The sequence below is a fragment of the Streptomyces cadmiisoli genome, from assembly GCF_003261055.1.
Taxonomy (GTDB): Bacteria; Actinomycetota; Actinomycetes; order Streptomycetales; family Streptomycetaceae; genus Streptomyces; species Streptomyces cadmiisoli.
The window spans coordinates 8653894-8769236 of sequence record NZ_CP030073.1; the positions used below are offsets into that span (position 1 = coordinate 8653894).

Sequence of the window (115343 nt, forward strand, 5' to 3'; positions counted from 1 at the left end):
GGTCGTACTCGGCGCCCGCCGTGTCATCGCGGATCACGGCCAGCTTGCCCCGCACGGTGCCGGGCCGAAGGTCCGGCTTGTCACTCGTCCCCGCGTCCACGGCGACCAACTGCTCACCCCGGACGTCGAACGGAGCGGACTGCTTGACGTAGACCGGCTCGAGGTCGAAGTCCGCGCCGCGGACCTCGGTCCTGAGCTCGGGAGCCGTCATCTCCCAGCGGGAACTGAACTCGAAGGCGCCCTCGGTGACCTTGGACGTGGGATTCACGTACAGGTCGACGGATCCGCCGCCCTCCGCGTAGTAGATGCCGACGTTCTGCTCGACCCCATCGATCTTCCGGTACATCTGGTACGTCACGTCGTTGCGCCGCTCGGCAGGCTCGGGCGTGCGCACACGTACCCGTCTGGTCTCCCGCGCGTCCAGGGTGACGGTCGTGTCCTTGGTGACCTTCACCTCGGGGTTGATGACCGTGACCACCCGGACACCGGTGGGGCCTCCGCCCTCCAGCAGCGTGCCGGCGATCTGATAGGTGCCTTCCTCGACCTCGGCGACACCCCAGTCGGTGAACCGGACCTCCCTGTCCCCGCCGAAGACGTCCAACAGGCCCCACGCCGTGGGCTCTCCGTCACGTCCGTACGACTCGGTGCTGACCTCGTGCATCGGGGCGTGCACCCACAGGCTGACGGTGGTGTGCACCGACACACCGTCGCCGGATGTGGCGGTGACGTACCCGTAGTAGGAGCCGCGGCCCGCCTTCGCCGGGTCGATACCGACCGGCACCTCGACGGTCGCGCCGGGGGCGACACGGACCGTGTCCGCACCCAGAGCCAGTGCCTGGGCGGGCAGTTCCCTGCCGCCCTTGGTCTTCAGCGCGGCACGCAGGCTGAGCGACACCTCGCCGTCCGAGAAGTTGGTGTAGCGGACCGCTCCGGCGTGTTCCACCGGAGATCCGTCCATTTGGAACGGGCCCAGGACGATCGTGCCGGTCGCGGAGACGGGGGAGGTGAACGCGGCCTTGACGTCCACGCGGCCGCCGCCCTGTTCGGTCGGCACCTGCCCGTCCACCGTTCGGGACGTGCTGATCAGCGCGTCCTTCAGTTGCTCACCGGTCCAGTCGGGGTGCTGCCCGGCCAGCAGCGCGGCCGCCCCGGCCACGTGAGGCGTGGCCATGGACGTACCGCCCGCCGCGACGTAGTGGTCATCGACCGGAACGCCCATGGTCGTTCCAGCGGCACGCGCGGCGACGATCCCGACACCCGGAGCCGTGATGTCCGGCTTGGCCGCCTTGTCGCCGAAACGCGGACCGCGGCTGGAGAAGGAGGCCAGCGAGTCGTCACGGTCGACGGCACCGACGGTGAGGGCGGCGTCGGCCGCGCCAGGCGACCCCACCGTCCTCTCGCCCAGCTCCCCGGCATTGCCCGCGGCGACGACGAACAACGCGCCGCTACTGCGGGAGATCTCGTTCACCGCCAAGCTCAAGGGGTCGGTGCCGTCGGTCTCCATGTCTGCGCCCAGGCTCATGTTGACGACCCGGGCGCCCTGCGCCGCGGCCCACTCCATGCCCTCGATGACCTGGGACTCGCTGCCGTAGCCGTCGTCCCCGAGGACCTTGCCGATCAGGAGGTCTGCTCCGGGGGCGACGCCCTTGCGCAGCCCGCCCGAAGCGGCGCCACTGCCGGCGGCGGTGGCGGCGACATGCGTACCGTGGCCGAAGCGGTCCTGGGTCGAACCGCTGCCGCTGAAGTCCTTCGCCTCGCTCACCCGGCCCGCCAGGTCGGGATGCGTCTGGTCGGCTCCGGTGTCCAGGACCGCGACCTTGACGCCCTCACCGTGGTGACCGGCCGCCCATGCGGCCGGCGCGTTGATCTGCGCGGTGCTGCGATCCAGGGTGGGACGTACCTTGTGGTCCAGCCAGACCTTCGGGGTCGCGGCCACGGCGCTCGCGACGGACGCACCCGCCGCGGGCACGTACTCCTTCCAGAACGCGGCGAGGTCCTGGTCGCCGACGCGCAGCGCCTGGGCGTCGATGCTCGGCAGCCGGCGCGGCCGGGTGGAGTCGTCGTGGAACGCGACGAGCGTGTCCACCTTCCTGACCGCCGTGCGCGCTGAGTCCTTGGGGGTGGACACGATCAGGGGCAGGGCGTCGGTGTGTGCCTCGTCGTAACCCTCGGCGACCAGGCCCGCAACGTCGAAGAGCCCCTCGTCCAGCCGCCCCGTGCGGACCAGGAGCGCCGCGTCGGAAGGCAGTACCGTCAGAGCGCCGTCCTTCTCGGCGATCTGGAAGAAGACGTGCTCCCGGCCCGGTGCGCGCTGCACCGATGCGGTCTTCTTGCCGTTCGGCGCGTCGCTGAGGGTGACCCGGTCGCCGGTGATCAAACGCACGGTGGTCGTGCGGTCCTGCGGCGCCGGCGTACGTGCCGCGGACTCCGACGGGGCCTGGGCGGAGGCGGGTGCGATCGCACCCGCCGCCACCACCGCCGACGCCGATATCACCGCCCAAAGACGGATCCGTCTCATTGCTGTTTCCAGCCTCTCTGTCATCCCGGCATTCGGGTCGGGCGTCTGCAAGTGGGTGTTGTGACGCATCGTCGTGAATGTGACCGCGTTGACGGCATTACACTTTCGGGACAAGATCGTGCAGGGTTGACGTCTCGCACGATCCTGTCCGCGTCCGCTGACCGCGGTGGAAGCCGGCCTTCATCCAACCGGCGTCGACGCTGCCGCCAGTCAGTCCACGTCACGAGCGAACCTTTCGTACAGCTGCGGTTCACAAGACCTTCGGAATAATCCGTTGTATCGACCGAACTTGTCACTCATCCGCAGTGGCATAACTGAGCCATGTCCCAACAGCGACACCGAAACGACTTAAGGACCCGATCGGTGGCGCGAAGGTTCTAAAGGAAGGCGCTGAGATCCAATACTTTCGAAGCGCACAGCCGGTTCACTGACGCCCGTGCATTCGGGCTTTACGAGTCGCCGGGAAATAGGTCATGGCTCCCAGTTCCCCGGTTCACGCAGTGGTCGGGGGAGCCCGGAGAGGATCGAGGCCGTCCTGGCGGCGAAGTTCGCGCGGGCAGTTCCCGGTCCGCACGGTGGAGGGACAGTCGGTCAAGACCGCCCCTGACACGCCGTCACCAGCCGGGCACATTCGCGGCGAGCCTCTGGCCAGGCCAGATGGCGAAACCCTGCCCGAGCACCAGCGTGAAGGCCGTGGTCGTGAGACTGAAGTACCCGAGCGTCCTGCGGACGCGCGCGGAAGTGTCCCGCCGTGGGGCGAACTCGTAAGCGTGTCTGACCGCTCATCCGGGCGACGCGTTCGTCGAGTGATACGACGTGTGATGTGCACGGACGGCCCGGTGAGGCCGCTGGTCGACCTGGTGCTCGCTCCGGAGCATCGCCGGGGTACGGAATGCTGTGCGCGCCGAGGCACGGAATGCTGTGCGGCCCTTTGAATCCGCAGGCGGATCGACGTGGCCCGACTGCGTTGCCGGGCTGGCCACGATCCTCTGCCGGCGGGTGCTCCTACAATTCCGCGGCAGGGATTCGGGCGGGGTGGCGGGCATGCTGTTGCCGGACACAAGCGGGACTGCATCCCTTCCTGGTGAATCACCGTCCGACATACTGCGGCGTATACGTAGCTACCGCAGCTAGCCGTCGCCATCACCTCGCCACACGTTCAGCCGCGCTAACAGGAGCTTCACATGTCCGACAGCAACTCCGGGCCCAGTCCCGTCACCGGAGAGGCAGTCCCCGTGGGGACCGGTATTCGCCAATGGCTCTTCCGTCCTCCGCGACGGCACGGCGAAGTCGAAACCAGCCGCAACGTCAGCTTCCTCGAACTCTTCTACGATCTCGTTTACGTCGTCCTGATCATCCAGGCGGCCCACGCCCTCGCAGAGGACGTTTCATGGCGGGGCATGGCAACGTTCGCGGTGGTCTTCGGGATGATCTGGATCGCCTGGCTGAACGGCACGCTCTTTTACGAACTGCACGGCCGAGAAGACGGCCGCACCCGTTCACTGATCTTCGTGCAGATGATGCTGTTGTCTCTCCTGGCCGTCTACGCCGGCCACGCGGACGGCGACGACGGCCGCACCTTTGCGGCACTGTACGCACTGCTGCTGGCCCTGTTGAGCTACCAGTGGTACTCCGTGTACCGGCGCGATCTGCCAGAGCTACGCGAGACGCCCCGGCGCTATCTGCTCGTCATGGTCGCGGGCGTCGTAGTGGTTGCGGCCTCGGTACCTCTGCCTGCTGACGTCCGGCTGGCCGTCTGGGCGTTCTTCGTCGCCGCATGGTGCAGCGCGGAATGCGTCATCCTCATCTCCTGGCGCAGAGAGCCGAGTTACGGCGTCGTCACCGAATCCATGGTCGAGCGCTTTGGACTGTTCATCATTCTCGTGCTCGGCGAGCTCGTCATCGGTGTCGTGAACGGTCTCACCGCCACCGAACCCAGCGCACTCAACACCACCACGGGACTGCTCGGGCTCGCCATCGGCTTCGGCTTCTGGTGGAACTACGCCGACTTGGCGTCCCGGCGCCTGCCCCGCGAGGCCGGCCACTCCCTGGCGACGTGGATCTTCACCCACTTGCCGATGGCCATGGCCGTGGCAGCGGCCGGCGCGGGCATGGTCGGGCTTGCGGAGCACGCCGCCGATCACCGGACACCCATCGCTGTGAGCTGGCTGATGGGTGGGTCGGTAGCCGTCATGCTGCTCACCACCGTCGTGCTGCTGCCCGCCCTGGCGGACTACGACCGCTACCTGTCCGCCTACAAGTCAGTACAGGCCGCGCTCGTCACAGCAGCCGTCGCCGCTCTACTCGTAGGCTGGTCCCGCCCTGCCCCCTGGCTCCTAGCCCTCATCCTGCTGCTCCTCCTCTTCGCAACCTGGGTTTTCGCATTCGTGCGATGGCTACGCCAAGGCTCCCTGATCAACGAGAGGACGGCCGAGTGATACCGATCGATCGGCGCCCACACCGAGACCACGGAGAACACTGAGGGCAGCCTCATCCCAGCGGCCTGTCCACCGCTTGCTGACCTCCCAGGCGGGCGACGACTCAGATCCACGAAACAGATACGTCGCAGCGTCCGCCACCGCTGGGTGGCGGAACGGACTACGTCCCGGCCCAACGGACACCGCCGTCCGGCCCGCCGCTACGAGCGTGAGGCGGCCGAGCACCCGCCGGCTCTCGTCGGCATCGCAAGCACCCTCATCCGCAACCGGTGCTACACCAGTCTGAGGCGACCGCGAATTCGTTTGCCGCCGGCCAGTCCGGCCGGATAGGAAGGCCGCATGCTACGAGGCAGCACAGTCGGGCTCAGGGCCCGCCACGAGGACGACATCCCGATCCTGCGGGCCGAGCTCTACGACGACGTGGTCAACGCCTCGCGGGCCGAGAGCGGGCCATGGCGGCCGATCTCACCCGGCTCGAAGGATCCCCGGCTGGTGGTGGACGACAAGGAGCAGGGACTCGTCCAGTTCTCCGTGGTGGAACTGGAGGGCAGCACGCTCGTCGGCACCGCGACGCTGTGGGGCATCGACAACCACAACCGGTCCGCGCACATCGGACTGGGGCTGCTGCCGTCCGCCCGCGGCAAGGGCTACGGCAGCGACGTGGTCGCGGTCCTGTGCCACTACGGTTTCGTCGTCCGCGGCCTGCAGCGGCTGCAGATCGAGACGCTGTCGGACAACGCCGCGATGCTTCGCTCCGCCGAGCGCAACGGCTTCGTCCGCGAGGGCGTGCTGCGTTCCTCGGCCTGGGTGATGGGCGAGTTCCTGGACGAGGTGCTGCTCGGGCTCCTCGTCCAGGAATGGAAACCGGACTCGACGAGCCAGGGTGCTTAGGGCGCCCAGCGAAAGTGATTGCGATCTGCTTGTTGCGAGAAGCTCCTCAGCGGCATGATGCTGACCATGTCTGAGCTTCCCTCTCGTCTTTCTGTGGTGACTCTCGGAGCCCGTGACCTGCCGAGGTTGCGCCGGTTCTACCGCGGTCTGGGGTGGGAGGAGATCCCCTCCAGCGACGACGAGTGGGCGGGCTTCCTGCTCGGTGGCGTGCTGCTGGCGCTTTACCCCGTCGATGAGTTGGCTGCCGAAGCGGCGGCCGACATCCCCTCTCCGACTGAGTGGTCGGGGATCACGCTCGCCTGCAATGTGGACAGCCGTGAGCAAGTGGATGCGGCCTTCGCGGACGCGATGGCGGCGGGCGCCACTTCGATTGCTGATCCGGTGGAGCGTACCTGGGGCGGCCGGTCGGCGTACATCGCCGACCCGGAAGGCAATCGCTGGGAGATCGCCTGGGCATCCAGCGCGAGGTTCGATGCCCGTGGCGCGCTGACCGCCTTCGGTAATTGAGAGTCTGCGCCGTCATAACGACTCGCTGATGGCCGCGACCTGCACGATTGCCTCGTAAACGGACCGGGAGCTGCCTGTCGCACGGGGTGGCCACGTCCCGGTGGCTTCTCTGTCAGGCGGTGAATACCGGCCGCAAGCCCGTGCCGAGTCTTGTAGTCCGACGGATCGAACTTCAGGGGCCGGCGGCCGGTTGCCCTTCGAGCGGAACTGCGTGCTTTCGCAGTTGCAGTGGCTTCAGCCCGGCTTTGACGCGGTTGTCACAGTCAACAGGGCAAGAGCATCCAAGGGGCGGAGTACCGTCGCCTGGGATCACTGATCGGATGCCAGCCGCGATCGGCACCGATCGTTCCCCTCGGTTCGCTATTGGTCTGACGGCAAGACTACGGCGAGCCCAATGAGAGGTGATAGTGCGTGGGGAGTCCGTTGAAAGGCGTCTCGGGCGTCCGCTGGGGGAACTGCGCGATGCGCGTTCGCGATCTGCGAACTCGGCAAACGTGTATGCGCGTTGGGGTTCGTAGTCGGCGAGGCAACCGCCTCGACGGGTCCCATTTCTCCTGGAACTCGCTGGTCCCCCTTCCCGGTACGGAGTGACGTGCCCTCCCGGATTAGGTCGTCTGCGGTGTCCAGCGCTCGGCGGTGCTGGTCCATGTCGGAGTACGTCGAGATCACGTGAGTAGCGGTCTGGTCCGGCCCTAAGTGAATGCCGTGCTCGTCGGCGTCCCCGCCGTATTCCTCGGCCGTCCGCCATGCCGCCCGGATGTGCTCCCCGGCGGCGGCCTCGTCCTTGAGCCGACCGGCCAGGGAGAGCCCTCGCAGGTGCAGGATGCCCAGACCGAACGCGCGGTCACGACCCTCTAGCGTCGCCTCGGCCTCGACGATCGCACGGTCCACGATCGCCATCCCGCCCGCGAAGTCCCCCGAGTTGAGGAAGGTCCCGGCCTCGTCCCTGGCGGCCACCGTGGCAGCGATCGGGTGAGCACGCGCTGAAAAGCCAACCTCTGTTTCATGACGGCCGGTTCGGCCAGGTGCATCCAACGGAATCTGGCGGCCGGCCAGTACACGACTGAGTACGTGTCGGCGACACGCGTCCATGCGTCGGGTGGCTGCGTGGCGTGCGCGTAGTTGGTCGACTTCGCCAGCACCCCGGGCAGCTTCTGAAGGACTGCCCCCAGCTCGGTGCGGTGGCGGTGCTTGTTCAGCGCTGCCAGTTCGCGGGGCAGGTCCTCGGGGTGCAGCGGCGGGGCGTCCGGGATGCCGAAGCGTCGGATGGCGTAGTTGAGGGCGGCCAGGCTCGCCTCGTCCGTCGTGGCCAAAGGCTCCGTGCCCAACAGCTCATCCAGCGTGAGTCCCATGAGGCGTATTCCTCTCGCGCGATCCGCGACCACTTGAGAAAGCGCGGCATCCGTGCGGTGATTCCCGTGCCGGCAGATCAACGTGGTCATCGGCTGCGGCGGGGCAGCCGGGGCGGGAGACCGTCGGCATTCGACCGCGAGATTTACAAGCAGCGCGACACCGTCGAACGGTTCATCAACCGCCTGAAGGTGCGACACGAAGTCGCACACGTTAAGTGGGAAAGCCACGAAGGAAGGAGAGATGTGCTGACCCCGGATTAGTGTCCGTATCCGTTCCCGCGCTCACATGCGTCGCCGGTAACAGCGGGGTGTGAAGCTGAGCGTTCAAGCCCAAGAATTTCCCGGCCGCCGGGAAATAACAGGCGAGGGAAAGACTGGACGGGTGAACCGCGTGAACCCCTGTTGATGTCTCGTAAGGTTGAAGCTGCCTGGTGGTTTGCAGTCGGCAGCTACAGAACCCGATGCTGAGAGGCGTCAGGCGACTTCCGGAGATTTGAGACCGGAAGGAGGACACCGCCGGTTTCGGGATAGAGGGGGCACCCACCCCAGTCGCAACTTACGTGTGTGGAACGTGGAAACCCCGATGGAGTCCGGGCCACAGCCCGGTAAGCCAACCGCAAGGAAGGCCCAACTCTCCAGCGGGAACAGGATGGTCCAAGAAGCGAATGCCGGTAGATCGAAAGATCAGGGGAAAGTTGGAGGCAACCTTCACGCCTCCGGTCATAACCCGCCGGATACGGGTCCCAGTGACCCGACCCGAAAGGGTGCCCACGTGGACCAGGTGAGCCTTTGCAGTATCCCGAGTAAAGCAGCCGGAACCTGGCGGACAAGTTAGACGCGAAGGAGGAACTTACAGTTGGAGTTACCCAATCCTGTTCGGACTTCCATAGCGAACGGACCCCAGGGCGGAAATCTCGACTGGCACAGCATCAACTGGGCCGAAGCCGAGGAGAACGTACGGCGTCTGAGACAGAGGATCTTCAAAGCGACACAGGAAGGGGACCTCAAGAAGGTCCGCAATCTGCAAAAGCTCATGCTGAGAAGCCGCAGCAACACGCTCGTGAGCGTGAAGCGGGTGACACAGCAGAGCAGAGGCCGCAAGACGGCAGGGATCGACAGGGAACGCGCTCTCACTCCCAAGGCGAGAGCACGGATGGCAGTTGAAATTGACGGCCAAACACAACCCTGGCGGGCCAAGCCCGTCAAGCGGGTCTACATCCCAAAGAGCAACGGAAAGCAACGACCACTCGGAATCCCCGTCATGCGTGACAGGGCCATCCAAGCACGTGTGAAGAACGCGTTGGAGCCTGAGTGGGAAGCTCGGTTTGAATCACGCTCTTACGGATTCCGGCCGGGCCGCGGCTGCCACGACGCCATCCAGGCGATCTTCAGCACCGCGAAGGGCAAGGCGGCCAAGCGCCAGTGGGTACTGGACGCCGACCTGGCTGCCGCGTTCGACCGCATCGACCATTACCACCTGCTCGAAGCCGTTGGGCAATTCCCAGCCAGGGAATTAGTCCGGCAGTGGCTGAAGGCTGGTGTGGTCGATGACGGACGCTTCACCCGGACCGAGGAGGGAACCCCTCAAGGCGGCGTGATCAGCCCTTTGTTGCTCAACATCGCTCTGCACGGGATGGAGGAGGCCGCAGGAGTCCGCTTCGCCACCCGCAAAGGAAAGGTCATGTGGGCTGCGAAAGGAACTCCGATCCTGGTGCGATACGCCGATGACTTCGCCGTGTTCTGCACGAGCAAGGAGGAGGCGGAGACCGTCAGGTCACGCCTGGCGGAATGGCTGCAACCCCGAGGACTTCGCTTCAATGAAGAGAAGACGCGAATCCTCCACCTGTCGGACGGGTTCGATTTCCTCGGGTTCAACATCCGCCGCCATGGCGACAGCCTGATCATCACGCCCAGCAGGGACGCGGTCAAGAGAGTCCGGAAGCGACTGAGATCCGAGATGCAAGCCCTCTTAGGGCAGAGCATCACAGTCGTACTACGCCGTCTGTCCCCTATCGTCAGGGGCTGGTCCGCGTATTACCGGACAGTGGTGTCCAGCCGGACGTTCTCGGCGCTGGACAGCTATGTGTGGACGCTCACCTACAAGTGGGCCAAGCGCACCCACCCGAAGAAGTCGAAGCGTTGGATTGTGAACAAGTACTTCGGCAGGCTCAACCGATCCAAGATGAACAACTGGGTATTCGGTGACCGTGCCACGGGCGCACACCTTCCCAAGTTCGCCTGGACCAACATCAGGCGGCATCAGTTGGTCAGGGGTAAGTCGTCACCTGACGATCCCGCACTCCTCGACTACTGGAGCCAACGCCGTCAGACGCGCACACCACCACCGATGGACAAGATCAGCCTTACTCTGGCAGCCCGCCAGAAGGGCGTCTGCCCACTGTGCGGTCAAGCGCTCATCGCCGGCGCGGAATATGAGCCTGACAGCCCACGCGAGTGGATTGACTGGTTCGACGCGGTGAAGAAGCGGTTGCATAAACACCACTTCACCTACCGGCGGCATGGCGGCTCTGATGAGAGCAAGAATCTTCGGCTCGTCCACTCGGAATGCCATCGCCAGCATCACGCAGGCGACAGCGACCGGAAATGAGCAGAACCTGTGAAGCCTTCGGGCTTGCTTGAGCCGTGATGCTTGGAAACAGGCACGTCCGGTTCTGAGGGGGCCGGGTCACGGCGACGTGACCCGGCTACCCGACCAGTGGCGGGGCATCGCCACGCGCTACGAGAAGACCGCGACCATTTACCTGGCCGGACTCCATATTGCTGGGATCTTCCTCTGGTCTGCCTGCTGACGCAGAGAACCTGTCTGGTATCAGCTGACGGAGATCGGTACGCCCATTGTCAGCGGCTGCTGGCAGCATCACCTCCATGAACGCCATATTCACCACCCCGCCACGGCCATTCGACGTCACCGCGCTCTTCCCTCGACTGGCCCCGCTGGCGCGCACGGCGACCCGGCTGCACCCGCGGCCTGGGTCGCCGACCGTGCACGACAGCTCCGTCGGCGGGCCGCTCCTGTGGCCCGCCGACGAGCCGTGGCCGTACTGCGAAGAACCGCACGATCGGCGTGCGGCGCTCAGGATCAACTCGCCGGACGACATCCGGCTCCAGCGCCACGTCCTCGCCGCAGCGGCCGAGCGCCGTCACCTCGACCCCGAGGCACCCCAGCGGACCCGCGAGGAACAGGAGACCTGGGATCTGATCGCGGCGGGCCGCCCATGGTTCGACGGCCCAATCCCTCTCGTCCCCGTAGCCCAGTTGTACTCCCGCGACATTCACTTCCCCTGCCCGTCCGACGCGGACCTGCTACAGGTCCTGTGGTGCCCCTTCGACCACGAGATGGCGCACCCGAAGACCGCACTCTTCTGGCGGTCCTCCGCCACCGTTACCGATGTCCTCGAGACACCGCCGGAGCCGCCGATCGTCCAGGACGGCGGGTACCTTCCGGAGCCGTGCCTGTTCTCACCGGAGCAGGTCACCGATTACCCCAACCCCTCGGAACTGAGCGAGGAGCTTCGCGACCAGTTGGACGACATGAGCCATTGGGAGACGATAGACCCCGCGCGGTACAGCATGTACGCGGACGACCCGGGCGAGCTCTACCTGAACAACCTCTCCACCGCCCCCGGCTGGAAGACCGGCGGCTGGACCCGCTGGAGCCCCACCGACCCCGTCGACCGCTCCTGCCCCGAGTGCGGCACCGAGGAGGTCCCGCTCCTCACCATCGCCTCATCGGAATGGGACGGCGGCAGCGCGACCTGGATCGCCGAGGAGGACCGGACGACCCCGGCCCCGCATCATCTGGGCGCGAAGGACGGCAACTTCACCTTGATCGACATCACTGGTGGTAACAACCTGCAGCTCCACGTCTGCCCGTCTTCTCCGTACCACCCCCACTTCGAACTGCTGCAGTGAGCTCGTGCGGAAGTCCTCCGCGCCGACGCCCACGCCACAATCGACACCGCGATCGACTCTCCGGTCAGCTGCCTTGGCCAACTACTCGAGATCCAAACGACGGGCCCTGGTCGAGCGGGTTGGGCTCGATCTCTATGCGGTCGAAGCCCAGCCCCTGGCCCCGCTTGCTGGTGGGGTGGTTGATCAGGCCGGATCAAGGGCGTACGGTTCGTCTGCTCCGCCGATGCGCTCAAGACGCTCCAGCAGTACCGCAAGGGCGAGTCCGACCTATCGAGCGGGACGGCAGCTTCTACCTGATCGCCGGAGCGCTCCCGCCGCGAGCCGGGGCACGTCAAGAACACCAACGACGTCATCGCCAAGACGATCGTGACCGAGGCTGAACGCACCTCGGCCGGTATCGCCCTCGAAGAACTCAAGGGAATCCGGCAGAGGGTACGGCTCCGCAAGCCCCAACGGGTCGCACTCCGTTCCTGGTCCTTCGCCCAGCTCGGAGAGTTCATCGTCTACAAGGCCAAGTGGGCCGGTGTGCCCCTGGCCTTCGTTGATCCCGCATACACGTCGCAGACATGCGCCGAGTGCGGCCAGGTCGACAAGCGCAACCGTGTCGACCAGGGGCTTGTCATCTGCCGGGGGTGCGGGGTCGTTGCCCACGCCGACCGAAATGCTTCCCACGAAATCGCCCAGCGCGGCGAGAGCGTGTGGAATGCGGGGCGTGAGTCACGCGTCCCTGCCACCCCATAGGGGTGTCTGGACGGAGGAGACAACCCAGCAGCCAGTTGGGCCCTACCTCCAAGCCCGGTCCTATAGGGCCGGGTCAAGCTGACCAAGAACATCCCAGACGCCGACACAGGTCACGAGATCAGGCGATGAGCTGCGAAAACTCCGGGCTGTAAAGGCATGACTACGCCCCCCGCGGTCTGTGAGAGCCGTCAGGTCGTCGAAGGAGTTCAGTCGTGCGGGCGGAGAGCGCGGCTGATGACCCCGTCCTGCGGCACCACAGCGAAGATCACGCCCTTCCGAACCGATCATGCTCGAAGGGAGACCTCCGGCCAGTACTTCCGCACCAGCACACCTGACGTGCTCTCTCTGCTGGGAGTGTGGCGGCCGCCTTCCTGCCGGGGTGCTGTACGAGGGCGGTCAGGAGGTCTCTGTTGCTGTACAGGGCTCCGTATGCCGGTCCACTGCCTTGGTCCGGGGCGTCTGGCAAGGGCGCTATGATGCCGGTCATGGAATGTTTTGCCGCGTGGCGTACTCGTCGCTGAGGGTCCCGCTCACTGCCGCTTCGAAGGCCTGAGCGGGCCGACCGATGCCCTTTTCTTCCCTGGGTGTCAAGCCCTCAGCCTGAAAGACGCACTTCCATGCCCATTCGCGCGTTCGTCCCAGACGACCTGGCGCCACTCATCGAACTGACCATCGACACGTTCCGACCCTTCTACGAGGATTCCTTCCGACCTCTGGTGGGGGAGGTCGTCTTTGCCGGCCTGCACGACGACTGGCGCGGCGACTATCGCAAGCAGATCGCCGAACTCTATGCACCCGAGCGGCACGCGTACGTCGCGGTTGCCGAAACCGAAGACGGCATTGCCGGCTATGTGGCGTGGAGCGTCGACCCTGCCCGCAGAACCGGCAGCGTCACGCACCTCGCCGTCGCGGCCCGGCACCGCCAGCACCGACTGGGCACGACACTGTGCGAGCACGCCTTCGCGCAGATGAGGACGCTCGGAGCCGAGTCGGTCGAGATCGGCACCGGAGGGGATTCCTTCCACGCACCCGCCAGAGCCTTGTACGAGAGTCTCGGCTGTACACCGTTCCCGGTGACCTACTACTACCGGGAGCTCTGACCCAACACCGGGAGCCCTGAACGGAAACCGCTCCGGGGCAGGCGTGTGCAGGTGCCTGCCCCGGAGCGGGCCGGGATTCCCACTCGACACCAGCTGCGGAAAGTCCTGCTGCTGGCACGAACACTCAAGGCGGTTCCCAGGGGGAACGGGGCCGCTACGTCGTCGCTTCAGAGCCGCCCAGCAGAGCAGCGGCACGCGGCGCGTCAAGCTGTCATCGACACGAACTCCAATCTCCCAATCCAATGAGAGACAGGCTGTCTTGGCCCAGGAAAAGGATCAGCAGAGGAAGCTCCTGCGTATTCAGTCCCGAGTCCGAGGGATGATGCTCGGACTGGCACTCGGTGATTCGTTTGGAACGGCTCGGGGCAAGCTGCCGGCCAGCGGCCTGCTGCGGGCGGGTGTCAGCACGCAGCTGGCTTGTTTCACCACTGAGGGGATGATCCGCGCGAGCGTGCGCGGAAATCACAAGGGGATATGCCATCCGCCGTCAGTGGTCATGCACGCCTACTGCCGCTGGGCGGCCCTGCAGGGCATCGAGGTGGAACGGATGCGGCGTCGCTGGGCTCGGCACGGCGATGCCGCGTGGCCCGACGGCTGGCTCGCAGGTGTCCCGGCGTTGGCAGTGCGGCGCGGTAGTGCACCAGCGACGGTGGCGGCCCTGTCCGGGATCGAGCAAGGCGGTCTCGGAGAACCGACTACCAGCCGTGGCTGCCACGCGTTGACCCGTGCTCTTCCGCTTGCGGTTGCCGGACCGCCCGGGATTGCGCAGGCCCGTGAGATCGCCGCTCTCACGCATGGCGACGCGGAAGCCCAGGCCGCCGCTGTTCATGCGACCGTGCTGGTCCACCATTGCCTGACGCATAACTCCTCGGAAGGTCGGCAAGGGTCTAGCGTCGGCCAGTCGGCCCGAGAGGCACTGGATGCAGGCATCACTGCGTTGCGTTCGCGCGAGCGGTCGCTCGGTGAGCGCCTCACGGAACACGAACATGACCGTCTTTCAGCAGCATTCCGGCGTGCCGTTGACGAACCCGCGCGCGCAGGAGGGCTCGTACAGCTCGCGCCGGACGCCACCGCGCCCTCTGCGCTTCTCGGCGGCCTCTACGTGGCTGTCTCCTTCCCCGACCCAGCTGACGTCGGCGCCGCTTTGGAGTTCGCGGCCGCTGCACCGGACGGTGAATCCGTCGCCTGTGTCGCCGGCGCGCTGCTGGGTGCCGTGCACGGTGCCGGGTCACTACCGGTCGACTTGGTGAGCCGTCACGAACTGGCCTGGGTACTCGACACCTTGGCTCGCGATCTGCTGATTGAGTTCGACGACTCACCGAGCGGCAGCGAATACGTCCAGGGCTGGGACTCACAGTGGTGGGACCGCTATCCCGGCTGGTGACTCTCGCTGTCGCAAGGGCTTTTGGCCGGAGGTCTGGGTGCTTCTGCGAAGACGCGTACATCGGTTGGGAGCAGGTCGCATGCTTCTACCGGTGGTTTTGCAGGTGACGACGTACGACGCTCCAGAGCGCAGTCGGCCTCGGTCGTGTGGATCAAGGGGGAGTCGGGCCACCCTGATGTGACTTGTACGTGCAGTATCAGGGCGGCCTCGACAGGGTGCGCTGGGATGTGCGGCTTGCGGAGGCGGGAGCGCGAGCTGTTCGAGAAGCAGGAGAAGTTGGTTCTTTAGCAAACTCGCCCAGTACTCCAGATAGGAACTGCTTCCGGGTGGTTGCCGGGGTGAGACGGTGCTACCTGGGCCGAGACCGGCCTGAACCGGGCCCAGCAACGGGTGGACGCCGAGACTGAAGCCCTCCGCTGCGTCGTCTACGCCCGTACCGGGGGCAACAGCGGTAAGCGGCGCTCGGCCAAGTATGCCCGCATCCTGCTGAGCGGTGCCCTCAGGCGATGAGGTGCCGTTATCGGCGCTGGGCTGGAACCCCCGGGCGTCCCGCGCCTGCGTCAAGTGCGGACGTTCCGCGCCGTCAGGGCAACGGGCCCTGTGTTGCCTCACCCCTGTACTGTCGGCCGATCGCTACGCACAGTCAGACTTCACCAGGACGGGCAGCGGGCGGAGTCAGTGAGGGCAGTCGGCTCTTGTCGACCGGCCCGACTCAGGTCCAGTCGGTGCAGGACCAGTTCTGGATGTGCCAGCAGCCCCGGATGCGCCAGATGTCCTCGGCCAGGTTCAGCGAATGGCCCTGGCCCCAGTCGGCCTGCAGTGAACCTATGGTGCCGTTGTAAAGCTGGTAGTCCACACGGACAGTCCCTGAGTACTGGCTGTTGTTCCAGACCCAGACCCAACTCTGGGCACCGTTGCCCGGGTTGTTGTCGAACTGGGCCTGACCACCCGGGAAGTTGAGAGTGGTGGCGGAGACTCCGGCCTCAGCGGCGGAAGCCGGTGCAGCCGTCATGCCGACGCCGGCCGTGGTCAGCGCTGCTGCGGCTGCGGCAGCGCGCACGAACTTTTTGAAGATCATTTCTTGTTCCTGCTTGTCGTGGCAGCGCGGAGTTGGCACCGCCAGATGGTGAAGATTGCACGCCGAAGGCGCTACGGCCGGCGCGCCGTCGTACACTAAAGCAAATCGGACACAGTGTCCAACGCCGTGTCTGAATGCGCGATGTGCTGATGGTGCAGGGCATGTGGGTGCCCGAGGAGTCCGCCGTCGCACTCGGGGCTCGGCCTGGTGGCGGCCCGGAACTTGTATTTCTGCGCCTCGGCCGCCGGTGTGCCGACCTTGTTCAAGGCTGGTTGTCGGCGGTACGCGTTGTGGTCGTAGCCGTGGTCGGCGAGCAAGGCGTGGGGCCGCGTCGGCCTGGTCGTCGGACCAGATGGACACGGCTGGGAGCTTGTCGGGCAGGGGCAGCGGCCGAGTGATGCCCATTGCGTGTCCGCCGGTTTGCGACACGGCTGGCGGGATGCCCGGGACTGATGCAGGTTCGGGTAACAGGTGCGTTCACGTGGCGTCGGGGATCGGCGTGGTCGTGGCGGTCTCGAATTCGATGGGGTCAGGCGGTCGAGCGAGGCTTGCCTACGGCGTCGGTGGTAGGGGCGCTCGATCCAGGTCACGATCGCGATCCGGAGTTTTCGCGGGTGGCCCGGATGCGGCGGCCGAGGACGTTCTTCTGCAGCAGGCTGAAAAGGGACTCCATGGCCGCGTTGTCGCCGGCTCGGGCGGCAACAGAGTGATCGGCGGCCACGGTTCACCCGACATGATCCACGGTTGCTGACTGATGCTTTACCGCGGTTGCGCCCGCGGGCGAGCAAGTCGACGTCATATGATCATCGGCTTTCAGTGGAGCCGAGGGGTGTTGGGCGCGACAGGCAACGCTGTCTAAGTGGATCCCTTCCTCCGGTCTGTCAGCGAATCCGGCCGCCAGATCGCCCTGATGCGTCGATGGCGTGATGCATCCCACGTTGTGGACACTGTAAGTGGAGGCACGTCTCCAGTTATGTTTGCGTGCGGCAGGTCGAGATCGGCACCAGCTCGAAGGGTGTGGAGTGTCCAGGTGATCGCCAAGTGCGGATGGCTCAGGAGGATCTCCAGCCTGCCGCGCGGTAGCTGCGCAATCCGTGGCCCAGGCGAGACGCGGACCGCACGTAACGGCCCTGGCCGGTCCTGCTGGTCATCGGTTTTGGCGTCAGGTCTCGACCGTCACCTATGAGCCGACCTCATCAGTTCACTGGCGAGGCGCGGCGAACATCAGATACGAGGGAGTACCGTCATGGCTCGTTTGCAGGGAAAGGTCGCTTTTATCACTGGTGCGGCCCGCGGTATGGGTCGCACCCACGCCATCCGGCTGGCTGAGGAGGGGGCCGACATCATTGCCGTCGACCTTGCGCCCACGCTGGATGGGGTGGACGGCTTGTCTGAGATCGCCAAGGAAGTGGAAGCACGCGGGCGACGCATCGTGGTCGCTCACGCCGACGTACGGGACTTCGAATCGCTGAAGACTGCTGTCGATCACGGTGTCGCCGAGCTCGGCCGACTCGACATCGTTGTCGCCAACGCGGGCATTCTCCGTACCGGCCTGCTCGGCGAGTTGGATGAGCAGAGCTGGCGCGCGGTGATCGACATCAATCTCACCGGTGCGTGGCTGACGGCAAAGGCAGCGATACCGCATCTGAGGGCGGCGGACGGCGGGGCCATCACCATCATCAGCTCCACGGCGGGATTCCAGACCGCGCCGACGATGGGAGCGTACGCCGCAAGCAAGCACGGCGTTGCGGGTCTGATGAAGACCCTGGCGGTGGAGCTCGGGGCTGACCGAATCCGGGTCAACACGGTGCACCCCACCACCGTCAACACCGAGATGATGCAGAGCAAGAGCGCACTTCGGTCGATGCTTCCGGACCGCGAGGGAGACGTCACTATCGAGGATGTCATCCCGATCTTCCAGCAGAACCACCTGCTGCCGGTGCCGTGGGTGGAAACGGACGATGTCTCCAACGCCGTGATCTTCCTTTCCTCGGACGAGGCGCGCTACGTCACGGGGATCGCTCTGCCGGTCGATGCCGGAACGCTCGCCAAATAGCACGTTCACCGGGCTCGGAAACCCCGCAGGGCGCGACGTTGCCGCTTCCAACAGCGACGTCGTGCCCTCACGTCCAGCAACAAAGGATCCAACGTGAGCACCACCAACTATCCCTCACTCCGTGGCTTCGAGCACGAATACGCCGATGTCAATGGAACGCGTCTGCACTACGTCATCGGCGGCCAGGGCGATGACCTCATGGTCCTGCTCCCGGGCTGGCCGCGTACCTGGTGGCAGTTCCGCAAGCTGATGCCGAAGTTGGCAGAGCGCTTCCGTGTTGTCGCCGTCGACATCCGCGGCATGGGTGACTCGGACAAGCCCGGGTGCGGCTACGACAAGAAGAACATGGCCCGGGACATCTACGAACTGGTCCGCTCTCTCGGCTACAGCAAGGCCCACATCTGCGGCGAGGACATCGGCGGCATGGTGGCGTACAGCTACGCCGTCAACCACCCCGAGGCCACCGACAAGCTTGCCCTGTGGGAAACCATCCACCCCAACGAGGGCTTCTACGGCATTCCCATGCTGCCCCAGCCCGCCCAGGACGGTCTGCAGTGGTGGTTGGCCTTCAACATGGTGAAAGACCTGCCCGAGGCAGTCCTCACCGGCCGCTTCCGCACGGTCCAGGACTGGATCATCGAGCACTACTCGGGCAGCCCGGAGTCCTACACCGAGGAGGACCGCGCGATCTATGCCGCGGCTTACAACACCTCGGACGCCATCCGAGCAGGCAACGCCTGGTACCAGGAGTGGCACCAGGACATGGTCGACGACAAGGAGTACCCGGAGACGCCGATCACGGTTCCGACGCTCTTCCTCGCTGGTAAGAGTGCCCCTCTCATCTTTCCGATGATCGAGAAGAAGGCTGCCGACATTCGTACCGTCGAGCTCGCGGGTGCCGGCCACTTCCTCAGCGACGAGCGCCCCGATGACCTCCTCGCTGTCCTCGAAGACTTCTTCGTCTAGGACCCAAAGCCCGCGCGCGCGGCACCCGGCGAGTGCCTCGACACAGCGACTCCTGTCAATGCCGGGGCGGGACGAGGCGCTACCACGAGTGCGTCGGTACGTCCTGAGTGCAGGCGGAGCTCACACTGCCTGCGGCGTACCGAATTTTCCCATGGCGCACCCGCATCACTTTGATGGGTGCTCCATCCAGTAGCTCTCGATGTGCCCTATTCGTAGGGCCGTTGGGGTCATCGTGCGCCTGCGGATTCGGGAAAGTGTGCGCGCGCATCACCGCACATACCAAGAAGTGGATCTTTGCATCATGACGTTCAGCATCGAACTACCAGACAGGGACGACCCGATCTGGACCGCCGCCAACGGCTTCGTCGTGCGAAGCGATGAGGGAGCTGTCCGCGTCACCGGCGAGGAGCGGTTCACCATCAAGGTGACGGGCGTCCAGTCCAAGGGCCAGCTCGGAGTCATGGAGGGCATCGTCGCGCCGGGCTACAGCAATGTGCCGCACGCGCATTTCGGGGAGGACGAGGCGTTCCTCGTTCAGTCGGGCCGGTTCCGGTTCGTCAACGGCAACGAGAGCTTCGAGGCCGGCGCGGGCGACTTCGTGTACATCCCCCGCGGCACACGTCACGGTTTCAAGAACATCCTCGACGTGCCATCGAAGATGATGGTGTTCTACAGCCCTGGCGGAATGGAACAATTCTTCGTGGATCACGGCATGGACGAGCACAACTTCGACCCGGAGGAGTGGGAGAACCGGCTGCGGACCGACACCGCGCTCCAGCAAGCACTGGCCGGCCTGAACGTGCAGATGCTCCCTGGTGAGAACGACTACGCCTGAAGCCAATCGATCTGGGCAACCATGATCGGACTGTGGTGAGCGGAACGGCTCACCACAGTCCGCGACGGGGCCAGTTGTACGGCCGGCGCTGAACCCGGAGCGTCAAGCTGCGCCGTGTCGGAGAGTCGCTCAGGTACCCCTGGGCTTCGGGTGACCTGCCGCTTGTGCTGGGGAATCGCGGTTCGGACCAGTGTGAGGGAGCCGCCAGGTTGATGGTGCCCCCTCACATGTGATGTCACCCGTGCGGGGCGAGGCCCGCGAACCAAGATCATCGATTGCTCTCCAGGTGTAGGCTTACCGGAATGGGATCAGCGAGCAGCGGAAAGGGCGGGAAACCCGCCGAGCGGGCCTTGCGCGCGGATGCTGAGCGAAACCGCCGGCAAATCGTGGAAGCGGCGCGTGCCGTGTTCGCCGAGCGGGGCCTGGACGTGCCGCTGGAGGAAATCGCAGAACGAGCCGGGGTGGGCATCGGCACGCTCTATCGCCGCTTTCCCGGGCGTGGCGACCTGGTGTCCGCGGTGTTTGCCGTGAAGCTGCGCGACTACGTGACGGCCGCGGAGAAGGCCTTGCAAGCTCCTGACCCATGGGCCGGTTTCTGCGAGTACGTGGAGCAAATCTGCGCCATGCAGGTAGCCGACCGAGGGTTCGCCGATGTCATCATGATGATGCTGCCCACGTCGGAGACATCCGAAGACCTTTTCGGGCTCGGCTACCAGGCGGGCGTCGAGATCATCCGCAGGGCACAGGAAGCCGGTGCACTGCGCCAGGACTTCGTCCCCGAGGACATCCCCTTGTTGCTGATGGCCAACGCGGGCGTGATCCAGGTGTCCCGGGACGCGGCGCCGCATGCATGGCGGCGACTGGTCGCCTTCATGCTGGAAGCGAGCCGGGCGCAGAACACCGGACCGCTCCCGGCGGCGCCGACCCCTGCCCAGACAGAACGCGCCATGATCAGCTACGCCGAGTCGAAGGGAATCTCCCTGTCCTGAGGGACGAGAGCTGATGCCTGCACGCCCCACGCCGACCCCCATCACAGGCGCCACCTTGAATTCGCGATGCACGCATGGTTCAGGTGGAGCCTTGCAATCGCTGGGCGATCGAGCGCCCCCTCTCGTAGCTCACCGTCATCGCTGCCTCGGCCGTGACCACCAGACGAGCCCGGTCGGCTCTGAAACCATGATCTGCCGGGCGACAATTGGCACCATGTTCGGCCGCCTCACTCGCAGCCCGCCGGTAGCGTGGCCGGACCCGCGCCGGCTCCCGCCCCTGTGAAAGTTCCTAGGTGCGCCGGTCATCCCAACCGAGGGAAGCATGCGACGGCAGTGTGCTACGGAGTCAAGAACCGGTCCACCTGCTGCTGCAATTCAGCGGGCAGGTCGGTCAACCCCGCGACGATCATGCGAAGCTCCAGGCCAAGTGAGGATGATTCCGTCCAGACCGTCGGGTGCCTGGTGAGGAGCGCGGACAGTAGATCACCTTCGTACATTTCCCCCTCTGCCATCGGGTTGCCCCGCAGCACCTTCAGTGCCAGCGGCAGGAGATGGGGCAGGCCTATGTCCTGCCCGATCAACAAACGCATGTCCTCGACCGTCAGGTCGCCGATCGGCCGACGTCGCAAGGCGTGTGCCGTGGCGACCAGCCGGGTGGCGTCGACCGGCGGGACCGGCCAGCGGTCGCGTTCAAGCTCTTCAAGGGACCGGTCATGGTTCACGAGGCGCGTCACTGGGGGATTGTCCTACGACGAGACCTCAAGCGCGGTCCGAGTACGAGCTTCCGTGAGCGCCACTTCATAGCCGGGCGTAGCAACCGGCGACAGCTCCTGCCGGAACGGGCCCTCCGAACATCAAACGGCCTGGGCCGGCTCCGCTGAGTCGTGGAGCAGACCTTTGCCTGCTGACCAGTTGGCTCAACTTGCCGTCCACCAGGGTCGGCGTATCGAACTCCACCACTTCCTATTCTCGTTGACTTGCAGTCTCATCTGCCGAAGACGCCCCAAGAGGACGGGACCATGATCGCGTTACGAGCATAGAAAATGATTTGAGTGAGCCAGCACCCCGATGTAATTTCGCGGTGGACCGTGAAGTCGTCGTTTGGAGGTGAGCCCCGTGAACACAGTTACCCGTGGGTGCTCCCTCAACCCGTCACGGTCCGGCGGCTGACGTTCGGTGTCGCCAGGAGCGCCTGAGATCGAGGCACTCCTGGGAGGAGACTCCGATGAACACGAAGCCTTTCACATCTGGCCTGAGCGAGAACGCGGTGATGATCACGCGGGTCGCGGACAGGCAATGGCATGCTCTGGATGACGACTTGGTGGTCGGCCGCGGGCATGCGCAGCACCGGCCCGACGGTCGCTTGTTCGTCAGTATCGACGCCTGGCACGACGCCGCCTTCGATCGGCTTGCCGAGGCGATGCTGGCGGAACTGCCGGCGCCGCTGTACACGGTGGTCGACGAGGCCGACGTCGAGCTGACGGCCGGTTGGCGGCGGGCCGGGTTTACGATTCGGCGCCGCGAGTGGGAGTACGTCGTGCCGACCGACCCACGGGTCACGGGGCTGGAAGCTGTTCCGCCGCCTGCGGGCCTGACGATCGTGCGCGCTGGTCGGGCGGACGAGAGTCTGCTGCGGGCGGTGGACCGCGCGATCCGCGATGAAGTCGAGGCGACCGTCGGGTGGCAGTCGATGCCCGCAGAGGTAATTCCCCGCCCCGAAGGCGACACCATCGTCGACCCCTCGAAGTATGCGGTGGCCGCGGCGCCCGACCGTTACCTGGGTCTGATCCGGGTGGTCCCGGTGAAACGGCCGCGCATCGGGCTGGTCGCGGTCCGGGCCGGCGAGCAGCGCCGCGGTATCGCGCGAGCGTTGCTGGCGCACGCGCTGGGGACGCTGTACCGCTCCGGGCTCGCCGAGGCCTGGACCGAAGTCCACGAGTCCAACCGAGCAGCCTCGGCGCTGTTCCAGGGCATCGGCGCCCGGCCGATGAGCAGCAACCTGGAGCTGGTGCGATGACGAAGAGCAAGAACGTCATCGAAGTCGAGGGCAAGGTCGTCGAGTGTCTGCGCAGCGCCATGTTCACCGTGGAGCTCGAGAACGGCCACCAGGTGCTCGCGCACATCAGCGGGAGGATCCGCAAGAACTACATCAAGATCATGCTGGAAGATCGGGTGCTGGTGGAGCTTCCGCCCTACGACCTGACGCGCGGCCGGATCGTGTTCCGGTACCGGAACTAGCGGCGGTGGGCGCTTTCCGCGGTAGCTGATCCTGGGGCCCCGGTCACGGCGTTTTCGTGGCCGGGGCTTTGATGATGGCCACGGCGGGCGAATGCCAACGGATCTGCCCCGAGCCGCCCTTCGGCTCCAGTGCCAGCAGTTGTCACGTGATGTCGTTGCGAAGCACGTACAGGATGCTCTGCAGGCACGGCCGGTCCGGCACCGGCCGTGGGCCAGGGGCATTTTCGGGCCAGGACAGCAGCTGCGGAGCGAACAGCGCCCACAGGTCGTCGCCCGCCATTGTGATAGGAGCTCGTAGGAACAGATGCAGGCAGGCGAAGACGCGCTCGACCACGCACCGGCAGGTGCCGCCCGGAACCCCGCGCGGTGAGCAGGTTCAAGGAGGAGACGTCGGTCACGTTGCGCTCTTGAGTGAAGACTTCTCCCCGGGTTCAGGGTCAGCGGGTCAGCCAGACCTGCCTTGCGCGGGCCCACATAGCTCGACGCCCGGGTCCACAGTGAGGGCCAGGCACCGTCCACCGAGCGGTCTTCGCAGCGTCGCACTGTGCAGAGTCGGCCCGGCTTCCAGACCAGCTTCGTACGCGGCCGCTCGGAGGAGACCGCGACAACCTCCTTGCCCGCATCGCTGAGACCGAACACAAATGCCGGCTCCTCTCGTCAGGTCCAGGGGACTCCAGTTCAGCTACGCCGAGCCGAAGGGAATCTCTCCGTCCTGAGGGGACGAGAGGTGGGGCGACGCGTCTTGTGCAGCGGTCATCGTCGAGCGGAGGATCACGGGCTTTCCGGCCGATGTGGTTGCTGAACTCGGTGGTGCGCTGGCAAGGGGCTCGGTGACTGCCTCGGTGTCCCCGGGCCAGTACAACTTGGCGCGGTCGATGGGCCGGCGGGGGTCTGTGGTGCTTTCACCTGGGTCGTTCAGCCGTGGCAGCAGTGAGCGGTCGACCGGTGTTTGGTGGTCGTCGAACCCTCGAGAGATGTCTTCCGCCGTGTGGGCTCAGATGTCACGACGTGGCGCCCTGCTCTGTCTTCTGTAGACGAGAGTACGTAGACCTTCAAAAGGGGAATCGTCGTGCATATTGCGATCATCGGTGCGGGCAACGTGGGCACCGCCCTCAGCAGGGCTGCTGTGGCCGCTGGCCACAGCGTCTCGGTGTCGGCGACCGATCGGCACAAAGCTGTCGCGTCTGCGGCGGAGAGCGGAGCTCGAGCTGCAGAGAACAACCTGGACGCGGTGAGCGAAGCGGACATCGTCGTGCTGGCCGTACCCGGCGGTGCGGCGACGGCTGTCGCGGACGAGCTGGCGCCCGTCCTGCACGGCAAGATCGTGGTCGACCTCACCAATCCGTTGAACGCAACCTTCACCGATCTCGACATCGAGGAGACCTCCGCGGCACAGACCCTTCAGCGCCACCTGCCTGGCGTACCGGTGGTCAAGGCCTTCAACACCATTCTTGCCGGACGCCTCAGCAGTCCGACCGAGCAGGGCATCACATTCAGCGGCTTCTATGCCGGCGACGATGCCGAAGCGAAGAAGACCGTCTCCGAGCTCCTCGCCTCGCTCGGCTTCCAGCCGATCGATGCCGGCGGGCTGCGCATGGCCCGCGCACTGGAAGAGATGGCACTCCTCAACATCTCACTGAATGCCAGCCAGGGATGGCCCTGGCAGTCCGGATGGGCGCTCATAGGCCCCACCGGCCGCGCGTGAGCGATTGCTTCTGCGGCCGCCGCATGCTGTACGCGCCCCCGCTGGCCTGGCCACCGTGTGGACCGGGCCGATGAGCTCGACCGGGGTGGCTCGACGGATCCGGGGCGGAAGTTGGACGTCCGGCCCGGTGCGGGCCTGAGCCTGGGTGCGTACCGGAGTGGGCATGGCCGGCGGGCGGGCCTGTCGAGTGCATGGGCAAGCCCTGTGGGCACCCTGGCGGGGGCGCCGCGTATCCTCACGTGCCGTGCCGTGCCGTGCCGTGCCGTCGCCGCGGCGGGGCGTACGTTCGCCTACGCCTCCTCCGGCACACACTTCTCGCACTGAGTCCTGCGACACTGGAAACGCCTCGCCCCCGGCAGCTGCGATTGCCGGCGGCGCGGGGAGGTCAGGGGTGGCCTGGGACGAGCGGTTCGCCGCTGCGAGGGGGACGGCATGGTATTGGTGACGGACTTCCGGACGTTGGATCTGCCCGTGGGGGATCGGTTCACGTCGTGGCACGACATGACCGCCAGCGCTCTGATCCCCAACGTGATCCGCAGCGACCATGACGCGGACTTCCGGGCGAGCGCACGGGTGCTGGAGCTGGGTGGAGTACGGGTGTCCGCGCTCACCTACCCCTCACTGGAGACGCGCCGGCCGGCCAGCATGGTCCGCAGGTCGGACTCCGATTCCCTGCAACTGATGATCACCCTGCGGGGCAGTCACCGGATCCTCCAGTCCGGCCTTGACGCCACGAGCGGGCCGGGCGAGGTGCTGCTCTACGACACCTCGCGCCCCTGGCACGGCTGGGCCACCGCCGACCGGGACACCGTGGAGGGTGTGATGGTGCAGTTTCCGAGGGCGCTGCTTCCGCTCCCCGCCGACAAGGTCCAACGTCTCGTCGGCGAGCCCATGCCGGGACAGGACGGGATGGGCGCCCTGCTGTCCGCGTACCTCACACAGCTCACCGACGGCGCCGACGCGTACACCGCGGCGGACGGTGCGCGGCTGGCCGGCGTCACCATCGACCTGATGACCGCCTTCCTGGCTCGGCATCTGGAGGCCGCCGACCGGATGCCGCCCCACACACGGTCGAACGTCCAGATGCTGGAGATCCGCGCCTTCATCCACCGGAACCTGAGGGACCCCGAGCTGGCCCCGGGGATGATCGCGGCCGCCCACAACCTCTCCGTACGCTCTCTGCACCGGCTCTTCCACGACCAGGGCGTCACGGTGGCCGGGTGGATCCGTGCACGGCGCCTGGAGCGCTGCCGACGTGACCTGGCCGACCCCCTGCTGCAGACGCGCCCGGTCCGCGCGGTCGCTGCCCGCTGGGGGTTCACCGATCCCGCGCACTTCAGCCGTGCCTTCCGCGCGGCTTACGGGCACAGCCCGCAGGCGTACCGCCGGCTGCACCAGTAGCCGGTCCGCCCGCCCTCTGGCGTCAGTCGTCAACGAGTTGGCGCGCATCTCCAACGACATGCCGCCCGGCACCCCGGACACTCGGCGACGTGCACAGCGGCCGGGGGAGAACGCGTGGTCCGTGATGCGCCGGACCCGCTTCCGGAGCGGTGCCCGACGTGTCACGAGCCATGCCGGCCGGGGTGCCGTCACGTCCGCAACCCATACACGACCTGGACGGCCCCGCACGCTCGGCCGTCAAGTGAAGGGACACGAGTTGAGGCTCTCCAAGCGCATCACCGGCGCGTTCATCACCGCGGCCATCGTCTGCGGCGGGGTCATGTCGGCACCATCGGCTGGTGCGTCGGTCGCCAGTGGCTCCATCAGCGGTGCCGACTGGGGGAACGCCGGCGTGAGGAACGACTGGGGCGACGAGGGGCCCTTGGACTACAACTCCCACGACTACAGCAGGGCCGTGGCGTTGTGGCAGCTGGTTCTGCGGGCGGAGGGCTTCTACACCGGAGCCATCGACTGCGACTTCGGCCCCGCCACCACGGAGGCCACCAGAGACTTCCAGAGGTGGTACGGGCTCACGGCTGACGGCAGTGCGGGACCCAACACGCTGAGCGTGGCGGACAACTCGCTGCAGGATCTTGGCAATCAGCGTGACATCAGGTACATCGCCTGGGAGGGTATGGGCTCGGTGGACTTCCGGCGTATCAACGGCGTCTACCACTTCTACCTCAACGGAGCTTGGCGCACCGCCTCCTACACGTCGGCCTCCGGCTGCTGAACGGCCGCCTGACAACAGCGGCAGCCGGGGCGCCACGATCCTTGCGGCGCTCTGGCCGCCCCTGCTGGCACAGGTCCGGACGGACCTGTGCCAGCAGGGGCACGGCTCACCAGCACGAAGAGTGAAGGGGATGTTCCATGCGTAGCAAGAGAATGATGGCCGCGGGCCTCGCGCTCGTCTGCGGGACGTTCGGGCTCACGATCGCGAACGCGTCCACGGCGAGCGCCGACACCGCGTTCGGCTGCGGCTATCCGCAGGTCTGCTTCTACAAGACGCAGGCGGACTTCAACGCGAGGCGGTGGACCGCCGCGTACAAGGACCTGACCAGCTCCTACCAGACCCTCAGCTCCGGCGCCCGCGGCGCGTACGCAGTGTTCAATTCGCGCAATGACGACGGAGCCCGGCTGCACTTCACCAACGGCGACGTCGAGTGCCTCGCACCCAATCACCTGATGCTGACCAACGGCTTCGTGGTCGACAAGATCCGGATCATGAACTCTCCGACCTGCTCGTACTGAGAACAACCTGCGTCGCGCACGGCCTGCGGACCCGCCGTCCCCCTTCGGGAAGGCGGGTCCGCGCCATTGGACGGCAGCCCGGTTTGCCGCGCGCTGCCTGCGGTGCCGGCTGCATTGCCACGGTAGGAGGTGGTGCCAAGGTCACTCTCCTCGATATGGGCTTCCGAGCCGGGGTGTGCCTGGCTCTAGAGGGCCGCCAGCAGGCGTTCTGCGAGGACGGCTGCCGAGGCGGGGTTCTGGCCGGTGAAGAGGTTCCGGTCCACCACTGTGTAGGGCTTCCACATCTCGCCTTTGGTGAAGTCAACGCCCATGTCGATGAGCTCGGACTCCACCGTCCACCGTGCGCGCTTGGCGAGGCCGACGGCTTCCTCCTCCTCATTGGTGAACGCCGTGACCCGGTAGCCCGCGAACGGGGACTCGCCGTGGATCCTTGTCGCCAGCATTGCCGCGGGGGCGTGACAGACGACCGCGAGGGGCTTGCCCGAAGCGAGCGCCGCGGTCAACAGCCGGCCGGCGTCGGGGTCGACGCACAGGTCCTCCATGGGCCCATGGCCGCCAGGGAAGTAGACGGCGTCATAGTCCTCCAGACGGGCGTTCGCCAGGTGGATCGGTCGCCGCATCACTTCCGCAGAGCGGATGATCTCCTCGAGGTCGAGGGCGATCTGCGCGCTGCCGGCCATGTCGGGACGCAGGCTCATCATGTCCACGGTCGGAACCACGGCATTGGGAGTGGCCACCGTGATCTCGTGGCCGGCTCCGCTGAGTGCCTTGTACGGGGCCGCGAATTCCTCCGCCCAGTAACCCGTGGCGTGCCTGGTGCCGTCCTTGAGCGTCCAGTACGTCGCCCCGGTCATCACGAAGAGCAGCTTCGCCATCGGTCCATCGCCTTCCTGTCCGTATTTGACACAGTTAGTGGCCTTTTAACTTCGAGGATGATGCGTCCAGGGCGGGTCCGCCATGCATGGGCTGCGCGTGGCAGCGGATGCCGGTTGACCTGCGTGTTCCTTGAGAGGCGCGGCTTCGGCGCCGAGGTCGCCGGCAAATGGGGGATCGGCCGTGATCCAGCCCCGCGACGTTGGCAGCGTGCTGCTGGCGGTCCCGGCCCGTCGCTTTGGCTTGGCCGTAGGTGCGGGCGGCCGTTGTGGTCCTGGGTCGTCCGACCTGGCGCATTCGAATCGCGGGGAAGAGCGCTTGGCCGGCTGGGCGCCGCCCGCGTGGATCGGTCACCGTGACCCTTGCGCAGGTGTCCGGTATCCGGCGGTGAAACGCTCAGCGACGTGCTGTGGGCGATGGAATGCTTCCGGTCGGGCGCTCGGCGTCAGTCTTGGGTGTTGCCCCGTTCGGGTGGGTGAGTCGGTGCACCAGCCAGAGCCGTCTTCCGGCGCGTGGACGTCGGCGCGTTGCCAAGGGCGACTTCTTCGAGGGTGACGACGTAGGTGAGCGTGGCGTGGGCTGAGGAGCCCCTGCGCTCTTGCTGCACCTGGTAACTTCTACAGTGGTGTAGAAGTTGGGTTGGTCCGGGCCGTTACCGCCTTTCGGCTCGGGCGGCCCTTGAGACACGTATGGAGTTGGCATGGCCCTGTGGGACCGCATCAAGGAGTCCGCATCGACGATGCAGACCCAGCTGGTGACGAAGAAGAACGACCTGAGGAGTGGTGCCTTCCGCGACGCGAGTATGGCGATGTGCGCGCTGGTGGCCGCCGCGGACGGCACGATCGACGCCACTGAGCGGCGGCGCGTGGCGCAGCTGATCGCCACCAATGAGGTACTGCAGAACTTCGACGCCATGGACCTGCAGCGCCGCTTCGAGGACAACCTGAACAAGCTGACGGCGGACTTCGACTTCGGCAAGGTCAGTGTGCTGCAGGAGATCGCCAAGGCGAAGAAGAAGCCGGCGGAGGCGCGGGCTGTCATCCAGATCGGCATTGTCATCGGGGGCGCGGACGGGGACTTCGACAAGACGGAGCAGGCCCTTGTCCGCGAGGCGTGCTTCACCCTCGACCTGCCGCCTCACGAGTTCGACCTCTAGGCCCCGGAAGGCGTAGGGGAAGGGACGGGCATGGAGATCTCCGGGGTCATCAGTGCCATCGTGATCGGCGTCATCATCGGCGCGCTGGGAAGGCTGGTTCTGCCGGGCCGTCAGCGGATCGGAGTGCTGCGGACGATCGGCGTCGGCATTGCCGCAGCCTTTGTCGGCACCGGCATCGCAGCGGGTCTGGGGGTGGCGGACACACAGGGCGTCGACTGGATCGAATGGCTCGTCCAGATCGGGCTCGCAACTGCGGGCGTGGCCGCTCTCGAACGCTTCAGGTCCCGTCACTGATGTAGCGGCCGCAGTGGGGTGCCCGTGGGTGGGCGGGCTCAGCGTTCTCCTGCCCTCGCGTCGCGGGTGCCGGCTCCATCGAGGTGTCCGCGTGCAGGATGACGGGCAGCGTGACGGCCGAGATTTCCGAGGGCACCGCCGTCATGGCGGTGCCTGCGGCGGCTGTCCGAGCGGCTGTGCCCACCGTGGTGCAGACCGGGGACGAGCCCCGTCCCTCGGGAGCCGGCCCGAAACGAGGGCGGTGCCCTGGCGCGGTATCGCGGGGCCTGCCCGGCCGCCGGGACGACGGTCGCAGCTGCCGGCACCGTCCACGCCTGGAGCCCGGACGGTGCCCCCGTACAGCCTCTACGCCATTTCCGCCCTGGCCGAGTCGGTCAGAGCCGTGCGCACTTCCAGGCACCCCCTCTGGTGTACTCCCACTTGAGGTGGTCGCGGGTCTGAGTGCCGTATTCGCCGTCGTCGCCGATGCCCTCAGTGCGCTGCGCACGGACCAGTGCGGCACGGGTCCGATCGCCGAATTGGCCGTCGATCACCAGTGACTCGCCGTAACAGACGTCCAGAGAGCGCTGGAGCGCAGCGACCGCCGGGCCCTGGGCCCCGATCGCCATGTAGCAGTTGGTGCTGGTGTTGTAGGACGGGATGTACGCGGTGTAGACGCTGCCGCTGAAGGTCTTGGTCCTGGCCACGTGGGTGTTGCACCAGCCGTCGGCGGCTGAGGCGGGCTGCGCGGCGGCGAAGGCCAGTCCGGACAGCAGGCCGACCCCGGCCAGGATGCCCGCTGCTGCCCGCCGGTACGTATGTGTCACGGTCACTCTTCCCCCAGAGTTTCGTGTTCGCTTGTGATCCGTCACGCCTACGGCAGGGTCCCGCAGACGCCTTCACTGCCACGCCAGCGCAGCCTGTCGCGGGTGTTGGGGCCGTAAACGCCGTCGTCGTCCAGCCCCAGCTGGCGCTGGACCACCTTCAGTTCACGTTCGGTGATCGCGCCGAAGTTGTTGTCGACCGCAACGCTGGTGCGGCCGTGACAGTAGCGGAGGGACCGCTGGATCGCTCCCACGGCCGAGCTGGTCGCGCCCCGCGCGGTGATGCAGTTGAGTGAGGAGTTATAGGCAGGGATCTGGGCCAGGTTGTGGTCGCCGCCGTTGGTGAAGAGCCCGATCGTTGTGTTGCACCAGCTGGCGGCGGCTGCGGGCGTGGCGGTGGCGGCGGTGATTCCCAGGCCGGCCACCAGGGTCGCGGCTGCCAGCCCCGCTGTCGTGCGCAGTGATCGTGTCCTGTTCACGTGTCCTCCGTCAGGTGAGGTTCCTTCGAATGTTTCGGTGATGACTTGACGCTGCACGCCGATGGTGTGCACGGGGCCTGGGTGAGAACCTTGTCGAAAACTTGTCGGGGGGCGCCGCCATGGCGGAGTATCAACTGCTGGGTCCAGTGCAGATGTTGAAGGAAGGGCGGCCGGTGGACCTCGGCCCGCCCCAGCGGCGTACGGTGATCGCGGCTCTGCTGGTCGATGCCGGCCGACTGGTCACCACCGAGCGGCTGATCGAACGGGTGTGGGGGGACCGGTCGCCCCAGCACGCCCGCACTTCGCTGTACTCCCACATCGCCAGGATCCGAGGGCTCGTGGGCGCGAAGTCGGTCCGTGACCGCCGTGGCGCCGAAGGGCTGTGTACGTCAGGGCCCGTCCTCTCGCGCCGTCCGGGCGGCTATCTGCTCGACGTACCGACCGACCGTATCGATCTGCACCGATACCGGCTCATGGTCGAGCGAGCCGGCGCCCCAGGGCGGACGGACCATGAGCGGGTGGCGCTGCTGCGCGAAGCGCTCCACCGGTGGCACGGTGAACCACTTGCCGGACTTCCGGGCACGTGGGCGGCGCGTACCCGCGAGACCTGGCGCCAGCAGCATGTCGACACGGTCATGGCTTGGGGCCGGGCCGAGCTGAGCGTGGGTAACCCCACTCCTGTCATCACCGTCCTGCCGGACCTGGTGGCCGAGCATCCACTGGCCGAGCAGCTGACAGCCGTGCTGATGCGAGCCCTGCATGTGACCGGGCGTTCGGCCGAGGCACTGTCGTGGTTCGAGGCCCTGCGCCGGCGCCTGGCCGACGCACTCGGCACGGACCCGGGCGGTGAGCTGCGCAGACTGCATCAGGCGATCCTGCGGGACGAGCCGGATGCGTGCGCGCCGATGCCCGAGCCGGTGACGGCCGGGGCCGCGGCGCGCCGCGGCCCGGCACAACTCCCGCCGTGCGTCTCACGCTTTACCGGTCGGGCCGCCGAACTGACCGGGCTCTTCGGCCACCTGGGCGGCCGGCGTACCGGATCCGAGCCGTCCGCGGTGCTGATCTCCGGGACACCCGGCGTGGGCAAGACCGCGCTCGCGGTCAGTTGGGCGCATCAGGCCCGCGAGGCGTACCCGGACGGGCAGCTGTACGTGAATCTGCGCGGCTACGACACCCGCCCCCCTGTGGCGCCGACCGAGGCGCTGGCCGGTCTCCTCTCGGCCCTGGGAGTGCCCGGCCAGGAGATGCCGCCGGCGGAGGACGACCGGGCAGCCCGCTACCGCAGCGAGCTCAGCGGCCGCAGCATGCTGATCGTCCTGGACAACGCCTCGTCGGTGGAACAGGTGCGCCCGCTGCTGCCGGGCACACCCAACTGCGCGGTGATCGTGACCAGCAGGGACTCCCTGCCCGGGCTGGTGGCCGTGCACGGAGCCCACCGCCTGGTCCTCGACCTGCTCCCGGAACCGGACGCGATCGCTCTGCTGCGCGCGCTCATCGGCAGCCGGGTGGATGCCGAGCCGCGGGCCGCCGCCGCACTGACGCAGTTCTGCGCTCGGTTGCCGCTCGCGTTGCGGGTGGCAGCGGAACTGGCCTTGAACCGCCCCGACACCCCGTTGAGCGATCTGGTCCCGGAGCTGGCCGACCACCGTCGGCGGCTGGACCTGCTGGACGCGGGCGGAGACCCGCGCGCGGCGGTGCGTGCCGTCTTCTTCTGGTCGTATCGGGGTCTGCCGAGCGAGGCGGCACGCGTCTTCCGGCTCCTCGGCACGCACCCGGGCCCCGACTTCGACGTCCGCGCCGCTGCCGCGCTCGCCGACGCCGATACCTCCCGCACCGCACATGTCCTGGAAGCGCTGGCCCGGGCGCATCTGATCCAGCGGACCGGTTCCGGGCGCTACTGCATGCACGAGCTGTTGCGTGCCTACGCCCGCTGGCTCGCCGACCACGAGGACGGCGAAGCGGCGCAGGGCTCCGCCCGGACCCGTATGTTCGACCACTATCTGACCGGCGCAGCCGCCGCCGTGGACGCCCTGTATCCGGCCGAGCGGCACCGTCGACCTGCTGTCAGCTGCTACAGGGGTCACCTTCCTCCGAGTCGCGACGAGACCGCAGCGCGTGACTGGCTCGACCGCGAACGCCTCGTACTGCTCTCCGTGGCCCGCCATGCCAGAGACAACGGGTCTCCGGGCGTCACGGACCGGCTGGCCGCGATTCTCTACTCTTACCTCTGCGATGGCGGCCACGTCACCGAGTCGCTCGTCATCCACAGCGACGTGCTCGCCGGAGCACGCGAGATGAAGGACGAGGCCGCGGAAGCGGGCGCCCTGACGGATCTCGGCGTCGTCCACCGGTAGCTCGGGTGCTACCGGCCCGCCAGGAATCACCTGGGCCAGGCCCTGGACCTCTTCCGCCACGTCGGCGAGCGGCACGTGGGCCAGAACGGTGGGCAAGCTCGGAGAGGTCCCCCAGCAGATGGCTCACATACGTCGGCCGACCGATATCACCAGCGGGGCCTCGCCCTCTGCCGGGAGCTCAACGACCGGGTGGGAGAGGCCCAACACGCTGACCAATCTCGCGGGCGTCCGGACCGTGGGGCGGCCGGAAAGTGCCATGAGCTGCCTTGAGGAGGCAGCGGGAGATCGTCAACGCGTTCCACTACCAGAATCGCACCGGCTGTCAGTCGGACCTGCTTCCGCATGACCTGCCCCTGCGCGGAGCGATGATGCGCAACTTCAGCAAATGGGGCAGATCGCGCAGCTGACTGGTCTGCCCCTCCCGAAAGAGTGAAACAGACATAAAATCACTTACCGCCCTTTCAGGTGAACAAATTGATGTCGGTCATCAGGGTGGATGCACCCTCTTCAAAGAACAGTCCTTGCGCACGCTGACGGGATCAATTCGCAGAAGGCCAGCAGTACTTGACAACTGCTTCCGCAGAATGATCGACTCCGAAGCCGAGCCTGAGGCAGGTCGTTTACGGGGATGTGGGACATCATGGGCGCCGATCATCAGGGCAGCTTGGAACTGGCCGTTTCGCGGGAGGGCGAGCTGAATTCCCTGCGGACGTGGCTGGACCTCGCCGCGATCCCCGGCGTGGTTGTCCGCCGGGTAGCCGGCACTCCCGGTCCCGGAGAGCAGGGTGCGCTCGACACGTTGACGGTGCTCGCCACCAGCACCGCTCTGGTCGCGGCGATCAGGATTTTGCCGGAGTTCCTGCGGGCCAGGCGCAGCGACCTGTCCGTCACGGTAACGGTGCGCGGGAAAAAGCTGACCGTCGACGCCCGCAACGTCGAGGAGGTCATGCCGATCTTGGAGAAGCTCCTCGATGAGTGACCGGCCGCCGCTGTTCGATCACTCGCGCTCCCGGGCCGTACTGATCGGCACCTGGGACTACGAGCACCTCACCCCGGTTCCCGCGGCACGACACAGCCTCGACCGCATGTTCCGGCTGCTCACCGGCCCGCATTGTGGGTGGCCGGAGGGCCGGGTGAAGGTGATATCCAACGAGCGCGGCCCCGGTGATCTGCCGGACCGGCTGTTCGACCTGTTCGAGGACGCCACGGACGTCGCTCTCTTCTATTACGTCGGGCACGGTCAACTCGACAACGAGGATCAGTTGTGCCTTGGGCTCCGCGGCTCCCGAAAAGCGTGGCACCGGCGGGCCACCACCAGCCTGGAGTTCTCCGACGTTCGCCGGGCTCTGCAGCACTGCGAGGCCGCCACCAAGGTGGTCATGCTGGACTGCTGCTTCTCAGGCATCGCCACCGTCCGGGAACATGCTCTCGCTGGGGCGGACAATGAGGTGCTGCTGGATCTGGCCGCCCGTACAGGCGCTTACACCATGACCGCCAGCAGTGCCCATGCCCTCGCTTGGTTCGAGACCGACCCGGAACTCACCAAGCCCCAGACCTACTTCACCAAGTACCTCGCCGACCTGGTGGAGACCGGAATCCCCGGCCAGCCGACCGGTCTGCGACTCCACCCGCTGTTCAGCAAGCTGCACGACAACCTCACCCGCGACGGCCGGCCTGTCCCTCAGCAACGCAGCGTCGACTCGGCCCGCGAGTTTGTCTTCGCGCACAACGTCGCCCCACCCGAGACCGCCCCAGGTGCCGACCACGAACTGGCGCGCTTGCGTGAGGAGTTGGATTCCCTCAAGAGCGCGACCGCGGCACAGAGCGCGGCCCGCGCCGCGCAGGAACGGATCATCGCCAGCGTCAACATCACCGAACACCGCCTCGCCAACGGACTGCGGGTGGTGCTCTCCGAAGATCACAACACGCCGGTCGCGGCTGTGAACATCTGGTATGACGTCGGGTCGCGGCACGAGGGGCCGGGGCAGACCGGCCTGACTCACATGTTCTGCAAGCTGATGTTCTACGGCTCCGCGTCGGTTGCGGGGAACGGACACTTCGAACTCGTTCAGGGCGCCGGCGGCTCCCTGAACGCCACCACCAGCTTCGAGCGTGCGAATTTCTTCGAGACCGTGCCCGCCCATCATCTGGAGCTCGCCCTCTGGCTGGAGGCCGACCGCATGGGCTCACTGCTGGCCGCCATCGGCGACACGGAAATGGACTGGGCGCGCGACGTCTGCGTGAACGAGCGCCGGCAGCGCTACGACAACGTCCCGTACGGCACGGGCTTCGAGAAGCTGACCGCCATGGTCTACCCGGAAGGGCACCCGTACCACCACACCCCCATCGGCTCGGACGCCGACCGCAACGCCGTCACGCTGGAACAGGTCCGCGCCTACTTCCGGACGTACTACACGCCTGACAACGCCGTCCTCTGCGTGGTCGGCGACATCGACACCGACCAGACCCTCGCCTGGATCGAGAAGTACTTCGGCTCCATCTCGTCGCCCGGGCGCAGGCCGACCCGGCGGGACGGTTCGCTGCCCGACCTCATCGGCAGGGAACTGCGGGAGGCTGTGGAGGACTACGTACCCTCTCGCGCCGTCATGGCCGCCTACCGCCTTCCCCGTGACGGCAAGCGTGCATGCGACGCCGCCGATCTGGCCCTGACCATTCTCGGCGGCGGTGAGTCCTCACGTCTGTACAACCGACTCGTGCGACGGGACCGCATCGCCGTCACCGCAGGATTCGGTCTCCTGCGGCTGAGTGGCGCCCCCTGCCTCGGTTGGCTGGATGTCAAAGCCTCCGGTCACGCCTCGGCCAACGCTCTCGAGGCCGCTGTGGACGACGAACTGATCCGGTTCGCCACCGACGGTCCCACCCCCGACGAACTGGAGCGCGCGCAGGCTCAGTTGGAACGTGAATGGCTCGACCGGCTGGCGACCGTCGCCGGCCGGGCCGACGAGCTGTGCCGCTTCGCCGTACTCTTCGGTGACCCCCAGCTCGTCTGGAGCGCGCTCGGCAACGTCCTCACCATCACACCCGGGGAAGTGCGAGCCGTCGCCGCACGCTATCTGGTCCGGAACAACCGCGCTGTGCTCACTTACGAGCCGTACTGGGACTCCTGACTGCTCCACCCGCTCTCAAAGGGCGGTACTTGCCTTTATGTCTGTTTCACTCTTTCGGGAGGGGCGGACAGGCCGGCCGCGGTGGTTGCGGTCGCGGTTGGGTGAACGGGCCCTGTTCGGTCCCGGCCAGGATTCCGCGCTCGGTCAGACGCTTGAGCTTCAGACGGGTGTCCTTCATCAGATCCAGTTGGGTGGTGCCCCCGGCGAGAAGCGACGCATCCGGGGTCCGCGGTCACCATCGAGACCGCCTGTTCGGCTTCGGCGATTCCGACGTATTCGAAGGGATGCATCGTTTCGCTCCGTCACGACTTCGCGGATCGCCGCACGCATCGCGGGAAGGGCGCCGCAACGCAGGAATTTTTCAGCACTCGGGCAGTATGTGTCTGATGGTGGCACCGGGACGGCGCACTCGCCGTTGAGGGTAGCCGCGACACTGTCGAACCCGCAGCATTCGGATCCTGGTACTGGCTTTCCCATGTTCGCCTGCCCAGGAAGACACGTGCCTGGATATCGACCACGCCCGCATCGACCATGAATGCACCCGACATCACGAGGTGCCCCGGGCGGTCCGAAGGGCCGACACCGGCGGTGCGGGCAAAGGGCCGCCGCGCATGGCCCCCACCTCATCCGCTTTTCTCCTATGACGAACGAGGTTTCTCATGACGACGTGGTTCATCACCGGTGCATCCCGTGGCTTCGGGCTGGAGATCGCCCGCCAGGCCCTGGAGCAGGGCGACCGGGTCGTGGCGACCGCTCGTAAGCCCGAGCAGGTCGAGGAGGCGCTGACCGGGTACGGCGACCGTCTGCTCGCGCTCGCCCTGGACGTGACCGACGAGGCGGCGGCGGTTTCGGCGGTCGCCGCGGCGGTCGACGCGTTCGGCGGGATCGACGTCCTGGTCAACAACGCGGGCCGCGGGGTGCTGGGCGCCGTCGAGGAGACCTCCGCCGACGCCGTGCGCGCCGTGTACGACACCAACGTCTTCGGCCTGCTGCATGTGACCCGGGCCGTGCTGCCGGTGATGCGGAACCAGAATCAGGGACACATCATCAACCTGAGCTCGATCGGCGGCTTCAGCAGCGTCGCCGGATTCGGCGTCTACTGCTCCACGAAATTCGCCGTCGAAGGCCTCTCCGAAGCCATGCGGCAGGAACTGGCACCCCTGGGCGTGAACGTGACCATCATCGAGCCCGGCTACTTCCGCACCGACTTCCTCGACGCAACGAGCCTGGACGTCCAGGAGCGGACCATCACCGACTACGCGGCGACCTCCGGCGCGGTCCGCGACGCCGTGCCCGGCCTGAACCACGCCCAGCCCGGCGACCCGGTCAAGGGCGCCGCGGCCATCCTCGCGATCGCCGCCGCCGAAGCACCCCCGCTGCGCCTCCAGCTCGGCACGGACAGCGCCGACGAGATGAACCGCAAGGTCGCACAACTGCGCGACGAGGCGAACGCCTGGCGCCCGCTGGCGGTCTCGACCGACCACGACGAGGTCCCCGCACAGAACTGACCCGCACCGGCCCGCAAACCCCCACCCACCAGGAGGCCCCCATGACGGAACTGGGCGACTACCTGCGCGCCTGCCGGGCCCGGATCAGCGCCCAGGACCTGGGCCTGCCCACCAGCGGACGCCGCCGCGTACCCGGCCTGCGACGAGAGGAACTGGCCTCCCTCGCGGGGATCAGCGTGGACTACATCGTGCGCCTCGAACAGGGCCGCGTGAAGTCCGCCTCCCCCGCGATCCTCTCCGCGCTGGCACAGGCCCTCCACCTCCGCCCCGACGAAGAGGAATACCTGCTGCGCGTCGCCGAGCGCAGCAGCACCACCCCGGCCGGATCCAAACCGGCCACCACCCACGCCGCCCCACGGCGCCAGCAGATCTCCCCGGCCGTCCGGGTCCTGCTCGACAGCATGGTCAACGTGCCCGCCCTGGTCCTCGGCCGCCGCATGGACATCATCGCCTGGAACGACCTGGGCGCCGCCCTGTTCACCGACTTCGCAAAGCTCCCACCCAAGCAGCGCAACCACATCTGGCTGACGTTCCTGCACCCCCAGGTACGTGGTCTTCACCGGGACTGGACCCGTGCCGCACGCGAATGCGTCGCCTTTCTGCGGATGGACGCGGCGCGCTACCCGGACGATCCCGAACTTGCGCAGCTCGTCGGCGAACTGTCCCTGAAGGACACCGACTTCGGCACCTGGTGGTCCGACCACCGGGTGCGAGCACAGCGACAGGGCCGCAAGGCCTTCCACCACCAGGTCGTGGGAGACCTGGACCTCGACTTCCAGGTCCTGGAGGTCCGCGGTGGGAACGACCAGTCGCTGCTCATCTACACGGCCGGGCCGGGCACGAGTTCCGCGGAGGCGCTGGCGTTCCTGACGAGTTGGGCCTCCACCCAGACCCGGCCCGCGACGAAAACCCAGAACCACACGAAGGACGCGTGACCGCAGTGAACCCCCCGTCTTCCACCCACCGGCCGCTGGTGGTGACGCCGTTCGGCGTCCGCGCGACCGCCGCAGAGGTACTCGACGGCATCGATCTCACCGGTCGCCGCGCCGTGGTGACCGGCGGCGCCTCGGGTATCGGCACGGAGACCGTCCGCGTACTGGCCGCGGCCGGGGCGGAGGTCACCGTGGCCACGCGCCGCCCCGAACTCGCGCAGCAGCTTGTCCGGGAGCTGGGCGCCCTGCCGCAGTCCGGCGCCGTGACCGCGGTGCCGCTCGACCTGGCGGACCTGTCCTCCGTCGAGGCCTTCACACGGGCGTGGCGTGGTCCTCTCGACATCCTCGTGGCCAACGCCGGGATCATGGCCCTGCCGACGCGTGAGCTCAGCTCGCGAGGCTGGGAAATGCAGCTCGCGACGAACTTCCTGGGACACTTCGCACTGGCCACAGCACTGCACCCCGCCCTGTCTGCCGCTGGAGAAGCCCGCGTTGTCATGGTGAGTTCGGGTGCTCATCGCAAGACACCCTTCGACTTCGACGACCCGCACTTCGAGCGACGCCCCTACGACGCCTGGCAGGCTTACGGCCAGTCCAAGACGGCCGATGTCCTCTTCGCGGTCGGCGCCCGCCGCTGGGCGGAGGACGGGATCACCGCGAACGCGGCGAGCCCCGGATTCATCATGACCAACCTGAAGCGCCATCTGGACGACGACACCCTGCGCGCCATGGGGGTCATGGACGCCGACGGGGAGATCGTCATCCCACCGCACTTCAAAACCCCCGAGCAGGGCGCCGCCACGTCGGTACTCCTCGCAGCCTCACCCCTGCTCAAAGGTGTCACCGGGGCATACTTCGAGGACAACCAGGAAGCGAAGGTGGTACGCGGCGACGAGGAGGAGCGCGGCGGAGTCGCCGCGCATGCCCTCGACCGCAAGGCGGCCGACCGGCTCTGGAACTGTGCGAGCGTAGCCGTCCGCTGATTGCCTCAACGCGCCGTGGGCCGTCCCTCAACAATCGCGGCTCGGTGAGCGCTGCGCACCGCATCGAGCAGGGCGGCACGGTGCTCGGCGGACCGCTCGTCCGACGGCCCTCACCCTCACGACCGCCGTCGGGGCGGGCATGAGGGTGAGGGCGGGCGGTCAGGCGTCGAGGCACCCTCGGCGGACGGGTTGAGCGGTGCCGGCGCCCCCTCGGGCTGCGGGGCCCGCGACGGACCGAGGGCGGCCGCCGGGGACCGGGCCCTGTCGGCCGCCCGGCCGGTGCTGCTCATCCGACCAGGTCGAGTGCGGCAGTGACGACACTGTCGGTGTCGATGCCGTGGTGGCGGTAGACGTCCTCGATCGAACCCGACTGACCGAAGCGGGTCACGCCCAGCGTGGTGACGGGAGTGTTCCGGATGGTGCCGAGGAAGGCGAGCGTGTGCGGATGGCCGTCCACCACGGTGACGAGCGGGGTGGCCCGCTCTGCGGGGAAAACCTGGTCGAGTATCCAGGCCGGCCCGTCGGACTGCCCCCGGCGAGCCAGCAACGCGCGGAAGAGCAGGTCGGCACTGGTCACACAGACGACATCGGCGCCGTGGCCGAGTGCGGCAAGCCGGTCGGCCGCGGCCAGCGCCTCCGGCACCAGGGCGCCCATTGCGGCGATGGTCACCACCGGCCGCTCGTGCTGCCGCAGCCGGTAGGCCCCGGCGACGGCCTGGCGGCGGCGGCGTTCCCTCGCGGCGGGGTCGGTGGGCACGGCTGCCGCGGACTGGTCGACGGGGCGGGTGGACAGCCTCAGGTAGGCCGAACTCCCGTCAGGACGGCCGAGGTTGCCCAAGGCGCTGAGCAGGCACCACTCGGTGTCGATCGCGAAGGCGGGCTCGTAGGCGACGCATCCGGGCTGCTCGATGCCGAGCGACGGCGTGGTGACGGACTGGTGGGCGCCGCCCTCCGGAGCGAGGGTGACGCCGGACGGGGTGCCGACGAGGATCGACTGCCCACCCGCGTACATGCCGAACGACCAAGGCTCCAGCGCCCGATTGACGAACGGGTCGTAGACCACGCCGATCGGCAGCAGCGGCCTGCCCCAGCGGCTCCAGGTCGCGCCCAGCTCACCGAGGAGACCGGCCAGGTTGGTCTCGGCGATTCCCAGCTCCATGTGCTGGCCGGTGGGCCGCTCACGCCAGTGCAGGATCGTCTCGGAGTCGTCGGCGAACCAGTCGGGGACATCGACCGGCGACCAGACGCCCACCTTGTTGAGCCAGCCGCCGAGGTTGGTGGACGAACTGACGTCCGGGCTCACGGTGACGATCGCCTCGGCGGCCTCCGGTGCCCGGCGGGTGAGGTCCAGCAGGACGCGTCCGAGGGCCTGCTGGGTGGTGCCCGTGCCCCTCGGCGCCGGGCGGCCGAGATCGGCCGGGACGGCGGGCGGCGAGGTCAGTGGGTGGGCCGGGCGCCGCAGCCGCTCGGCGGTCCGCGTGCACAGGGATGCCTCCGGCGAGCCTTCGGGGAAGCGGGCCCACGGACGGACCGGATCGGTACCCAGCCGTTCCGCCAGGGCCGTCATCTGGTCACCGGTGAGCAGCGAGGAGTGGTTCTGCGGGTGTCCCTCGACAGGCAGTCCGCGGCCTTTGATGGTGTACGCGAAGATCACCGTGGGGCGGGTGTCGTCGACGGAGTCGAAGGCGTCCGTCAGCGCGTGTATGTCGTGGCCGCCGAGGTTGCGCAGGGCGGACGTGAGTTCGGCGTCGTCCAGGGTGGCGATGAGTCCGGCGATGGGCGCCGCGGTGGAGCCGGTGCCGGGCAGACGTTCGCGCAGCCGCTCGGGGGCGCAGCGCAGCAGGCGCTGGTACTCGGGATTGCCCATGGCGTCGATGCGGGCGCGCAGGGAGTCACCGCCGGGGCGGGTGAACAGCTTCTCCAGCAGGTAGCCGTATTTGAGGGTGATGACCTGCCAGCCCGCCGCGGCGAACATGCCCTGGAGCCTTTCGGCGGCGATGCCGGGGACCACGCGGTCCAGGGACTGGCGGTTCAGGTCGACCACCCACACGGCCTCGCCCAGGCGCGGCACCATGGGGTCCTGGACGGCCTCCCAGATCGCGCCCTCGTCCAGCTCGGCGTCGCCGAGCAGTGAGTACTGCCGGCCGGTGCCGGCGCCGCCGAAGCGGGCTTCCACGAAGCGCCGTGCGAGGGCTCCCCACAGGGGAGCCGTGGCGCCTATGCCCACTGACCCGGTGGAGTAGTCGACCGGGTCGGGGTCCTTGGAGCGGCTGGGGTAGCTCTGCAGGCCGCCGAAAGTGCGCAGGGTCGTGAGATACGACTCGTCCAGTTCGCCCAGCAGGTAGTTGACCGCATGCAGCACGGGTGAGGCGTGCGGTTTGACGGAGACCCTGTCCTGCGGCCGCAGCGCGTGGAACCACAGCGCCGTCATGATCGAGGTCATCGAGGCACTGGACGCCTGATGTCCGCCGACCTTCATGCCCGAGGGGTTGGGGCGCACCCGGTTGGCGTGGTCGACCATCGAGGCGGAGAGCCACAGCAGCCGCTGCTCCACCGCTTCCAGCGCGGCGATCTCCTGCTGCCGGGCGGCGACACGGTCCGCGCCCTTTGCCGTCCTCGGCTCAGCGTCCGGGACCATCACCGACCACCTCCGTACTCGTCACGATGCCTGGGAAGTTGCGCCTTGTGCGCAGTCAGTAGACAGTCGCCTTCCCATCTGCACAAGATGACGTCTCGATGTTGAGCAATATGCTCAGCGTCGGTTCCTGACAGACTCGGACGGAAGGCGGTCGAACGAGCACCATGAGCAGCGAGCGAAGCCTGGACGCGACTGACGCGCAGATCCTGCTGGCGCTGGCCGCCGACCCGCGGGCCACGGTGGTCGCCCTGGCCGAGCGGCTGGGGCTGTCGCGGAACACCGTCCACGCCCGGGTGGCCCGGATGGAGAAAACCGGGGCTCTTGGCTCCTTCGAGCGCCGGATCACCCCGCGGGCGCTCGGCCTGCCTCTGACCGCCTTCGTCACGGCGCGGGTGGACCAGCACCGGCTCGCTGAGGCGGCGGGGGCACTGGCGGAGATCCCCGAGGTGGTGGAGGTCTTCGGTCTCAGTGGCGACACCGACCTGCTGGTCCGGGTGGCCGCTGCAGATGCGGAGGACTTGTACCGGGTGGCGGGACGGATCCTCGCGGTACCCGGCGTCGAGCGCACCACCACGGCGCTGGCCATGCGGGAACTGGTGCCGCACCGCCTCACACCGGTACTGCGCCGGACCGCGGCAGGCGGGTAGCCGGACGACGGGTCGGCGCAGCCTGAGCAGCGGGGGAGAACATTCATCGCTGGGCAGGGGATGCTCCGGCTGCTGCTGACGTGCCCGACAGTCACACCGCACCACCCGTAATCCCCGGCCCCGGGGCGCCCGCCACCCAGTGCGGCCCCGGGGCCGACCCATGTCCGCTTCCCGACGATCAGCTTCGGCCCAACGCCCCCGCTCGGCAGAAAATGCCCTGTTCAGGATTGAACAACTGAGGTAACCGTCACACAGCACTAATGATTGATGCACTTCAATCATCTGTTAGGTTCAATGCACGACGGCAAGGAGCCGCAGCGGTGAACCACCACCGCAGGGCGACTCCCCGGACGGCCGGGCGAACACCACGCCCGACGAACGGACTTCACCCCCCAGAGCCGTCGTTCCCCGCCCATCGGCGGGCGCAGAAGGAGACAGAGACATGAACAAGCTGATTCGACTCATCGCCACCGCCACCACCTCGGCAGCAGTGGCCGGGGCCGCCCTCGTCGGAACGGCCGGCGCCGCGTCCGCGGCCTCGCTGCCCACCTCCTCGGAGCAGCGGACCACCACCGTCGCCACCACCGACCGCCACGACCGCGACGCCCAGCGCTACGACCGCGACAGCGAGCGCTACGACCGCGACGTGAAGCGTCACGACCGGGACGACCGGAACGACCGGTGGCGCTGGAACGACCGATGGGACCGCGGACACGACGGCTACTGGTACTGGAGCGACCGCGACCGCCACCACTACCGCTACGACGGCCACCGCTACTTCCGCTGGATCGAGGGCAAGTGGATCGTCATCGTCCTCAAGGACCACCGGCACGACGTCCACACTTGGAACCTCGACCGCATCGCCGACGGCCAGAAGCACAACAGCCACCAGGCCTGAAACGGCATCCGGGCCGCATCGCCCGACAACCACGCCGGTGTCACCCCGCCGCGACCGCAACCGCGACGCCAGTGCGACGTCCACGTGACGCCGGCGCGCGGCCGGGAGCGCGGCGTCACCGATGCCGACGAGCACAATCCGGAGTCCATCATGCTCAAGACCACCGTATTCACCGCCATCCACCGCGTGAGGTCCACCGCGGGATCCCCCGACGCCGGACGCCACCGCGGCCGGCCCGCCGAGGAGGGCCTGACCGCCCTTCACCTTCCCGGACACGGCAAACACCGCCGCACACCGGTCACGGAACCGTCCGTGAGCACCGCGAAGATCTGACCGCACGACGGCAGAAACACAGTGCAGAGCGCTGAGTGCCGGGCCCCACAAAGGCCCGGCACTCAGCGCTCTGCACTGTCCGCTCCACCGCACACCCAGCCGACATGAACAGTCGGCTGCGGTGCAGGGGTCTGTGGTGGTGAGGTCAGGGCTCAAGGGCCGCCGCATCACGGCGATGAACTTCGGGGTGCGCGTGACGGCTCCGCCGAGGAGTGGGGTCTGTACCCGTGTCGGTGTGCCGGCGTACCGGGCCGACTGACTTCGTGACGTAGCGAGAAATCCCGGCCGCTACTCGGAGCAGGCCTCGTCGCTGGGCGAGGTTCGGATGCGGGCCAGCAGTTCGCGCAGCACGGTGATCTCTTCCTGGGAGAGGCCACCGAAGAGGCTCCGCTCGACGTCGCTGACGGCCTCGCGGGCCTTCGCCAGAACATCACGTCCCTTGTCGGTGATGTCCACGATGTGCCGGCGCCGGTCGGACGGATCCCGGCGGCGCTCCACGAGTTGGGACGATTCCAGCTCGTTGAGGATGCCGACCACGACGCTGGCGTCGATCTGAAGCTTGGCGGCGAGTGCCTGCTGGGCCACGGCGCCGGACTGGCCGAGCAGCATCAGAGTCATGCCTTGCCGGGGCCCCAGTCCGCACTCGGTGAACGCTCGGCGCACTTGGTCGTTCGAGCTGGCGCCGTGTCGAGCCAGCAGAAACCCGAGCCGGTTCAGAGGGTCGGTTTCGGCTTCGCCGATCACGTTCACGTCTAGACTCACGCAAAAATATTATCAAACCGAAAACTATTTCGCCATGTGGATTGTTGATGACGCTCGACCGGTGGCGCGCCATCGGGTTCCCGGAGAAACGAGGGCCACGCGCTGCACTGGGGAGCGGCCGTGAAGCCGCACCGCAGCCACGGCACTCCCCACCTACCTGTCGAGCCCTGAGCGCCCGCGCCCGGACCGGTACGTGGTCTCGCGGACGGCGCACCAGCACCGGCTCGGCTCGGCTCGGACCAGTCCGGCGCGGGCCGCGGGTGCCCGGCTCATCGGGGCCGTGCGGGCCACGCCGACGACGCGGCCCGCACGTGAACGACTCAGCGCAGGCCGAAGGCCCGCGTCACCTCCTGAGTGACAGTGTTCCCTGCGGAGTCCCGGGCTGTTGTGCGCAGTGAGACGAAGTCGGCCTGCCGGGGAGCGGACAGGGCGAATCGTCCGTCGCGGCCGGCGGCGACCCGGTGCCAGGTCCGGCCGTCGTCGTAGGACACCTCCACGCTCGCGGGATGCAGAGTGCCGGTGCCCGTCGCGCCGGCCAGATGGGTGGCGGACACCGTCACGGCCGCGTCCCGGCCGGCTCGGCCCCGGCTGTCCGTCCGGACCTCGTGGTCGACCTGGATGAGCGGCAGCGTGTCCGTCCGTCCGGCCGCTGACGCCGCCGATGTGAACCCCCACTCGGTGTGCGTGGCGGTGGAGTACGGGCTCGCGTGCTGGGAGGACCGGTTCCCGTCCACGACCAGTCGGTACGGCAGCCGCTGCGCGCCGGGCGCGGTGGCCGTGATCAAGTACCCGCCCCGGGCGAGAAGGGTGGCGCCCTGGTAAAGGGCGAGTGACTGCTCGTCGTATCCCGACAGGGACGAGCCGACATGGTCGGCGCTTCCCCAGGCGGGCACGTCCAGGACCAGCCGGTCGCCGCTGCGGCCGGGCAAACGGTAGTTGTCATTGAGGCGTGGGCGCTGAAGGGGCCCGAACCACGCGTCGGTGTACCGGCTGCCGGGTCGGTAGCTGAGCCGCGGGCCGGTCTCGTAGAGCGTCTGGAGGAATGCCTCCTGGCCCCACTCGTAGCCCTTGCCGGTGGACACGAAGTCGATCCGCTCGCCGGTCATGGGCCGGTTCACCGGTACACCGAGGCCCCAGTCGGAGTACGCGGGCCGGTCGAAGCGCCATTCGCCGCCGAAGTCCTCCGGGGCGGCGGTGTTCGTGAACGAGACGTCCACCCGCGCCAGGTTGTGGGAGCCGCCCGGGACGACGAGCCGGTCGGGGATCTCGTTGTGCCAGGTGTGCATCAGGTCGTAGACGTAGGGGCTGAGCGGCTGGGACTCGACGGTGACCGACGCCCGGCGGCCCGCGGCCTGCCGCAGCAGCTCGTGCCCCTCGTCCGGGCTGAGCAGGCCCACGTCGATCGGGGCCGGCTCCGTGGCATCGATACCGTACGGCCGTACGGCCCGCCCCGCCTCGTCGTTGACGACCAGCAGCAGCTCGGCGCCCGCGCGCACGGCGGCTGCCGCTTGCGTCAGGTCGCCCACCTCGGTCGTGCGGCGCACCACCACGGCCTTGCCGCGGACGTCGAGGCCCGCGTAGTCCGCGTCCGTCCCGTTGCCCACCGCGACGAGGGGCAGCCGGTGGCGTCCCTCGGGCAGGGGTGTGACGTACTCCTGGCGCAGGACGTCGGTGAAGTCGTCGGTGCGGGTGGAGACGGTCAGCGCGGGCTGCTCCTTGCGCCAGCGCGCTGCGAAGTGGAAGTCGCCCCGTGTGACGCGGTGTGCGGTGGGTGTCGCCCACAGGCTGTCGTAGCCGACGAGGGACTCACGGGTCGAGCGCCAGGAGCGCTCGCCCCAAGACCGGTGGTACTCCACACGCTGGTGGGTGACCCGGGTCTGCTGCGGCGTCGTCATGTCGACCCGGCTTACCTTGCGGGCGTCGAGCGTCACGGTGGTCGGCCGGTCCAGTCGCACCTCCGGGTCGCCCAGCAGCGCCAGCCCTTGGGACCGGGCTCCGTGCACGCCTTCGACGGCCTTGAAGGCCAGCACCGAGTAGTCGTCCTCGGGGAAGAATCCGCTCGCGGTACCGGATGAGTCGACGAGGAAGAAGTCGGGCAGGTCGAAGCCGGACCTGAGCACCTCGATCACGCCGGTCGTCGGCTTGCCGTCGGCGTCCTTGAGGACGAGGGTCAGCCGGTGTGCCACGTCGCCGACGGTGACCGCGGTGTGGGCCACTGCCCGGCCGCGCGGGTCGGTGGCGAGAATCTGACCTGAGTAGCGGGTCCTGGCCGTGGCCTGGGCTGCGTCGATGGTGACGGTGACACGGGCCGTCCCGTGGGCGGGCACGACCACCTGGTCAGTGGAGAGCCGGAACATACCCTGCGGTGTGTTCGGTGCCTCGACGGAGAGCCACAGCGCCACCGGGGCGTTTCCCAGGTTGGTGTAGGTCACCGGACGCCTCACCGTCGCGGTCGCACCGGCCGCAGTGACCCGTCCGGCGAAGGCGGTGGCGGAGGCGAACACCCCCTGCCGCAGCGCCGCTGGTATGTCGACGCGGCCGCTGCCGCCTTCGAAGGCGGTGTGCGCGGGAGTCCGCTTCGACCTGCTGACCAGCAGGTCCTTGAGCTGCGTGTGCGTCAGTTCAGGGTGGCTCGCGGCCAGGAGGGCCGCCGCACCCGAGACGTGCGGGGTCGCCATCGAGGTGCCCGACATGGTTTGGTACGGACCCTCGCCGGCGGTGTGGCGGGAGCGTGCGGCGAGCACGTCGACGCCGGGGGCGCTGATCTCCGGTTTGAGGCCTCCGTCACCGACCCGCGGTCCCTGGCTGGAGAAGTGGGCCAGGCTGTCGGCGGAGTCCACGGCCGCCACCGTGAGGGCGGAGTCCGCCGCTCCCGGGCCGCTGATGGACATCGGCGCACCGGTGTTGCCCGCGGCGACGACGAACAGGGCGCCGGTCTCGGCGCTCAGCCGCTCGACCGCCGTGCTGAGCGGGTCGCTGCCGTCGGACGCGGCCCCGGACCCCAGGCTCAGGTTGATCACGTCCGCCCGCGCTTCCCGGGCGGCCCATTCCATACCGGCCACGACCCACGAGTCCTGGCCGACACCCTCGTCGGCGAGCACCTTGCCTATGTGGAGTTCCGCGCCAGGGGCCACACCCCGCTCTCGGCCGCCGGAGGCGGCGCCCGATCCGGCCACGGTGGAGGCGACGTGGGTTCCGTGCCCGTTGCGGTCGGTCACGTCCTCGCCCGGCACGAAGCTCCGGGCCGCCGCGACCCGGTCCACCAGGTCGGGATGTTCCGTGTCCACACCCGTGTCCAGGACGGCCACCTTCACCCCCGCACCGGTCGCGCCGGCCGCCCATGCCTCGGGTGCGCCGATCTGCGCGGTGCTGTCGGCGAGTTCGGCCTCGACGACTCCGTCCAGCCAGATGCGGTCGATTCCACCGCGGAAGGCGGGCGGATCGTCCGTGAGCCCTTCGTCCGCGGCCGACCGCGACTCCGGCCGATCACCGGTGACGGCCTGCCAGAAGTCGCCTGCCCGGTCACGCTCTTCGGTCAGGGCCGCGCCGTGGACGCTGTCCAGGACGCGTACGCGGGCGGCCCCCGGCGGCAGGTCGATGCTGCCGCTGCGCGCAGCGGCAGCGCTGCGATACGAGACGATCAGCGGCAGTCGCTCGCTGCGGGCGTCGTCGTACCCCTGCGCGATGAGACCGGTGACGTTGAACAACCGCGGGTCCATCAAACCGGCCGCCACGTAAGGCATAGCGGCGTCGGGGTAGACGTACAGATCGTCACCCGCCTCCATGACACGGGCCTGCGCGGGACCACCGGCGGCGCCACGGACCTCCACCGTGCCGCCGGATGAGCCTGAGCGCCGTGTGGTCACCACGTCGCCGGTGACGAGCGTGATGGTGTGACTGCCCGGCGGAAGTTGAGTGGTGGTACCGGCTGCCGTTGCCGCGCGGGCGCGGGGCGGGTCCGCCAGGGCCGCGGCGCCGGGCGGTGCCAGCGCCACGACGAGTGCGCCGACGGCTGCCGACACACCCCAGCGTCTGAGCGATGCGTGCATGAGCGTTCCTTGCTGCAAGGGAAGGGCAGGCCGTCACATCACGGACGGGCACGGCCCACTGGAGGGATGTGAGACTTTCCCACGCCGATAGCGCTGCTTGGAAGACCTTCTCAGCGCTAGATCGTCGGTGCTATCGTGCACTGCAACATGTGATGCGGCGTCATCGCCGACGCGCGCAAGCGGCGATACTCGCGGCGAGACGTTCGGTCGGGGCCCATGATGTGCCCGGCCCACCTCGACGAACGCCCGCAGCATCGCCGTGCCTCGCTGATTCGCGGCCGCGGACGTGGAACCCAAGCGCGTCAGGGACGAGGTGCCGCACATGGGCGACGCTCAGCATTGTGAGGTCGAGGGGCAGCCAGTCAGCCCTGGCCCCAGGTCGGCAGCACGATGACAGGGGCGGTGTGGAGGACGGACCGGTTGGTGACGACCCGTCTCTTCGTCGTAGCGAGCGCGCGACCGACCATGCGCGCATGTGCTCGTCGCACTCCATGCAACGTCGTGGGGGCTGAGTAGAGTCGTCCTGTGCCGCGGGAGCATGCACTCACCGGGGTCCATGGCCACCATCCGTGACGCTGAGAGCGCGTCACGCTTCATCGAGTGGTTCGCTCAGAGCTGGCTGAGCATGCTGGAGGAGAACGACAGGTGGCCCGCTGAAGAGATCACCAGGGCCGAATACAACCTCGGCCTGTGCTTGCCGAGCGCGCTGGCGTCCTGCCACCGGCTGCTGGGACGGCGCAGAGACCTCACCAGCGGCAAGGATCAGCTCCTGCGTCCCGATCAACTGCGGGTTGACGATGACATGCTGGCAGGCCTGTGCAGTCTGTGTCGGCTTCGATGTCAGTGGTGGATGGGATGCTGCCAGCGTGATCCCTTGGAACCTGCTCGATCTCGACAAGGCCCTGCGAGCCTGCTGGGCCGCGGACACGTGCTCGCCCGACGATCAGGCCGACTGGCAGCCAGGCAACCCGGCTTGGGGGCACTGCGACATCACGGCCTTGATCGTCAACGACCTCTTCGGCGGTGATCTCATGGTCGGTGAAGTGCACCTCGACGGGGCCCAGCGCGGTTTCCACTGGTGGAACCGGCTGCCCAGCGGGGTGGAACTCGATCTGACGCGCGAGCAGTTCCAGCGAGGTCAGACCGTCACCGCTGCCCGTGTCGTGGAGCGCCCGCCGGGCCCTCTGCCCCGCCGTTGGGAGGAGTACCTTCTGCTGCGTGAGCGGGTCATCAAGCACCTCGGTCATCTTCCGAAGCCCGTTTGAAGAGGCCGCGATCAGCTGGCCGAGGCCAGGGAGACGACATCCTCTGGGCGGGTGGCCCGGGTCAGCCGCAGTCGGCCGGTGCCCTGCCGCACACCGACCACGAAGCGCCCACGACCGACAGTACTGCTGCGCCGATGGCCGGCGGATCGGCCGAAACGGGCTTACCCGAGGTGTGACTCGTCCGGGCTAACACTGATGGTGGAGGTCGGATGGAGCCTCCACGCTTACGGAGGGGGTCGACGCCTTCACGTAGGGAATTCGCAGACATGGGAGTATCACATAGCGTGCCCAAGACACGCCGCCTGCGCCGTGTCGCCGTGGCCGCACTCCTGACCGCATCAGCCACGACGTTGAGTGCCTGTGGTGACGTCCGGAACGGCGCCGTCACGGAGACGGGCCGTGATGTGGCGGCGCCGGCCAAGGAGGCGAAGTATGTGCCGTGCGGCAATCCGCCGCAGGAGCTGGAGAAGATCGACCAGGCCTTCCTGAACCAGCTCGCAGCCGCCGGTGGCCCGCCGCTGTACGACCTGTCGTACCAGGCCGCGCGCAACGTGCTCAACAAGCTGCAGGCAGGCCCGGTGCCGATGCTGCCCGCTGAGATCAGTCGGCGCACCGTGCCGGGCGGGCCGACCGGCCCTGTCAATGTGCACATCGTGCGCCCTGAAGGCGTCAAGGGAAAGCTGCCCGGCATTGTCTACATCCACGGCGGCGGCTGGGTCCTCGGCAACTTCAAGACCCATGAGCGCCTCGTACGGGCACTTGCCAACGGGGCCCGCGCCGAAGTCGTGTTCGTGGACTACACCCCCTCACCCGAGGCACAGTTCCCGGTGCCGATCGAGCAGGCCTACACCGTCGCCAAGTGGGTCAGCGAGCACGGAGGCGAAATCGGCCTGGACTCCAGCCGGCTGGCTGTAGTCGGAGACTCCGTCGGTGGTGACATGACTGCCGCAGTCACACTCATGGCGAAGCAGCGAGGCGGCCCGAAGTTCCGCCAACAGGTCATGCTCTACCCGGTCACGGACGCCGATTTCGACACCGCGTCTTACCACCGCTACGCCGAAAACTGCTGGCTCTCCCGTCCCGCCATGAAGTGGTACTGGGACGCGTACGCTCCACGCGTCGCCGACCGCAACAACCCACTGGCCTCGCCGTTGAAGGCAACGGTCGACCAACTGCGCGGTCTCCCGCCGGCCCTGGTGATCACCGACTCCGACGTGCTCAAGGACGCGGCCGATGCCTACGCCTCCAAGTTGAAGTCGGCCGGCGTCCCGGTGACGACATCGCATTACAGCGGTGTCACCCACGACTTCATGATGCTCAACGCGCTGCGTGACACCCAGGCCAACAAGGACGCCGTCGCTCGCACCACTGCGACCCTCCGCGACGCTCTCTACGCGACGACCCCGGTCGGGGGCAAGTAGCAGCGAGAGCCGCGGTCCACGTGGAGGCGCCGGAACCCCGAGCCGTGGCGAGGCGACCAAGCGGTCGCCGTCCAACGGCTGGGGGAGCGCCACAACAGTGGAAGCCGCCGAGTGGAGAAGCACCGCCACCATCCTGCCGAGGTTGGTGGCGGTGCTTCTCCAGGGCGGCTTGAGGAAGATCGCAGGTCGGGTGTTTGCAGGTCGGGCGGTGTCTCGTTCATGTCGAAGGCCGGCACGAGGGTCGTCCGGGGCGCTGCTGTGCGTCGTGGGTGCGGCTCGTGTGGATATGCGTCTGCGAGTAGTGGTTCGGCGGGCGGCGCGGTCGGCACGGCTTCACGCCGCCCGCCGGGCTGGTCAGAGCAGCTCTTCGCGGTACAGACCGAGGGCCCGAACGACTGGTTCGTTGGAATAGGCGAACAGGACCGCGTCGGCGGAGGCGTCGACGAGATGCTGGTAGGACGCCCACGAGGGCACCACGAAGACGTCCTTGTCGCCCCAGGCGAATTCCTCGCCATTGATCACGGTCCGGCCCTGGCCCCGCACGACGTGCAGGATGGTCGCGGCGGTGTGCCGCCGGGCGGCGCCTTGGAAACCGGGCACGAGCCGCTGCACCCGGCAGGACATCGTCGGCATGACCGGGCCGCCGGTCCACGGGTTGGTGTACTCCAGGGAGATGCCGTCCACTTCGCTGCCGGTGGCGTGGTCGGCGATGGCCGCGAAGGCGCGCTCGGTCTCTGTCCAGGGGTACTTGCCGACCGGCGAGGCGAGCGTCGCCTGCTGGGTCCAGGTCGGGTTGAGGCGGCCGTGGATGTACTGCTTCGAGGACAGGTCGTCGGCGGTCGTCCTCTTTTGCGCCGCTTCCGGGTGCAGCTCGAAGAACGCGGTGTCGAGCGAGTTGACCAGAGGGAAGTCCAGGCCGTCCAGCCAGGTCATCGGCCCGTCGCCCTCGTGGTAGTGGTCATGCCATTCCCAGCCCGGGGTCAGCAGTAGGTCGCCTGGGCTCATGTGCACACGTTCGCCGGCCACGGTGGTGTACGCGCCGGAGCCTTCGATGATGTAGCGGAAGGCGTTGGACGAGTGGCGGTGGGCCTGCGCCTGTTCGCCGGGCAGGATGATCTGGATGCCGGCGTAGAGGCCGGTGACGGTGGCCGAGGTGTCCCGCATGCCGGGGTTGATCAGCATCAGTACGCGTCGCTGGGCCTCTTCGATGGACAGCGCGGTGGCGAAGTGTTCCATCACCGGGCGGAGCTGCTCATAGCTCCAGTGGAACGGAACGGCGCGCATCGGCGGCTCGGCGGGGAAGAGGTTGCCGAGGTGTCGCCAGAGCGGGCCCACGCTCATCGCGTCCATCTTTTGGTAGGCGGTGTCGGTCTCGCTACCGGACGTAGGTGTCTGCTTCATGCCGGGATCTCCCTGGTGGTGTGCAGTGCGGTATCCGGGGCCGGATCGCAGTGGGCGGTGTCCGGCGCCTGAGGTGCGGCGTTGGTGGTGCCTGCGGCGTCGAATCCGTAGAGCCAGTCGACGACGCTGTAGTCGTCCTCGGCCTGGTGGGCTGCAAGAGCGTCGCGCAGGTGCGCGCCTATGCCGTCGACGTGCAGTACCTCGCCCCAGGCGCGGGCGGTGGTCTGAACGCGGGCAGTGCGCGGTGCGCGCAGTGCTTCGAACGCGGCGAAGGCGGCTCGGGGGTCGCCGGGATGGGCAGCGACGCGGTCGGCGAGCGCGACGGAGTCCTCGATGGCCTGACAGGCGCCCTGTGCGAGGTACTGGAGCATGGGGTGCGCGGCATCTCCGACGAGGGTGATGCCGTCGCGGCTCCAGCCGGTGACGGGCGGGCGGTCGAACAGCGGCCAGCGACGGGAGGAGTTCATCAGCGCGATGCCGGCCCGGACGTCGGCGCAGGTCGCAGCGAAGGCGGCACGCAGTTGAGCCCCGTGGTCGCCGACGTGCTGGGTGTAGCGGCGAGTGTCGAACGTGGCGACTTGGTTGCACAGCTCGCCGCGCCGCACCGGGTACTGCACGAGGTGAAGTCCCGGTCCGGCCCAGATGACCATACTGTCCGGCTCGCGCAGGCCTCCGATACCGGCGAGTTCTTCGATCGGGACGGTTCCCCGATAGGCGACGTAGCCGGAGTCCACCGGCTCCGCGTCGCCGACCAGCAGTCTCCGCACCCGCGAGCGCAGTCCGTCGGCCCCGACGAGGGCGCCGGTGGAGTGGACACTGCCGTCGGCGCAACGCACCAGGGCCCCTGGATGCTGCGGCTGGACCTCCACGACTTCTTTGCCGGGCAGGAGTTCGATCCGGCCGGAGTCCCGGCAGGCGGTGAGCAGTGCGTGGTGCAGGTCGGCGCGGTGGGCGACGAAGTATCGGTGGCCGAAGCGCTGCTGGAAGGCGTCGCCGGTCTTGAGCGACACGAGTCGTTCGCCGGACATCGCGTCACGGATCGTGAGGTGGTTCGGGAAGAACGCGGTGGCGGTGACGGCGTCGAGGACGCCGAGGCGCTCCAGGACACGAGAGGCGTTCGGCCCGACTTGGAGACCGGCCCCGACCTCGGTGAACTCTGGAGCCCGTTCCAGTACGCGCACATCGTGGCCGTCCTGGGCGAGGGCGAGCGCGGCAGCCAGTCCACCGATGCCACCGCCGATGACGAGGAACGAAGGCGTGGTCGATGACATCAGACCCACGCTCCTGTACGGAGCGAATTAATCAGCATACGGATGAACTTGGCACGACTTAGACTTTGCTGTCAATGGCCTTGAAACATGCGGCTTAATGCCTTGACCTCTTCGGCAGTCGCCACCTATCGTCCGCATACGGATTGAATCCAGAACAGGGGCCTTTCCGACCCCGACGACCCCACTGAGGCAGGCACACATGCGACTGGTGAGCTACGACAACGGCTCCGGTATCGACCGGATCGGCTACGTCCACGAGGACCGGATCGTCGATCTGGGCGAGGTGATCGGTGGGTACGGGCAGCCCGGCTCGCTCAGTGCCATGCGCCGACTGCTGGAGCGCTGGGACGAGGTCCAGGACACGCTGCCCGCACCCGATGAGGCCCCCGGCGTGGCACTGGACTCCGTCACCCTGCTGCCGCCGGTGCCGGACCCGACGAAGATCGTGGCGGCCCCGGTGAACTATCGGGACCACCGCTCCGAGATGGAGTTGACCGTCGACATCAGCGACCTGGCCGTCTTCCTCAAGGCGCCGTCCTCGCTGGTCCCGCACGGCGGCGTGGTGGAACTTCCCTACTCCGACCGGAGGGTCGACCAGGAGGGGGAGCTCGCGGTCGTCGTCGGGCGCCGCGCTCGCAATGTGTCGGAGGAGGACGCGCTGTCCTACGTCGCGGGCTACACGGGCTGCCTGGACATCACCATGCGCGGCCAGGAGGACCGTTCCACCCGCAAGTCGTTCGACACCTTCACTCCGCTCGGCCCCTGGCTGGTCACTCCCGACGAGGCCGACCCGGCCGATGCCACCGACCTGGTGTGCACGGTCGGCGGGGCCGAACGTCAGAAGACCAACACCCGGTACCTGATCTGGGGCGTCGCCAAGCTCATCGCGTACATCTCAACGGTCATGACCCTCGAACCCGGCGACGTCATCGCCACCGGCACCCCGGCCGGTGTCGGTCCCCTTGCCGACGGCGACGCGATCACGGTCACCCTCTCGGGGATCGGCACGCTCGCCGTGACCGTCGCCACGAAGCCGGGCGCCGGCCCGTCGCCCACCGGGACCCGGGAATCCTGACGCACGCCCACCTTCCCGTCGAGGTGACTGTGGCAACGGGTGACGCCTGGGAATATCGTCCCTGTGCGGACTAATCGCCATCTCTGCTTATCCGTACTCCGCGGCCTGCCCCGCTGTATGATCTGTTCGCAAGTGATGATGCGGAGGACGAAGCAGGCCTCGCGACCGGCGAAGAGGGGTGGAGCGTGGTGGTTGGCCGCCACAAGCCCACGGAGGCTGTCGAGTTCGACCTTTCCGCCATGATCGGTCACTTGCTGCGTGCTTGCCAGCAACTCCACGTGGCGATCTGGACCGACCTTTTCCCCGGCGGTATCACCTCGACGCAATTCGCCGTGCTGCATGCTCTTGCGCACGAAGGCCCGCTGAACCAGACCGCGCTACGCTCCAAGGCCCGGCTGGACCGCTCCACCACCGCCGACATGGTGCGCCGCCTCGTAGCGCGCCGCCTGGTCAGCCAGGCCAAGGATCCTGACGACGCCCGTCGGCGGGTCGTGCGCCTGACCGCGGCCGGCCGCGCCCTGTACGCCGAGTCGACCATACGGGCCGCCCAGGTCAACGAGACCATGCTCGCCGGACTCGGCGAGGAAGAGCGCGCGGCCCTGCTGGCCCTGCTCAGCTCCCTGCTGGAACAGCACCGGGGGCTCCTGGACTACCGCGAGGACTGACCCTCCGGCGCTCCACCACCGTGCAGGCCTCGCCCGTCCGGCGGACTGCTGTACCTGCGTCACCTTGCTCTGCCCTGCACTGTGCCGCGTGGCAGCTGTCACCGCACGCGGCCGCCGTGCGGCGGGTGCGTGCCGCGCCCGCCTCTTGAATGACTCCTTACCAGCGTATTGACACCGGGGCGGCACCCCCTCAAATTGATCAGCATACTGATGAAGCTGACAGGGGCTGTGCCGAAGATGCCTCCTGTCGTCCGCTGACGCCCCTCCAGAGCCGCAGGAGAATCCCATGAGCGTCTCGTCCCCACCCTCGTCAGCCCGCGCGACGGCTGTCCGACCGAGACCCGCCCGGGTCGCGGTTGCCAGCCTCGTCGGGACGACCATCGAGTACTACGACTTCTCCGTCTACGCGATGGCTGCCTCGCTCGCGCTCGGGCCGCTGTTCTTTCCCTCCGAGAATGCGACGGCCTCCATGCTCGCGGCCTTCGCGACCTTCGCGGTCGCGTTCGTCGCCCGGCCGCTGGGCTCGGCCCTGTTCAGCACCATCGGCGACCGAGTGGGCCGACGCCGCTCGCTACTGATCTGCCTGCTGCTGATGGGCTGCTCGACCGTCGCCATCGGCCTCCTGCCCACCTTCGACACCGCTGGCGTCGCCGCGCCCGTTCTCCTGATCGTCTGCCGTGTTCTTCAAGGGCTCGCGGTGGGCGGTGAGTGGGGCGGTGCGGTGCTCCTGGCCACCGAGCACGCACCGGCCCACCGCCGCGCGATCTTCGGGTCGTTCCCGCAGATCGGACCGCCGCTGGGCTTCGTGCTCGCCGCCGTGGTCTTCACCGCCACTTCCACCCTCAGCGGCCCTGACGGCTTCCTCACCTGGGGCTGGCGGGTGCCGTTCCTGCTCAGCGTCGCGATGGTGGGCGTCGGCCTGTGGGTCCGGGTGCGGGTGACCGAGTCACCGGCATTCGAGGAGGCGGCGACCAAGCAGGAACTGGACCGCGCGCCGATGATCGCCGTCTTCCGTGAGTTCCCGTTGCGCATCCTCATGGCGACACTCGTCGCGCTCGGCGGGCTGACCACGTGGTTCCTCATCACCACGTTCTCCGTCTCCTACGGCGCCGAGACACTGCACATCGCGCCGCGCACCATGGTGCTGATCGCCTGCGCCGCGGCCGCGACCCACGGCATCCTGATCATTCCCGCCGCGCTCGTGGTCGAACGGTTCGGCCGCAAGATGCCGATGATCGCGGGCTCGGTCGGCGTCACATTGCTGGTCATCCCCGCGTTCAGCCTGCTGGAGACCGCTGACCCCGTACTCATAGCCCTCGGGTTCTGCCTGACCATGGTCCCGTTCACGCTGATCCTCGGGCCCATCGGCACCTGGCTGGCCGAACTCTTCCCCACACGGGTCCGCTACGCCGGGGCGTCGACCGGCTTCATGCTCGCCAGCCTGTTCGCCGGCCTCGCTCCGCTGGTGGCGACCAGCTTGGTCTCCGGCGGCCGCTCGCCACTGCTGCTCGGACTCTACGCCTGCGGAATCGCGCTCATCGGCACGATCGCCCTGCTGTTCTCTCCCGAGACGAAGACCCGCTCGCTGCTCGACGACTGACATTCGTAGCCCAGCAGCGGTCTCGTCGCAGGGGAAACCGCGGCCGAGACCGATCGCCTCGCTGAGAAGAAGTCCGCCGACCAGAAACAGGAACGACTATGCCCAGCACGCCCTCGGACCAGGGACGGATCGCCCGTGCAGCGCTCCAGATTGTCGACTTGCCGCTCGGCGCGGCTCGCGGCGGGTCCGGCGCGACACAGCTCCAGCTCGTCATTGTCAGGCTCACCGACACCGACGGCGCGAGCGGTACCGGCTACACCTACGCCCTCGGCCCCGGCATGGCCGCGACCGCCGCACTCATCGAGGAACTGCACCTGCCGGCCGTCGCCGGTATGCCGCTGGCGGAATGGGACCGCACCCGGTACCGGATGCAGGAAGCGACCCACCGCCTCGGCACCGGAATCACACGGCTGGCCACATCGGCGATCGACATCGCCATCTGGGACCTGCGTGCCACGCGCAGGGGACTCCCGCTGTATCAGCTCCTCGGCGCCCATCGTGACGAGGTCCCTGTCTACGGCAGCGGACGGGCCACGCACGCCATGAGCACCGAGGAGCTTGTCGCGGGTTCCCGTTCCTACGTCGACGAGGGCTACTCCGCCGTCAAGCTGCGAGTCGGCGTTCGCCCGCCGGCCGAGGACGTCGCCCGAGTCTCCGCCGTACGCGAGGCGTTGGGCGACGGCGTCGGCATCATGGTTGATGCCAATGAGCGCCTCGACCTCGCCACCGCGGTGTGGATGGCGCCACGCCTGGCAGACCTGGGCGTCCTGTGGTTCGAAGAACCGGTGCCGACGCGCCACATCGAGGCGTACCGGACACTGGCCTCCCGCCAGGCACCTCCACTCGCGGTGGGTGAGCACGTGCTGGACGCGAGCGGATTCACCGCGTTCACCACGAGCGCGCCGATCTGGATGCCCGACGCGCCACTGGCCGGGGGCGTCTCGGAGTTCCTGCGGATCGACGCTCTTGCCGAGGCCCACGGCACGTCAGTCACCCCGCACTTCCTCCCCGAACTGCATGTCCATCTCGTTGCCGCGGGACGGGCGACGACGTGGTTGGAGCACTTCCCGCTCCTTGACGACCTCCTGGTGGAGACCTTGGAGATCCGTAACGGTCGTGCTGCGCCGCCGGACCGGCCGGGGCACGGTCTGCGGTGGGACGAGGACCGGCTCTCCGCCCACCGCGTGCGCAGGGTGGAACTGTCGGCCTGACAATGCCGAGGGCGGGCTCCCGGACCCTCCCCGTGCAGTCACCGTATGCGTTTCACAACTGGTTGTACGTCAGGGCCGTCCGACGAACTGCCGGCTGTGCACCTCGATGTCGGCGTCACGGCCGGCGGTCAGGACGGCGCGTGCTGGTCCGGGTCCGAGGACCGGACCAGCACGCGCCGTACCCGGCCAGACCGAGGCCGAACACCAGATAGTGATTGCCACCGGTACGCCCACCGGGGAAATCCCGCATCGTGCGCCCCAGCGTGCTGCGCCACCGGCGCAGCATCACGTCCTGGCACGCGCCGGCGCGATAGCTGGGCTCGTCGAAGGCGCGGGCAGCGGCGGGATCGAGCAGGTCGACGATGCGCACACTCCCGGGAATTCCTCGCCTCGACAGTGCGTCACGCCGGTTCGACGGGCATCCACAGCTCGCAGGTCGCCGTGCTGAAGTCGTCCGCGCGCTCGAGGGTGGCGACGATCGAGGGACCCGGTCGCAGCCGCCACGGGTTGGCAGGGAACCAATCGGTCGCGGTCGCCGCCCAGGTCGTCTGCAGCGCCTGCGGATGCGGTCCGCTGGTACGGAAGACCGCCCACATTCCGTCCGGTACCTCGATGGCGTCGAGGCCGTCAGGGGTCGGAGTGTCCCGGCTGAGGGCGACTCCGTGCAGGTAGGTCAGTTCGCTGCCCTCCACCCCGTCGGGATCGAGGTCGTCGGAGACCTGCAGCAGGCCTCCCGGTTCGGTGTCGCTGAGGGCCTTGAGCCGCAGGTGTTCTTCGTGCGGCAGTGCGGCGATGTGTTCCTGGATATGCGGGTTGACGCCCTGATGGATGAGCGGGACCCGGGTTGCGTGTCCGACCAGCCGGAACGCAGGTCGGTTGACGAGACGGGTGTCCATGGGGATGCTCCCTTCGACGGTCAGGCGGAACCTGAGCTGCGGTTGTGTGCGCAAGGGGCCTCCGTCGCGGCGCACGTCACTGGGGCCGGCACCGTGGACCGCCCGGAACGCACGTCCGAACGCCTCGCTCGAGCCGTATCCGTGCCGGACGGCGATGCTCAGCAGATCCGCCTCGCCCCGGACGACGTCGGCGGCGGCAACGGTCATGCGCCGCCGTCGCACGTACTCCGACAGCGGCATGCCGGCCAACGACGAGAACATCCGGCGCAGGTGGTATTCGGTCGTGCCGAGCGCTCCTGCCAACCCCTGGACGTCGGGCTCCTCTGTGAGGTGCTTCTCGACGAGATCGACAAGCTGGTTGAGTGCCGAGATCATGAGGCCTCCTTTCGGCTCCAACCCTGGCAGCAGGTACCCCGGGCGGACCCGACCGCTGCGAACCGATCCGATCATGCCCCTGGACCGACACGCAGCAGACGCAGGCCCGCAACCAGGGATCGAAGGCTCACGGTCAGTACCGTCCGGGCTGCCAGCTCGCGCTGTGCCGCTCGCGGACAGAGTCTTGTCGGAGCGTGGACTCGTGCCGAGCCGGGCGAGCCCGTCCGGTCGGTCATGACGCTCCGTCCATCAGCTGGTGGACGACGCCGTCCATGTCCAGGTACCGCTCTTCTTCTCCCGGGGGCACGAGCAGGTTCGTACGTTCGAGGAAGGTGTCGATCGCTCTCGCGGAAGCCGCCAGTACCTCCGTCTCCGCCCCCGACCGCAACGAGATGAACACCACCCCGTCGAGATGCTGAGAAGGCCATACCCGGACATCGCCCCTCCCGCTGACCTCGTACCGGCCGACCGACAGCAGTTCGCGCCCGACCACCCACTCGACAGGCGTATCGGTGTGCAGATTGAAGAGCATGGACACCGTGCACGGGTCCGCGCTGTCGTACCGGAGTTGCGTCGCGACACGCAGCTGCCTGTCTGCTTTGACCAGGCGCATCAGCGTCAGGCACGTCACAGACCTACGCCGGGCGCTTTCCGGTTGCATGCCGTCGGCCTTTTGGATTCTGTCACCTGCACCATCGGACCAGTTGTGGTCATGGGTATCGAAGGCCTCCTTGCTCGTCATGTGTTCCTCCTTTATTTCTGCCATCGATCGGCAATCATCAGGTTTCACTGGTCTGCGCAGTTTCCGGAAGGGATGTGCAGCCAAGAACTTCGTGCCAACCGGGTTCCGGCCAATCGGCATGCAGCCCCCAGGCGTGTTCGCAGGTCACACATCAATTGACCGGGGTGGCATGGCCGGGCGTGACAGAAGGCAGCATGTGACACATATCTCCTTTGCGAAGCCTTTACCGGAAGCGGGAAACCGTGATCAAGGCCTCGGGAACACTGCGGCGCGCCGCTTGGCGATGTCGGGACGGCCAAGCCACAGCATCTGCCCACAAGGTGAGGCGAGTTGAAGGCCGCGACGCGCGGGCACTGCACGTCGCCGCTTCTGGCCCCAATAGGGCAAGGACCAATGGGGCCAGTCAGTAATACGTATGACGATGCCCGACCCCAACCTAGGATTTCGTAGCAGATAAGAAGCTCTCCGCGCAGTAGAGCGGAAATGACGTACGGAATATGCGGAAATCTTGAAAAGGCCGCCTGCTTGGAACGTGATAGAGAAAGCGCTCACGCGTGGGCTGCCGCTCGATTGACCAGCGTCGCTGCGCGTGGAACCGGTCCGGTCCTTTCGTAACGATGACCGCAACGGACGACAGCCCGGGTCAGACTCCAGGTAGGCGCCATTCGGCTTTCGGCTACCGATCAGTGCGTACCGGCGACCCGGCATTCGACCGGGTCGGCGACATTCCTTGACTGTCCCGGCCGACTCGCTCACGGAACAGGCTCGGGGCACCCTGGGAGGCGTGACCAGTGCGCCGATCGTCGTGCACCGGCCGTCCAGCACGGGCGGCCGCCGGGTCACGGTGCACCGCCACGGCCGGGACGAGATCCTCGGCACCGCCTACAGCGACCACGACCTGGTCGTGTTCCTCGAAGGTGCCGGCATCGCCGACCCCGAGACGATCCTGGAAGACCCCCAGTGGGTGGAATGGCGAGGCGGCCACGCTCACGAGTTCAGCAGCGCCTGATGGCTGCCTGGTTGGTCGTGCCCCCAGGTCCTCGCCTGCGCCTCACCTCGCAGTGCCATGGAGGCCCCCTGGTGCCTGATGACGTGAGGGACGACCGGGCATGGAGGCAAACCGTGTCCTGTGGTGAAGGGCTCCTTCTTGCGTGATGCCGCCGCGGCGGCTGCGGGCGCGGTCGTCCTCGGCGTGGTCAGGGTGACCGGCGGCCGGTGCACCGCCGGGGGCTGGGGACTGCTGGCCGGGGCGCGGTCCGGCTACCTCACCGGTTCGTGCGACCGCGGCCGGTAGCCTGGACGTGCAGCCACCCCGTGCGGGCGGCCGCACGGCGGTGGGGCCCGCCGTACCCAACCGTGACCGCACCGGTCGCCAACGGTCCCTACCTGAGCCTTCCGCGCGCCCGCGCACGGACCGAGACGATCAGGTAGGAGCCTGAACACATGCACCCGGACCACCCCGAACACGGCACCCAGACCTCCGGCTGGCAGGCCGAACCAGCCGATCCGGACACCGCGATCGACCCGTGGCCGCCCGCGAAGGCCCCCAGCCCCAAGCGCCGCCAGAGCGAGATTCTCGCCGCGATCGCGGCCGGCGGCGTCATCGGCGCCTGCGCCCGCTACGGCGCCACCCTGATCTGGCCGACCGCACCCGCCGCGTTCCCGTGGACGACGTTCTGGATCAACGTCACCGGTTGCGCCGCCATGGGCATCCTGATGGTCCTGATCACCGAACGCTTCACCGTCCACCCCCTGATCCGGCCGCTCCTCGGCACCGGTGTCCTCGGTGGCTACACCACCTTCTCCACCGCCACGCTCGACACCCAGCGCCTGCTCGACGCCGGCCGTCCCGGAACCGGACTGCTGTACGCGGCTGCCACCCTGCTGGCCGCCTTCGCGGCGATCTGGGCAGCCGCCGCTCTCACCCGGCTCGCAGCCCTCCCTCACGCGAGTGCGGAGCGGGGGAGTTCGTGAACTGGCTGATGGTCATCGCCGGGGCGATCGTCGGCGCCCCGCTGCGCTACCTCACCGACCGCGCGGTCCAGGCTCGCCATGACACCGTCTTCCCCTGGGGCACCTTCAGCGTCAACATCGCTGCCTGCGCCGGCCTCGGTTTCCTCACGGGCGCCGCGACCGCCACCACCGTGCCCCAGGCACTCCAGCACCTGATCGGCCCCGGCCTGTGCGCGACGCTCAGCACCTACTCCACCTTCTCCTTCGAGAGCCTGCGCCTGGCCGAGACCGGCTCGAGGTACTTCGCCGCCGCCAACGCCCTCGTCAGCATCGTCGCCGGCCTCGGCACCGCCTACCTCGCCACGGCCCTTGCCACCGCTCTGTTGGCCTGACGGGCAGACCTGGCTCTGGTTGCGCACTGACGCGCAGCGGCGGGAGGAGACGACCTGGTGCCGCGGACTCGGGGGCTCAGGTGAGGCGATGGGATTCGTGTCCTGACCGGCTACAAGTCAGGTCGCTCGCCCCAGCGGTGATAGGCCGCGACAGCGGTCGGCAGTGTTGGGAAGATCAGCTCCGTGCCGACGGAGTCCACGAGTCCGTACGCCTCGAGGTCGTCCAGGAGATCCTGCTTCACGCGGGCGAGCGCGAAGACGATGCCGCGGCGGGTGAGCTCATGGCGCAGCTCGTCGAGGGCGTCCAGGGCGGTGATGTCGACCTCGACGTTGGCTTCCATGTTGAGAAGAAACCAGCGGACCGGAGTGGACTGACTGGCGACGGCGGCCAGGGCCCTGCGCCGGAAGTCCTCTGCGTTGGCGAAGAACAGGGGCGAGTCGTACCGGTAGACGAGCAGCCCGGGGATCGTACGGGCTTCGGCATAGTCGTCGACGTCATGCATGCCCGCCACCCCGGGCACCAGACCCTGGACGGCGTCGTGCGGGCGGGCCACTCGGGACAGCAGCTCGGCCACCGACAGGCCGACTGCCACCAGGACGCCGTACAGGACGCCCAGGGCCAGCACGCCGAGCAGGCACGCGAGGGCGAGGGCGAGTTCACGGTGGCGGAATGAGGCCAGTCGGCGGAACCCGGCGAGGTCGATCATGCGTGCCGCGGCGTAGACAACCAGTGCGCCGAGCACGGCGGACGGGATGTGGGCCAGTAGAGGGCTGAGGAAGAGCAGCACGGTGAGCACCACCGCACCGGCGACCAGGGAATATGCCTGGCTGCGGGCACCGAAGGAGGATGCGAGGGCGGTACGGCTGGCGCTGCTGCTCACGGGGAAGCCGTGCAGCGCGCTGGCGCCGAGGTTGGCGGCACCCAGAGCGATGAACTCCTGGTTGGGATTGAGTGTCGGTTTTTCGCCTCCGGCGTTGGCGAACGCTCGGGCGGTGAGGATGAAGTCGGAGTAGGCGACCAGGAGGACGCCGAGTGCGGGCAGGATCAAGCGGGGCAGCTCGTCCAGGTTCGGTACGGCGATGGGCGGTAGTCCCGACGGCACTTCACCGATCACCCGGATGCCGTATCGCTCTTCGAGGCCGAACCATGCCGTGGCCGCTGTGCCCAGGATGACGGCGAGCAGCGGCCCTGGAAGGGCAGGCATGTACCGCGCCATGGTGAAGAGGAAGGCGATCGCGGCGGCGGAGAGCGCAACGGTGGGTGGGGCGGCAGTCAGTAGATTTCTGGTGAAAGACCACAATTGAGGGAAGAAGTCGGTGCCCGACATCCGCACCCCGGTCAACTTCGGCAGCTGGTCCACGGCCATGATCAGCGCCACGCCCGCCATGTAGCCGATCAGTACCGGACGGGAGAGCAGATCCGCCAAGAACCCCAGCCGCGCCAGCCGCGCCAGCAGGCACAGCAGGCCGACCGTCGCCGCGAGTGCGGCGGCGAGCGGCGCATAGCGGCTGGGACTGCCTGCAGCCAGCGGGGCGACAACCGTGGCTGTCATCAGGGCAGTCGTCGATTCGGGGCCCACTGACAGTAGCCGTGATGTGCCGAACAATGCATACAGTGCGAGGGCGGGGAGGATCGCCCACAGGCCAGTGACCGGCGGAAGGCCGGCAACTCCGGCGTACGCCATGACCTGCGGCACCAGGTAGGCCGACACGGTGACCCCGGCGAGGAGGTCGCCCTTCAGCCACGAACGCCGGTAGCCGAGGAAAGCGTCGAGCCCGGGGGCAACCAGGCATAGCGTGTTGAGGCCGGGCAATGGGCGACGCCGTCTTCGGGGATTCCCATCCGCGCCGTCGGACATGAGTCGCCTTTCACCGTTTGCGCCAGTCTGCATCGAGTGGGACCTGCCGGTCCGGGCGAGCAGGACCATCGGTGGGTTGTTCAACCGAATGAGTGCGGATCTTCGAAAGTTTCTGGGTGCCGGCTGCCGTCGCGCGGCTGAGTGGCGAGCAACGCCCCGCAGCTCCGCCGTCAACCTCTTGGCTCTGGGTAGTACGAGCAGGCACGCTCGTCGAAGCCGTAAGCGACCCTGCGTTCCCCAGGATGCATGGGCTCCCGGGTCCCTCGCTCGGCACCGAACCGCCGGTCGGGGGCACCCGGGGTGGCCGACTACCCACGCTTACGCCGAGCGCGGGCTCGGCTGATCGCGGAAGGAACGGCAACTGGCCTGTGCGTGGTCGGCTGCCCGAGCCGCGTTTGGGCTGGTCGGCCCCAGCTGGTGAGGTGTGGCCTCTTCCGGCCGTGGCTTGGGAAGCGACACTTGAATGGTCGGCTCTTCCGCTCAGGAGGTGGTGCAGCCATGGACCGCGCGATCATTGTGGGCCTCGACGGCTCGCCCGAGAGCCGCGCCGCTGCCGAGTGGGCGGCTCGTGAGGCGCAGCTGCGTATCCTGCCGCTGAAGCTCGTTCACGTCTGGGAGCTGGTCTCGGAGCCCTTGGTGCAGGCTCCGATGCTTGGTGGAGAGACCCATCAGCACTGGAGCGACGAAATCCCACGCGAATCTGCCGAAGGACTCCTGCTGCGACATCCAGGTCTTGTGGTGACGGCTGAGCACGTCGCGGGTCGCCCGAGCGAGGTGCTGTGCGAGGCCGCGCAGGCTGCCGAACTGCTCGTCCTTGGATCACGAGGACTGAGCGGCGTCGGTGGGTTTCTTGTCGGCTCGGTCGGACTGGCTGTCGTGGCTCACGCCGAGTGTCCCGTGGTTCTCGTGCGGGTGGGTGGGCAGGCGGCGGACGAGCACGAGAAGGACCCCACGGGTATCCCGTCGGCGGCGACGCGATACCGGCCCGTCGTGCTCGGCCTCGACCTCACCACCCTCGACGCCTCGATGATCGACTTCGCCTTCGACGCGGCTGCCCGGCGTGAGAGCGTTCTGCGCGTCGTGCACGCGTGGGGGCTGCCCACGTACTTCGACTTCTACGGCGAGGACGCCGACACGGAGTGGTGCGTCGAGGTGTCCCGCAAGAAGGCCACCGAGCTGACCGAGGCGCTCAGGGCGTGGCGGCAGAAGTATCCCCGCGTCGACGTGGTCGAGGAGGTGCGGTGGGGAGGCCGGGCGGGTCACCTGATCGAGGAGTCCCGTGACGCCTCGTTGGTCGTCGTCGGTCGACGGATCCGCCGTCACCCGTTCGGTATGCACATCGGCCCCGTCACCCATGCTGTCCTGCATCACGCCACGGCTCCAGTCGCCGTCGTCGCGCACGACTGATCCACCCCGAGAAGGCGGCGGGTTTTCACGACAACTCCGCCGACGGCACCGGCCTCATGGCCGCGGTTCTTGAAATGCTTCTGTGCCGCCTCCCAGCCCTGGGTCGCAAGCTGCCCGTCGATCGTGCCGGGATTGCGATCATGAAAACGCAGGTGGCACTGCCAATCCACGCCCGCCTGGTGCTCAGTCCCTCCTTGGCGACCTTGACGATAGTCTCCGGCGAGGTCTGCTGCCCGGCTGTGGGCAGTGCGAGACCGATTTCCATGGGTCCTCCAACAGGTGCCATGCATGAACGGGCGGTGAGAGATCGCAGTCCCGACGAGTCAGCGATGCCGGGACGGGGCCGGCGACGCGCGCAGGGGAGGGGATGGTGCGCCGCGAGAAGCCGCCGCATGGCTGCCGAAATGCGTTGGCCAAGCTTCTTGCGCCCCTGTTAGAGAGGGTCATGACGTCTTGGACCCTGGCCCCTGAACCCTTCGATTCGGTCAACGCGAGCAATCTGCGTCGCGACTACTACGACGAGGTTGCGAGCCGCTACTGGAGACGGCCGGCCACATCCGACGAGATTGACCGGGGCTTGGCCGGGGACGGTGCCGAACTCCTTGCCCCGCCCACCGGCCAGTTCGTCGTCGGACACTACGGCGAAGAGGCTGCCGCCTGTGGGGGGCTACTGATGCTGGACGCCGAGCGGGCTGAGCTCACCCGCGTGTATGTGCGCCCCGCCTTCCGTGGCAGGAACGGGGCCGGCCTCTTGCTCGAGCTGTTGGAGAACGAGGCCCGTACACTCGGCGCCTGTCAGATGGTCCTCAATACGCGCCTTGACCTGATCGAGGCGCGCGCACTGTACGTCCGCCACGGCTATGCCGAGATCCCGGCGTATTGCACTGGTCCGTACATGGAGGTCTGGTATGGCAAGGGCCTCGCTCGGCCCGCTAGTGTGGATCAAGTAGACGCGTCCATTGACCGGGGGAGCACCGCGGTATGAGCGGCGAGGCCGAAGCCGGACGGGGCAGCGGAAGCGTCCCGGTCCAGTACCACCAGTTCGACGTCGGTGACCAGGACGCACCTGTCGTTTCCGATCTGGACCATGCGTGCAACGGACTCGTCAGAATCGCCGATGGCACTGTCATCGTCATGACTTCATGAGCACCTGACCAGAGGTGCCATCGAGAAGTTCACCGAGCTGCAAATCGTGGGTTCAGCCGGCTGCCGGTGCGACAGTCCAGTCTGGCTGCGGTGCCTCCGCAGCCAGGTGGGAATCGTGCAAGCTTCGGTTCTCAGGCGTTGCGGCTCTGGGCTTCGGCCTGTGCGATGGCTTCGGCTTCGCTGTCGGCCAGTGCGATCGCGACACCAAAGGCTTGGGCGATGTGGCCTGCGGCTGACATGACGCGTGCTGTGCCGACCACGGGGGCGATGGCGACGAGAAGATCTTGCAGTTGCTCGACGGTGAAGTCGGCTTTGAGCGCGGGGTCGATGTGGGCCAGGTAGGAGATCGCTGGTGCGTCCATGGCGACGAGTGCGGCGATGCGGCTCAAGATGAGCGACCGCTCGTCCATGTGGCAGCGCTCCATGGAGTCGATGGTCATGGCGGCGATCGTGTCGAGTACGGGCGCCTCGGATGCAGTGGCCATGGTGGGACCGCCTTCCGGTCTGTGGGGGAGCCGAACCACCACCCGCGAGACGCAGGGTCGCAGCGCATGTCCGGCCGTTGGTCTCAGCGTAGACACCCCCAGTTGGTGGCGCGCGTCGTGCAGACATCTGGTTCGAGTGGGGACTTTGCGATGCTGGCGGGCGCGCAGAACGGAGTCTCTGACGCGGCTTTCGTGGCGTCGAGCAGGGGCGCGTGGTCTCGCAGATGCTTTTTCGCTCGAACACCGATGGGTTTGTGGAAGTCCTGCCGTCTGGGGCGCAGTTCTCGCTATGGCCTGCCGGAATGTTCGGGTGCATGATGGTTGATGCAGAAGGGCGCCATGCCCCGAGAATCGATCGAAGAGGTGGTGTTCCGCGGATCGCTGATCGGGTCAGGATTGCCTGGCCAGACCGACGGACCCTGGGAGGGTCGATGCGGCGCCGTGCGCTGCGCGGAGCATTTTAAACACAGCTGAATCCGCGATTTCGTGCCCGTTCTTGCTGAGTGCTGCACTCATGTCATCTTCGACTGTGCGATCGAAGCAGAAGCGGATTTGCGGTACGTGTTCCGGTCACCTCCACGGCGGTTGTCCCGCAATAGAACGTCACCGGGTGAAAGCCCGAGGGTGGAAGAAGGGAGTACACGGGTGTACCTTGCGTACGACTACCCCTTGCTCGGTGCCTTTTGGACCATGCTGTGGTTCTTCTTGGGGATCATGTGGCTCTTCCTGCTCTTCAAGATTGTTTTCGATATCTTCCGTGACGACACGTTGGGTGGCTGGGGGAAGACCGGCTGGTTAGCGTTTGTGATCCTGCTGCCTTTCCTCGGTGTCTTCGTCTACGTGCTCGCCCGGGGCAAGGACATGGGCCGTCGTGAGATTGAGCGGGTGATCGAGCAGCGCCGGGCGTTCGACGCCTATGTCCGGGACGCGGCAGAAGGTGCCCGCCCGAGCAGTGCTGATGAACTCGCCAAGCTCTCCGAGCTGCGTTCCCACGGCGACATAACGCCGGAAGAATTTCAGAAAGCGAAAGAACTGGTCCTGACCGGCAGCGGCCCGTCGGGCGGTACCACTACGGCGACACCGCCTGACTCTCGCTGATCATCGGACGAAGCCTCCGGTGCCGAGATGCCCACGACAGCCCTGGGTGACGGCCGGGCCAACCGGACAGGCCTTCACGCAAGCGCTCGCACAGGTTGCAGAGCGCGGCGTGACGACACATGCCGCAGCATCGATCGGATCTCCAACAGCGTCAGTGCTCTCCTTCGGCACCCCGCACGACGGCGACCGGGCAGTGCGCGTGATGCAGTACCGCTTGGCTGACCGACCCGAGCAGCAGCCCGGTGAATCCGCCACGCCCACGAGCACCGACCACCAGCAACTGCGCGCCACGACTCGCCTCGATCAGCGCCTCGCGGGTACCCCCGTGCACCACGCGATGCTGTACGGCCACATCCGGGCTGCGTTCCCGGTGACCGGCAAGTGCCTCGGCCAGCAGTCGCTCCTCCTGCTCGGCAAGCCGGCCGGGTGGGTTCGCGTACGGCTCCGCGGCATCCTGTGGCGCGGGCAGGGCCGCGTTCCACCTGGTCCAGGCGTGCACTGCCGTCAGGGGCGCTTTGCGCAGGGAAGCCTCGGCAAAGGCGAAACTCACCGCCTGCTCGCCCGTGGCGGAGCCGTCCACCCCCAGCAGCACGGGCCCCGTGTCATCAGCCACCCCTCGCACGACCAGCAGCGGACACGTGCTGTGCGCGGCGAGATGTACCGCGGTCGACCCCACCAGCAGGCCGACGAAACCGCCCTTGCCCCGTGACCCGACGACCACGAGTTGAGCGTCGCGCGACTGTGCCTCCAGCACGGTCACCGGTTCCCCCATCACGACCGCATGGGCGACGTCCACATCCGGCGCGGTGGACCTGGCACGCGCCATCGCCTCGCCCACCAAGCGCTCGACCACCTTCCGGATCTCGCCCTCGGGCGGGCCCAGTGGCGACGGATCCACCGGCACATGCATGCCCGGCCACACGAACGCATGCACCACCCGCAGACCCGCCCCACGCAACCGGGCTTCTCGTGCCGCTGTCTCCACCGCGGCAAGACTCGACGCCGACCCGTCCACGCCCACGACCACCGGACCGTTCATCACGTCTCCTGGCACCCAGACGTCCCAAGACCTTCCGATACCAGCGTGACCCCGACAACGCCACCGTGCCAGGAGAGCGAGGTGCGCTCAGACTGGTGCGCCGTGCCCGTACTCTGGCGGCCGGCAATGCTGCGCGACTGCTTTGCAGCCTGCCCGGTGTAGCACCGGCCGCTCGTCCTCCAGGTATTCGATCATCTTCCGGTGGCGGGGTGCGCCGCTCCGCTCACGGAATGCCAACCGAGTTCGCAGCTGCGGCTGTTCACGCCGTCGATGAGGGCGGCGTCCTGCTCGCTGAGCCTCTGCCCGTCAGGTGCTGCTCGGGGTCGCACAGGGCCTCGGTCTCGCGTGGATTGTGCGTGGTGCGGTGGAGGTGCCGCGGGTTCGGAGGTGGCTGTACGTGCCGGAAGCGGATGGCGCCGGTCAATCGACGGGGGTGACGTGGTCGACGGGCGAAGCCTCGCCGGGCTGGTCGTATGGGGTGATGGCGGACGCGTTTCCTGTCTCAGTGGCCCGGGCCGCGATGCTGACTTTCTTCGCAGCTTCCCGCCCGGGCCTCAGCAGGCGATCTTGTCCGGGCGGGCACACAATGACGGTGGGGGATCCTGCCGCGGCTGTGGCCGGATGTGTGGTTCTGCGGTCTGGAGGTCGTGGGACATGGGAGCGATGCGGCCATGATGGTCGAAGAGCAGACCCCTCAAGTGCGTGCGTGCCTCCCCGTCGAGGGCTCGAGCCGCCACCCCGGTCCGGGAGAGCGCACCGATCCCGCAGGGTCGCGGACAGCCCCGCCGCCCGGCTCGCAAGACGAATTGGTGTACATCAGGGACATGGTGGCGCGGCTGAGGGTTGCTTACCCCTCGGTGGACGCGGTCACCGTCGAAGCAACGGTCAGGACCGCATACGACTCGTTCCACCAGGCCAGGGTCAGAGCCTACGTCCCGATTCTGGTCGAACGTCGGTCCCGGAAGGTGCTCCGTGCCGCTTGCCACACCGCTCCCGGCCAGGCCATCGACGGCAGCACGGTCCCTGATACGTGCTGTGCTCCACCCGGACCTCAGAAGGACCGATCGTGATGTCGGACGACAGAGCTGAAGGCATCGCGGATTTCATCGGGTTACCACGGGTGATGTCTCGGTCGACGGTGTGCCTGCTGTCGGCCCCGGGTTCGAAGTGGGCGCCGCGGTACGTGGTGTCGGCGGGCCGGAGGCGGTTCGCGTGGACCTGTGCGGGGGCGATCCGCGCGTCCACCCCGATGGCCATCGATCCTCATTTCCCCGGGTGGGGGAGAGGCGTGGAAGGACCTGCTCATTATCAAGCGGGACCTGGAGCGGGAGGCCCCTTGCGGGACCCCGGCCGATCCGTGCGCCGACCGGCGGCCGTCGGCCGCGCGGGGTGACCGGCCGAAGGAGAAGCGCGGCTAGGCGTGTCGGAGGGGCCGGGCGTGCACCGGCCCGGACGCATCCGGGGCCACGGATCGGAGGCAGGACGATGACGGTGCGTTCGAATTCCGTGGGAGAACAGCCTCCGTCTGCGGGGGACGGGTGGTACGCGCGCGATCCTGAGGAGGTCGTAGCGGCGTTCGGTGTCGATCCGACGGTCGGTCTTTCCGCGGGACGGGCCACGCAGCTCCTGGCGGCGCACGGCCCCAACGCGCTGCCCGAAGAGAAGCGGTCTCCGGCCTGGCGCCGGTTCCTCACTCAGTACCGCAGTTACATGCAGATCGTGCTTGTGGCCGCGGCAGTCGTCTCGCTCCTCATCAAGGAGTGGACCACCGCGATCTTGCTGATCGTCCTGACTCTGCTGAACGCGGTCGTGGGCCTGCGCCAGGAGGGCAAGGCAGAGAGCGCGATGAACGCGCTGCAGTCGATGATGAAGGCGACGGCACGGGTGCGCAGGGACGGGTCGGAGGCCGAGATCCCCGCCGAAGAGCTTGTCGTCGGCGACATCGTGCTCATCGGCGCCGGGGACCAGGTGGCGGCGGACGGACGCATCATCGAGGCCAATGCCTTGCAGATCGACGAGTCGGCGCTCACCGGCGAGAGCGTTCCCGCTGCGAAGGACGCCGGCACACTCCAAGGCCCCCGACCGGCACCCGGCGACCAGGCGAACATGGCGTTCATGAACACTCCGGTCACGCACGGCAGCGGCGTACTGGTCGTCACCGCGACCGGCGTCGGAACCGAGGTCGGCAAGATCTCCGGGATGCTGTCGGCCACCGGGAAGGAGGTACCGCCGCTCACCAAGGAGCTTGACACTCTGACGCTGTGGATCACGGGGGCGGCAGGCCTGACCATGATCGTGATGTTTGCGCTGGGACGGCAACGGGACCAGGCTTGGGACGTTCTCTTCGTCAGCGCGGTCTCGCTGGCCATCGCCGCCATCCCCGAGGCGCTGCCGACCGTTACCCAGGCGATCCTGTCCGTCGGCAGCCTCAACCTGGCCAAGCGGAACGCCATCGTCAAGGAACTGCCCTCGGTCGAGACCCTGGCGTTCACGTCGGCGATCAACTCGGACAAGACCGGCACCCTGACCATGAATCAGATGACGGCCGTCGAGGTCGTGACTCCCACCGACCGGTACACCGTCTCGGGCATGGGCTACGGACTCGCGGGGAAGGTCCACCATGCCGTGGGCTCCGCCGCGGGCATCGAGGACGCGATCTTGCCGTACGTCGTGGCCAGCGACGCGAAGCTGGTGGACGGCGAGGTGGTGGGCGATCCCACCGAGGGCGCCCTGCTGGTGCTCGGGCACAAAGCCGGGCTGGACATCGACGCCACCAGGGAGGGTCTTCCCCGACTCGCCACGCTGCCGTTCGATCCGGGCTACAAGCTGATGGCCACCTTCCACTCGGCGTTCGACGCTTCTGGGCGGCCGGTGGTCCGGTGCTTTGTCAAAGGCGCGGTTCCGGCCGTGGTGGCGCGGGCCGCCACCGCGCTCGCGGCGGGCGCGTCCATCCCGTGGGACGCCGAGCTGGCCGCGCGCGCCGAGGCACAGACCCAGCGGATGGGCGGCGAGGGCCGACGGGTGATGGCCGCGGCCACCCGTGATCTGGACCCGGCCGGCTTCGATCCGGACGGCGACCTGCTCGCCTACGTCACCGAGGTGCGGATGACCAGTCTTGTCGGCATGGTCGATCCGCCCCGCGAGGATGCCAAGGCCGCTGTGGCCGGCGCCCAGGCCGGGCACATCCGGGTCCGTATGGTGACCGGTGACGACGTCACCACCGGTGCGGCGATCGCCCGGCAGCTCGGCATCCCCGGCGAGGCGGTGCTCGGTGCCGACTTCGCCGATATGAGCGAGGACGAGCAACTCGCGCGCATCGACGGCATCGGTGTCGTGGGCCGCGTCGCGCCGGAGCACAAGGTACTGCTCGCCGACACGCTCAAGAAGAAGGGCGACGTCGTGGCGATGACCGGGGACGGCGTCAATGACGCGCCGGCCATCAAAGCCGCCGACATCGGTATCGCCATGGGCAGCGGCACGGACGTGGCGAAGAACGCAGGACGCATGATCCTCTCCGACGACCGCTTCGCCACGATCGTCTACGCCGTGGAACAGGGCCGGAGAATCTACGACAACCTCACCAAGTACATCCGATTCGTACTGCTCCTGCTGGTCACCTTCGTCCTGACGTTCCTCGGGGCCACCATCTTCAACATCGCCGCCGGTGAGCCCTTCACCCCGCCGCAGGTGCTGTGGATCCACTTCGTGGTCAACGCCTCCTTCGGCTTCGCGCTCGGCTTCGACCGGGAGAGTCCCGGGCTCATGCGACGCAGGCCGCGCCCGAGAGGGGAGTCGGTGCTGACCCGGCCCGTACTGCTCACGGTCGGAATCGGTGGACTGGCGATCACTGTCGTGCTGCTCGGACTGATCAAACTCGGTCAGGCTCACTTCGACAGCGTCGAGACCGGTCAGTCGATCGCGTTCACCGCCTTCGCGCTCTGTCTGATCGTGGCCGCGTTCGAGTGTCGCAGTGAGACGGATTCGGTGCTGACGACGTCCACCTTCGACAGCAAGCAGATGAACTGGGTGGCACTGACCCAGTTCGTCCTCGCGGTGCTGGTCACTCAGATGGACGGCTTCCGCCGCATCCTCGGGACGACGGAGATCAACGCTCGGCAGTTCGGCTGGGCGCTGCTGGCCGCCCTCGCGCTCCTGCTGCTGTGGGAACTGGGCAAGCTGCTCGCCCGTAGGAGCCGGAGCGCCCGGTCGGTGCAATGAGACAGATCGGAAGGGCGGTCCGCGACAATCCGGCGCGGGATGACCGGTACCCCGCTGTGCTGGCCGGCGTCCCCCTTCGCCGCGCCCGCATCGCTGTCCTACCGCGCCCATACCGGAGGCTGGACGACGTGTGTCTTGTTGTCACGCTCCGGGGATGTTGCGCTTCACCAGTCGATCGGGCGGGTCGCGTTCGATCACGCGCCGAAGCCGTCATCTGGAGCGTTGATTGGCGGGGGTGAGCATTCGTGGGCGCCGATCGAGTGCCCGGCACTCACCAGGAGGGGCTCGGGGACGGACTCCGTCCGGAAGATGAAGTCGACACCTGTCATCTCGACCTGCACAGCGAGCTGTCCGGGCGGTTGGTGAAGTGTGACGGGACTGAAGCGGCAACCGATTGCGTTGAGTTCAGCCGTCACTTGAGTCTGGGTCAAGGGCCCGCGAACGTGGCGAGTGCCGTTGTTCCCGGGACAGGTAGCTCGATGGTGTCTCGCCAGGTCTGCAGGCTGATCGACGTGATGCGGCGGCAGCGACAGACACAGAACTCAGCGTCTCCGTAGGAGAACAAATGGGGCCAGCGCCGCCTCTTGCTCACCCGCCCGATGTCCCATGGTCGCCCGCGCGTCGCGGCGATCTCATTGAGAATCGCGCCGCAGCGCAGCGGGTATATGGCTGCGGTCGAGCCGAACTGGGCCAGGGTTCGAAGGACGGTCACGCAGTGGAGCGTGCCACCAGTCCTGTTTGGACGTCCATCGAGTTGATCCCCTCCAGAGCCGGCTGGGGCGGAACGCTACGGCGCGGGCGGCGGGTCGGTCCACCCGCCGCCCGCGCCCTGGTCCCAGCGGGCGCCGTCCGTCCCGTTCGCGCGTCGGCCGGTCCTGCCGGGGCGACGTGCGGGTGGCGGTCAGCCGACCGGGAACGCGTCGGGGCTCATGATGCGTTCGCGGATCCAGACGCCGGCGGGCTTCAGCGGTGCCGTGCCGGTCCAGGAACCGGGGTTGTTGCAGGTCCCGGTCTTGAAGACGGCGCCGGTGCGGTGGTCGTCGGAGAAGTTCCAGTTCGTCCAGCTGATCTTCTTGCTCGCCATGAGGTCGAGGTAGCGCTGCGACATGGCAAAGTCGTTGTTCCCCTCGCCGGCGTAGTTCTGGGTGCCGAACTCGGTGACGAACACGGGGAGTTTGTCGGCGGCGCGTGAGAGGGTCGCGAGGTACTCGTCGCGGTGGGAGTCCGCGTAGAAGTGGAAGGTGTACATGATGTTGGACGCCTGGACCGGGTTGTTCACCACTTCGGACTCGTTGGCGCCCTCGGAGACCCCGAACGAGGACCAGGCGCGGGTTCCGACCAGGACGGGCGCGTTGGTGTCGATGCCCCGGATGGTCGGGATGATCTGCTCCGCGTAGCTCTTGATCCGGGACCAGCTCACGCCGCTGGGCTCGTTGGCGATCTCGTAGAGGATGTTGTTCTTGTCCTTGTTGCGGTTGGCGATGTCAGTGAAGAACTGCCGGGCTTTGCTGAGGTTGCTGTGCGGGTCGCCGGGGGTGAGCATGTGCCAGTCGACGATCACGTACATGCCGCGGTCGGTCGCCTGCTGGATGAGTGAGTTGGCGAGGTTCGTGAAGTGCTGCGGGTTCGTCTCGTACCCGCCCTCCTGGACGTAGGTCGAGACCCGCAGGACGTCGGCCTTCCAGTCCTGTGCCAGGGCGTTGAGCGAGCCGCTGGTCAGACAGTGCGGGTACCACTGAGTGCCGTGCGTGCTCATGCCCCGCAACTGGATGGGGTTGCCCCGGCTGTTGCAGAGCTTCGTGCCGCAGACCGCGAGCTGCCCGTTGGCTCCGACGGGTGTGGCCGCGACGCGTCGTGCGGCGGGGTCGGCGTCGGACGTCGGCGGGGCGGCCGTCTCCGCGGCGCGGTTCGTTTCCGCGCGGGCGGCGGTGGTGGGCAGGACGGACGTGTTCAGCAGCAGGGCGCCGCCGAGTGCGGCCGCCAGTGCGGCCGGGCCTAACAGCTTGATCCTCATGGTGACCTGAACTCCGTTCAGCCGGATAACCGATAGGAAACTTTCCTAACGGTAGGGAAGCAGGTCTTCCGCAAGTCCGGCAAGGGTGCCGTCGAGACCGGCGCCCCCGGGTCATTCACAGGAACGCGGGCGGTGTGGAGGCCGCCCGGGCCCGCGCAACGCAACGGGCGCGGACGCTGTTCAAGCTCCGGGCCCGCGGGCCTGGCGGATGTCAGGTCACCTCAGGCAGAAGACCCCGGGTCCGCTGGTGCGCGGTGTGGCCGCGGCCGTCGGCGGCACGGCCGCTCGCACCGTCCACGTACCTCATGCGCGCTTCACGATCGCCGCATGTCTTCGGCCCCACGCGTCGGCGAGTTCGGCGAACCGCTTGGTCCGGCCTCCTCAGCCGGCCCCGTGCAGACAGAACCGAGTATCTTCGCGATCTTGCCCCAGTCCTGGTCACCTGGGCTTGGATCAAACTGATGACCCGCTGCCTCATCCGCAGGGCCGCCCCGACCAGAGTCGTATGGAACGTCTGAACCAGGTCGCCGCGAGCGTTCAAGAACGCATACACACAGGAAACGTCACTCGAATGGCCTACGCATTCTCGGGCCGAACGCGCGGCGTTCACCCAGTCGGCCCACACTGAACCTGGACTGCTGCCGGACCTTCGTTCGTCAGGAGGCATCGTGGTCGTGCTCGCTCTGCTCGTGCCGGTAATGCTGCTGCTCATGATGTTGGCGCTGGATGTCTTCGAAAACCTCCTGTTCCCACCGTCACCGACACCGCCTGAGGATGTCCCGCCGGAGCACGTGACCGGCAGCCGTCCTGATCACGGACAGTAGACCTCGGGCATCACCGTGCTCCGGTTCGAAAACAGTCACTGCAGGCAGCAGGCGGCAGCCACGGTCTGGCCTGTCAGCGGCGCTCACCCTTCCTGGCGCTGGACCGCAGAAGATGACACACAGGACGGTCCGGGCCTCCGGGCGAAGCGGTTCGCTCTTCTGGACCGGCCCCTTCGTCTGTCGCTGATCCGAACCGGCACGACTGCCGCGCGGCCGGACCTCAGCAGCCTGTACGTAATCGGCCGGTGGCCCAGGAAACGGACGAGGGCGGCGTAGCCCGACGCAGTGTCGGTGTACGCCGCCCCGCCTTGCTGAGCGATCAGTATGTGGGCGGGCCGACAGCTGAGTATCGGTCCCGGCCGGTGATCTTCCGGTCGGTTGAGTGTTGCCGCGGTGTTGTCAGCGAAGCTTGTACGCCGTGGGCATGGTCTGCTTCACGGTGTTGCCTTCGCTGTCGGTCGCGTTGATCCGTAGTGCGACGCCCTTGGGGGCCTGGTCCCGCTTCGGGTGCTTGATCTTCGTGGTGAAGGTGTTCTTCCCTTCGGCCTTGGTGGTCGTAGGGCGCCAGGTCTTGCCGCCGTCGAAGCTGGTCTCGGCCTTCAGTGTGGTCACCCTGGGGAGGGCGGAGAGGCGTTCCTGGTAGTAGCCGGTGACCGTGATCTCGTGGGTGTCGCCGGCTTCGGCGGTGTTGTCCAGTGCGAGATTGAGGTCGTACTTCAGGAAGATCAGCGGCTCGGGTCGGCAGGCAGCCTGATTGTTGTCGAACAAGTCGCCTATGCAGGGCTGGTGCGCAGGGGTGTCCGCCTTGGTCACCTCGGCGGAGGCGTACTCCCACACGGTTCTGACCCCGTTGGTCTCGGCCTCGAAGGTGTACCGGGCCGATTCGGACGGCAGGTCGTAGGCGTTGACCCCGCAGCCGGAGAGAACGAACACGGTGGCGGTTGCGAACGCCGCGAGGGTTCCCGTGCGGCGTCGCGGCGACAGCACGCTCGTGTTCATCGCGTTGAGCTCCTTAGGTGTCTGGTCCGTCATCGCCGACTCCCGAGACCAGGATCCGCCGCGGTGTCGCGGTGGCCCCGAAGGGCGGGCTCGCCCCAGTCCGCACGCGGTGTGACCTCGTCGCCGGACTGGTTGAGCAATCTGAAACTGCAGGCAGGCGGCATGCAGGCCGGAGCCCCGTTGAGGAGCTCGGGGAACGCTATTCCGAGGACGAAGCCCACCGGAGCCTGGGGACCGCCGCTGCTGCTGCTCATGGCGAAGGTCGGGTGGAAGGTGTTGCCCTGACGGCAGCCCACGCACGGGGTTTCGGTCGCGAGCGTGAAGCCGGACTTCGTCCGCAGCTGCGTGACGGCCCCCGGCACGGTCGGTCCCTGGTTCCAGAGGACTTCGGTCCTGCCGCCGAAGATCACGTCTTGTCTCTCGCTGCCTTCCCGAACCAGGACGGAGGGTCGGGCGTGTTCGGCCCAGACCATGTCGAACCGGTGGATGGCGTCGTCCTGCCGCTTCACGTAGGTGGTGAGGGTCTGCTGCATGGGGGTGCGCGGCAGATGCAGGGTCTCCGCGGTGGGAGCGTCCTTGGAGTGCTGCTGCCACGTCAGGTCGGCGACTTCGAGGCGCCGTTCGCCGTGGAGGTGGTGGTCGACCCGGTCGAGCTGCTCCTTCTCGAGCCGGTAGGGAAGGTTCGACGGGATCTGGCCCTTGGTGATGTGCCTGGAGGCGTAGACCGTCGGCGTGGTGCTGCCGCCGAGGCGGATCTCAACCTTCGACGGGGCGGCGTCGATGCGCTTGATCAGACGGTCCGCCTCGCCCTGGGGCACTCTCACGATCGGAAGCGCCGCATACGGCTCGACCGGGGGGCAGCTCTCCAGCTTGTCCTCGCAGGTGACGAACTGTCCGAACACAGAGCCCAGCGAGCCGAGGCCAGGTGCGGCGACCATCACGCCGACGGCGCCGGCGGCATGAGCGGCCGCCACCCGCTCGTCCCTGAGCTTCGGGAAATCGCACATGTAGAGATCCGTGCAGATGTCGGTCGGCGTCAACAGCGCGAGCTTGCCTCGGGCGTTGACTTTGCCGAACTCTGCGGTGGTCCCGGTGCCTGCGTACACCACCGGTATGCGTCCCTCGGTCGGCAGTCGTGGAACCGAGAACCTGACCTGGCCCTGGACGGTCTCACCGTTGTCCTGCCACGTTCGCAGTCCGGTCCCGGTCGAGACGTCCGGGGCGTGGTAGCGCGCATCCAGGCGGAAGGGGGCACCGCCACCTACAGCCTGCATGGTGACGACGGGAGTCGTCTGCACGCTGTGCAGGTCGTGGGTGAGGGTGCCCATGCGCACCTTGGCGGTCGGCAGTGACCACCACTTCCCCGAGGAGTAGTCGTTGGAGAGCATGGTCTTCATTCCCCACGCCCCCGTCGTGGAGGTTCGATTGACGACGTATCGCCTCTCGTAGTTCTCGGTGGGCTCCGGAGCCTGCACTTCCAGCGGCTTGAGATTGCGCAGGTCGAACGTCACCGTGGTCGCCTTGGTGAGCTTGACCTCCGGCGCGACCGGCAGGGCGTTGTTCCATTTGCCGGCCGCGTCCAGCCAGCCGACCATGGCACCGACCGAGTAGGTGCCGGGGACGAATCGCCTGGTGATCGGGACAACTGGATTGTCGATCGGGCCGACCGGCCCGCCCTGCAGTTCCTTCTCGTCGAGCGGCAGGAAGTTGGTCCAGTTGTACCGGAAGTCGGTGACGCCCGGCGGGCGGATGACGTTCACGGTCAGCGGGAACATCTCGGGCTCGAGGTAGGCGCTGACGAGCGAAGTGGTCCGCACCGTGCCTGTGGTGTCCCGGGCGGTCACCCGCCCGTTGTAGGTGCCGTAGAGCCCGTCCGCGCCGAGCACGCTGCCGTCAAGTGTCACCGGCACGTCGGCCGACCCGTTGGCGGGTACGACCACCTCATCGGTGCCCAGCGTGACCAGACCGGCCGGAGCAGGCTTCTCTCCGCGGGAGACCGACGCGGCGAGCTTCAACGTGATCGCTTCGTCGGTGCGGTTGGTGTAAGTGATCTTCTTGGTGATCGGTGCGTTCGACGGGTAATCCTGGCGGCCGAAGTCCAGATTCCCGCTCGTGGTGATCGTCGGGTCGAGCGCGGCGGCAAGGTCCACCCGGCCGACTCCCTGGGCGGACACTTCGTGTGCCAGGTCCGTGGCCGTGCTCATCAGCACGCTCTTGATCTCGTCGCCGGTCATCTCCGGGCGCTGTTGTGCGATGAGGGCCGCGGCACCCGCCACGTGCGGCGTGGCCATCGATGTCCCGTTGGCGCTGGTGTAGTGCTCGTCCACCACGGTGCCCATCTCCGTACCGGCGGCACGTGCTGCGACGATGGCGACACCGGGAGCGGCGATGTCCGGCTTGGCCCCGCCGTCCCCGACCCGGGGTCCGCGGCTGGAGAAGGAGGCCATCTTGTCCGTCTTGTCGACCGCCGCCACGGTCAGTGCCTCGTCGGCGGCTCCGGGTGCGCCGACCGTCTCGCTCTGGGGTCCGCTGTTACCCGCAGCGACCACGAACAGGGTCCCGGTGGTGCGGCTGAGCTCGTTGAGCGACTGACTCAGCGGATCGGCCCCGTCGGTGGGTTGGCCACCGAGGCTCATGTTGACGACCTTGGCCCCCGAGTGGGCGGCCCACTCCATGCCCGCGATGATGGACGACGTGAAACCTTTGCCGTCGTCCCTGAGTACCTTGCCGACGCGCAGCTTGGCGCCGGGCGCGACGCCCTTGCGCAGCCCCTTGGAGGCAGCTCCGGTGCCGAGGACCGTGGCCGCCACATGGGTGCCGTGTCCGTGCCCGTCCCGGGCACCCGTGGGACTGGCGGTGAAGTCGACCTGTTCGACGAGGTTTCCGGACACGTCCGGGTGGTTGGGGTCGATGCCGGTGTCCAGCACCGCCACGGACACGCCAGCGCCGTCGTAGCCCCGGTCCCAGGCTGCCTTTGCCCCGATCTGGGGTACGGAGTCTTCGAGGTCGATCTCGGCCAGAGCGTCGAGCCACACCTTCTTGACCCCGGGCAGAGAACCGGCGGACCGGCCGGTGTCGGCGTCCGTCTTGCCTCTGACCTCCCGCCACCACCGGCCGCCGTCGGCGATCTCCATCGCGCGGCCATTGATGCTCGGGAGCTCCCTGTCGACGCTCGCTCCGGCAATCTTCGGTGCCTTGCGCGCCGCAGCCTCACCGGTGTACGTGACGAGCACCGGCACCTCGCCGACCTCACCCTCCCCGCCGGCCTTGGCCGCCGCAACGACCGTCAGTAGCTCACCCAGGTCGAAGAGCCCCCAGTCGAGCGATCCGTCATTCAGCAATGCGAGGGCATCGCTGGGGACGACGTGCACAGTGCCTTCGCGCGTGATGGTCTGAAACACGACGGAGGACCCATCGGCCCGCGCCGCGATCTTGATGTCGCGGGCGACCGGCTCGCCGTCGGCATTGATGCCGACCTGCACCTTGTCACCGGTGATCAGCGTCACGGTGACGCTTCCGCCGGCTGCGGCGACGATCCGCTTCAGATTGTCGTCGGCGGTCACCCGCACGTGCTTCGTGCGTGCGGTATCGGCCAGCGGCGCCTTGTCGGCACGCTCGGCAGCGTGTGTCGCCATGGGTGACACAACGGTCCCGAAGACGGTCAGACCAATGGTCAGCGCGCCCAAGCGTCTCCCGAGACGCTTCATTGTCGGTTTATGCCTCATCTATCGGTCTCCTGTAAGGATCTCGTCGATCAGGGTCTCTGGGGGTGCCTTGCGTGCATGCACGCCGAAGGGCGACTCCCGCGCCGGGCGCCACGAAGGCTGCCCGCCTTGCGCAAGCACGTGGTCGGCCGGGGCGGGACGACGGCACTAGCGATCAGGGATGAGCCGTGAGCCTCACGTCAGAGCGGTTCGTACTCGTGGACAGCGTCGGTATCGCCCGAGCTCCGCGTGGGCGGGGCGTCTACCGGGTCAGCCGGCCGCTCCGTTGGAACCTGTTCGTCAGGTACGTGGAGCGACGCGATGACTGAGTCACTCGCCGGCTCGGGCTCCGGCGGTTGCGGGGACAGCATGGTGAGGAGTGTGCAGTCGAGCCCGGTCCCAGCTCGATTGGTCAGATGGGGGATTAAATTCCCGCCGCTCACCCTGCATTTGTTTCGTCTCCGGGCGAGGCGGGGCAGTTCTTTCGTCGCTCACGGAGGCCCTTCATCATCGACACGGCCCTGCGATCGAGCGCCGAAGTGATGTCGCGCCGCACCAGGGCAATGAGTGAGCAAGTAGTTCCTGGGGCCTGGCGTGATCGGACGGATGTGGGATTGAGCGGCGCAGGTTTGCGTCGCGCCGGCCCACGCCGCTCGATGCAATGACGTTGCACGTTGCCGTGGGTACGGCTAACACATTGCGCCGGTCACGTCGTGTGAGTCCGGCACGGGGATCGGGCCAGCGGGCCCTGGAAATGGGTGGTGTCGGCGGCTTGCCCGCGACCGGATGCCGCCGCTTCTGGAGTGACCTGCGGTTCTCGACTTCCAGGCCTTGCCGGGCGCTCTGTTCGCGCTGCTGAAGGCGCCGGAGGGCGAGCGGTACTCGTTGGGGGCGACGTGGTCGGCTACTGCCTTCGAGGAGACACCCGACGCGATGTCAAGGCTTCGTGGTCTACCGTGACCGAAGCGGCAGCGGCATCGCTCTGATGACACGTCACTCCACGTCATGATAGATGTTTGGCCTCCGGCCCGCAGTCGTCCCCATCACCCCGCTGGCCAGCCGCGATGGACACCGGCAAACATGTCTACAGCCTTGGCAACCACTCCCCGAACACTGAGGTATGTGCACGTGGCACGTGATCTGAAGTCCCTCCTCGTGACCGACAACGGTCCCGTTCGCTCCATACAGTTGAACAGTCCGGAGAATGGGAACCTGCTCTCGGAGCTGATGCTCGACGAACTACTCGCTGTGCTGAACGCGGCGGATGACGACCCCGCAATCCGCGTGCTCGTCCTCTCCGGCGCGGGAGGTAACTTCTGCGTGGGTGCGGACAGGGGCGAGTTGATCTCGCTGCTCGCCGAGGACCCTTCTGGGACATCGCTCCGCACCGTCGCGGTCAAGGGGCGTCGCGTATGTGACGCCCTCGCCTCGACCGAGTTGGTGACCATCGCCAGGCTTCATGGCTCGGTCATCGGAGCGGGGCTTGCACTCGCCGTCTTCTGCGATCTGCGGGTCGGGACGGACGAGTGCCGATTCTGGCTCCCGGAGGTCGAGTTCGGGACCCCGCCGGCCTGGGGTGGCGCTCTGCCCCGCCTGATCAACGAGGTGGGAGCCGCCAGAGTACGCGAGCTGATCCTGGCGGGTGACAGATTCGACGCCGCGACCGCACATGAGCTGTCGATCCTGCACAAGGTCGTCCCGGGGCGTGAGTTGGACGAGGCCGTGGCACGGTGGACCGAGCCGCTCGCACGCCGTCCCTCGGCCGCGCTCCGGACTGCGAAGCTGATGCTGAACGGCTATGCCGCCGCACCTCGTCTCGCCGACGGCGCCCATTTCGACGCGGACCTGCTGGCCTCGGCGATGACCAGGCACGAACTGACGCAGCAACGCTGACGATCCGGATTTGTTCCGTGAATGTTCCGGACCCTCGGTCCTCAAACGATCACGGCACCTGAACGAACATGACTACGATGTGATCCCGCTCGCTGATCCACGGCCTCCCTCACACCTTGCCGCACATGGGCCAGCGATGTGTGTGAGGACGTAGCGCAACCCCCAGAAAGTGAACCGCCATGTATGACAACGTGTCTGTCGACACCTTCTTGCTCAACCCCCAGAAGTTTGACGGAGCTCCTTTCGATGAGGAGACCCGGCAGCTCATGCGCGCCTTCATCGACTGGTACGAAGGCCGCGGCAAGAAGCAGCTCGTCGACGACTATGCCGACTGGCACCGTGACTTCCTGAACTTCGCGGGTGAGGCAGGTCTGTACTCGTCCTGCCTGATACCCGCGGAGGACAGCGCCGGTGAGCAGCGCTGGGACACGGCCCGCAATTCGGCGCTCAACGAACTACTCGGCTTCTACGGCATCAACGGCTGGTACACCTGGCACGTTTCCATCCTCGGACTCCTACCGATCTGGGGCAGCTCCAACACCGCTGCCCGCAAGCGGGCGGTCGAGCTGCTCAAGCAGGGCCACTCCGCAGCGTTCGCCCTCTCCGAGAAGGAGCACGGTGCGGACATCTACTCGACAGACATGCGCCTGGAGCCGGCCTCCGGCGGCCAGTTCGTCGCCAACGGCGCGAAGTACTACATCGGTAATGGCAACGTTGCCGGACTGGTCACGGTGTTCGGTCGCCGCACCGACATCGACGGCGTGGACGGCTACATGTGCTTCATCGCCGACAGCCGCCAGGACGGATACCGTGCCGTCCGCAACGTGGCCAACCAGCATCTGTACGTCGGCGAGATCGCGCTCGAGAACTACGTGGTCCGGCCGGAGGACATCCTGCACACCGGCCGTGCGGCGTTCGACGTGGCTCTGAACTCCGTGAACATCGGCAAGTTCAACCTGTCCGGAGCGGGCCTCGGCGCGACCGAGCACGCCCTGTACGAGTCCCTCAACCACGCGCACAACCGTGAGCTCTACGGTCGGCGTGTGACCACGTTCCCGCATGTCCGCCGTCTCTTCAGCGAGTCCTACCTGCGGCTTGTCGCAATGAAGTTGTTCACCGGTCGCGCGGCCCACTACATCCGAGCAGCGAGCGCCGAAGATCGGCGTTACATCCTGTTCGCCGCGCTGAGCAAGGTGCACGTGACCACCGAGGCGGAGCGCGTGATGTCCCTGCTGTGGGACGTGATCGCTGCCAAGGGCTTCGAGGCGAACACCCACTTCAACTGGGTCGCGCGTGACCTGCCCGGCCTGCCGCGGCTGGAAGGCACGGTCCACGTCAACACCCTCCTCGTACTCAAGTTCATGCGGGGCTACTTCACCGGCGACGCGTCGGTGGCCCCCGTGCCCGACCTGACCACAGCGCTGTCCGACGACAGCTACGTCTTCCAGCAGGCGGGGGCGGGCAACCTCGGGGACGTGCGGTTCGCAGACTGGCGCACCGCCTTCGACGGCTTTGCCCACCTGGAGAACGTCCGGCAGTTCCGGGAGCAGGCGGAACAACTCCTCGCCCTGGTGTCCGGCGACGGGGTGGCGAAGAAGATGGACCGCGACATCGAGTTCGCCCTCGCCGTCGGCCCGCTGTTCACCCTGGTTGTCTATGGCCAGCTCGTCCTCGAGCAGGCCTCCCTCCTCGGCGCCGACGCACGCGTGGTCGACAGCGTTTTCAACCTGCTGGTGAAGGACTTCTCGGGCCGACTGGTCGAGTTCCACGGCCACCCGTCGGTCGACGAGTCCGAGCAGGCCTGGGCGATGGCAGCGGTGCGGCGTCCTCACTGGAACGAGGACCGCGACGCCCATGTCGAGAAGCTCGTCGAGTCCCTCGTCGACGCCTACGAGATGGGCCCCTGACAGGCTGACATCCTGAGCCGAGCCAACGGCCCGCCGATTCGCCGGCGGGCCGTTGGCGTCCCGCAGCACCGCGGGCGGCCACTGAGAACGAGTGATCACCGGGCGCGCTCCGACCCGACCGGCTCGTCGGCTGGGCCCGGGGGAGCCCTCCGGGCCGGAGACAACGTCCTCCGGGCCGGAGACAACGTCCTCCAGGACAGGGCCAGCGCCACGCGCCCGAGCTCGACGAGGCGTCGTCGCGGGCTGCATCGGGTCGGTCCTTCCGACCCGAGACAGGTCAGGACCGGCGGACGCGAGAGAAGTGGTCAGGGCCTATGGATGAGCGTGGTCGGCTTCAGCCGCGGCTCCTTTGGACGAGGGTGGTCCTGGCGGTGTTGCGGATCCGCTTGGTGCGACCCGCTTGGGCGAGGATCTCGACGGCTTCGATGGCACTCTGGCTTTCAGCGATCTTGAGTTGAAGCCAGTTGGATGCTCTGGTCAGTGCGTCGAGGGACCAGGGCTGCGAGAGGATGACCGCCCTGAACAGCGACCACTCGTGCAGGCGTTGGATCAGGAAGGGACGGGGAGCGACGACTTGGGTCATGGCCTGCGCCCACGGCACGTAGCCCTCCCCCCGGAGCAGAGTGTCGGCTCGTTGGTCCAGGTGTCTCAGGACCGCGCTCTGCGCCGTGGCGTCGGAGTCCTCGAGGATCGTCGTGATGAGGGAGAGCTCCTCGTCGTCCGGGATCCGGCGGAGAGCCTGGAGGTAGGCGGTGAACCTCAGCACGTCTTCGGGCACGTCCTGGTTGCTGTTCATCGCGGTCATGCTGCCAGTTTCTCGGGGTGCTCGACGAGCTGGCCGCCCTTGAGGCGGGCTCCAGCGCGGACAAGAGGGACCAGGTGTGAGCCATTGACGGATCTCCAGCGGGCCTGGACGGACTCGATGAGCTTGAGCGCCATGGCGAGCCCGGCGGCGCGGGAACCGGCGTCCTCGGTGACCTTCTGCACAGGAGGACGGCGGCGAAGGCCGACTCGACGGGGTTGGTGGTCCGCAGACGGATCCAGTGCTCGGCCGAGCAGCCGTGGAGACCAGCAGCTCGTCCTGGTCGTCGGTGATCTTCGGGACGGCCCTGGGGAACTTCGAGCCGTAGATTTTGACGAAGTTCCTAATCGCCTGCTCGGCGTGCGGTCCTCGGATGCGAAGTCGTCGAGTCGGCAACAACGCAGATTGATTGACGCGTCAAGTTTCAGGTACGGTTGGATCACGACACACGCGGCCCCCGTGCACTGATATGGGGGCGCGCCGCTGTCAGCTTTGATGCTCCGCTCCAATGGTTAACGGTGGTCTGCGATGTCAATCGACCCGATGCGTCCCCGCACGGCTTTCCGGCTGCGCCGTGCGCTCACGGCCCGGGCAAGGACGCGGCCACCCACCTCGACTGCTTTTCACGAATCCACCCGCACAACGTGGTGGAGCCCCGACCGCAAGGCCGGGCAACGCGTAGCCGTCGGCTCGCTGGTGCCCGTTGCTCTGATCGCGGTGGCGCTGTCCGCCTACCCCTCGCCACAGGACAGCAGTCCTCACCCCACGCCCCCGCCGACGTCGGCCGAGCAGATGGTGCAACCCTGGGAGGGCCTGCTTCCCGAGCAGCAACTGACCGCGTAACTCGTGCCAGTCCGGAGTGAACCGCTCCGGGACCGGTGGAGGCTTAATGCATTGCCTCCAACTGCCGATTGGGGCTGGTGTTGAGCGTAGTGGTTGGTCTCGTGCTCGTAAGGCGGCATGTCTCCGATTGCCGTGTGGACGCGCCGGTTGTCGAACCGATCGACCCGTTTCGCGGTGCCGAGTTCGACGTCGGCAAGGCCGTTCCAGGGACGGCGCAGATTCACGACCTTCCGCCGCCCTCACGAGATCTCCGAGGGCGCACTCAAGCACCGGTCGCTGGCGCGCAACGCCGCACGCTTTGTCGCTCCGTCTAATCACCTCCACCCTGCCGTAATGCTGACTATGCTGCTGGTGCATCACGTTGAGCGACCCAGCTACAGACGATCACACTTGCTGCACGCGAACCCGGTAGCAGGACTCCGTGAGGTTGTTCTCGCTGTGGGGTCCGGCTGGTGGTGGATGTCCAGCCAGACCGGCCGGCACGGTTGTATCGACCGAGGGACCGGTTCCGCACGGGCGGAGAACACGGGAACTACAAGGTCGCCCGCCCTACCAGGATCCGGACCCCAGATCGCGGGACTCCCGCCGCACACTGGGACCAAGACGTATTTCTGCAGGAGGACAGTTTCATGACCGACCGGCCCTTGACGCTCATGGCCGTACACGCCCACCCCGACGACGAGGCCACCGGCACCGGGGGGATCCTCGCGCGGTACGCGGCGGAGGGCATTCGCACGGTTCTCGTGACGTGTACCGACGGCCGTTGCGGTGACGGACCGGGGGGTGTCAAGCCGGGCGATCCCGGACACGATCCGGCGGCGGTCGCCTTGATGCGCCGACAAGAGCTTGAGGCGAGCTGCGACGTCCTGAAGGTCAGCGATCTGGAGATGCTGGACTACGCCGACTCCGGGATGACGGGCTGGCCGAGCAATGACGCCCCTGGATCCTTCTGGCAGACCCCCGTGCAGGAAGGCGCGACCCGACTCGCGGAACTCATGCGGCACTACCGACCTGATGTGATCGTCACTTACGACGAGAACGGCTTCTACGGCCACCCCGACCACATCCAGGCCCACCGCATCACGATGGCGGCGCTGCAGATGACCGCGCTGACACCGAAGGTGTACTGGACCACGATGCCCCGCTCGATCGTGCAGCGGTTCGGTGAGATCATGCGCGAGTTTCATGAGGGCATGCCGGAGCCGGATCCTGCCGAGGCTGCCGCTATGGCCGAGATCGGCCTCCCCGACGACGAGGTCACCACGTGGGTGGACGCCACCGCATTCAGCGGTCAGAAGTTCGACGCGTTGGCCGCGCACGCCAGCCAGGGCGAGAACATCTTCTTCCTCAAGATGGGCAAGGAGAGGTTCGGCGAGTTGATGGGCATGGAGACCTTCGTACGTGTCCAGGACGCCACGGGCGCGGCAATACCCGAAAACGATCTCTTCGCCGGACTGCGCTGATCCGTCCGACCGGCCGGGAAAGGGCATCGGCCGCACGGCGCGACCGAGGGGGTCACACACCCGAAGGCCTGTCCACGCGAGTTCTGTCCCGGCATCCCGCGTCCAGACCCTCGCGGGCGGTGTCGACGCGTACCCGCACTTCCGACCCGGCATCGCGCTCGTTCCCAACCCACCGGGCAAGCGCACAGGTGGGAGACCTTCAGGCTGCTGACTCGGAAGGTACGCAACAGCCCGCAGGGGCGACACGGTGCCTGAGCCGGTACGTGAAAGCGGGCCGTCCTGTCCTGGACGGCCCGGCGGATCCGCATCCCAGAACGCAGGAGTGCCCGCCCGGGTGCGGGTGGACCGGGGCAAGGACTTCTTGTTCCGCGCCGTGCTCCAGGCGTTGGGGGCGTTCGTGGCCGTGGTGGAGGGGGCTGCTTCTTTGAACCCACGTGTGATGTCGCAGGCAGCGTCCGTTTGAACTGCGACGATCGTCGGCTACGGCGCTACATCGGGCGAGATCGTCAGCCGTGGGGATGGCCGGTGTTCAGGGTACGGTCCAGGAAGCCTCGGACTCGGTCAGGTAGAGCCGTGCGTACTCGAGGTCGAAGCCCTTGGACGGTCGGATGGGAACGCCGCGATAGCCGAACAGGTCGCCGCTGCGCCCTTCGAGGCCGGAAGCGAACAGCACTGGCAGCACGCGGCGGGCGTACGCCTCCGCCGACTGCGCGAGATGACCGAGGGCGGCCTCGGTCAATCGGTGCGCAGCGCTCCCACCGAGCAGGTCGGCGCGGATTCCGGTCTTGATGATCCCGGGCGCCATACCGAAGTAGGCGGCCCCGGGATAGCGTTCCTGTCCCGCGATGACGAGCGCCTCATTACCGGCGAGAGTGTTGCCGTGCGCCTTCATGACCTTGTATCGCGCTCGGAGTTGAGGTCTGAAACCGTGCCCAGCTCTCCCCATCCCGGCAAGCCCATGACGAACACGCGTGCCTGAGAGGACCGGTCGGGCCGCGCTGAGCCGATTTTCCTGGCGACCTCACGGATGATGGCCAGACGGCTGAGAAAGCTGATGGCCATGTCGCCCTCGATGCCTTCCGAGGTCTCCTTGCGGACCTTGCCGGCGAAGACGCCTGTGGTCAGCGGCAGGACGTCGCACTCCTCGACCGGAAGTTCCCGCCCTACGCGGACCGCCGCGCGCATCGAGGACCGGTCGGCGGAGACGAACTCCAGGCTTGTGGAGGCGCTGTCCCGGAAGGTGCGGCCGACCGCGGTCACCTGAGCGCCCCGCTGAACGGCCTCGGCGGCGATGGCACGCCCCGGTCCCGCAGCGGCAGCGGCGCGGGGATCCGGCGCCGCCTGCGCGCGGAGCCGGATGCACGCACCCGCGGCGACGGGCGGATCTCCGCGTCCACCGCCCGCAGGCGCATTACCGCGGTGCCGTAGAACAGCCGGGATGCCCGGGTGCCACCCGCTGTTGCTCCTACAGCCCGTGAAGCGTCACCTGCGCCTGCCTGCGCGGCGGGCGAGCCCAACGCCGTCGCCTCCTACGTGTCCGACCTCGGCGACCGGGGACATCCCCGCACGACCCGCGAAGCCTGCTGGAACCCGCCCTCCTTGCGCTTGCCCTTCTTGCCGTCCGCGGACGCATCAAGCGCTGACCACCCCCACCAACTTTCCAGAGAGGGGGTCGAGGAATGTCGGAACGAAAACCGGCACTAGCCCTCGCGGGCGCCGGAGAGGCGTTGACCTGCGCTGCTGGTTCGGCGGAGCCTTCGGTAATTGCGAAGCGCCAGGCGGAGGGCCGCCCCCGTACTGCGTAAGCTCATCAATGCGTACTGAGACCGCACAGGGAATGCATCCTCTGGTACTCAACCGTAGATCACGCGTCCGCCCGCTACTTTATGGACAAAGGACGCAGCGCCATCAGCCGAGGGGCACGACAAGCAGTACGACAGCACGTTGTCCCGCACCTAGAAGGAAAAGAATGATGCGCCCCATGAAATACACCGTCTCCATCGAGATCGCCGTGCCGCGGGAGAAGGCGGTCCAGCTGCTCGCCGACCCGGTACACCTGCAGAAATGGCTGCGGGGCCTGGTGCTGCACGAGCCGCTGAGCGGGGAGCACGGGCAGCTCGGCACCAAGTCGCGGGTCGTGTTGCAGATGGGTCAGCGGAAGTTCGAGTGCACCGAGACCATCACACGTCGGGAACCGGCAGACCTGCGCGAGATCCCGAAAACGAGCGTCGTTCACTTCGACCGCGAGATCGTCGGCGAGGGAATGTGGAGCGCCGTGCGCGACCGGCTGACCGAAGCCAGCCCGGAAACGACGCTCTGGGAGAGCGAGAACGAATACCGGTTCAGCGGCTTTGCGATGAAGCTGGTGGGACTTCTGATGCCCGGCGCCTTCCGTAAGCAGTCGCTACAGCACATGCAGGACTTCAAGGCGTTCGCTGAGCAGGGAAAGGACGTCCGCGAAGCGACGGACTGATCTGTCCTAACGGGTCAGGCGTCTGACGGCGTGGCGTGTTGATCTTCCCTTCGTTCGTAGATGACCGCTGGGGCAAGCTCGACCGGCGCTGTCTGGAGATGACCGTTACCGAAGGCGGCGAGGCCGGTGCTGCGGCGCGCGAAACGCTCCGCAGCCACTCCAGGCGTCCGTCCGGAGCCCGCCGCGCGGACCCTCTCCAAGGGCCAGGGTGGTCAGCAGCGGGCTCAAGCCGCGTAGTCGAGGAAGTCGGCGTCGACCTGCTGCCAGGCCGACAACGGCTCGCCCGCCTTGGAGTGGGCTCGGGCAGCACGGGGTGGAGCATCGCCAGGACGAGGGGCGAGGTGAATGTGCGGCGGTCGGCGAGGGCGCCGTCGAGCAGGTGGAGGGCGCCGCAGGGGTCGCCCGCGCTGTAGCGGAGGTTGGCCCGGAAAGCGAGGGTGACCGCGCCCAGGTGGGATCCTGGGCGGAGCCGCATCATCGAACGGCACATTGGTGCAGCGTTCTGATGCCTCGCCCGGGGCCCTCCGTCACCCGAATATTGACAGGGCCTTGACAAATTGGCTCGGCGGGGCCAGTGTGCAAATATCTCGCAGAGCTGCACAATCTTTCGGTCGAACCGCGCAATATCTCTGCAGGAGAGCACCGCTGATCCATGCGGCAAGCGCGGCCGGCGCGCGCCTGCCTGACTTCCCCCACCGTCAGGAAGGAAAGCTCTCTCATGTCTCAGCGCCCTCGCGCAGGGCTTCTATGGCTCACCATACTGGCCCTGGTCCTGGCCGGAGCCGCGGTCACCGCACCCCAACGTGCGGTAGCGGCCCCGGCAGACCTCCCCGCCTCCGACTACCAGCAGGTACAACTCGCCACGGGAGCCGCCGAGCTGGGTGAACCCATGTCGCTGGCCGTACTGCCCGACCGCTCCGTGCTGCACACGGCGCGCGACGGCACGATCCGCCTCACCGACGCCGCGGGCAACACGAAGCAGGCCGGGAAGCTGGACGTCTACACACACGACGAGGAGGGCCTCCAGGGCGTAGCCGTCGACCCCGCCTTCGCCGTGAACCGCTATGTCTACCTCTACTACTCCCCGAAGTTGAACACTCCGGCGGGCGATGCCCCGACCACGGGCAGCGCCGCCGACTTCGAGGTCTGGAAGGGCCACCTCAACCTGTCGCGGTTCACACTGCGCAGCGACGGCACCCTGGACCTGGCCGGCGAGAAGGTCATCCTCGAAGTGCCCAACGACCGCGGCCAGTGCTGCCATGTCGGCGGCGACATCGACTTCGACGCGGCCGGGAACCTCTACCTGAGCACGGGCGACGACACGAACCCGTTCGACTCATCCGGGTACGCGCCGATCGACGAACGCACCAGCCGCAACCCGCAGTTCGACGCCCAGCGCAGCTCTGGCAACACCAATGACCTGCGCGGCAAGGTGCTGCGGATCAAGCCGACCGCCGACGGCGGCTACACCGTTCCCTCGGGGAACCTCTTTGCCCCCGGCACCGCGAACACCCGGCCCGAGATCTACGCGATGGGCTTCCGCAACCCGTTCCGGCTGTCCGTCGACAGGCCCACCGGCACGGTGTACCTCGGTGACTACGGTCCTGACGCCGGTGCCACCGACCCCAACCGGGGACCGGGCGGCCAGGTCGAGTTCAACCGCATCACCTCGCCCGGCAACTACGGCTGGCCGTACTGCACCGGCACCAACACCTCGAACGAGGTCTACAACGAGTACACGTTCCCGAGCGGTCCGTCCGCCGCGAAGTACAACTGCGCGGGCGGCCCCACGAACAACTCGTTCCGCAACACCGGGCGGGCCCAGCTGCCGGCCGCCAAGCCGAGCTGGATCAAGTACGGCTTGGAGGGCTCACCGCCCGAGTTCGGTGGTGGCTCGGAGTCCCCGATGGGCGGGGAGGTCTACCGCTACGACCCGAACTCGACCTCCACGGTGAAGTTCCCTCAGTCCCTCGACGGCCGCTTCTTCGCCGCCGAGTACGGCCGCCAGTGGATCAAGGCGATCGAGGTCAGAAGTGACGGCACGTACGGCACCATCGAGGACGTCCCCTGGAACGGCACCCAGGTGATGGACACCGACTTCGGCTCCGACGGCGCGCTGTACGTCCTGGACTACGGCACCGGCAGCAACAACGCGGGCCTGTACCGCATCGAGTATGTCGGCGGCAGCAACCGCAACCCGATAGCCCAGGCTTCCGCGGACCGCACCTCCGGTGCCCTGCCGCTGACTGTGCGGTTCTCCTCGCAGGGCAGCTCCGATCCCGAGGGCGGGGCGCTGAGCTACTCATGGAACTTCGGTGACGGCACGACGTCCACGCAGGCCAACCCCAGCCACACGTACACCACCGCAGGCACCTATCGCCCCACCCTCACGGTGCGTGATCCGCAGGGCCTGACCGGAACGGCCAGCCTGGTGGTCACCGCGGGCAACACCGCACCGACGGTGACCCTGCAACAGCCGCTGGACGGGCAGTTGTTCTCCTTCGGGGACACCGTGCCCTTCAGGGTGCAGGTCAGCGACCCCGAGGACGGAACGATCGACTGCTCGAAGGTGAAGGTCACCTATCTCATCGGCCATGACAGCCACACCCACGCCATCACCTCCACCAACGGCTGCCAGGGCAACCTCACCGTTCCTGCTGACGGCGAACATGACAGCGCCGCGAACCTTTACGGCGTCTTCGACGCCGAATACACCGACGAGGACGGCCTGACCACGCACTCGGTGCGCACCCTGCAGCCGCGCCATCGCCAGGGCGAGCACTTCGGCGCCCAGTCCGGCATCCAGACCGCCGACCACACCAACGCCGAGGGCGGCAAGACGGTCGGCTTCACCGACGACGGCGACTGGATCTCCTTCAAGCCGTATGTCCTCGCGGGCGCCACGAAGTTCACCGCCCGGGTGTCCTCCGGCGGAGCGGGCGGCAGGATCGAGGTACGCGCGGGGTCCGCCACCGGGAGCCTGCTCGGTACCGCGACCGTGCCGGTGACCGGCGGCTGGGAAACCTTCACCGATGTCTCCGCCAACCTCTCCGGCGCGCCCTCCGGCACCACCGAACTGTTCCTGGTGTTCCGCGGACCGACCGGCCAGGGCAATCTGTTCGACGTCGACGCCTTCACCCTGGGCACCGGCTCCACCACGACCACGCCGTGGGAGGCGGAGTCGTACAGCTCCGCCTCGGGCGTCCAGTCCGCCGCGCACGGCACGGCCAGCGGGGGGCTGACCTTGGGCTACATCGACAACGGCGACTGGGCCGGCTACGCCTCGGTCTCCACCGCGGGCGCCACCTCAGCCTCCGCGCGGGTCTCCTCCGCGGGCGCGGGCGGCACCCTCCAGTTCCGGTCCGGCTCACAGACCGGGCCGCTGCTGGGCTCGGTGGCGGTGCCGGTGACCGGCAGCTGGGACACGTTCACCACCGTCAACGCCACGCTCAACGGCACTGGAACGGGCCCGCTGTTCCTCACCTTCACCGGAGGTTCCGGCAGTCTCTTCGACGTCGACACCTTCACGCTCTCCTCCTCGACGACACGGAAGGGGTGATGAGATGACCACCCTCATACGGCGCCTGCGCCGTGCCGGCGCGGCCCTGATCCTGGCCCTGCTGGGCACCCTGATCGTCCCGGCGGGGACGGCACACGCGGCCGCGTTCGAGATCCTGGTGTTCTCCAAGACCGCGGGATTCCGGCACGACGCGATTCCGGCCGGCATCGACACCCTGCGCACCCTCGGCCAGCAGAACGACTTCACGGTCACGGCCACCGAGGACGGCGGCGCCTTCACGGCCGGCAATCTTGCGAACTACGAGGCCGTGGTGTTCCTCAACACCACCGGCGATGTCCTCAACTCCAGCCAGCAGACTGCCTTGCAGTCCTACGTCGACTCCGGCGGCGGTTACCTCGGCGTGCACGCGGCGGCCGACACCGAATACGACTGGCCGTACTACGGGCAGCTCGTCGGTGCCTGGTTCCAGAGCCACCCCGCCATCCAGCGGGCCGTGATCAGGAACGAGGACCGGACCCACCCCGCCACCACGCACCTGGGTGCGACCTGGACCCGTACCGACGAGTGGTACAACTACCGCGCCAACCCGCGTCCCAACGTGCACGTCCTGCAGACCCTGGACGAAAGCACCTACAGCGGCGGCTCGATGGGCGCCGACCACCCGATCACCTGGTGCCACAGCCAGGGCCAGGGCCGTTCCTTCTACACCGGGCTCGGGCACACCATCGAGTCCTACGCCGACCCCGCCTTCCGTTCCCTGCTGCTGGGCGGGGTGCGGTACGCGGCCGGGCAGGTCGCAGCGAACTGCTCGGTTCCGGCGGGCACGGTACAGGTGGAGGCCGAGTCGTACACGGCCGGCTCCGGCGTCCAGACGGCCGCGCATGCTCCCGCCAGCGGCGGCCAGACCCTCGGCTACATCGACAACGGCGACTGGGCAGGCTACTCCTCCGTCTCCACGGCCGGGGCGAAGACCTTCACGGCGAAGGTGTCGTCCGCAGGCGCGGGCGGCACCATCGAGATCCGGTCCGGATCGGCCGCCGGTACCCTGCTCGGCTCGGTGTCCGTGCCGGTGACCGGCGGCTGGGAGACCTTCACCACTGTCACGACGACCCTGACGGGATCCGCCTCCGGACCGCTCTTCCTGAGATTCACCGGCGGTGGCGGAGCCCTGTTCGACATCGACACCTTCAGCCTCGGAGCCGGGCCCGTCTCCGCCGCCCTGGCCGACGACGTCCACCTCTTCTACTACCCGTGGTACGGCAGCCCGGCGGTCAACGGCGGCTGGCGGCACTGGCAGCAGGGCGGACGCACCCCGCCCGACGACGTCGGCGCCGACTTCTACCCGGCGCTCGGCCCGTACGACTCGGGTGATTACCAGAGCACCGTCGCCCAGCACATGGAATGGGTCGCCCGGTCGGGCGCCGGCGTGATCGTCTACAGCTGGTGGGGCCGGGACAGCTATGAGGACCGGCTCGTGCAGGGCATGCTCGACGCGGCGCATGAGCAGGGCATCGAGGTGGCCTGGCACCTGGAGCCGTACGCGGGCCGCACCGCGGCCTCGACGGTCGCCGACATCGAGTACATCAACCGGACCTACGGAAGCCACCCGGCCTTCCACCGCTCGTCGGAGCACGGCGGCAGGAGCGCCTTCTACGTGTTCCAGAGCCTGGACATCACCGACTGGGCGGCGCTGGACCAGGTCACGGACACCAGCATCGTCCTGGCCCAGACCACCGACACCAGCAAGATCGCGCACTTCTCCGGCATGTACACCTACGACGGCATCGCGGGGGCGACCGCCCCCGGCTGGAAGCAGGCCGGCGACTACGCTCGCGCGCAGGGCCTGATCTGGGCCCCGTCCGTCGCGCCCGGCTACATCGACGACCGGGCGGTGCCGGGCAACTCCACGCCCACCGTGCAGCGTGCGAACGGCGCGGCCTACGACCGGCAGTGGACCAACGCCCTCGACCCGGCGATCGGCGGGTCACCGTCGTGGGTTTCGGTGACCTCGTTCAATGAATGGCATGAGGGCAGTTCCATCGAGCCCGCCGACTCGGCACCCCCGGGCGGTCGTGGCTACCTGACGTACGACGGTGCCTACGGCCTGAACGGCCAGGCAGCGGAGACGGCCTACCTGGACCGAACCGCGTACTGGGTGAGTCGCTTCCGGGCGGTGGCCCGGGGCTGATGGGGCCGGTCCTGATGCACCCATGAGGGCGTCCGGCCGGTGCAGGCCGGCCGGACGCCCTCGCCGGGTGCGCGGGCGTCGCGGTGGACTCACCGGGCGCGGACACTGGCGCCGTCCGCGCCCGCCGATGTGCGCCGGATCGCCGGGATCCCGGCTACCAGATCGCTTCGACCCATTCCGGATGGTCGATGAACGGGTTGCGGTTGCCCTGGTACGAGTTGTAGATCACGTCGTTGCGGCGCTCCTCGGACGCGCTCGGCGGGTCCTGCTCGTGCCACTGCTTCAGCACCGACAGGCGGCCGTGGTAGGGGACGCTGCCGTTGGTGGTGGAGTCGTTGGGCTCCAGGTCGGGCCAGCTGTCGCCGCCCTCGTAGCGGACGGCCATGTAAAGGAGCATGCGTGCCACGTCGCCCTTGACGGCGTCGCGGGGCTCGAAGGAGTTGGCGTCCGTGAGGCTGCCGCCGCCGCCCGCGACCGCGCTGCCGCCGTTGTCGAAGTCCTTGTTGCCGCGGATGGAGTTGACCTGGACATCCTCCGGGCGCAGATGGTGCAGGTCGGTGCCGGGGCCGGCGGACGTCCCGAAGTCGCCGTGCGACTGGGCCCAGACGTGCTCCCGGTTCCAGTTGCCCGTGTTGCCGCCGTTGAGGGACTTGCTGCGGGAGACACCCGAGTACAGCAGGATCACGTTGTTGCTGTTGTTCGGGTCCTGGTCGGTGACCTTCAGGGCGTCCCAGACGGCGGAGTAGGAGAGCTTCGTCTGGCTGCTCACGATGGTGTGCAGCGAGGACTTGAGGCCGGCTCCCGTCTTGCCGATCGCGTTCTTGTAGTACGTCGAGTCGTACGCGGTCGTCGTGGCCGCTGCCGGGGGCGCGGTCAGCGCGGGTGTGATGAGGCCGGCCAGCAGGGTGGGGGTGGCGAGTGCCACAGCCTTCCAGCGGCGGGGACTCTGCGTCGCGGGCATGGCGTGTCCGTTCTACGCGGATTGAACGAGCGGGACATCCGGGAGGGTGACATGGACATGCACTCATTGGGGTGAACGGGGTGTGTCGGTTAGGTGTCGGTACCTGGCGGCGCGGCCTCCAACCGTGACGGCCGGGGGCCGAGTTCGAGTCCTGCCGGCTGGGGCGCGGGGCGGCCGTGTGAGTCACGCCACACCCGCGGGTTGTTATGGCCGGGGGGCGGCTGGTGTCTTCATGCCGAGTCCACAAAACCAGGAGGCATGATGAGCGTGAACGTTGAGGTAGTCGTCGTGGGTGGCGGCTACGGGGGCGTCACGGCGGCCAACAGCCTGGCGCGCCACGGCGGTGTGTCGGTGACGGTGGTCAATCCGCGTTCCGAGTTCGTCGAGCGGATCCGCCTGCACCAGCTCGTGACCGGCTCCGATGACGCGGTCCAGGGCTTCGGGAAGGTCATGGGCGGCAACGTGCGGCTGGTGGTGGACACCGTGACCCGGATCGATGCCGGTGGGCGCCAGGTGGAGCTGGCGAGCGGTGGCGCGCTCTCCTACGACTACCTTGTCTACGCGGTGGGCAGCGGCGCCGCCGACCCGGGTGTACCCGGCGCCACGGAGTTCGCTCACTGGGTGTCGGACCTGGAAGGTGCGCAGCGGCTGCGGGAGGCGCTGGCCGCGACGGATGTGTCGGCTCCGGTGACCGTGGTCGGGTCGGGTCCGACGGGACTGGAGACGGCTGCCGAGCTGGCGGAGGCGGGCCGCAAGGTCACCCTGGTCTGCGGCAAGGTGCTCGGCCCGTCCTTGCACGCGCGGGTCCGCCGTCCGGTCGCACGCCGACTCGCGAAGGTCGGTGTCACCGTCCTCCAGGGGTCGGGTGCGCAGGTGAAGAAGGTGACGCAGGACGCCGTGCTCCTCGACGACGGCCGTGAGTTGCCCAGCGCGGTGACGATCTGGACTGCTGGATTCCACGTTCCGGACCTGGCCGCCCACAGCGGGCTGCGCACCGACGCGGAGGGCCGTCTGATCACCGACACGACGCTGACCTACGTGGGCGACGAGCGGATCGTCGCCGCCGGGGACGCGGGGGTGATGCCGGACCACCCGTTCCGGATGAGCTGCCAGGCCGCCGTGCAGCTGGGCCCGGCCGCCGCTCAGACGATCCTGCGGCGGATCGCGGGCAAGAAGGCCGGCGACGTGCGGATGTTCTTCGCCGGGCAGTGCCTGAGCCTGGGCCGGGACGAGGGCGTCACCCAGTTCTCCTACCCCAACGACAAGGTGAACGCGCTCAGCATCAGTGGGCGGCCCGGTGCCGGCGTCAAGGAGATCGCCTGCCGATTCACCCTCAACAAGCTGGTCTCCGGAGCACGCAAGGCAGGCTCCCGCTCATCCCGCACCCACAGCACCAATCTGACGGGCGCCTGAGTCGCAGCCGTCCAACCCCCGACGCGCCGCTTGACCGTTTCCTTCGCGGGGCCGGCCCCATCGGCCGTCTCAACAAGGACCGAGCCACACATGAACAACGCCTCACATGCCGGGCGCTGGGGTGCCGTTCCCGCCGATTGGTACCCCCGCGCAGGCTGATCGGCGGCGAGGCTGCTGCCGACATCCCGTCATGGGATTCGGCGCCCGTTCCACGGCCTGCTTCCGCCGACCGGGCCGACTGCGAGAAAGGGAAGACGCGCGACATGGACGACCACGTGACCGAATCCGCTACCCGTGCAGACACCTGGCTGTCCGAGGACCCGCTCACCCCCCAGGCAATGGCCGAGGACATCGAACGGTTCGAGGACCTGTCAACAGCAGTGAACTCGCTCCGGTCCGTCCTTGCGACGCAAAATCTGCAAGGGCTGGTCGACGTACTGGCCCCGGACGTCGTTCTGGTCAGCGACGGCGGCGGCCTCCAGCAGACCGCACTGCTGCCCGTCGTCGGTGCCGACAACGTGATCCGTTACATCGCCGACCGTGTCGGCAGGGAAGGCAACACCTTCTCCTGCGAGCCCACCACGGTCGGCGGAAACCCCGGACTCGTCCTGCGTGTTGAGGGGGTGATCGACGGTGTACTGGCCGTCCGCGCGAACAACGCCCGGGTCACCGGCCTCTACTACGTCCGCAACCCCAAAGTCTCACCACGCGGAGACTCCACCCGCTCACATCCTGATGCCGTCCCGCCGTAACACTGCCGACCCCCCTGCGGTCTTCACCGGGACGACCACACAGCGATGATGAAGGGAAACGGCCCTGACCGCGTTGCCGGTCGAAACGTCACCCCGCCCACCTGTTCCGATACCGCACTTCAACCCGGTGGGCCCGGGCACTTCGAACCGACTACAGACGGTGGATCTCCACGATGGAGCCCCGCCCCGACGATCCTGCCGTCAATCCTTGAGAAGAACCTGACATGACCGATGTGCTGACCCAATTCCTGACGTCACTGAGCCCGAGAAACCGGTCCTTCGCGAAAAACCTGCCAATAGGGCAGCAGGAAGATCTGGCCCATGCATGGAATTTGCACAAGTCCATCAAAGGGCAAGGTATTCCGCCTCTGAGTGGTCGCATCAAGGTTGGCGACCCTGCGACAGAGGCCAACGCCCTTATCGGCGGAATGCGCGGAACCCGCGCTGTGCCGCGCTGATCGGGCTGACGGCATGACCCTGTTGGGGGCCTTTCCGGGATCTGGCCCTAAATGCCCGGCCTGCGACAGTCGAACCGCCGACGTCCGCATCTTTAGTCGGGGTCTCCTGAATGAGATCTCGGCGTGTGATACCCGTGATAAATAGAATCCACGATCATTAACCCGGACGGGCCTGAAAGATGCACTGAAGGTTTTCGTCGACACAATGATCATGGCCTCGGTGCAGTTTTCTATGAGGGAGAATCTGATGAAGAATATTCTGGTCATCGGTGGCGGGTTCGCCGGCGTGTGGAGCGCGGCGGGAGCCGTACGCGCTGCCCGTGCCGCGGGTGACGCGGGGGAGGGGCTGCGGGTGACGTTGGTCAGTGGCGGTGACGACCTGGTGATCCGTCCGCGGATGTACGAGGAGGACCCCGAGGGGATGCGGCTCGCGCTGGACCGCATCCTCGGCCCGATCGGCGTGCGTCGCGTGACCGCGACCGTGACCGGGATCGACACCGAAGCCCACACCGTCCGTGCCGTCAGCCGCACCGGCGAGGACCTCGAACTGTCCTACGACAAGCTCGTGCTGGCCACCGGCAGCCAGGCGGTCAGTCCGAAGCTGCCCGGCGCCGAGTACATCTTCAATGTCGACACGATGCCCGCTGCGGCCGCCCTCAACAACCATCTGAAGCTGCTGCCCGAGCAGGCGGCTGCCCAGGGCCGCTACACCGCAGTCGTGGTCGGAGCCAGCTTCACCGGCCTGGAGATCGGCACCGCCATCGGGGAGCGTCTCACCGCGATCGCCGCACGGGACGGCGCGGCCGAGGACGTGCGGGTCGTCCTGGTGGACCGGGCCGACGTGGTCGGCCCCGAACTCGGCGAGAACCCCCGGCCGCTCATCGACAGCGCTCTGGACGAGCTGAAGATCGAACGGCGTCTGGGACGCACTGTGGCGTCGGCGACCGACAAGACCGTCACCCTGTCCGACGGCGAGGTGATCCCGGCCGCCACCGTGGTGTGGACGGCCGGCATGGCCGCCAGCCCGCTCACCGCGCAGATCCCCGGCGAGCGCGACCGGCTCGGCCGGCTGGCGGTGGACGAGAACCTCCGCGTCATCGGCGTCGCCGACGTCTACGCGGCCGGCGACACGGCCGCGGCTCCCGCGGAGGTCGGCCAGGTCACCACGCTGAGCTGCCAGCACGCCCAGCCGATGGGGAAGTTCGCCGGTCACAACGTGGCCGCCGAGTTGTTCGGCCAGGACCTCCTGACCTTCACCCCCGACCCGTACGGTGTCTGCCTGGACCTCGGGCCGGCCGGAGCTGTCGTCATGATGGGCTGGGGCCAGGACCGTCAGGTCGTCGTGACCGGTGAAGAGGCCAAGACGCTCAAGCAGAACATCAACACTCTGTGGGTCTACCCGCCGGTCGACGACGCGGAGCAGATCCTCGCCCAGGCCGGCCGCTTCTCCAACGGCTGACGGTACGGCCCGCCGCCCCGATGTAGGCCGGTGGTCCTGTAACGGGACCGCCGGCCTTCGGGCTCGGCATGTCCGATTGCCCCGGTCGAAGGCATGCCCCTGCCGTTGCCTCACGGACTTCACCTCGTCAAGGTGCAACTTCGCGGAGCCCCTGATGTGTCAGAAGGTGGCTGAATGCTGAATGCTGAATGCTGGATGTGAGATGTGCGGATGGCGACGGGCTGACCGCGACGGGACGACAGCGCCGGTATCTGTACGGCTGCTGGCGGCTGCACTGATCGCCTGAAGGCTCAGCCCGCTGCACATGGCACGGCATCTAAAGCTGCCCGGTGGGGCAGGCCGGGACGGCGACCAGCCCCACCGTGACGACGGCCGGCGATGTCACATCAGCGCAGTTTTCCTACCCGGAACGTCGTGGTGTACAGGCGCACCTCGTCCGGGGCCAGAAACGTCATGGAGCCGTCCTCCCGGGCCGCGGCCTCGCCCTGCACCCGATGCGTGGACGGTTCGAACCCCACCGCGTAGGCGCCCTCACGCAGGTGCAGCCACTGGAAGAAGGACGGGAACTGGGTCGTGTCGAACTCCAACTCGAAGTAGACACCGAGGCGTTCGTTGACCAGCCGGGGACGGACCAGACCGTTCGCGTCCGGTTCCAGTTCGTGTTCGTAGACCTGCTCGATGAATCCCGGGAGCGGGGCGGGCATGTCGACGTTCGAGACTCCTTGCTCGGCCACGCTGTCGGTCTGCCACAGCGTCCGGCTCACCGGGATTTCGTAGCGCGTGCCCTCGTCGAGGAAGGGCCAGCCGATGTTGACGTGGTACAGGTACATGTGCGGAGTGGGATCGAAGCCCGCGTTGCGCACCCGGTCGGTCAGCCGGATCTCCGTACCGCCGAGATCGGCCTCGATGCGGCGAGTGAGCCGCAGATGTTCTCCGAAGATCGCGGCCTGCCGTACCTCGCCCTCGGCCCACAGCACACAGCGGCCGTCGTCCTGCCACTGCTCGCCGTATCCGGTCAGCCGGGCGGGCAGGTTGGCGACCCGGCCGTGCAGCCCGTGCGACGCCGTGCGCCTGGGCGGATAGCGGTATTGGGAGGCGTCCACCTCGGCGCCGAAGAGGGTGTGGTCGAGGCCCGCGGTGAGCAGCAGCCCCGAGAAGCTGCGCATCATCGACAGGCCGTCGTCGTCGCGGTACTCGTGCAGCGCGGGGTGCCGGAAGCCGGTCGCGGAGCGCCAGCCGAAGCCACGGCCCTCGAACTCGGCCCCGCCCAGGTCCATCGCCCGGTCCACGAGCACGTCGAAGGAGAGTCCCGCGCCGGTGCGGAACTCCAGTGTACGGATGCCGCGTTCGGTGCCGTCGTCCAGGACGACGGACCGCACTCCGCCCGCGGCGCTCAGATCGCCGGCGAGGCGGGCCAGGGAATGGCGGTCGTGGGAGCGCCCGTGCAGCTTCACGCCATCACCCACCCTCCGTTGACCTCGATGCACTGACCGGTGACGAACGAGGCGTCGTCGCCGGCGAGGAACGACACCACCGACGCCAGCTCGTCGGGTCGCCCGCGTCGCTTCAGGGCCTGGTGGTCCAGTACATGGCGGCGGTAGGCTTCCGGATCTTCGTGGATCTCTTCGGCCGCGGTGGGGAAGGCGCCGGGCGAGACGCAGTTGACGCGGATTTCCACGGGCCCCAGTTCGCGGGCGAGGGCACGGGTGAGTGCGACGGCGGCGCCCTTGGTGGAGACGTATGCCGCCAGTGAGTCCCAGCCGCCGTGCATCGTGATCGACGCGATGTTGACGATCGCCCCTCCGCCGGTGACGGTCATCCGCCGTGTCGCCGCCTGTGCGGCGATCCAGTAGGCGCGCTGGTTGACCGCCACCACCTCCTCGTACTCGGCGAGCGGCACCTCCAGGAACGGGCGGCTCGGATACACGGCCGCGTTGTTGACCAGGACACGCAAGGTGCCCAGCTCGGTCGCCGTCCGTTCCACGGCCTCCTCGATCGTCGCGGCGTCGCGCAGATCGCCGGTGAGGGCCAGTGCTCGGGCGCCGGCGTTCTTCACGAGTTCTGCGGTCAGTTCCAGTGATTCGCTGTCGCGGTCGAGGAGGGCGACGTCATGGCCGTCGGCGGCCAGTCGGGCTGCGACCGCCCGGCCCAGGGCGCCGCCCGCACCGGTCACGAGTGCGGCTCGGGGTTGCTTCATCGGTGATCCCATCTTGCCGGTGCCGTACGGGCGCTGAGGGGGAAGATGCGTGGCGTTGACACCGCGAGCGGTGCCCGCCTAGCGTGGATGTTAGCGCTATCGATAGCGCTAACAACAGGGTGCGGGAGATGAACGCGGCAGCGAGCACACACAAGCCCGGCCCCCTGGTTCCACTCGTGTCGGTGCCACCCGCCGTCCCCTCAAGGAGCCACATGACCTCGCGCGACCAGCCCGGCATACTCGCCGGGTACCGGGTCCTCGACTGTTCCATCGCCATGGCCGGACCCTTCGCCGCCCAGCGCCTCGGTGACCTGGGCGCCGATGTCGTCAAAATCGAACCGGTCACGGGTGAGTGGCAGCGCCACGCCGCAGCGGGCGGCGCCGGCGGCAACCGGATCAATGTGTCTTTCCTGTCGCTGAACCGCAACAAGAGGTCCCTCGCCGTCGACCTCAAGGACCCTGCGGGAAAGGAGGTGCTGCGGCGCCTTGTCGCCGAGGCCGACGTCTTCCTCCAGAACTACCGTCCCGGCGTGGCCGACCGGCTGGGCGTCGACTACGCCTCTCTCGCCGCGCTCAACCCGTCACTCGTCTACGTGTCCATCTCCGGCTACGGCGAGGACGGGCCGTACGCCGGCCGGCCCGGCCAGGACCTGCTTCTGCAGGCGATGTCGGGGGCCATGCTCTCCGGCGGCCGGGACGGTGAGGCGCCGCGGGCCGCAGGCCAGTACCTCGTGGACGCCGTCACCGCTTCCACAGCCTTCGAGGGGGTCCTCGCCGCATTGCTGCACCGGGAACGCACCGGCGAGGGCCAGCTCGTGACGGTGAACATGCTCGACGCCATCACCACTCTGCAGATGCAGGAGCTGTCGGTCCACACGGTCGGCGGGCTGCCGCAGACCCGATCGGCGGAACCTCACGCCCACGTCTACATCCGGTCACCCTACGGGGCCTTCCGCACCGCGGACGTTCACATCGTCCTGGCTCTTCCTCCCCTGAAGCGGCTCGGTGAGATCATCGGCGAGGACAGCTTCCTGTCCATGGAGGACGAGGAGCACGGCTGGACCCACCGTGACGAGATCTTCGCCCGCACCGCGTCCCGCCTGCTCACCCGCCCCGCACGCCACTGGCTCGACGCCTTCGCGTCCGCCGGCATCTGGGCGGGTCCGGTCTACGGATACGCGGATCTGGTGGATGACCCACAGATCCGACACAACGGCACCTTCGTCACCTACGACCATCCCACCGAAGGCCGTGTGACGGTGCCCGGCTTCCCCTACAGGTTCTCGGCCACCCCGCCTCGCATCGACCGCGGAGCCCCCCTCACCGGCGAACACACCCGGGACATCCTGGCCGAAGCGGGCCTCGGAGAAGAGGAGATCGAGGCACTGTTCGCCTCCGGCACCGTGGCGGAGACATCGTGACCTATGCCGGACTGACCTGGGACCACCCCCGTGGGTACGACGCCCTCGCCGCATCCGCGGGGGAACTCGTCCGCTGGGACGTCCAGCCCCTCGAGGGCTTCGAGTCCCGCCCTGTCGACCAACTCTGCGCCCACTACGACCTCGTCGTGCTCGACCACCCTCACCTCGGCGAAGCCGTCGCCACCGGATGCCTGCAGCCACTCGACGACCTGTTCGCCGAGGAGGAACTGGCCCGATGGGGTGCGGACTCCATCGGCCCCACCATGCGGTCCTATGCCATGGACGGCCGGCAGTGGGCGCTCCCGCTGGACGCGGCCACCCAGGTCGCCGCCACCCGGACCGACCTCGCCGGCGAGGCCCCCACCACCTGGGACGAGGTCCACCGACTCGCCCGCCGGGCCCCGGTCGCGCTTTCGCTCGCCGGACCACACGCCTTCCTCACCTTCGCGTCCATCGCGGTCGCCCTGGGGGAGGAACCGGCCGCCGACCCGGACGAACTGATCAGCACCGCCATCGGACTCGCGGTCCTCGACCTCATGTCCGCCGTCGACGGCCTGGCACCGCCGGCGGCCCGCACCCTCAACCCGATCGGACTGCTGGAACTGATGGCCGGCACCGACCGGCTCGCGCACTGCCCACTGGTATACGGATACGTCACCTACGCCGACCGCCTCGCGTTCACCGACGCGCCGACCGCGGAAGTGGACGGCCGCCCCGGTTCCACCCTCGGGGGCACCGGACTGGCTCTCAGCGTCCGCTGCGCTCCGTCCGACGAACTGCTGGATCACGTCCGCTGGCTGATGTCCGCAACCGCACAGCGGGACTTCCTCCCCCGCCACAGCGGTCAGCCCAGCGCGCGCGCAGCCTGGGCCGATCCGGCGATCGTCGCGGCCGACTTCTACCGCCGGACCACCACGACGTGTGAGAGGGCCTGGGTTCGGCCCCGGTACGCCGGCTACATCGGCTTCCAGACCGCCGCATCGGCCGCCGTCCGGGAGGCACTCGCCGGGGCCGACCACCACCAGGTCCTCGACCGGATGCGCAGGCAGTACCGGACGAGCCGCACTCCGAAGGGACGAACATGACCCACCCCCGCCCGGCCCTTCCCGGCCTGGGAACCGAGCACGTGCTCCTCGACGTCGCGGACCGCGTGGCCACCCTGACCCTCAATCGGCCCGCGAAGCTCAACGCGGTCACCCCCGAGATGTCCGGTGCCCTGGTGCGCGCGATCCAGTGGTGCGACACCACCGACGACGTCCGTGCGATCGTGGTCACCGGCGCCGGCGAGCGCTCCTTCAGCGTCGGCTCGGACATCGGCGAACTCGACCGGTACGCCACCCCGTGGGACTACCGCAACCGCGTCGACTACTGCGACGCCATCCGTTCGGCCCGCACCCCTACGATCGCCGCGGTCCGTGGCTACGCCCTCGGCGGCGGCCTGGAGACTGCTCTCTCCTGCGACATCCGCCTCGCCTCTTCCGACGCCTCCTTCGGCGCACCGGAGATCACGCTCGGCTGGATCGGCGGCGGCGGGATGGCCGCCTTCCTGAACCGCGCCGCCGGCCCCAGCAACGCCGCCCTGATGCTGCTCGCCGGTGAACGCATCGACGCCGCACGCGCGTTGCAGTGGCACCTGGTCAGCGAGGTCGTGGAGGGAGCCGAACTGCTCGGCCGGGCCCGAACGCTGGCAGCCGTGATCGCCTCCCGGGCACCCGTGGCGGCCGAGACCGCGAAGATCAACCTGCGGGCCGCCGGCAATCTGCCGGAGGACCAGGCCCTTGCCTACGAACGCGACCTGCAGACCATCTGCTTCGCGACCGAGGATGCCGCCGAAGGCAGACGCGCTTTCGCCGAGAGGCGCGCACCCGTCTTCCGCAAGCGCTGAAAGGAACGGCATGAACCAGTGGCCCGACGCGGAGACCACTCTTCCCGACGACGGAACAGAGGGCGCGCTCGTCGGCCGGGTCTGGCGGCCCGGCCTCGGTCCCTCCGTCGTCGCCGTCCGACAGGACGGCGTGTACGACGTGACCGCAGCCTTCGCGACGGTGCGCGATCTGTGTGAAACGTCCGACCCCGCCGCGCAGGTGCGTGCGACCCTCGGGGAGCGCTTCGCCGGGCTCGATGAGCTGCTCGCCAACACACCGGTCGACACGCGGGATCCCGAGCGGCCTTGGCTGCTCACCCCGGTGGACCTGCAGGCGGTGAAGGCCGCCGGGGTGACCTTCGTGGTGTCGATGCTGGAACGGGTGATCGAGGAGCGCGTTCGCGGGGATGCTTCGGAGGCCGCCGTGACACGCGAGCGGATCCGCGAGCTCATCGGCGACGACGTGGCGTCGTTGCGACCGGGTTCCGATGAGGCCGCCGAACTCAAGAGGATCCTGGTCGCCCAGGGGGTGTGGAGCCAGTACCTGGAGGTCGGCATCGGCCCCGACGCCGAGATCTTCACGAAGGCACCGGTGCTGGCCACCGTCGGCACCGCAACCGACGCGGGCATCCACTCGGCCTCACGCTGGAACAACCCCGAACCCGAAGTGGTGCTCGCGGTCTCGTCGCGGGGCGAGGCGGTGGGCGCGATGCTCGGCAACGACGTCAACCTGCGTGACATCGAAGGCCGTTCGGCGCTGCTGCTGCCCCTCGCAAAGGACAACAACGCCTCAGCGGCCGTCGGCCCCTTCCTGCGGCTGTTCGAGCCGGGCTTCGGGATCGACGACGTACGGCGGGCGGTGGTCACCCTGACCGTCGAGGGCGCCGACGGATACCGGCTGGACGCGGTGTCCTCCATGTCCGCCATCAGCCGGGACCCCTTGGAACTCGTGGCGCAGTTGACCGGGCCGCACCACCAGTACCCCGACGGTGCGGTGCTCTACCTCGGCACGATGTTCGCCCCTGTGGAGGACCGCGACGCTCCGGGCCAGGGTTTCACCCATCACGACGGCGACCTGGTCAGCATCGCGACACCCCGGCTCGGCACCCTGGTCAACCGGATCAGGCCGAGCGACACCTGCGACCCGTGGACCTTCGGTCTTGCCGACCTGATGCGTTCGCTGGCAGCGCGAGGAGCGCTGTGACCTCCGATAACGTTTCCGGCATGACCCAGCCGCCCCGCCGCCCGCGCAAGCGCTCCGCGACCCGTTCCGTGACCCTCGCGGACGTGGCGGCGGCCGCGGGCGTGTCGGCACAGACTGTGTCCCGCGTCGTGCGCGACCCCTCGTCGGTGCCGGACGAGACACGTCTCAGGGTCGAAGCGGCCGTCGCGGCCACCGGCTACGTGCCCAACCTCGCCGCCAGCAACCTGGCGTCGAACCGCAGTCGTACGGTCGCCGTGCTGGTCCCGCAGATCAACGCGTCGGTCTTCGCCGACACCGTTCACGCCTTTTCGACCGCTCTGGCCTCCCATGGTTACCAGATCTTCGTGGGGACGACCGAGTACCGGCCGGAGCAGGAGGAGGCGGTCCTGCGCAGCTTTCTGGGCCGGCGGCCGGACGGTGTGCTCATGGTGGGCACCAGCCACACCCGGGGCACGCTGTCTCTGCTGGAGGCAGGGCAGGTGCCCGTGGTGGAGACGTGGGGATGGTCGGAGGAGCCGGTCGACCTGCTCGTCGGCTTCTCGAACGCGGCGGCGGCGTCCGCGATGGTCGCGCACCTGGTTGAGCGCGGCCGGCAAAGGATCACGTTCGCCGGCCGGCACACCGCTGGTGACCCCCGGGCCGGGGAACGCCTCGACGGCTACGCGACGGCCGTCCGCGAGCTGCTGGGCGGCGCCCCGCGCACGGTGGACGCCGGCCCTGAACCGGTCACCATGGACACCGGCGTCACCCTGCTGGACCTGGCGCTGGAACGGTATCCGGACTCCGACGCCGTGATGTTCTCCAGCGACGTCTTCGCCGCCGGTGCGCTCCAGGCATGCGTGCGCAGGGGGATCGATGTGCCCGGCACCCTGGCCCTGGCCGGCTTCGGTGACTTCGAGCTGGCACGCCATCTCGTACCCGCGCTGACCACCGTCGCGGCGCCCGGTGCCCGCATCGGCGAGCTTGCCGCCGAACTGCTGCTGACCCGCATGCGTGGCGCGCCGGTCGACAGGCCCCATCGCGACGTCGGCTACCAGGTGGTCGCCCGCGGGAGCTCCTGAGGCCCGGTGGCGCGCGTTGTTGCTCAGTGTGCCACCGCCAACTCGAAGTATCAGGTCAAAGGGCTGGTGTGACCGGTCCTCGGGGTACTCGTGCTGGTCGTGGGCGGGAGTCCAAGGAGAAGAGCATCAGCCGGCGCGTGACTGCCGGTTGGCCTCCTTCTCCACCCCGGGTTCGCGCTGCGGGATCAATATCACCGTCCGGCCGCCGACCTGCCCGGGTGTCATCCCGGCGGAGGCGCGATTTGCGGCGAGCAGCCCGGTCATCCGTTCAAGGACGTGTTCGGCGACGGCGATTTCGCCCTGCTCGGCCCGTACATCCACCGGCTGTTCTTCGAGTTCGTCCAGTCTGCTCGCCACGTGATGATCCGTTCCAGCAGTCGGGGACGCAGTGAACAGGATCGTAGAAGGCTGGCCGCCGCAGCGAGCGAACTGGAAAGCCTTCCGTAGGTCAGCCGTGGTCCTTCCACTCCGCACTGCAGAACCGCGCCTCGCTGACGGCGGTGTCGCCGGCCCTGGTAGCTCGTACGTACATGTTGAGACCGTCAGGTCCCAGGTCTCCGCCGCAGCCGATGACCAGGCCCACTTCCCTGTCTTCGATGTACCGGGTCAAGGCCGCGTCGACAGCGGAGACCGGCCAGCCGATCAGCCGAATGCCGTCGAACTCGACCTGCGGGCCGGTGCGACCGTGAACAGTGACGGCGCCCAGAACAGGAGGGTGGCCACGTCCGCAGGAGTAGTGCGCGGTCACACCGGCCGTATCGAAGCGGTCGTCGTGCAGGATCCACTCGCCGGGGCCTTCCCACGGCTCTCCATAGGGGTACCGGCCATGTCGGGCGGCGGGCTCCTCGTTCAGCGCGGCCGCGACCTGAGACGGGCTCATGCCGAACCTGAGCGGCCCGATGCTCTCCAGCGGTGTCCAATCCCAGCGCTGCCGTTCCTGCTCGGCCTTCACCGGCCACGTTCCCGCATTCGGCTGCCGGTCGCGAACATCCCACCACCGGATGACCGGTTCGGCCCCATAAGGATCCGCGGCCAGCTCGGGGCCGACGAACAGGGCACCAGTGATCATTGTGTCCTGCCGCTGCATGTACCCTTCGGGCGACGACCCCAGCTCCAGAGCGGTACCCATAGACACCCCCCATGCCTCGACTTCGGGATCACCACTCCAGTTCACCCGCACCAAGGCCCCCTCCCGGCGTGCGAGGTCATGGATGTCCGAGCGCACCTCGGACGGCACACGAGCGATCAGCTCAACGTCCCGCAGCCGCACCAGAGGCCCATCCATCGCGTCGATCGCCACCGCGACCAGACCGGAATCCTCTCCAAATACCGCAGTCACACCCCAATCGCTGTAGCAGCCCCAACCGATCCCGCCGCCCAGACCCTGCGAGACGTAGGCGACCGCCCCGTCCAGAGCCGTCGCCACCTGGTCGGAGTTCATCCCGAACCGCAACGGCCCCAGACCGACCAACGGCTCGAGTACCCAGTTGGCCCGCGTTCCGGGCCCCCTGTTCCACCAAGGCATGTCAACCCCAACAATCGCTCTCGAAACCTTCGGCACATCCTGCCGGTGATCTTGACCGCCACCCTAGGCGCAGCCTCTGACAACGCGTTCGTCGACAACTTGCCCGGAACACCGGAGAAGTGCCGGGCAAGGCAGCCGCGGAACGCTTGGAGAGAACTGCCTGGCGCGGCTGCGAGGGCCGTTGTCAGAGGCAGTTGGCAAGAACGGGGCACATGAATGTCACTCCTCTCACTCCGCCACGGCCATTTGATGTCACCGCAGTTCTTCCTCAACTGGTCCCGCTGGCCCGCACGGCGACCCGGTTGCATCCCCGGCCCGGGGCACCGACCTGGCACGACAGCTCGGTCGGCGGGCCACTCCTGTGGCCCGCCGACCGAGCCGTGGCCCCACTGCGAGGGCCCCCATGTGGTGGACGGGATGAACCCGGCCCTGTCCCCGGCGGATGTGCGGCGGGAACGACGGATCCGTGCCGCCTCGCACGGCAGGAGCCTGACCCCGCAGGAACGAGAGACCCTTGAGGGGATCCGGCCCCCTCGCACGTATCCGGCGAGGGTGGCGGTCCAGCCGTACGAGGGTTCCATGGCGATGCTGCCCGTCGCGCAGCTGTACGCACGGGATGTGCCCGATCTGCGCCCGCCTGACGGAGCGGACCTGCTGCAGGTTCTGTGGTGCCCCTTCGACCGTCCGATCATGCCCAGGACGGTGCTGTTCTTTCGGTCGGCAGCCACCGTCACCGACATTCTCAGCACGCCCCCCGAACCGCCCGCGATGCAGTTCGACAGCTACCTGCCCGAGGCGTGCCTGCTCACCCCGGAGCAGGTCACCGAATATCCCGACCACCTGGAACTCAGCACGGAACTCCAGGAGCAGCTCAAGAAGTGGAGTCCGCCGCAGGCAGCCGAGGAGGATATGGACCCGCAGATTTACTACGACTGTGTGCTGTCCAGTGCACCCGGCTGGACGGTCGGCGGCTGGCCGGCCTGGGGCCCCGCCGACCCCGTCCCGCGGCCCTGCCCCGCCTGCGGCAGTGAGATGGATGCCCTGCTGACCATCGCCACGTTCGAGGAAGGGGACGACGCAGGGCGCAGCTGGTCCCCGTACGAGGACCCAGCTGCCGAACCGTCCCCCGGTTTGGACCACTTCGACCCCGGGCAGCCCACGGCGGTCCAGATCGGCAGCGGCCGCAAGCAGCAGCTCTACATCTGCCCTGCGGCGCCCGAACATCCCCACACCGAATTCATGCAGTAGCCCGTCGCCCCCTTGTGGGTGTGGAAGCCCGGCTTGTTGCTGGCCGGCGGGAGCGTGCGGGCACGCTGATACGCGGGGGAGCCGACGGGGGCGGCTTCACCGCACGAGGGTGAAGAGGGTCGGTGGCCGGGGCTGACGGCTTGAACATGTGTCAGCCCAGATCGGACCAAGGCTTGAGCCGCCCCGTTCCCCGAGCGGCACGTGTGAGACAGAGCTCATGAGGCGCCCGGCCGAGCGCCGTCGCACCCGTTCGGGCTGCCGTCCCTCAGGTGCGCGCCGCCCATCGAAGTCCCCGGTCGACGATCGTCGCCGTCTGCGGCAGTTCCAGATCGGCGACTCGGTGACCCAGGGTGCACACGAAGACCCTCCCCGCTCCCCAGCGGCGCGTCCACACCACAGGGAACTCCACCGGCTCGGCCCACGGCCCCCCTGTGGGTTCGAGGACGGAGGTGGCGAGAACCGTGTTGAGGGCATCGGTCATCACCCAGTAGTGCTCCGTGACGACGTCGTAGTCCCGGATGCCCTCCGTGATTTCCCCGTCCCGGCCGGGCGAGGAGGTGAGGCGCACCGTGAACTTCTGAAAGCCCTCCGGGTGCCAGAGGAAGCGGCCCCCGACCATGCGCAAGTAGGACGCGTTCTTGACGTTCGTGCCGATCACGCCCCCGTGCCAGCCGGCGAATCCCGTACCGGCCTCCACCGCGGCGACGAGGCCCGATTCCTGACGCGGACTCAGCTCGCCTCCCGACCAGGAGTGCACGATGAGATCCGTGGCCGCGAGCAACTCCGCGTCTTCGTAGACCGATAGGTCCTCACGCACGTGGACGTCGAACCCGTCCTGTTCCAGGCGAGGTGTGAACAGGTCCGTGCATCCGGCGGGATCGTGTCCTTGCCATCCGCCGCGGACCACCAGGGCCTTGCGTGTACGCATGGTGCGGTTTCCTCCGCTGTCACTGTGCCTGCGGGGTGAGCCGCAGGCCTGCGTCGACTGGTCTCACATGCGGGCCGGAGGTGACTGACCACCGACCGGCCGAGGTGTTCGCGGCGATCCGCGCCTCGTCGACCTCGATGCCCAGCCCCGGCGCGTCGCCGAGGACGATCCCGCCGTCGGCGATCTCCTGGTCGACGCGGAGTCCGACCGGTACCGACAGGTCCTGGACCTCCGTCACGAGGTGGTTGGGCATCGCCGCGGCCGCGTGGGCGACCGGGTTGGCGTTGTAGCCGACGGGGCTCACCGGTAGTCCATGGGCGTAGGCCAGCGTGGACACGCGCAAGAAGTGGGTGATGCCCCACACGCTGCCGGTCTGTACGACCCCCACCGCGTCCGCGTCGAGCAGCGACCGGAACTGTTCGAGGCCCGTCAGATTCTCTCCCGTGGCCACGGCGGCGCGGATGCCCGCGGCGACCGCGCGGTGTCCGGCCGCGTCCCAGCGCCTGACCGGTTCCTCGATCCAGGTGAGGTCCACCTGCCCTTCGACCTGACGGGCCAGGCGTACTGCCAGATGCCGTCCCCAGGACTCGTTGACGTCGTACATCAACGCCGGGCGGGTGGTGTTGGAGCGGAGTACGTCGCGGACAGCGGACAGCCGGTGCACGTCCCGGTCCACATCGAGTCCGCCCTTGACCTTGGCGCCGGTGAAACCGCGCCGGGCCCAACGGTCGTAGAACGCGACGAGTTCGTCGTCCGTCAGCGCGTACTCCAGGCCGGATGCGTATCCGGGGACGAAGCGGCCGGAGGCGCCGAGAGCACGCCACAGCGGCTCGCCCGCCATCTTCGCCTTCAGGTCCCAGAGCGCCATGTCCAGAGCGCCGATGGTGCCGAAAACCCGGCCGTTGTGCCCGGACTTGAAAACGTGGGCGAGCATTCGGTCGTAGAGGGATGTGACCGCGCGAGGGTCCTGGCCGTCGAGCGCGGGAAACACACGGTGCACTTCGGCGTGGCTCCCGAGCCCGATGCCGGTGAGACCCGCGTCGGTGTCCAGGAGTACGACCGGCACTTCGGTGACGCCGCCAGTGACGACACCGTTGACGTCCCCCACCGGGCGTCCCCAGTCGTGCACCGTGGTGAGCGACCGGTAGCCGGTGATCCGCATCGCGCCGCTCCGCGTAAGTCGTAACTTATAATACGAGTGATGACCTTAGCATGTTCCGCTAACCTGGGTCGTCGAACAGCGTGGGCCGGAAAATCTGGATGAACATGGGGAGTCGTTGACCAAATGAGCAAGCCATCCGCGGATTCCACTGCCGTGGCCCGACCTCAGCGGCGCCGGCCGCCCCTCGCCGAAGCCGTGGTCCAAAGCCTCACGACGGCCATCGTGTTGGGGGAGTACCCTCCGGGCACGGCGCTCCCGTCGGCGGGTGAGCTGTGCGACCGG

94 protein-coding genes and 6 pseudogenes (2 of these 100 only partly in view) are annotated in these 115343 nt (G+C 67.9%); 66 read left to right on the forward strand and 34 right to left on the reverse strand.

The window, feature by feature from the left end; all coding sequences use genetic code 11:
* A protein-coding gene (locus DN051_RS38065; protein ID WP_199314788.1) for a S8 family serine peptidase crosses the window boundary here: on the reverse strand, positions 1-2518 show its 5' portion. It extends 1313 nt beyond the left edge of the window; the window shows 2518 of its 3831 coding nt (coding positions 1-2518); it begins with the start codon at positions 2516-2518; its stop codon lies beyond the left edge, outside the window.
* 1184 nt (positions 2519-3702) lie between these two features.
* On the opposite strand from DN051_RS38065, the gene DN051_RS38070 reads away from it, so the two are divergent.
* The 3 genes from DN051_RS38070 (at position 3703) to DN051_RS38080 (ending at position 6354) form a co-directional block, all read left to right on the forward strand.
* Complete coding sequence (locus tag DN051_RS38070; protein WP_112441411.1) at positions 3703-4956, forward strand: low temperature requirement protein A; 1254 nt, start codon at positions 3703-3705, stop codon at positions 4954-4956.
* A 339-nt stretch (positions 4957-5295) separates the two neighbouring features.
* Positions 5296-5847 carry a GNAT family N-acetyltransferase gene (locus DN051_RS38075; RefSeq protein ID WP_112441413.1) on the forward strand — a complete coding sequence of 184 codons (552 nt, stop codon included), beginning with the start codon at positions 5296-5298 and terminating at the stop codon, positions 5845-5847.
* 54 nt (positions 5848-5901) lie between these two features.
* On the forward strand, positions 5902-6354 hold the full coding sequence (locus DN051_RS38080; protein WP_199314790.1) for a VOC family protein: 453 nt from the start codon (positions 5902-5904) through the stop codon (positions 6352-6354).
* A gap of 360 nt (positions 6355-6714) precedes the next feature.
* Here the strand turns inward: DN051_RS38080 and DN051_RS46790 are convergent, their stop codons facing one another.
* Complete coding sequence (locus DN051_RS46790) at positions 6715-7311, reverse strand: hypothetical protein (RefSeq protein WP_246040755.1); 597 nt, start codon at positions 7309-7311, stop codon at positions 6715-6717.
* A 398-nt stretch (positions 7312-7709) separates the two neighbouring features.
* Between DN051_RS46790 and DN051_RS38090 the strand changes: the two are divergent.
* From DN051_RS38090 to DN051_RS38115, 6 genes and pseudogenes are all read left to right on the forward strand, one after another.
* Positions 7710-7895: pseudogene (locus DN051_RS38090) on the forward strand (IS5/IS1182 family transposase); the annotation flags it as partial.
* Between the two features lie 667 nt (positions 7896-8562).
* Entirely contained in the window at positions 8563-10314 is a 1752-nt protein-coding gene (gene ltrA, locus DN051_RS38095) for a group II intron reverse transcriptase/maturase (protein ID WP_199314792.1), read from the forward strand.
* A gap of 278 nt (positions 10315-10592) precedes the next feature.
* On the forward strand, positions 10593-11639 hold the full coding sequence (locus DN051_RS38100) for a hypothetical protein (protein WP_112441415.1): 1047 nt from the start codon (positions 10593-10595) through the stop codon (positions 11637-11639).
* A 366-nt stretch (positions 11640-12005) separates the two neighbouring features.
* On the forward strand, positions 12006-12380 hold the full coding sequence (locus DN051_RS38105; RefSeq protein ID WP_246040756.1) for a zinc ribbon domain-containing protein: 375 nt from the start codon (positions 12006-12008) through the stop codon (positions 12378-12380).
* 617 nt (positions 12381-12997) lie between these two features.
* Positions 12998-13480, forward strand: coding sequence for a GNAT family N-acetyltransferase (locus DN051_RS38110; RefSeq protein ID WP_053757846.1), 483 nt, complete (start codon positions 12998-13000; stop codon positions 13478-13480).
* Positions 13481-13799: 319 nt separating this feature from the next.
* Positions 13800-14864 (forward strand): ADP-ribosylglycohydrolase family protein, encoded by a 1065-nt coding sequence (locus DN051_RS38115; RefSeq protein ID WP_112441417.1) that lies wholly within the window; start codon positions 13800-13802, stop codon positions 14862-14864.
* Positions 14865-15576: 712 nt separating this feature from the next.
* On the opposite strand, the gene DN051_RS38120 is transcribed toward DN051_RS38115, so the two are convergent.
* Together DN051_RS38120 and DN051_RS38125 are read right to left on the reverse strand one after the other, a co-directional pair.
* The gene (locus DN051_RS38120; protein WP_162625068.1) at positions 15577-15981 is read right to left on the reverse strand and encodes a hypothetical protein; all 405 of its coding nucleotides are present in this window, start codon (positions 15979-15981) and stop codon (positions 15577-15579) included.
* 438 nt (positions 15982-16419) lie between these two features.
* Positions 16420-16630: pseudogene (locus tag DN051_RS38125) on the reverse strand (IS3 family transposase); the annotation flags it as partial.
* Between the two features lie 558 nt (positions 16631-17188).
* Between DN051_RS38125 and DN051_RS38130 the strand changes: the two are divergent.
* From DN051_RS38130 to DN051_RS38145, 4 genes are all read left to right on the forward strand, one after another.
* Positions 17189-17998: a mycofactocin-coupled SDR family oxidoreductase gene (locus tag DN051_RS38130; RefSeq protein ID WP_112441419.1), complete on the forward strand. Its 810-nt coding sequence runs from the start codon at positions 17189-17191 to the stop codon at positions 17996-17998.
* A gap of 93 nt (positions 17999-18091) precedes the next feature.
* Positions 18092-18964: an alpha/beta fold hydrolase gene (locus DN051_RS38135; protein WP_053763822.1), complete on the forward strand. Its 873-nt coding sequence runs from the start codon at positions 18092-18094 to the stop codon at positions 18962-18964.
* Between the two features lie 301 nt (positions 18965-19265).
* A complete protein-coding gene (locus tag DN051_RS38140) occupies positions 19266-19799 on the forward strand; it encodes a cupin domain-containing protein (RefSeq protein WP_162625069.1) in 534 nt (177 codons plus the stop codon).
* A gap of 302 nt (positions 19800-20101) precedes the next feature.
* On the forward strand, positions 20102-20788 hold the full coding sequence (locus DN051_RS38145; protein ID WP_112441423.1) for a TetR/AcrR family transcriptional regulator: 687 nt from the start codon (positions 20102-20104) through the stop codon (positions 20786-20788).
* 338 nt (positions 20789-21126) lie between these two features.
* On the opposite strand, the gene DN051_RS38150 is transcribed toward DN051_RS38145, so the two are convergent.
* Positions 21127-21522: a contact-dependent growth inhibition system immunity protein gene (locus DN051_RS38150; RefSeq protein ID WP_246040757.1), complete on the reverse strand. Its 396-nt coding sequence runs from the start codon at positions 21520-21522 to the stop codon at positions 21127-21129.
* A 491-nt stretch (positions 21523-22013) separates the two neighbouring features.
* Between DN051_RS38150 and DN051_RS38155 the strand changes: the two genes are divergently transcribed.
* Both DN051_RS38155 and infA read left to right on the forward strand, forming a co-directional pair.
* Positions 22014-22805 carry a GNAT family N-acetyltransferase gene (locus tag DN051_RS38155; RefSeq protein WP_112441425.1) on the forward strand — a complete coding sequence of 264 codons (792 nt, stop codon included), beginning with the start codon at positions 22014-22016 and terminating at the stop codon, positions 22803-22805.
* Positions 22802-23026: a translation initiation factor IF-1 gene (infA, locus tag DN051_RS38160; protein ID WP_112441427.1), complete on the forward strand. Its 225-nt coding sequence runs from the start codon at positions 22802-22804 to the stop codon at positions 23024-23026. Before DN051_RS38155 ends, infA begins: the two co-directional genes overlap by 4 nt.
* A 142-nt stretch (positions 23027-23168) precedes the next feature.
* Here infA and DN051_RS38165 read toward each other — a convergent pair whose 3' ends face one another.
* Positions 23169-23360 carry a transposase gene (locus tag DN051_RS38165; protein ID WP_162625070.1) on the reverse strand — a complete coding sequence of 64 codons (192 nt, stop codon included), beginning with the start codon at positions 23358-23360 and terminating at the stop codon, positions 23169-23171.
* Positions 23361-24095: 735 nt separating this feature from the next.
* Between DN051_RS38165 and DN051_RS38170 the strand changes: the two genes are divergently transcribed.
* The 4 genes from DN051_RS38170 to DN051_RS38185 all read left to right on the forward strand — a co-directional run bounded on the left by DN051_RS38170 (position 24096) and on the right by DN051_RS38185 (position 27422).
* Positions 24096-24731 (forward strand): NADPH-dependent F420 reductase, encoded by a 636-nt coding sequence (locus DN051_RS38170; protein WP_162625071.1) that lies wholly within the window; start codon positions 24096-24098, stop codon positions 24729-24731.
* Between the two features lie 501 nt (positions 24732-25232).
* Positions 25233-26132, forward strand: a complete 900-nt coding sequence (locus tag DN051_RS38175; protein ID WP_159054315.1) for an AraC-like ligand-binding domain-containing protein — start codon at positions 25233-25235, stop codon at positions 26130-26132.
* A gap of 241 nt (positions 26133-26373) precedes the next feature.
* Positions 26374-26904 (forward strand): peptidoglycan-binding domain-containing protein, encoded by a 531-nt coding sequence (locus DN051_RS38180; RefSeq protein ID WP_162625072.1) that lies wholly within the window; start codon positions 26374-26376, stop codon positions 26902-26904.
* A gap of 137 nt (positions 26905-27041) precedes the next feature.
* Positions 27042-27422: a hypothetical protein gene (locus DN051_RS38185; RefSeq protein ID WP_063797446.1), complete on the forward strand. Its 381-nt coding sequence runs from the start codon at positions 27042-27044 to the stop codon at positions 27420-27422.
* A 185-nt stretch (positions 27423-27607) separates the two neighbouring features.
* Here the strand turns inward: DN051_RS38185 and DN051_RS38190 are convergent, their stop codons facing one another.
* On the reverse strand, positions 27608-28297 hold the full coding sequence (locus DN051_RS38190) for a type 1 glutamine amidotransferase domain-containing protein (RefSeq protein WP_053763833.1): 690 nt from the start codon (positions 28295-28297) through the stop codon (positions 27608-27610).
* Between the two features lie 698 nt (positions 28298-28995).
* Between DN051_RS38190 and DN051_RS38195 the strand changes: the two genes are divergently transcribed.
* Both DN051_RS38195 and DN051_RS38200 read left to right on the forward strand, forming a co-directional pair.
* Positions 28996-29451: a tellurite resistance TerB family protein gene (locus tag DN051_RS38195; protein ID WP_112441435.1), complete on the forward strand. Its 456-nt coding sequence runs from the start codon at positions 28996-28998 to the stop codon at positions 29449-29451.
* A 30-nt stretch (positions 29452-29481) separates the two neighbouring features.
* A complete protein-coding gene (locus DN051_RS38200) occupies positions 29482-29745 on the forward strand; it encodes a GlsB/YeaQ/YmgE family stress response membrane protein (protein WP_112441437.1) in 264 nt (87 codons plus the stop codon).
* A gap of 374 nt (positions 29746-30119) precedes the next feature.
* Here DN051_RS38200 and DN051_RS38205 read toward each other — a convergent pair whose 3' ends face one another.
* Positions 30120-30551, reverse strand: coding sequence for a peptidoglycan-binding domain-containing protein (locus DN051_RS38205; protein WP_162625073.1), 432 nt, complete (start codon positions 30549-30551; stop codon positions 30120-30122).
* A 47-nt stretch (positions 30552-30598) separates the two neighbouring features.
* A complete protein-coding gene (locus DN051_RS38210) occupies positions 30599-31099 on the reverse strand; it encodes a peptidoglycan-binding domain-containing protein (protein WP_162625074.1) in 501 nt (166 codons plus the stop codon).
* Between the two features lie 47 nt (positions 31100-31146).
* Here DN051_RS38210 and DN051_RS38215 point away from each other — a divergent pair, with 47 nt between their 5' ends.
* The 7 genes and pseudogenes from DN051_RS38215 (at position 31147) to DN051_RS38245 (ending at position 39932) form a co-directional block, all read left to right on the forward strand.
* A complete protein-coding gene (locus tag DN051_RS38215; protein WP_112441443.1) occupies positions 31147-33381 on the forward strand; it encodes an AfsR/SARP family transcriptional regulator in 2235 nt (744 codons plus the stop codon).
* Positions 33382-34009: 628 nt separating this feature from the next.
* A complete protein-coding gene (locus DN051_RS38225) occupies positions 34010-34360 on the forward strand; it encodes an effector-associated constant component EACC1 (RefSeq protein WP_112441445.1) in 351 nt (116 codons plus the stop codon).
* Positions 34353-34985: pseudogene (locus tag DN051_RS47905) on the forward strand (caspase family protein); the annotation flags it as partial. The gene DN051_RS38225 and the pseudogene DN051_RS47905, both read left to right, overlap by 8 nt.
* 246 nt (positions 34986-35231) lie before the next feature.
* The gene (locus DN051_RS46800) at positions 35232-36509 is read left to right on the forward strand and encodes a M16 family metallopeptidase (protein ID WP_246041178.1); all 1278 of its coding nucleotides are present in this window, start codon (positions 35232-35234) and stop codon (positions 36507-36509) included.
* Between the two features lie 659 nt (positions 36510-37168).
* Complete coding sequence (locus DN051_RS38235) at positions 37169-38017, forward strand: oxidoreductase (protein WP_112440744.1); 849 nt, start codon at positions 37169-37171, stop codon at positions 38015-38017.
* Between the two features lie 41 nt (positions 38018-38058).
* Positions 38059-38952, forward strand: a complete 894-nt coding sequence (locus DN051_RS38240; RefSeq protein ID WP_112441447.1) for a helix-turn-helix domain-containing protein — start codon at positions 38059-38061, stop codon at positions 38950-38952.
* Positions 38949-39932 carry an SDR family NAD(P)-dependent oxidoreductase gene (locus tag DN051_RS38245; RefSeq protein WP_246040758.1) on the forward strand — a complete coding sequence of 328 codons (984 nt, stop codon included), beginning with the start codon at positions 38949-38951 and terminating at the stop codon, positions 39930-39932. The genes DN051_RS38240 and DN051_RS38245 overlap by 4 nt, the downstream gene beginning before the upstream one ends.
* 286 nt (positions 39933-40218) lie before the next feature.
* Here DN051_RS38245 and DN051_RS38250 read toward each other — a convergent pair whose 3' ends face one another.
* Positions 40219-42570 carry a transketolase-like TK C-terminal-containing protein gene (locus DN051_RS38250; RefSeq protein WP_112441449.1) on the reverse strand — a complete coding sequence of 784 codons (2352 nt, stop codon included), beginning with the start codon at positions 42568-42570 and terminating at the stop codon, positions 40219-40221.
* Positions 42571-42734: 164 nt separating this feature from the next.
* On the opposite strand from DN051_RS38250, the gene DN051_RS38255 reads away from it, so the two are divergent.
* The 3 genes from DN051_RS38255 (at position 42735) to DN051_RS38265 (ending at position 44448) form a co-directional block, all read left to right on the forward strand.
* Positions 42735-43217, forward strand: a complete 483-nt coding sequence (locus DN051_RS38255; protein ID WP_053757828.1) for an Lrp/AsnC family transcriptional regulator — start codon at positions 42735-42737, stop codon at positions 43215-43217.
* Positions 43218-43659: 442 nt separating this feature from the next.
* The gene (locus DN051_RS45310) at positions 43660-44115 is read left to right on the forward strand and encodes a hypothetical protein (protein ID WP_162625075.1); all 456 of its coding nucleotides are present in this window, start codon (positions 43660-43662) and stop codon (positions 44113-44115) included.
* Positions 44116-44199: 84 nt separating this feature from the next.
* Complete coding sequence (locus DN051_RS38265; RefSeq protein WP_112441453.1) at positions 44200-44448, forward strand: hypothetical protein; 249 nt, start codon at positions 44200-44202, stop codon at positions 44446-44448.
* Positions 44449-44736: 288 nt separating this feature from the next.
* Here the strand turns inward: DN051_RS38265 and DN051_RS38270 are convergent, their stop codons facing one another.
* Together DN051_RS38270 and DN051_RS38275 are read right to left on the reverse strand one after the other, a co-directional pair.
* Entirely contained in the window at positions 44737-45210 is a 474-nt protein-coding gene (locus DN051_RS38270; RefSeq protein ID WP_112441455.1) for a MarR family winged helix-turn-helix transcriptional regulator, read from the reverse strand.
* Between the two features lie 320 nt (positions 45211-45530).
* The gene (locus DN051_RS38275) at positions 45531-49259 is read right to left on the reverse strand and encodes a S8 family serine peptidase (protein WP_112441457.1); all 3729 of its coding nucleotides are present in this window, start codon (positions 49257-49259) and stop codon (positions 45531-45533) included.
* Between the two features lie 866 nt (positions 49260-50125).
* On the opposite strand from DN051_RS38275, the gene DN051_RS38280 reads away from it, so the two are divergent.
* Together DN051_RS38280 and DN051_RS38285 are read left to right on the forward strand one after the other, a co-directional pair.
* Positions 50126-50524, forward strand: coding sequence for a YunG family protein (locus DN051_RS38280; RefSeq protein WP_053760378.1), 399 nt, complete (start codon positions 50126-50128; stop codon positions 50522-50524).
* 284 nt (positions 50525-50808) lie between these two features.
* The gene (locus DN051_RS38285; protein ID WP_234388874.1) at positions 50809-51945 is read left to right on the forward strand and encodes an alpha/beta hydrolase; all 1137 of its coding nucleotides are present in this window, start codon (positions 50809-50811) and stop codon (positions 51943-51945) included.
* Between the two features lie 354 nt (positions 51946-52299).
* Here the strand turns inward: DN051_RS38285 and DN051_RS38290 are convergent, their stop codons facing one another.
* Positions 52300-53346, reverse strand: coding sequence for a cupin domain-containing protein (locus DN051_RS38290; RefSeq protein ID WP_053760379.1), 1047 nt, complete (start codon positions 53344-53346; stop codon positions 52300-52302).
* The gene (locus DN051_RS38295; RefSeq protein WP_063797328.1) at positions 53343-54617 is read right to left on the reverse strand and encodes an FAD-dependent monooxygenase; all 1275 of its coding nucleotides are present in this window, start codon (positions 54615-54617) and stop codon (positions 53343-53345) included. Before DN051_RS38295 ends, DN051_RS38290 begins: the two co-directional genes overlap by 4 nt.
* Positions 54618-54816: 199 nt before the next feature.
* Between DN051_RS38295 and DN051_RS38300 the strand changes: the two genes are divergently transcribed.
* The 4 genes from DN051_RS38300 (at position 54817) to DN051_RS38315 (ending at position 59168) form a co-directional block, all read left to right on the forward strand.
* Entirely contained in the window at positions 54817-55692 is an 876-nt protein-coding gene (locus DN051_RS38300) for a fumarylacetoacetate hydrolase family protein (protein WP_053760380.1), read from the forward strand.
* 278 nt (positions 55693-55970) lie between these two features.
* Positions 55971-56357, forward strand: a complete 387-nt coding sequence (locus tag DN051_RS38305; protein ID WP_162625076.1) for a MarR family winged helix-turn-helix transcriptional regulator — start codon at positions 55971-55973, stop codon at positions 56355-56357.
* Between the two features lie 286 nt (positions 56358-56643).
* Positions 56644-57957, forward strand: a complete 1314-nt coding sequence (locus DN051_RS38310; RefSeq protein WP_112441459.1) for an MFS transporter — start codon at positions 56644-56646, stop codon at positions 57955-57957.
* 98 nt (positions 57958-58055) lie between these two features.
* Positions 58056-59168 (forward strand): mandelate racemase/muconate lactonizing enzyme family protein, encoded by a 1113-nt coding sequence (locus DN051_RS38315; protein WP_053760383.1) that lies wholly within the window; start codon positions 58056-58058, stop codon positions 59166-59168.
* A gap of 69 nt (positions 59169-59237) precedes the next feature.
* Here DN051_RS38315 and DN051_RS38320 read toward each other — a convergent pair.
* From DN051_RS38320 to DN051_RS38330, 3 genes and pseudogenes are all read right to left on the reverse strand, one after another.
* Positions 59238-59544, reverse strand: a pseudogene (locus DN051_RS38320) (YciI family protein); the annotation flags it as partial.
* 25 nt (positions 59545-59569) lie between these two features.
* Positions 59570-60439: an AraC family transcriptional regulator gene (locus DN051_RS38325; RefSeq protein ID WP_112441461.1), complete on the reverse strand. Its 870-nt coding sequence runs from the start codon at positions 60437-60439 to the stop codon at positions 59570-59572.
* 232 nt (positions 60440-60671) lie between these two features.
* On the reverse strand, positions 60672-61181 hold the full coding sequence (locus DN051_RS38330) for an SsgA family sporulation/cell division regulator (protein WP_162625077.1): 510 nt from the start codon (positions 61179-61181) through the stop codon (positions 60672-60674).
* A 784-nt stretch (positions 61182-61965) separates the two neighbouring features.
* On the opposite strand from DN051_RS38330, the gene DN051_RS38335 reads away from it, so the two are divergent.
* From DN051_RS38335 to DN051_RS38345, 4 genes are all read left to right on the forward strand, one after another.
* Entirely contained in the window at positions 61966-62190 is a 225-nt protein-coding gene (locus tag DN051_RS38335; protein ID WP_053760386.1) for a hypothetical protein, read from the forward strand.
* 138 nt (positions 62191-62328) lie between these two features.
* A complete protein-coding gene (locus DN051_RS45315) occupies positions 62329-62475 on the forward strand; it encodes a hypothetical protein (protein WP_162625078.1) in 147 nt (48 codons plus the stop codon).
* Positions 62476-62624: 149 nt separating this feature from the next.
* Entirely contained in the window at positions 62625-63155 is a 531-nt protein-coding gene (crcB, locus tag DN051_RS38340) for a fluoride efflux transporter CrcB (RefSeq protein WP_112441465.1), read from the forward strand.
* Complete coding sequence (locus DN051_RS38345; RefSeq protein ID WP_053760388.1) at positions 63152-63526, forward strand: fluoride efflux transporter FluC; 375 nt, start codon at positions 63152-63154, stop codon at positions 63524-63526. Before crcB ends, DN051_RS38345 begins: the two co-directional genes overlap by 4 nt.
* Before the next feature lie 110 nt (positions 63527-63636).
* Here DN051_RS38345 and DN051_RS38350 read toward each other — a convergent pair whose 3' ends face one another.
* Positions 63637-65385: a SulP family inorganic anion transporter gene (locus DN051_RS38350; protein WP_112441467.1), complete on the reverse strand. Its 1749-nt coding sequence runs from the start codon at positions 65383-65385 to the stop codon at positions 63637-63639.
* A gap of 498 nt (positions 65386-65883) precedes the next feature.
* On the opposite strand from DN051_RS38350, the gene DN051_RS38355 reads away from it, so the two are divergent.
* The 3 genes from DN051_RS38355 (at position 65884) to DN051_RS45320 (ending at position 67938) form a co-directional block, all read left to right on the forward strand.
* Positions 65884-66792 (forward strand): universal stress protein, encoded by a 909-nt coding sequence (locus tag DN051_RS38355; RefSeq protein ID WP_112441469.1) that lies wholly within the window; start codon positions 65884-65886, stop codon positions 66790-66792.
* A 445-nt stretch (positions 66793-67237) separates the two neighbouring features.
* On the forward strand, positions 67238-67777 hold the full coding sequence (locus tag DN051_RS38360; protein WP_199315023.1) for a GNAT family N-acetyltransferase: 540 nt from the start codon (positions 67238-67240) through the stop codon (positions 67775-67777).
* Positions 67774-67938 (forward strand): hypothetical protein, encoded by a 165-nt coding sequence (locus DN051_RS45320; protein ID WP_162625079.1) that lies wholly within the window; start codon positions 67774-67776, stop codon positions 67936-67938. The genes DN051_RS38360 and DN051_RS45320 overlap by 4 nt, the downstream gene beginning before the upstream one ends.
* A 131-nt stretch (positions 67939-68069) precedes the next feature.
* Here DN051_RS45320 and DN051_RS38365 read toward each other — a convergent pair whose 3' ends face one another.
* Positions 68070-68423, reverse strand: coding sequence for a hypothetical protein (locus tag DN051_RS38365; protein ID WP_053760391.1), 354 nt, complete (start codon positions 68421-68423; stop codon positions 68070-68072).
* A 690-nt stretch (positions 68424-69113) separates the two neighbouring features.
* Between DN051_RS38365 and DN051_RS38370 the strand changes: the two genes are divergently transcribed.
* The gene (locus tag DN051_RS38370) at positions 69114-69521 is read left to right on the forward strand and encodes an SHOCT domain-containing protein (protein WP_112442797.1); all 408 of its coding nucleotides are present in this window, start codon (positions 69114-69116) and stop codon (positions 69519-69521) included.
* A 151-nt stretch (positions 69522-69672) separates the two neighbouring features.
* On the opposite strand, the gene DN051_RS38375 is transcribed toward DN051_RS38370, so the two are convergent.
* Positions 69673-70560: a universal stress protein gene (locus tag DN051_RS38375; protein WP_112441471.1), complete on the reverse strand. Its 888-nt coding sequence runs from the start codon at positions 70558-70560 to the stop codon at positions 69673-69675.
* Positions 70561-71384: 824 nt separating this feature from the next.
* Here DN051_RS38375 and DN051_RS47910 point away from each other — a divergent pair.
* Positions 71385-71630, forward strand: a complete 246-nt coding sequence (locus DN051_RS47910; protein ID WP_381279992.1) for a three-helix bundle dimerization domain-containing protein — start codon at positions 71385-71387, stop codon at positions 71628-71630.
* Between the two features lie 415 nt (positions 71631-72045).
* Positions 72046-74778 (forward strand): cation-translocating P-type ATPase, encoded by a 2733-nt coding sequence (locus DN051_RS38380; protein WP_112441473.1) that lies wholly within the window; start codon positions 72046-72048, stop codon positions 74776-74778.
* Positions 74779-75679: 901 nt separating this feature from the next.
* On the opposite strand, the gene DN051_RS38390 is transcribed toward DN051_RS38380, so the two are convergent.
* Positions 75680-76792, reverse strand: coding sequence for a glycoside hydrolase family 5 protein (locus DN051_RS38390; RefSeq protein WP_112441475.1), 1113 nt, complete (start codon positions 76790-76792; stop codon positions 75680-75682).
* Positions 76793-77460: 668 nt separating this feature from the next.
* Between DN051_RS38390 and DN051_RS45970 the strand changes: the two genes are divergently transcribed.
* The gene (locus DN051_RS45970; RefSeq protein ID WP_199314794.1) at positions 77461-77616 is read left to right on the forward strand and encodes a hypothetical protein; all 156 of its coding nucleotides are present in this window, start codon (positions 77461-77463) and stop codon (positions 77614-77616) included.
* A gap of 399 nt (positions 77617-78015) precedes the next feature.
* Here DN051_RS45970 and DN051_RS38395 read toward each other — a convergent pair whose 3' ends face one another.
* The gene (locus tag DN051_RS38395) at positions 78016-78648 is read right to left on the reverse strand and encodes a hypothetical protein (protein ID WP_162625080.1); all 633 of its coding nucleotides are present in this window, start codon (positions 78646-78648) and stop codon (positions 78016-78018) included.
* Complete coding sequence (locus tag DN051_RS38400) at positions 78645-82250, reverse strand: S8 family peptidase (protein WP_162625081.1); 3606 nt, start codon at positions 82248-82250, stop codon at positions 78645-78647. The genes DN051_RS38395 and DN051_RS38400 overlap by 4 nt, the downstream gene beginning before the upstream one ends.
* A gap of 1149 nt (positions 82251-83399) precedes the next feature.
* Between DN051_RS38400 and DN051_RS38405 the strand changes: the two genes are divergently transcribed.
* Positions 83400-84212, forward strand: a complete 813-nt coding sequence (locus tag DN051_RS38405; protein WP_053760399.1) for an enoyl-CoA hydratase/isomerase family protein — start codon at positions 83400-83402, stop codon at positions 84210-84212.
* Positions 84213-84391: 179 nt separating this feature from the next.
* Positions 84392-86119 (forward strand): acyl-CoA dehydrogenase family protein, encoded by a 1728-nt coding sequence (locus DN051_RS38410; protein ID WP_112441481.1) that lies wholly within the window; start codon positions 84392-84394, stop codon positions 86117-86119.
* A 334-nt stretch (positions 86120-86453) separates the two neighbouring features.
* Here DN051_RS38410 and DN051_RS38415 read toward each other — a convergent pair whose 3' ends face one another.
* Positions 86454-86924 (reverse strand): hypothetical protein, encoded by a 471-nt coding sequence (locus DN051_RS38415; RefSeq protein WP_112441483.1) that lies wholly within the window; start codon positions 86922-86924, stop codon positions 86454-86456.
* Positions 86921-87281, reverse strand: a pseudogene (locus tag DN051_RS46805) (IS256 family transposase); the annotation flags it as partial. The gene DN051_RS38415 and the pseudogene DN051_RS46805, both read right to left, overlap by 4 nt.
* A 168-nt stretch (positions 87282-87449) precedes the next feature.
* Here DN051_RS46805 and DN051_RS45325 point away from each other — a divergent pair.
* Entirely contained in the window at positions 87450-87764 is a 315-nt protein-coding gene (locus DN051_RS45325) for a hypothetical protein (RefSeq protein ID WP_159054136.1), read from the forward strand.
* A gap of 629 nt (positions 87765-88393) precedes the next feature.
* The gene (locus tag DN051_RS38425; RefSeq protein WP_112441485.1) at positions 88394-89227 is read left to right on the forward strand and encodes a PIG-L family deacetylase; all 834 of its coding nucleotides are present in this window, start codon (positions 88394-88396) and stop codon (positions 89225-89227) included.
* 529 nt (positions 89228-89756) lie between these two features.
* Here DN051_RS38425 and DN051_RS45975 read toward each other — a convergent pair.
* Positions 89757-90119 (reverse strand): hypothetical protein, encoded by a 363-nt coding sequence (locus DN051_RS45975; protein ID WP_199314798.1) that lies wholly within the window; start codon positions 90117-90119, stop codon positions 89757-89759.
* The gene (locus DN051_RS45980) at positions 90116-90487 is read right to left on the reverse strand and encodes a hypothetical protein (RefSeq protein ID WP_199314800.1); all 372 of its coding nucleotides are present in this window, start codon (positions 90485-90487) and stop codon (positions 90116-90118) included. The genes DN051_RS45975 and DN051_RS45980 overlap by 4 nt, the downstream gene beginning before the upstream one ends.
* Before the next feature lie 721 nt (positions 90488-91208).
* Between DN051_RS45980 and DN051_RS38435 the strand changes: the two genes are divergently transcribed.
* From DN051_RS38435 to DN051_RS38445, 3 genes are all read left to right on the forward strand, one after another.
* Positions 91209-91700 carry an SRPBCC family protein gene (locus tag DN051_RS38435; RefSeq protein ID WP_112441487.1) on the forward strand — a complete coding sequence of 164 codons (492 nt, stop codon included), beginning with the start codon at positions 91209-91211 and terminating at the stop codon, positions 91698-91700.
* Between the two features lie 718 nt (positions 91701-92418).
* On the forward strand, positions 92419-95259 hold the full coding sequence (locus DN051_RS38440; protein ID WP_112441489.1) for a carbohydrate-binding protein: 2841 nt from the start codon (positions 92419-92421) through the stop codon (positions 95257-95259).
* Positions 95260-95263: 4 nt separating this feature from the next.
* Complete coding sequence (locus DN051_RS38445; protein WP_112441491.1) at positions 95264-97408, forward strand: glycoside hydrolase family 99 protein; 2145 nt, start codon at positions 95264-95266, stop codon at positions 97406-97408.
* A gap of 154 nt (positions 97409-97562) precedes the next feature.
* Here DN051_RS38445 and DN051_RS38450 read toward each other — a convergent pair whose 3' ends face one another.
* Positions 97563-98369, reverse strand: coding sequence for an endonuclease I family protein (locus tag DN051_RS38450; protein WP_112441493.1), 807 nt, complete (start codon positions 98367-98369; stop codon positions 97563-97565).
* A 261-nt stretch (positions 98370-98630) separates the two neighbouring features.
* Between DN051_RS38450 and DN051_RS38455 the strand changes: the two genes are divergently transcribed.
* From DN051_RS38455 to DN051_RS38465, 4 genes are all read left to right on the forward strand, one after another.
* Positions 98631-99782 carry an NAD(P)/FAD-dependent oxidoreductase gene (locus DN051_RS38455; RefSeq protein ID WP_112442799.1) on the forward strand — a complete coding sequence of 384 codons (1152 nt, stop codon included), beginning with the start codon at positions 98631-98633 and terminating at the stop codon, positions 99780-99782.
* 275 nt (positions 99783-100057) lie between these two features.
* Complete coding sequence (locus tag DN051_RS38460) at positions 100058-100534, forward strand: sigma-70 family RNA polymerase sigma factor family protein (protein WP_162625082.1); 477 nt, start codon at positions 100058-100060, stop codon at positions 100532-100534.
* Between the two features lie 224 nt (positions 100535-100758).
* Positions 100759-100992, forward strand: a complete 234-nt coding sequence (locus tag DN051_RS45330; RefSeq protein ID WP_159054138.1) for a hypothetical protein — start codon at positions 100759-100761, stop codon at positions 100990-100992.
* A 247-nt stretch (positions 100993-101239) separates the two neighbouring features.
* On the forward strand, positions 101240-102451 hold the full coding sequence (locus DN051_RS38465; RefSeq protein ID WP_112441497.1) for an NAD(P)/FAD-dependent oxidoreductase: 1212 nt from the start codon (positions 101240-101242) through the stop codon (positions 102449-102451).
* A gap of 386 nt (positions 102452-102837) precedes the next feature.
* Here DN051_RS38465 and DN051_RS38470 read toward each other — a convergent pair whose 3' ends face one another.
* Both DN051_RS38470 and DN051_RS38475 read right to left on the reverse strand, forming a co-directional pair.
* Positions 102838-103905 carry an aldose 1-epimerase family protein gene (locus tag DN051_RS38470; protein WP_112441499.1) on the reverse strand — a complete coding sequence of 356 codons (1068 nt, stop codon included), beginning with the start codon at positions 103903-103905 and terminating at the stop codon, positions 102838-102840.
* Positions 103902-104648 (reverse strand): SDR family NAD(P)-dependent oxidoreductase, encoded by a 747-nt coding sequence (locus tag DN051_RS38475; protein WP_112441501.1) that lies wholly within the window; start codon positions 104646-104648, stop codon positions 103902-103904. The genes DN051_RS38470 and DN051_RS38475 overlap by 4 nt, the downstream gene beginning before the upstream one ends.
* A 212-nt stretch (positions 104649-104860) precedes the next feature.
* Here DN051_RS38475 and DN051_RS38480 point away from each other — a divergent pair, with 212 nt between their 5' ends.
* Genes DN051_RS38480 through DN051_RS38500 form a run of 5 tightly spaced genes read left to right on the forward strand, consistent with a single transcriptional unit; the run spans position 104861 to position 110198 of the window.
* Positions 104861-106069: a CaiB/BaiF CoA transferase family protein gene (locus tag DN051_RS38480; protein ID WP_053760411.1), complete on the forward strand. Its 1209-nt coding sequence runs from the start codon at positions 104861-104863 to the stop codon at positions 106067-106069.
* On the forward strand, positions 106066-107154 hold the full coding sequence (locus tag DN051_RS38485) for an extracellular solute-binding protein (RefSeq protein ID WP_246040760.1): 1089 nt from the start codon (positions 106066-106068) through the stop codon (positions 107152-107154). Before DN051_RS38480 ends, DN051_RS38485 begins: the two co-directional genes overlap by 4 nt.
* A complete protein-coding gene (locus DN051_RS38490; RefSeq protein WP_112441505.1) occupies positions 107151-107954 on the forward strand; it encodes an enoyl-CoA hydratase/isomerase family protein in 804 nt (267 codons plus the stop codon). Before DN051_RS38485 ends, DN051_RS38490 begins: the two co-directional genes overlap by 4 nt.
* 10 nt (positions 107955-107964) lie before the next feature.
* On the forward strand, positions 107965-109137 hold the full coding sequence (locus DN051_RS38495) for a fumarylacetoacetate hydrolase family protein (RefSeq protein WP_112441507.1): 1173 nt from the start codon (positions 107965-107967) through the stop codon (positions 109135-109137).
* 20 nt (positions 109138-109157) lie between these two features.
* Positions 109158-110198, forward strand: a complete 1041-nt coding sequence (locus tag DN051_RS38500) for a LacI family DNA-binding transcriptional regulator (RefSeq protein ID WP_246040761.1) — start codon at positions 109158-109160, stop codon at positions 110196-110198.
* Positions 110199-110324: 126 nt separating this feature from the next.
* Here the strand turns inward: DN051_RS38500 and DN051_RS38505 are convergent, their stop codons facing one another.
* Both DN051_RS38505 and DN051_RS45985 read right to left on the reverse strand, forming a co-directional pair.
* A complete protein-coding gene (locus tag DN051_RS38505) occupies positions 110325-110555 on the reverse strand; it encodes a hypothetical protein (RefSeq protein WP_112441509.1) in 231 nt (76 codons plus the stop codon).
* Positions 110556-110646: 91 nt separating this feature from the next.
* Entirely contained in the window at positions 110647-111639 is a 993-nt protein-coding gene (locus DN051_RS45985) for a hypothetical protein (RefSeq protein WP_199314802.1), read from the reverse strand.
* A 296-nt stretch (positions 111640-111935) separates the two neighbouring features.
* On the opposite strand from DN051_RS45985, the pseudogene DN051_RS38515 reads away from it, so the two are divergent.
* Positions 111936-112971, forward strand: a pseudogene (locus DN051_RS38515) (hypothetical protein).
* Positions 112972-113236: 265 nt separating this feature from the next.
* Here the strand turns inward: DN051_RS38515 and DN051_RS38520 are convergent.
* Positions 113237-113899: a ThuA domain-containing protein gene (locus DN051_RS38520; protein WP_112441511.1), complete on the reverse strand. Its 663-nt coding sequence runs from the start codon at positions 113897-113899 to the stop codon at positions 113237-113239.
* Between the two features lie 19 nt (positions 113900-113918).
* Positions 113919-115061: a mandelate racemase/muconate lactonizing enzyme family protein gene (locus tag DN051_RS38525; RefSeq protein WP_112441514.1), complete on the reverse strand. Its 1143-nt coding sequence runs from the start codon at positions 115059-115061 to the stop codon at positions 113919-113921.
* Between the two features lie 123 nt (positions 115062-115184).
* Here DN051_RS38525 and DN051_RS38530 point away from each other — a divergent pair, with 123 nt between their 5' ends.
* A protein-coding gene (locus tag DN051_RS38530; RefSeq protein WP_053760419.1) for a FadR/GntR family transcriptional regulator crosses the window boundary here: on the forward strand, positions 115185-115343 show its 5' portion. Its footprint extends 591 nt past the window's final position; the window shows 159 of its 750 coding nt (coding positions 1-159); the start codon lies at positions 115185-115187; its stop codon lies off the right edge, out of view.

What these genes read in the sequence shown, in the direction of transcription:
- DN051_RS38080 (WP_199314790.1), top strand. Translation starts at nt 5,902, where the DNA reads ATGATGCTGACCATGTCTGAGCTTCCCTCTCGTCTTTCTGTGGTGACT.
- DN051_RS38140 (WP_162625069.1), top strand. Translation starts at nt 19,266, where the DNA reads ATGACGTTCAGCATCGAACTACCAGACAGGGACGACCCGATCTGGACC.
- DN051_RS38290 (WP_053760379.1), bottom strand. Translation starts at nt 53,346, where the DNA reads ATGAAGCAGACACCTACGTCCGGTAGCGAGACCGACACCGCCTACCAA.
- DN051_RS38130 (WP_112441419.1), top strand. Translation starts at nt 17,189, where the DNA reads ATGGCTCGTTTGCAGGGAAAGGTCGCTTTTATCACTGGTGCGGCCCGC.
- DN051_RS38380 (WP_112441473.1), top strand. Translation starts at nt 72,046, where the DNA reads ATGACGGTGCGTTCGAATTCCGTGGGAGAACAGCCTCCGTCTGCGGGG.
- DN051_RS38415 (WP_112441483.1), bottom strand. Translation starts at nt 86,924, where the DNA reads ATGACCGCGATGAACAGCAACCAGGACGTGCCCGAAGACGTGCTGAGG.
- DN051_RS38255 (WP_053757828.1), top strand. Translation starts at nt 42,735, where the DNA reads ATGAGCAGCGAGCGAAGCCTGGACGCGACTGACGCGCAGATCCTGCTG.
- DN051_RS38475 (WP_112441501.1), bottom strand. Translation starts at nt 104,648, where the DNA reads ATGAAGCAACCCCGAGCCGCACTCGTGACCGGTGCGGGCGGCGCCCTG.
- DN051_RS38175 (WP_159054315.1), top strand. Translation starts at nt 25,233, where the DNA reads ATGACCGCCAGCGCTCTGATCCCCAACGTGATCCGCAGCGACCATGAC.
- DN051_RS38465 (WP_112441497.1), top strand. Translation starts at nt 101,240, where the DNA reads ATGAAGAATATTCTGGTCATCGGTGGCGGGTTCGCCGGCGTGTGGAGC.
- DN051_RS38185 (WP_063797446.1), top strand. Translation starts at nt 27,042, where the DNA reads ATGCGTAGCAAGAGAATGATGGCCGCGGGCCTCGCGCTCGTCTGCGGG.
- DN051_RS38440 (WP_112441489.1), top strand. Translation starts at nt 92,419, where the DNA reads ATGTCTCAGCGCCCTCGCGCAGGGCTTCTATGGCTCACCATACTGGCC.
- DN051_RS38115 (WP_112441417.1), top strand. Translation starts at nt 13,800, where the DNA reads ATGATGCTCGGACTGGCACTCGGTGATTCGTTTGGAACGGCTCGGGGC.
- DN051_RS38215 (WP_112441443.1), top strand. Translation starts at nt 31,147, where the DNA reads ATGGCGGAGTATCAACTGCTGGGTCCAGTGCAGATGTTGAAGGAAGGG.
- DN051_RS38395 (WP_162625080.1), bottom strand. Translation starts at nt 78,648, where the DNA reads ATGACGGACCAGACACCTAAGGAGCTCAACGCGATGAACACGAGCGTG.
- DN051_RS38225 (WP_112441445.1), top strand. Translation starts at nt 34,010, where the DNA reads ATGTGGGACATCATGGGCGCCGATCATCAGGGCAGCTTGGAACTGGCC.
- DN051_RS38110 (WP_053757846.1), top strand. Translation starts at nt 12,998, where the DNA reads ATGCCCATTCGCGCGTTCGTCCCAGACGACCTGGCGCCACTCATCGAA.
- DN051_RS38525 (WP_112441514.1), bottom strand. Translation starts at nt 115,061, where the DNA reads ATGCGGATCACCGGCTACCGGTCGCTCACCACGGTGCACGACTGGGGA.
- DN051_RS38195 (WP_112441435.1), top strand. Translation starts at nt 28,996, where the DNA reads ATGGCCCTGTGGGACCGCATCAAGGAGTCCGCATCGACGATGCAGACC.
- DN051_RS45975 (WP_199314798.1), bottom strand. Translation starts at nt 90,119, where the DNA reads ATGAAGGCGCACGGCAACACTCTCGCCGGTAATGAGGCGCTCGTCATC.
- DN051_RS38375 (WP_112441471.1), bottom strand. Translation starts at nt 70,560, where the DNA reads ATGAACGGTCCGGTGGTCGTGGGCGTGGACGGGTCGGCGTCGAGTCTT.
- DN051_RS38370 (WP_112442797.1), top strand. Translation starts at nt 69,114, where the DNA reads ATGCTGTGGTTCTTCTTGGGGATCATGTGGCTCTTCCTGCTCTTCAAG.
- DN051_RS38295 (WP_063797328.1), bottom strand. Translation starts at nt 54,617, where the DNA reads ATGTCATCGACCACGCCTTCGTTCCTCGTCATCGGCGGTGGCATCGGT.
- DN051_RS38075 (WP_112441413.1), top strand. Translation starts at nt 5,296, where the DNA reads ATGCTACGAGGCAGCACAGTCGGGCTCAGGGCCCGCCACGAGGACGAC.
- DN051_RS45310 (WP_162625075.1), top strand. Translation starts at nt 43,660, where the DNA reads ATGAACAAGCTGATTCGACTCATCGCCACCGCCACCACCTCGGCAGCA.
- DN051_RS38455 (WP_112442799.1), top strand. Translation starts at nt 98,631, where the DNA reads ATGAGCGTGAACGTTGAGGTAGTCGTCGTGGGTGGCGGCTACGGGGGC.
- DN051_RS45330 (WP_159054138.1), top strand. Translation starts at nt 100,759, where the DNA reads ATGACCGATGTGCTGACCCAATTCCTGACGTCACTGAGCCCGAGAAAC.
- DN051_RS38490 (WP_112441505.1), top strand. Translation starts at nt 107,151, where the DNA reads ATGACCCACCCCCGCCCGGCCCTTCCCGGCCTGGGAACCGAGCACGTG.
- DN051_RS38390 (WP_112441475.1), bottom strand. Translation starts at nt 76,792, where the DNA reads ATGAGGATCAAGCTGTTAGGCCCGGCCGCACTGGCGGCCGCACTCGGC.
- DN051_RS38325 (WP_112441461.1), bottom strand. Translation starts at nt 60,439, where the DNA reads ATGATCTCGGCACTCAACCAGCTTGTCGATCTCGTCGAGAAGCACCTC.
- DN051_RS38100 (WP_112441415.1), top strand. Translation starts at nt 10,593, where the DNA reads ATGAACGCCATATTCACCACCCCGCCACGGCCATTCGACGTCACCGCG.
- DN051_RS38520 (WP_112441511.1), bottom strand. Translation starts at nt 113,899, where the DNA reads ATGCGTACACGCAAGGCCCTGGTGGTCCGCGGCGGATGGCAAGGACAC.
- DN051_RS38070 (WP_112441411.1), top strand. Translation starts at nt 3,703, where the DNA reads ATGTCCGACAGCAACTCCGGGCCCAGTCCCGTCACCGGAGAGGCAGTC.
- DN051_RS38315 (WP_053760383.1), top strand. Translation starts at nt 58,056, where the DNA reads ATGCCCAGCACGCCCTCGGACCAGGGACGGATCGCCCGTGCAGCGCTC.
- DN051_RS38330 (WP_162625077.1), bottom strand. Translation starts at nt 61,181, where the DNA reads ATGACGAGCAAGGAGGCCTTCGATACCCATGACCACAACTGGTCCGAT.
- DN051_RS38310 (WP_112441459.1), top strand. Translation starts at nt 56,644, where the DNA reads ATGAGCGTCTCGTCCCCACCCTCGTCAGCCCGCGCGACGGCTGTCCGA.
- infA (WP_112441427.1), top strand. Translation starts at nt 22,802, where the DNA reads ATGACGAAGAGCAAGAACGTCATCGAAGTCGAGGGCAAGGTCGTCGAG.
- DN051_RS47910 (WP_381279992.1), top strand. Translation starts at nt 71,385, where the DNA reads ATGGTGGCGCGGCTGAGGGTTGCTTACCCCTCGGTGGACGCGGTCACC.
- DN051_RS38410 (WP_112441481.1), top strand. Translation starts at nt 84,392, where the DNA reads ATGTATGACAACGTGTCTGTCGACACCTTCTTGCTCAACCCCCAGAAG.
- DN051_RS38275 (WP_112441457.1), bottom strand. Translation starts at nt 49,259, where the DNA reads ATGCACGCATCGCTCAGACGCTGGGGTGTGTCGGCAGCCGTCGGCGCA.
- DN051_RS38250 (WP_112441449.1), bottom strand. Translation starts at nt 42,570, where the DNA reads ATGGTCCCGGACGCTGAGCCGAGGACGGCAAAGGGCGCGGACCGTGTC.
- DN051_RS38495 (WP_112441507.1), top strand. Translation starts at nt 107,965, where the DNA reads ATGAACCAGTGGCCCGACGCGGAGACCACTCTTCCCGACGACGGAACA.
- DN051_RS38350 (WP_112441467.1), bottom strand. Translation starts at nt 65,385, where the DNA reads ATGTCCGACGGCGCGGATGGGAATCCCCGAAGACGGCGTCGCCCATTG.
- DN051_RS38355 (WP_112441469.1), top strand. Translation starts at nt 65,884, where the DNA reads ATGGACCGCGCGATCATTGTGGGCCTCGACGGCTCGCCCGAGAGCCGC.
- crcB (WP_112441465.1), top strand. Translation starts at nt 62,625, where the DNA reads ATGCACCCGGACCACCCCGAACACGGCACCCAGACCTCCGGCTGGCAG.
- DN051_RS38435 (WP_112441487.1), top strand. Translation starts at nt 91,209, where the DNA reads ATGAAATACACCGTCTCCATCGAGATCGCCGTGCCGCGGGAGAAGGCG.
- DN051_RS38235 (WP_112440744.1), top strand. Translation starts at nt 37,169, where the DNA reads ATGACGACGTGGTTCATCACCGGTGCATCCCGTGGCTTCGGGCTGGAG.
- DN051_RS38145 (WP_112441423.1), top strand. Translation starts at nt 20,102, where the DNA reads ATGGGATCAGCGAGCAGCGGAAAGGGCGGGAAACCCGCCGAGCGGGCC.
- DN051_RS38240 (WP_112441447.1), top strand. Translation starts at nt 38,059, where the DNA reads ATGACGGAACTGGGCGACTACCTGCGCGCCTGCCGGGCCCGGATCAGC.
- DN051_RS38155 (WP_112441425.1), top strand. Translation starts at nt 22,014, where the DNA reads ATGAACACGAAGCCTTTCACATCTGGCCTGAGCGAGAACGCGGTGATG.
- DN051_RS38425 (WP_112441485.1), top strand. Translation starts at nt 88,394, where the DNA reads ATGACCGACCGGCCCTTGACGCTCATGGCCGTACACGCCCACCCCGAC.
- DN051_RS38200 (WP_112441437.1), top strand. Translation starts at nt 29,482, where the DNA reads ATGGAGATCTCCGGGGTCATCAGTGCCATCGTGATCGGCGTCATCATC.
- DN051_RS45320 (WP_162625079.1), top strand. Translation starts at nt 67,774, where the DNA reads ATGAGCGGCGAGGCCGAAGCCGGACGGGGCAGCGGAAGCGTCCCGGTC.
- DN051_RS38365 (WP_053760391.1), bottom strand. Translation starts at nt 68,423, where the DNA reads ATGGCCACTGCATCCGAGGCGCCCGTACTCGACACGATCGCCGCCATG.
- DN051_RS38190 (WP_053763833.1), bottom strand. Translation starts at nt 28,297, where the DNA reads ATGGCGAAGCTGCTCTTCGTGATGACCGGGGCGACGTACTGGACGCTC.
- DN051_RS38405 (WP_053760399.1), top strand. Translation starts at nt 83,400, where the DNA reads ATGTCTACAGCCTTGGCAACCACTCCCCGAACACTGAGGTATGTGCAC.
- DN051_RS38480 (WP_053760411.1), top strand. Translation starts at nt 104,861, where the DNA reads ATGACCTCGCGCGACCAGCCCGGCATACTCGCCGGGTACCGGGTCCTC.
- DN051_RS38360 (WP_199315023.1), top strand. Translation starts at nt 67,238, where the DNA reads ATGACGTCTTGGACCCTGGCCCCTGAACCCTTCGATTCGGTCAACGCG.
- DN051_RS45325 (WP_159054136.1), top strand. Translation starts at nt 87,450, where the DNA reads ATGTCAATCGACCCGATGCGTCCCCGCACGGCTTTCCGGCTGCGCCGT.
- DN051_RS38450 (WP_112441493.1), bottom strand. Translation starts at nt 98,369, where the DNA reads ATGCCCGCGACGCAGAGTCCCCGCCGCTGGAAGGCTGTGGCACTCGCC.
- DN051_RS38445 (WP_112441491.1), top strand. Translation starts at nt 95,264, where the DNA reads ATGACCACCCTCATACGGCGCCTGCGCCGTGCCGGCGCGGCCCTGATC.
- DN051_RS38500 (WP_246040761.1), top strand. Translation starts at nt 109,158, where the DNA reads ATGACCCAGCCGCCCCGCCGCCCGCGCAAGCGCTCCGCGACCCGTTCC.
- DN051_RS38400 (WP_162625081.1), bottom strand. Translation starts at nt 82,250, where the DNA reads ATGGCGACACACGCTGCCGAGCGTGCCGACAAGGCGCCGCTGGCCGAT.
- DN051_RS45985 (WP_199314802.1), bottom strand. Translation starts at nt 111,639, where the DNA reads ATGAACTCCGACCAGGTGGCGACGGCTCTGGACGGGGCGGTCGCCTAC.
- DN051_RS38300 (WP_053760380.1), top strand. Translation starts at nt 54,817, where the DNA reads ATGCGACTGGTGAGCTACGACAACGGCTCCGGTATCGACCGGATCGGC.